The 115,343-nt window shown below is 61.3% G+C and carries 90 protein-coding genes (1 of these 90 running past the window's edge); 63 read left to right on the top strand and 27 right to left on the bottom strand.

Features of this window, described 5'->3' with window-relative positions; genetic code table 11:
* The 12 genes from pmrG to EIY72_RS12410 form a co-directional block, all read left to right on the top strand.
* Positions 1-618, top strand: partial view of a lipopolysaccharide core heptose(II)-phosphate phosphatase PmrG gene (gene pmrG / locus EIY72_RS12465; RefSeq protein ID WP_093221398.1) — the 3' portion only. It extends 39 nt beyond the left edge of the window; only the last 618 of its 657 coding nucleotides appear in the window; its start codon lies off the left edge, out of view; the stop codon is at positions 616-618.
* A gap of 174 nt (positions 619-792) precedes the next feature.
* Positions 793-2,514, top strand: coding sequence for a lipid IV(A) 4-amino-4-deoxy-L-arabinosyltransferase (arnT, locus tag EIY72_RS12460; protein ID WP_093221404.1), 1,722 nt, complete (start codon positions 793-795; stop codon positions 2,512-2,514).
* A gap of 150 nt (positions 2,515-2,664) precedes the next feature.
* Positions 2,665-3,885, top strand: a complete 1,221-nt coding sequence (locus EIY72_RS12455; protein ID WP_093221413.1) for an MFS transporter — start codon at positions 2,665-2,667, stop codon at positions 3,883-3,885.
* Between the two features lie 74 nt (positions 3,886-3,959).
* Positions 3,960-4,475: a sigma-70 family RNA polymerase sigma factor gene (locus EIY72_RS12450; RefSeq protein ID WP_093221417.1), complete on the top strand. Its 516-nt coding sequence runs from the start codon at positions 3,960-3,962 to the stop codon at positions 4,473-4,475.
* Positions 4,476-5,453, top strand: a complete 978-nt coding sequence (locus EIY72_RS12445) for a FecR domain-containing protein (protein WP_093221422.1) — start codon at positions 4,476-4,478, stop codon at positions 5,451-5,453. It abuts the gene before it with no gap.
* Positions 5,454-5,555: 102 nt separating this feature from the next.
* Positions 5,556-7,988, top strand: a complete 2,433-nt coding sequence (locus EIY72_RS12440) for a TonB-dependent receptor (RefSeq protein WP_093221427.1) — start codon at positions 5,556-5,558, stop codon at positions 7,986-7,988.
* Positions 7,989-8,124: 136 nt separating this feature from the next.
* A complete protein-coding gene (locus EIY72_RS12435; protein ID WP_371315398.1) occupies positions 8,125-9,243 on the top strand; it encodes an ABC transporter substrate-binding protein in 1,119 nt (372 codons plus the stop codon).
* Positions 9,240-10,301: a FecCD family ABC transporter permease gene (locus tag EIY72_RS12430; RefSeq protein ID WP_093221437.1), complete on the top strand. Its 1,062-nt coding sequence runs from the start codon at positions 9,240-9,242 to the stop codon at positions 10,299-10,301. Before EIY72_RS12435 ends, EIY72_RS12430 begins: the two co-directional genes overlap by 4 nt.
* Positions 10,295-11,050, top strand: a complete 756-nt coding sequence (locus EIY72_RS12425) for an ABC transporter ATP-binding protein (RefSeq protein ID WP_093221444.1) — start codon at positions 10,295-10,297, stop codon at positions 11,048-11,050. Before EIY72_RS12430 ends, EIY72_RS12425 begins: the two co-directional genes overlap by 7 nt.
* 196 nt (positions 11,051-11,246) lie before the next feature.
* Positions 11,247-12,260: an iron ABC transporter substrate-binding protein gene (locus tag EIY72_RS12420; RefSeq protein ID WP_093221450.1), complete on the top strand. Its 1,014-nt coding sequence runs from the start codon at positions 11,247-11,249 to the stop codon at positions 12,258-12,260.
* 3 nt (positions 12,261-12,263) lie between these two features.
* A complete protein-coding gene (locus EIY72_RS12415) occupies positions 12,264-13,862 on the top strand; it encodes an ABC transporter permease (protein ID WP_093230544.1) in 1,599 nt (532 codons plus the stop codon).
* Positions 13,859-14,926 carry an ABC transporter ATP-binding protein gene (locus EIY72_RS12410; protein WP_093221456.1) on the top strand — a complete coding sequence of 356 codons (1,068 nt, stop codon included), beginning with the start codon at positions 13,859-13,861 and terminating at the stop codon, positions 14,924-14,926. Before EIY72_RS12415 ends, EIY72_RS12410 begins: the two co-directional genes overlap by 4 nt.
* A gap of 10 nt (positions 14,927-14,936) precedes the next feature.
* Here the strand turns inward: EIY72_RS12410 and EIY72_RS12405 are convergent, their stop codons facing one another.
* Positions 14,937-15,821 (bottom strand): site-specific integrase, encoded by an 885-nt coding sequence (locus tag EIY72_RS12405; protein WP_093221460.1) that lies wholly within the window; start codon positions 15,819-15,821, stop codon positions 14,937-14,939.
* A 447-nt stretch (positions 15,822-16,268) separates the two neighbouring features.
* On the opposite strand from EIY72_RS12405, the gene arnB reads away from it, so the two are divergent.
* The 14 genes from arnB to EIY72_RS12335 all read left to right on the top strand — a co-directional run bounded on the left by arnB (position 16,269) and on the right by EIY72_RS12335 (position 31,484).
* Positions 16,269-17,417, top strand: coding sequence for a UDP-4-amino-4-deoxy-L-arabinose aminotransferase (arnB, locus tag EIY72_RS12400; protein ID WP_093221464.1), 1,149 nt, complete (start codon positions 16,269-16,271; stop codon positions 17,415-17,417).
* On the top strand, positions 17,414-18,433 hold the full coding sequence (gene arnC, locus EIY72_RS12395; RefSeq protein ID WP_093221469.1) for an undecaprenyl-phosphate 4-deoxy-4-formamido-L-arabinose transferase: 1,020 nt from the start codon (positions 17,414-17,416) through the stop codon (positions 18,431-18,433). The genes arnB and arnC overlap by 4 nt, the downstream gene beginning before the upstream one ends.
* Complete coding sequence (arnA, locus tag EIY72_RS12390; RefSeq protein ID WP_093221474.1) at positions 18,430-20,421, top strand: bifunctional UDP-4-amino-4-deoxy-L-arabinose formyltransferase/UDP-glucuronic acid oxidase ArnA; 1,992 nt, start codon at positions 18,430-18,432, stop codon at positions 20,419-20,421. The genes arnC and arnA overlap by 4 nt, the downstream gene beginning before the upstream one ends.
* Complete coding sequence (arnD, locus tag EIY72_RS12385) at positions 20,421-21,305, top strand: 4-deoxy-4-formamido-L-arabinose-phosphoundecaprenol deformylase (protein WP_093221479.1); 885 nt, start codon at positions 20,421-20,423, stop codon at positions 21,303-21,305. The genes arnA and arnD overlap by 1 nt, the downstream gene beginning before the upstream one ends.
* Positions 21,302-22,951, top strand: coding sequence for a lipid IV(A) 4-amino-4-deoxy-L-arabinosyltransferase (arnT, locus tag EIY72_RS12380; RefSeq protein WP_093221484.1), 1,650 nt, complete (start codon positions 21,302-21,304; stop codon positions 22,949-22,951). The genes arnD and arnT (EIY72_RS12380) overlap by 4 nt, the downstream gene beginning before the upstream one ends.
* Complete coding sequence (gene arnE / locus EIY72_RS12375; protein WP_093221488.1) at positions 22,948-23,292, top strand: 4-amino-4-deoxy-L-arabinose-phosphoundecaprenol flippase subunit ArnE; 345 nt, start codon at positions 22,948-22,950, stop codon at positions 23,290-23,292. The genes arnT (EIY72_RS12380) and arnE overlap by 4 nt, the downstream gene beginning before the upstream one ends.
* Positions 23,289-23,690: a 4-amino-4-deoxy-L-arabinose-phosphoundecaprenol flippase subunit ArnF gene (gene arnF, locus EIY72_RS12370; protein ID WP_093221493.1), complete on the top strand. Its 402-nt coding sequence runs from the start codon at positions 23,289-23,291 to the stop codon at positions 23,688-23,690. Before arnE ends, arnF begins: the two co-directional genes overlap by 4 nt.
* Positions 23,687-25,066 carry a UDP-glucose dehydrogenase family protein gene (locus tag EIY72_RS12365; RefSeq protein ID WP_093221498.1) on the top strand — a complete coding sequence of 460 codons (1,380 nt, stop codon included), beginning with the start codon at positions 23,687-23,689 and terminating at the stop codon, positions 25,064-25,066. The genes arnF and EIY72_RS12365 overlap by 4 nt, the downstream gene beginning before the upstream one ends.
* A gap of 4 nt (positions 25,067-25,070) precedes the next feature.
* Entirely contained in the window at positions 25,071-26,672 is a 1,602-nt protein-coding gene (locus EIY72_RS12360) for an ArnT family glycosyltransferase (protein ID WP_093221504.1), read from the top strand.
* A gap of 104 nt (positions 26,673-26,776) precedes the next feature.
* On the top strand, positions 26,777-27,958 hold the full coding sequence (locus EIY72_RS12355) for an MFS transporter (protein WP_093221509.1): 1,182 nt from the start codon (positions 26,777-26,779) through the stop codon (positions 27,956-27,958).
* A 160-nt stretch (positions 27,959-28,118) separates the two neighbouring features.
* Positions 28,119-28,814: an HPP family protein gene (locus EIY72_RS12350; protein WP_093221514.1), complete on the top strand. Its 696-nt coding sequence runs from the start codon at positions 28,119-28,121 to the stop codon at positions 28,812-28,814.
* A gap of 93 nt (positions 28,815-28,907) precedes the next feature.
* The gene (locus EIY72_RS12345; RefSeq protein ID WP_093230547.1) at positions 28,908-30,380 is read left to right on the top strand and encodes a nucleobase:cation symporter-2 family protein; all 1,473 of its coding nucleotides are present in this window, start codon (positions 28,908-28,910) and stop codon (positions 30,378-30,380) included.
* Between the two features lie 59 nt (positions 30,381-30,439).
* Complete coding sequence (locus tag EIY72_RS12340) at positions 30,440-30,910, top strand: LEA/WHy family protein (RefSeq protein WP_093221519.1); 471 nt, start codon at positions 30,440-30,442, stop codon at positions 30,908-30,910.
* A gap of 28 nt (positions 30,911-30,938) precedes the next feature.
* Positions 30,939-31,484: a GNAT family N-acetyltransferase gene (locus EIY72_RS12335; protein ID WP_093230550.1), complete on the top strand. Its 546-nt coding sequence runs from the start codon at positions 30,939-30,941 to the stop codon at positions 31,482-31,484.
* 2 nt (positions 31,485-31,486) lie between these two features.
* Here the strand turns inward: EIY72_RS12335 and EIY72_RS12330 are convergent, their stop codons facing one another.
* Complete coding sequence (locus EIY72_RS12330; RefSeq protein ID WP_093221523.1) at positions 31,487-32,503, bottom strand: AraC family transcriptional regulator; 1,017 nt, start codon at positions 32,501-32,503, stop codon at positions 31,487-31,489.
* Positions 32,504-32,865: 362 nt separating this feature from the next.
* Here EIY72_RS12330 and efeU point away from each other — a divergent pair, with 362 nt between their 5' ends.
* The 4 genes from efeU to efeO (EIY72_RS12305) are packed head-to-tail and all read left to right on the top strand — an operon-like array spanning position 32,866 to position 37,097.
* Positions 32,866-33,705: an iron uptake transporter permease EfeU gene (gene efeU / locus EIY72_RS12320; RefSeq protein ID WP_093221527.1), complete on the top strand. Its 840-nt coding sequence runs from the start codon at positions 32,866-32,868 to the stop codon at positions 33,703-33,705.
* 8 nt (positions 33,706-33,713) lie between these two features.
* Complete coding sequence (efeO, locus tag EIY72_RS12315; RefSeq protein ID WP_093221532.1) at positions 33,714-34,913, top strand: iron uptake system protein EfeO; 1,200 nt, start codon at positions 33,714-33,716, stop codon at positions 34,911-34,913.
* Between the two features lie 18 nt (positions 34,914-34,931).
* Positions 34,932-36,242 carry an iron uptake transporter deferrochelatase/peroxidase subunit gene (efeB, locus tag EIY72_RS12310; RefSeq protein ID WP_093221537.1) on the top strand — a complete coding sequence of 437 codons (1,311 nt, stop codon included), beginning with the start codon at positions 34,932-34,934 and terminating at the stop codon, positions 36,240-36,242.
* 30 nt (positions 36,243-36,272) lie between these two features.
* The gene (efeO, locus tag EIY72_RS12305; protein WP_093221541.1) at positions 36,273-37,097 is read left to right on the top strand and encodes an iron uptake system protein EfeO; all 825 of its coding nucleotides are present in this window, start codon (positions 36,273-36,275) and stop codon (positions 37,095-37,097) included.
* 103 nt (positions 37,098-37,200) lie between these two features.
* Here the strand turns inward: efeO (EIY72_RS12305) and pssA are convergent, their stop codons facing one another.
* On the bottom strand, positions 37,201-38,544 hold the full coding sequence (pssA, locus tag EIY72_RS12300) for a CDP-diacylglycerol--serine O-phosphatidyltransferase (protein WP_093221544.1): 1,344 nt from the start codon (positions 38,542-38,544) through the stop codon (positions 37,201-37,203).
* Positions 38,545-38,760: 216 nt separating this feature from the next.
* On the opposite strand from pssA, the gene EIY72_RS12295 reads away from it, so the two are divergent.
* From EIY72_RS12295 to EIY72_RS12285, 3 genes are all read left to right on the top strand, one after another.
* Positions 38,761-39,327: a TetR/AcrR family transcriptional regulator gene (locus tag EIY72_RS12295; RefSeq protein ID WP_093221549.1), complete on the top strand. Its 567-nt coding sequence runs from the start codon at positions 38,761-38,763 to the stop codon at positions 39,325-39,327.
* Positions 39,328-39,372: 45 nt separating this feature from the next.
* Positions 39,373-39,849, top strand: a complete 477-nt coding sequence (locus EIY72_RS12290) for a nuclear transport factor 2 family protein (RefSeq protein ID WP_093230553.1) — start codon at positions 39,373-39,375, stop codon at positions 39,847-39,849.
* A 130-nt stretch (positions 39,850-39,979) separates the two neighbouring features.
* A complete protein-coding gene (locus EIY72_RS12285; protein ID WP_093221554.1) occupies positions 39,980-40,759 on the top strand; it encodes a TSUP family transporter in 780 nt (259 codons plus the stop codon).
* Here EIY72_RS12285 and nudC read toward each other — a convergent pair.
* Both nudC and EIY72_RS12275 read right to left on the bottom strand, forming a co-directional pair.
* Positions 40,727-41,557, bottom strand: a complete 831-nt coding sequence (nudC, locus tag EIY72_RS12280; protein ID WP_093221557.1) for an NAD(+) diphosphatase — start codon at positions 41,555-41,557, stop codon at positions 40,727-40,729. The genes EIY72_RS12285 and nudC overlap by 33 nt on opposite strands.
* A 6-nt stretch (positions 41,558-41,563) precedes the next feature.
* Complete coding sequence (locus EIY72_RS12275; protein WP_093221564.1) at positions 41,564-42,376, bottom strand: crotonase/enoyl-CoA hydratase family protein; 813 nt, start codon at positions 42,374-42,376, stop codon at positions 41,564-41,566.
* Between the two features lie 560 nt (positions 42,377-42,936).
* On the opposite strand from EIY72_RS12275, the gene glgA reads away from it, so the two are divergent.
* The 10 genes from glgA (at position 42,937) to EIY72_RS12225 (ending at position 59,833) form a co-directional block, all read left to right on the top strand.
* Positions 42,937-44,520: a glycogen synthase GlgA gene (gene glgA, locus EIY72_RS12270; RefSeq protein ID WP_093221571.1), complete on the top strand. Its 1,584-nt coding sequence runs from the start codon at positions 42,937-42,939 to the stop codon at positions 44,518-44,520.
* Between the two features lie 11 nt (positions 44,521-44,531).
* Positions 44,532-46,331, top strand: coding sequence for a malto-oligosyltrehalose trehalohydrolase (gene treZ, locus EIY72_RS12265; RefSeq protein ID WP_132680134.1), 1,800 nt, complete (start codon positions 44,532-44,534; stop codon positions 46,329-46,331).
* Complete coding sequence (gene malQ / locus EIY72_RS12260; protein ID WP_093221576.1) at positions 46,324-48,402, top strand: 4-alpha-glucanotransferase; 2,079 nt, start codon at positions 46,324-46,326, stop codon at positions 48,400-48,402. The genes treZ and malQ overlap by 8 nt, the downstream gene beginning before the upstream one ends.
* Entirely contained in the window at positions 48,399-51,194 is a 2,796-nt protein-coding gene (locus EIY72_RS12255; protein WP_093221580.1) for a malto-oligosyltrehalose synthase, read from the top strand. Before malQ ends, EIY72_RS12255 begins: the two co-directional genes overlap by 4 nt.
* A 21-nt stretch (positions 51,195-51,215) precedes the next feature.
* Positions 51,216-51,536, top strand: coding sequence for a DUF2934 domain-containing protein (locus EIY72_RS12250; protein ID WP_093221585.1), 321 nt, complete (start codon positions 51,216-51,218; stop codon positions 51,534-51,536).
* 190 nt (positions 51,537-51,726) lie between these two features.
* Positions 51,727-53,889: a glycogen debranching protein GlgX gene (gene glgX / locus EIY72_RS12245; RefSeq protein WP_093221589.1), complete on the top strand. Its 2,163-nt coding sequence runs from the start codon at positions 51,727-51,729 to the stop codon at positions 53,887-53,889.
* 217 nt (positions 53,890-54,106) lie between these two features.
* A complete protein-coding gene (locus tag EIY72_RS12240) occupies positions 54,107-54,865 on the top strand; it encodes a PIG-L deacetylase family protein (protein WP_093221593.1) in 759 nt (252 codons plus the stop codon).
* A 90-nt stretch (positions 54,866-54,955) separates the two neighbouring features.
* On the top strand, positions 54,956-55,744 hold the full coding sequence (locus EIY72_RS12235; RefSeq protein WP_093221598.1) for an endonuclease/exonuclease/phosphatase family protein: 789 nt from the start codon (positions 54,956-54,958) through the stop codon (positions 55,742-55,744).
* 153 nt (positions 55,745-55,897) lie between these two features.
* Positions 55,898-58,447, top strand: a complete 2,550-nt coding sequence (locus tag EIY72_RS12230) for an autotransporter family protein (protein WP_093221603.1) — start codon at positions 55,898-55,900, stop codon at positions 58,445-58,447.
* A gap of 315 nt (positions 58,448-58,762) precedes the next feature.
* Positions 58,763-59,833 carry an autotransporter domain-containing protein gene (locus tag EIY72_RS12225; RefSeq protein ID WP_093221608.1) on the top strand — a complete coding sequence of 357 codons (1,071 nt, stop codon included), beginning with the start codon at positions 58,763-58,765 and terminating at the stop codon, positions 59,831-59,833.
* 123 nt (positions 59,834-59,956) lie between these two features.
* On the opposite strand, the gene glgB is transcribed toward EIY72_RS12225, so the two are convergent.
* The 3 genes from glgB to EIY72_RS12210 form a co-directional block, all read right to left on the bottom strand.
* Positions 59,957-62,188, bottom strand: coding sequence for a 1,4-alpha-glucan branching protein GlgB (gene glgB, locus EIY72_RS12220; RefSeq protein WP_093221613.1), 2,232 nt, complete (start codon positions 62,186-62,188; stop codon positions 59,957-59,959).
* Positions 62,189-62,190: 2 nt separating this feature from the next.
* On the bottom strand, positions 62,191-65,532 hold the full coding sequence (gene treS / locus EIY72_RS12215) for a maltose alpha-D-glucosyltransferase (protein WP_093221617.1): 3,342 nt from the start codon (positions 65,530-65,532) through the stop codon (positions 62,191-62,193).
* Positions 65,533-65,715: 183 nt separating this feature from the next.
* Positions 65,716-67,713 (bottom strand): alpha-1,4-glucan--maltose-1-phosphate maltosyltransferase, encoded by a 1,998-nt coding sequence (locus EIY72_RS12210; protein WP_093221622.1) that lies wholly within the window; start codon positions 67,711-67,713, stop codon positions 65,716-65,718.
* A 218-nt stretch (positions 67,714-67,931) separates the two neighbouring features.
* Here EIY72_RS12210 and EIY72_RS29910 point away from each other — a divergent pair, with 218 nt between their 5' ends.
* Positions 67,932-68,096, top strand: a complete 165-nt coding sequence (locus tag EIY72_RS29910) for a hypothetical protein (RefSeq protein ID WP_165939596.1) — start codon at positions 67,932-67,934, stop codon at positions 68,094-68,096.
* A 64-nt stretch (positions 68,097-68,160) separates the two neighbouring features.
* Here the strand turns inward: EIY72_RS29910 and EIY72_RS12205 are convergent, their stop codons facing one another.
* Positions 68,161-68,664 carry an MgtC/SapB family protein gene (locus EIY72_RS12205; protein WP_093221629.1) on the bottom strand — a complete coding sequence of 168 codons (504 nt, stop codon included), beginning with the start codon at positions 68,662-68,664 and terminating at the stop codon, positions 68,161-68,163.
* Between the two features lie 120 nt (positions 68,665-68,784).
* On the opposite strand from EIY72_RS12205, the gene EIY72_RS12200 reads away from it, so the two are divergent.
* From EIY72_RS12200 to mapR, 3 genes are all read left to right on the top strand, one after another.
* Entirely contained in the window at positions 68,785-69,018 is a 234-nt protein-coding gene (locus EIY72_RS12200; protein WP_093221634.1) for a DUF3203 family protein, read from the top strand.
* Between the two features lie 195 nt (positions 69,019-69,213).
* Positions 69,214-70,629, top strand: a complete 1,416-nt coding sequence (gene ccoG / locus EIY72_RS12195; RefSeq protein WP_093221639.1) for a cytochrome c oxidase accessory protein CcoG — start codon at positions 69,214-69,216, stop codon at positions 70,627-70,629.
* 137 nt (positions 70,630-70,766) lie between these two features.
* Positions 70,767-72,176 (top strand): GntR family transcriptional regulator MpaR, encoded by a 1,410-nt coding sequence (gene mapR, locus EIY72_RS12190; protein ID WP_093221644.1) that lies wholly within the window; start codon positions 70,767-70,769, stop codon positions 72,174-72,176.
* 72 nt (positions 72,177-72,248) lie between these two features.
* Here the strand turns inward: mapR and EIY72_RS12185 are convergent, their stop codons facing one another.
* The 7 genes from EIY72_RS12185 to tpx all read right to left on the bottom strand — a co-directional run bounded on the left by EIY72_RS12185 (position 72,249) and on the right by tpx (position 85,095).
* Positions 72,249-72,995: an SDR family oxidoreductase gene (locus tag EIY72_RS12185; protein WP_093221649.1), complete on the bottom strand. Its 747-nt coding sequence runs from the start codon at positions 72,993-72,995 to the stop codon at positions 72,249-72,251.
* A gap of 85 nt (positions 72,996-73,080) precedes the next feature.
* A complete protein-coding gene (locus tag EIY72_RS12180) occupies positions 73,081-75,198 on the bottom strand; it encodes a putative bifunctional diguanylate cyclase/phosphodiesterase (protein WP_093221654.1) in 2,118 nt (705 codons plus the stop codon).
* 215 nt (positions 75,199-75,413) lie between these two features.
* On the bottom strand, positions 75,414-76,895 hold the full coding sequence (locus EIY72_RS12175) for an efflux transporter outer membrane subunit (RefSeq protein WP_093221658.1): 1,482 nt from the start codon (positions 76,893-76,895) through the stop codon (positions 75,414-75,416).
* A complete protein-coding gene (locus EIY72_RS12170; protein ID WP_093221663.1) occupies positions 76,892-79,999 on the bottom strand; it encodes an efflux RND transporter permease subunit in 3,108 nt (1,035 codons plus the stop codon). Before EIY72_RS12170 ends, EIY72_RS12175 begins: the two co-directional genes overlap by 4 nt.
* Positions 79,996-83,100: an MdtB/MuxB family multidrug efflux RND transporter permease subunit gene (locus EIY72_RS12165; protein ID WP_093221668.1), complete on the bottom strand. Its 3,105-nt coding sequence runs from the start codon at positions 83,098-83,100 to the stop codon at positions 79,996-79,998. The genes EIY72_RS12170 and EIY72_RS12165 overlap by 4 nt, the downstream gene beginning before the upstream one ends.
* Positions 83,097-84,413 (bottom strand): MdtA/MuxA family multidrug efflux RND transporter periplasmic adaptor subunit, encoded by a 1,317-nt coding sequence (locus EIY72_RS12160; RefSeq protein ID WP_093221673.1) that lies wholly within the window; start codon positions 84,411-84,413, stop codon positions 83,097-83,099. Before EIY72_RS12160 ends, EIY72_RS12165 begins: the two co-directional genes overlap by 4 nt.
* Before the next feature lie 181 nt (positions 84,414-84,594).
* Positions 84,595-85,095, bottom strand: a complete 501-nt coding sequence (gene tpx / locus EIY72_RS12155) for a thiol peroxidase (RefSeq protein ID WP_093221676.1) — start codon at positions 85,093-85,095, stop codon at positions 84,595-84,597.
* 371 nt (positions 85,096-85,466) lie between these two features.
* Here tpx and EIY72_RS12150 point away from each other — a divergent pair, with 371 nt between their 5' ends.
* From EIY72_RS12150 to EIY72_RS12070, 16 genes are all read left to right on the top strand, one after another.
* A complete protein-coding gene (locus EIY72_RS12150) occupies positions 85,467-85,892 on the top strand; it encodes a YciI family protein (RefSeq protein ID WP_093221682.1) in 426 nt (141 codons plus the stop codon).
* A gap of 337 nt (positions 85,893-86,229) precedes the next feature.
* Positions 86,230-86,556, top strand: coding sequence for a hypothetical protein (locus tag EIY72_RS12145; RefSeq protein ID WP_093221687.1), 327 nt, complete (start codon positions 86,230-86,232; stop codon positions 86,554-86,556).
* Positions 86,557-86,566: 10 nt separating this feature from the next.
* On the top strand, positions 86,567-86,767 hold the full coding sequence (locus tag EIY72_RS12140; RefSeq protein WP_132680133.1) for a hypothetical protein: 201 nt from the start codon (positions 86,567-86,569) through the stop codon (positions 86,765-86,767).
* Between the two features lie 12 nt (positions 86,768-86,779).
* Positions 86,780-87,727: a SphA family protein gene (locus tag EIY72_RS12135; protein ID WP_093221691.1), complete on the top strand. Its 948-nt coding sequence runs from the start codon at positions 86,780-86,782 to the stop codon at positions 87,725-87,727.
* An 8-nt stretch (positions 87,728-87,735) separates the two neighbouring features.
* Positions 87,736-88,716, top strand: a complete 981-nt coding sequence (locus EIY72_RS12130; protein WP_093221697.1) for an AAA family ATPase — start codon at positions 87,736-87,738, stop codon at positions 88,714-88,716.
* On the top strand, positions 88,713-89,648 hold the full coding sequence (locus tag EIY72_RS12125) for a DUF58 domain-containing protein (protein WP_093221705.1): 936 nt from the start codon (positions 88,713-88,715) through the stop codon (positions 89,646-89,648). The genes EIY72_RS12130 and EIY72_RS12125 overlap by 4 nt, the downstream gene beginning before the upstream one ends.
* Positions 89,645-90,229, top strand: coding sequence for a DUF4381 domain-containing protein (locus tag EIY72_RS12120; RefSeq protein ID WP_093221709.1), 585 nt, complete (start codon positions 89,645-89,647; stop codon positions 90,227-90,229). Before EIY72_RS12125 ends, EIY72_RS12120 begins: the two co-directional genes overlap by 4 nt.
* A complete protein-coding gene (locus EIY72_RS12115) occupies positions 90,216-91,208 on the top strand; it encodes a vWA domain-containing protein (protein ID WP_093221714.1) in 993 nt (330 codons plus the stop codon). Before EIY72_RS12120 ends, EIY72_RS12115 begins: the two co-directional genes overlap by 14 nt.
* Position 91,209: 1 nt before the next feature.
* Entirely contained in the window at positions 91,210-92,790 is a 1,581-nt protein-coding gene (locus EIY72_RS12110) for a VWA domain-containing protein (protein WP_093221719.1), read from the top strand.
* Positions 92,787-94,214: a BatD family protein gene (locus EIY72_RS12105; protein ID WP_093221723.1), complete on the top strand. Its 1,428-nt coding sequence runs from the start codon at positions 92,787-92,789 to the stop codon at positions 94,212-94,214. Before EIY72_RS12110 ends, EIY72_RS12105 begins: the two co-directional genes overlap by 4 nt.
* Positions 94,211-95,239, top strand: a complete 1,029-nt coding sequence (locus EIY72_RS12100; protein WP_093221733.1) for an HAD family hydrolase — start codon at positions 94,211-94,213, stop codon at positions 95,237-95,239. Before EIY72_RS12105 ends, EIY72_RS12100 begins: the two co-directional genes overlap by 4 nt.
* Before the next feature lie 75 nt (positions 95,240-95,314).
* The gene (locus tag EIY72_RS12095; protein WP_093221737.1) at positions 95,315-96,904 is read left to right on the top strand and encodes an arylsulfatase; all 1,590 of its coding nucleotides are present in this window, start codon (positions 95,315-95,317) and stop codon (positions 96,902-96,904) included.
* Between the two features lie 124 nt (positions 96,905-97,028).
* Positions 97,029-99,542: a fused MFS/spermidine synthase gene (locus EIY72_RS12090; RefSeq protein ID WP_093230556.1), complete on the top strand. Its 2,514-nt coding sequence runs from the start codon at positions 97,029-97,031 to the stop codon at positions 99,540-99,542.
* Positions 99,543-99,692: 150 nt separating this feature from the next.
* The gene (locus EIY72_RS12085; protein ID WP_093221741.1) at positions 99,693-102,053 is read left to right on the top strand and encodes a tetratricopeptide repeat protein; all 2,361 of its coding nucleotides are present in this window, start codon (positions 99,693-99,695) and stop codon (positions 102,051-102,053) included.
* Positions 102,054-102,249: 196 nt separating this feature from the next.
* The gene (gene ccoN / locus EIY72_RS12075) at positions 102,250-103,677 is read left to right on the top strand and encodes a cytochrome-c oxidase, cbb3-type subunit I (RefSeq protein WP_093221750.1); all 1,428 of its coding nucleotides are present in this window, start codon (positions 102,250-102,252) and stop codon (positions 103,675-103,677) included.
* Positions 103,677-103,898: a CcoQ/FixQ family Cbb3-type cytochrome c oxidase assembly chaperone gene (locus EIY72_RS12070; RefSeq protein ID WP_093221755.1), complete on the top strand. Its 222-nt coding sequence runs from the start codon at positions 103,677-103,679 to the stop codon at positions 103,896-103,898. Before ccoN ends, EIY72_RS12070 begins: the two co-directional genes overlap by 1 nt.
* 67 nt (positions 103,899-103,965) lie before the next feature.
* Here EIY72_RS12070 and EIY72_RS12065 read toward each other — a convergent pair whose 3' ends face one another.
* The 11 genes from EIY72_RS12065 to EIY72_RS12015 all read right to left on the bottom strand — a co-directional run bounded on the left by EIY72_RS12065 (position 103,966) and on the right by EIY72_RS12015 (position 114,772).
* Positions 103,966-104,460, bottom strand: a complete 495-nt coding sequence (locus tag EIY72_RS12065; RefSeq protein ID WP_093221759.1) for a hypothetical protein — start codon at positions 104,458-104,460, stop codon at positions 103,966-103,968.
* Between the two features lie 69 nt (positions 104,461-104,529).
* Positions 104,530-105,063 (bottom strand): GNAT family N-acetyltransferase, encoded by a 534-nt coding sequence (locus tag EIY72_RS12060; RefSeq protein ID WP_093221763.1) that lies wholly within the window; start codon positions 105,061-105,063, stop codon positions 104,530-104,532.
* Between the two features lie 166 nt (positions 105,064-105,229).
* Positions 105,230-106,195 (bottom strand): LysR family transcriptional regulator, encoded by a 966-nt coding sequence (locus tag EIY72_RS12055; protein ID WP_093221767.1) that lies wholly within the window; start codon positions 106,193-106,195, stop codon positions 105,230-105,232.
* A 151-nt stretch (positions 106,196-106,346) separates the two neighbouring features.
* Complete coding sequence (locus EIY72_RS12050) at positions 106,347-107,297, bottom strand: peptidylprolyl isomerase (protein ID WP_093221772.1); 951 nt, start codon at positions 107,295-107,297, stop codon at positions 106,347-106,349.
* Positions 107,294-107,773 carry a YbjN domain-containing protein gene (locus EIY72_RS12045; protein ID WP_093230559.1) on the bottom strand — a complete coding sequence of 160 codons (480 nt, stop codon included), beginning with the start codon at positions 107,771-107,773 and terminating at the stop codon, positions 107,294-107,296. The genes EIY72_RS12050 and EIY72_RS12045 overlap by 4 nt, the downstream gene beginning before the upstream one ends.
* Positions 107,774-107,793: 20 nt before the next feature.
* Positions 107,794-108,435 (bottom strand): DNA repair protein, encoded by a 642-nt coding sequence (locus EIY72_RS12040; protein ID WP_093221776.1) that lies wholly within the window; start codon positions 108,433-108,435, stop codon positions 107,794-107,796.
* 17 nt (positions 108,436-108,452) lie between these two features.
* Complete coding sequence (locus EIY72_RS12035; RefSeq protein WP_093221781.1) at positions 108,453-110,171, bottom strand: putative porin; 1,719 nt, start codon at positions 110,169-110,171, stop codon at positions 108,453-108,455.
* A gap of 39 nt (positions 110,172-110,210) precedes the next feature.
* Entirely contained in the window at positions 110,211-110,915 is a 705-nt protein-coding gene (locus EIY72_RS12030; RefSeq protein ID WP_093221785.1) for an energy transducer TonB family protein, read from the bottom strand.
* Positions 110,916-110,917: 2 nt separating this feature from the next.
* Entirely contained in the window at positions 110,918-111,343 is a 426-nt protein-coding gene (locus EIY72_RS12025; protein ID WP_093221790.1) for an ExbD/TolR family protein, read from the bottom strand.
* 11 nt (positions 111,344-111,354) lie between these two features.
* A complete protein-coding gene (locus EIY72_RS12020) occupies positions 111,355-113,154 on the bottom strand; it encodes a DUF2341 domain-containing protein (RefSeq protein ID WP_093221795.1) in 1,800 nt (599 codons plus the stop codon).
* Between the two features lie 19 nt (positions 113,155-113,173).
* Entirely contained in the window at positions 113,174-114,772 is a 1,599-nt protein-coding gene (locus tag EIY72_RS12015) for a ShlB/FhaC/HecB family hemolysin secretion/activation protein (protein ID WP_093230562.1), read from the bottom strand.
* Between the last annotated feature and the right edge of the window lie 571 nt (positions 114,773-115,343).

The raw sequence follows: 115,343 nt of genomic DNA, 5'->3' as shown, positions 1-115,343 counted from the left end.
TTCAAACTGCTGACAGCCACCGGTGCTGTTCTGGGGATTGCATTGGTCACGGGGTTTGTCCTGTGGCCAAAATCACCTGCGCTGCTGATTCACGAGAATGCCAAGAGCCGGGCAGAGTTGTTGAAAAGCTGGGAGGCCGGTGATGTTGCGGTGCTGATTCGCCACGCCGAGCGTTGCGACCGCTCCGACCATCAGTGTCTCGGTCCGGCCGATGGCATTACCCTGATCGGCAGTGAAGCATCGACCCACGTGGGTGAAGCCCTGTCCCACCTGGGGCTGGCAAAAGCCGACATCATGACCAGCCCGGTGACCCGTACCGCGCAGACGGCGCATTATATGTTCCACAACGACCCAATGGCGCAGGAGTGGCTGGCGTCTTGCGGCAGTACACTGCGCAATGACGTGGTGGCACACAAGGTCGCCCATCGCAACCTGGTGCTGGTAACGCACAGCGGCTGCATCGCCGACTTTGAAAAGCAGACTGGCTACAAGCACGCCGCCAAGGACGCCGAATACACAAGTTCGCTGTTCGTGCGTATTGAACCCAACGGACAACTGCAAGTACTGGGCATTGTAAACGCAGAAGACTGGAACACTTTGTTACCAATTAAACAGTGATGTAATCACCTGTTACGCAGGTTGCATCCATACTTTCTATCGCTGGTTCAGGGACGATTCAGCGAAGTAATGGATAACTTCCCCCTGCGCCATACATTCATCTGCGCCACCCCCCTAGCAAATTACAGCGCACACACCCTGACCCAGTAGCGTCTTCCACGCCAAGGACGAGTCATGACGTCAAATCAGCCACTCCCCCGTTCCACCGGTACCGTGTCTCGCCTGCATGCGGGACCGGCCTTTATCAATGAGCGCTGGATCGCCCTTGGCCTGATCCTGGCCTTCGTGGCGTTCTACCTGTTGCCGCTGATGACCCACGGTCTGTGGATTCCCGATGAAACCCGTTATGCGCAAATCAGCCAGGAAATGCTCCATGGCGGCAATTGGGTTGCACCGCACTTCATGGGTCTGCGTTATTTCGAAAAACCGATTGCCGGTTACTGGATGATCGCCATCGGCCAGGCCGTATTCGGCGATAACCTGTTCGGTGTGCGCATCGCATCAGCCCTGAGCACCGGATTGAGCGTGTGGCTGACCTACCTGATTGCCCGCCGCTTCTGGGGCGATCCGCGTAAAAGTTTCGCCTGCGCCCTGTTCTACATGAGCTTCGGCCTGATCGCCGGCCAGGCCGGTTACGCCAACCTCGATCCGCAGTTCACTTTCTGGGTCAACCTGAGCCTGGTGTCGTTGTGGTTCGCCATCGATAGCAAGACCACCCGTGGCCGGCTCGGTGCCTGGCTGCTGCTCGGCGTGGCCTGCGGCATGGGCTTCATGACCAAGGGTTTTCTCGCCTGGCTGTTGCCCGCGCTGATCGCCCTGCCCTACATGGTCTGGCAGCGTCGCCTCGGCCAATTGTTGCGCTACGGCCCGCTGGCGGTGTTGCTCGCGGCCGCAGTCTGCGTACCCTGGGCGCTTGCCATTCACCATCAGGAACCGGACTTCTGGAATTTCTTCTTCTGGAATGAACACGTCCGTCGCTTTGCCGCTGACAACGCCCAGCACGCCCGTCCATGGTGGTTCTACCTGCCGATGATGGTGGTCTCTGCCTTGCCGTGGGCGGCGTTGCTGCCGGAGACCTTCATTCAGGCCTGGAAAAACAAGCGTCAGCCTGTCAGCGCGTTCCTCCTGCTCTGGCTGTTGTTGCCGTTGGCCGTGTTCAGCATGAGCAGCGGCAAGCTGCCGACCTACATCATGCCGTGCCTGATGCCCCTGGCGTTGCTGATGGGCCATGCGGTGTGCGGTTTGCTGACTCAGCAACGCGGCCGGGCCATACGCATCAATGGCTGGATCAACGTGGTCATCGCCACTGCTGCACTGATTGCCTTGCTATACCTGCAATTGAGCAAAGAGGTGTACGAAAACACCGAGATGTTCAGCCTGTCCCTGGCGTTCATCGTCCTGCTCGGCTGGATCATCGCCAACGCCTTGCAGCTGCTGCGTCCGCTGGAGTTGTGGGCAGCGCCGGCCCTCGGCATCTGGCTGCTGGTGGCACTGCTGCCGGCGGCTATGCCGAGCCAGATCGTCGACAGCAAGATGCCTGACCGTTTCATCTCCGAGCACCTGGACAGCTTGAAGCAGACGTCATCCTTGCTCAGCAACGACCTGGGCGCGGCATCGGCGCTGTCCTGGCTGACCAACCGCCCGCAGGTGGATCTGTACAACGTGGTCGGGGAGCTGAAGTACGGACTCAGTGCACCGGAAGCAGCCCCGCGGCTGGTGACCGTGAAGAACGTCGGGGAATGGATGACCGAGGCGCGTAAAAAAGGCTCGGTGGGCGTGGCGCTGCGGGTCAACAGCGTTGCTGAAGCCGAGGAAGTCGAAGCGTTGCCGGTCGACGGCAAGCATTATCAGCGCGGCAACCTGCACGTCTTCATATTCCCGCAAACACAGCCCTGATTCATCGCCACACAAAAAAACCGGGAGACCTGAAGTGTCTCCCGGTTTTTTCGTTTGTGGAGAATGAAGTCATCGAGCCATCGCCATCCTGCCTCATTAACCGGTACCCTTCGCGCCAGCCAGTTACGGTTCAACCATCGAGAGTCGCCCATGCCCCTTACAGGTACGTTTCAGGGATCGAGCGTAAGAATCCTGGTTTATCTGCTGTTCGCGATTCAGCTGGTGTCCATGGGTGCGATGGAAATGAGTGGCCCGTTCTGGCCGTTGTATTTGCGCGAGCTGACCACTTCAGAGTCGTTGTTCAGCTTCGCCAGTGTCGCCGTGTACATCGGCCCCATGCTCGGAATCATGCTCACCAGCGCGTTCTGGGGCCGCATCGGTGATCGCTACGGGCACAAGCTGATGATGATCCGCGCCCTCGTCGGCCTGTCGTTGACGCAGTTGGGCCTGGCGCTGTGCAGCGACATCTGGGTGATCCTGCTGTTGCGTTTCCTGCAAGGCGCCTGCGCCGGCTACATCGCCCCGGCCCAGGCTTACGGGGTCAGCATCGAAGCGCCGGCACGACGGGCGCGGCTGTTTGCCATCCTGCAGATTTCAACCAATGTCGGTTCGTTGCTCGGCGCAGTGGTGGGCGGGTTGATCCTCGACCATGCGACGTTCTTCTGGATCAACATCGTCGCGTCGGCGCTCTGTGCCCTGTGCACGGTCATTGCGGCAATCACCCTGCCCAATGTTCCGCCCGCACCCCGGACGCCTACGGCCAAAGACGCCACGGCAACCCGGCGCTATGACAGTCTGTGGCGTAACCCGGCATTGTTGTCATTGCTGGGTGTGATGGGGATTCTGCTGCTGGCACGCATGCTCCCGCAGACCTCGTTTTCGTTGTACGTCAGCTCGGTGTTCGAGGTCAGCCACTCCCTGGTCGGTCTGTGCTACGGGTTGCTGGCCCTGGGCTTTATCGTCTCGGCCACGCACTGGGCGCGTTATTTTGAAGGACGCACCCGCCAGCAGACGCTGCACCGGATCACCTGCATCGTCATCGGCTGCGCGGGCCTCAGCGCGATCGCCGCCCTTACCCGTGAACCGCTGGTGTTCGTCAGCGCCTATTTTTTCTGGGGCGTACTGTTGGGCGCAACGACGCCTGTGCTGATGGCGCTGATCTCGAAAACCGCCGACAGCACGCAGCAGGGTCATGTCATGGGCATCGCCCAAAGCGCGGTGCAGATGGCCTCTATCGCCGGCATCTGCGCGGGCGGCCTTTTCAGCCAGGTCTACGGCTTGCAATCCATTTACCTGTTCGTTTGCGCGGCTTATCTGTTGGCGTTGATTGCGCTCGTTGCCTTGCGTTATCGCAGTGAAGTGATGGCTTGAGCAGGATCGCCCTTGCGTGAACAGCGGGCAGTCAATTAGGATTGGGAATACTTCTCAATTGCACAATCGCCGCCATGAACGACGCCCTGCCCGCCGCTGATGCCCCTCACCTGCACGCCATCGAAGCGCTTTACAGCGGGCATCACAGCTGGCTGTATGCCACGTTGCGCAAGAAGCTGGGCAACGCCATGGATGCGGCAGACCTGACCCAGGACACCTTCACCCGCATCCTCGCCTCGCGGATTTCGGTGATCGACCAACCCCGGGCTTATCTCAGTTGTGTGGCCAAGGGCATTCTCGTCAACTGGTATCAGCGCAAGGCGCTGGAACGCGCCTACCTGGACGCGCTGGCGGTGCTCCCCGCCCCCGAAGCCCCTTCGCCGGAAACCCGCTACCTGATACTGGAAACCCTGCATGAAATCGACGCGATGCTCGATGCCTTGCCGCCACTGGTCAAGCGAGCGTTCTTGCTGTCGCAGATCGGCGGGCTGAAATACGACGACATCGCCGGACAACTTGGCGTGTCGCTGATCACGGTCAAGCGCTACATGAAGCAAGCCTTCGTGCAGTGCCTGATGCTGGTGGAATGAATGTCGACCTTTCGTGGTGAACGCCAGCTCGACCCGCAAGCCCTTGAAGAGGCCGCCGAATGGCTGATCCGCATGAGTGAGGGCGAACTGGCCGACGGCGAACGCAGCGAATGGGAGCGCTGGCAGGTCAGCACGCCAGAACGTCATCGCGCCTGGGCCCGTGCCCAATTGCTGCAAAGCAAGCTCGGCGGCCTGCCACCGACGCTGGCGATGTCGGCACTGGATCGGCCACGCAGCCCTGAGCGTCGGGCAGCCCTGGGCAAACTGGCCGTGCTGCTGGCGGTGGTGCCGGCCGGCTGGGGCAGCTGGAAGTTGATCGAGGCGCAGCAGTGGTCCGCCGATTATCGAACGGCAGTCGGGCAGCGCCGCGAGCTGAACCTCGCCGATGGCTCTCAGGTGACTCTCAATACGGCCACCGCCATCGATGTGCTGTTTGATGCCAACCAGCGACTGATCCACTTGCGCGAAGGCGAAATCCTCGTACAAACGGCAGCGGACAATACTCCACAATCTCGCCCGTTTCTGGTCAGTACCCGTCAGGGCCTGATGCAGGCCCTCGGCACGCGCTTTACCGTTCGCGAACTGGACGAGCGCACTCACCTTGCCGTACTGGAGGGCGCCGTGCGGATCGAACTGGCAGACCGCAAAGACGTCGCGCCGCTGATCATCAACGCCGGGCAGCAAACCGACTTTTCCTCGCGCCATTTTGGCCGGGCGATCCCCGCCGACGCCTCCGTCAGCGCCTGGAGCCAGGGCATGCTGATGGCCGACAACCTGCGCCTGGCGGACTTCGTTGAAGAACTGGCGCGCTATCGCAGCGGTTTCCTGCGTTGTCATCCCGCGGTGGCCGATTTGCGCATTTCCGGCGCCTTCCCGATCAATGACACGCAACGCACCCTGAACATGCTGGTGCAGACCTACCCGGTGGTCGCCACCGGTCGTTTGAGCGGTTATTGGGTCACGCTGTATCCCGCCTGATCCCCCGCGCAAAAAAATATTGCTGCGCGGGTGATACTTTTTCCGATCTCGACTGGCAAGGAAGGAAGCACTTCTCAACCTCGTCGAAAGGGTCATCACTCCATGCTCGTTGCACGACCTCTGCGTTCGGATCGCTCGCTCAAACTGGCGATCCGCAGCGCACTGCTAAGCCTTGCCCTGACTGCCGCCACCAGCCCCGTCGCGCTGGCCGCCGTTCCCGCCCAGCTGGATGCCACGGCGACCCGCAGCTACAACATCGCCCCCGGCCCACTGGGCACCATCCTCTCGAAGTTCGCCGTGGAGGCCGGAATTGCCCTGTCCTTCCAGCCGTCGCTGACCGATGGCCTGACCAGTGCCGGCCTGTCCGGCAGCTACACAACCCAGGAGGCAGCGAGCAAGTTGCTGGCCGGCAGCGGCCTGGACATGGTTGCCCGCGGCGATGGCAGCTACACCCTGGCCGCGCAGGCGACGGATGGCTCCGGCGGTCTGGTGCTCGGCGAAACCACCATCAGCGCAACCGATGGCCGCAACAGCGCCTTGCCGGCGGTCTATCCCGGTGGCCAGGTCGCCCGTGGCGGCCGGCTGGGGCTGTTGGGCAACACCAATGTGATGGACGCACCGTTCAGCGTCAGTAACTACACCTCGACCCTGATCAAGGATCAGCAGGCGGTCACCGTGGCCGACGTGCTGGAGCGCGATTCCTCGGTGCGTTCGACCGGCCAGACCGGGGGCGTGGTCGACTCGTTTTTCATTCGCGGCTTTCCTGTCGGTGAAGGTAACCTTGGCGAGCTGGCATTCGACGGCGTGTACGGCGTGGCGCCCAACTATCGGGTGTTCACCGAATACGCCGAGCGGATCGAAGTGATCAAGGGCCCCGGCGCCCTGCTCTACGGCATGTCGCCCAACAGTGGTGTTGGCGGTGTGATCAACGTTGTGCCCAAGCGCTCGCTGGACGAGGACCTGACCCGCTTCACCGCCAGCTATGCCATGAACGCCCAGTTCGGCGGCCATGTCGATCTGAGTCGGCGTTTCGGTGAAAACCGCGAGTTCGGCGTGCGCATCAACGGCAGCACCCAGGGTGGCGATACCGCCATCGACGAGCAGTCCCGGGACGTCAACATCGGTTCCATCTCTTTCGATTACCAAGGGGAACGCTTGCGCACCTCCCTGGACCTGATCAGTCAGAAGGAAGAGTTCGATGCACCGTCGCGTCCGTTCCTGATCGCCTCGGGCGTGGACATCCCGTCCGCCGCCAACGGTCGCACCAACGTCACCCAGGAATGGGGCTGGGCCGAAACCCGCGACAAGTCGGCGCTGCTCAGCGGTGAATATGATGTGAACGACGCCTTGACCGTGTTCGCCCACGCCGGCGGCGGCAAGTCCGATGTGTCGCGCATGTCCGACCAGACACCGACCATCCTCAACAGCGCGGGCGATACCTCCTCGGTTCCCGGCTATTACAAGTTCGAAGTCGAGCGTTACACGGTCGACGCCGGTGCCCGCCTGCGCTTTGACACCGGTCCGGTCAGCCACACGACCTCGCTGCAGGTCACCCGCTATCGCGACGAACTGTCCCGGGCGATCATCAACGGCGCGCCGATCCTGTCGAACATCTACCACCCGATCGATCGCCCCAAGCCGAACATTGCCACGCCTGATCCGCTGAAGGTTTCGGAAACCGAACTGTCTGGCGTCGCCCTGGCCGATACCCTGTCGGTGCTGGATGAGCGGGTGCAGGTCACAGTCGGTGTGCGCAAGCAGAACATCCAGTCCGACAACTACAACACCGCCGGTTACGTCACCACCTCCTACGACGAAAGCGAAACCACGCCGATGTTCGGCGTGGTGGTCAAACCCTGGGACCATGTGTCGCTGTACTACAACTACATCGAAGGCCTGAGCAAAGGCGACATCGCTCCGGCCACGGCGTCGAACTCCGGCGAGATCTTCGCGCCCTACATCTCCCGGCAGCAGGAAGTCGGGGTCAAGGTCGACTACGGCACTTTCACTTCTACCCTGAGCCTGTTCCAGATCAAGAAACCCAGCGGCGAGCTGGCCAACGGTGTGTTCTCGGTGCAAGGCGAGCAACGCAACCGTGGTGTCGAGCTGAACGTGTTTGGCGAAGTGGCCGAAGGCACCCGCCTGCTCGGCGGCGTGACCCTGCTCGATGCCGACCTGACCGACACCAGCGTGGCGGCCAATCGCGGCAACAAACCGGTGGGTGTGCCTGAAGTTCAGGCCAATCTCTGGGCGGAGTGGGACCTGCCCTGGTACTTGGGCCTGACCCTGACCAGCGGCGCGATCTACACCGGCCGCCAGTACGTCAACCAGGCCAACACCCAGGAGCTCGACCCCTGGACCCGCTTCGACGTCGGTGCCCGTTATGCCACGCGCATCGCCGAGCGCCCGACCACGTTCCGCGCCACCGTGCAGAACGTGTTCGACCGCGAGTACTGGTCCGGCGTCGCCTCCTACGGGGCGTTCTCCCAAGGCTCACCGCGCACCCTGCAACTGTCGGCCACGGTCGACTTCTGAAAGCCTGGTTGCGGACAACGGTCGCTGCCGTTGTCCGCGCTGACAGCATGAAAAGGTTTCACCCATGAAAGCTGCTTATCAAAGCCGTCCTGCCTTCGCAGCGCTGTTGACCGTACTGCTGACGGTGCTGCTGGCCATGACAGGCCTGTTCCTGATATCACGCCCCGCGAGTGCCAGTGCTCAGTCCCCGCAAGCGGTCACCGTCACCGACCTGTTGGGGCGTCAAGTGAAGGTCAACATCCCCGTCAGGCGGGTCATACTGGGAGAGGGCCGGCAGTTGTATCTGGTCGCCGCACTGGATACGCAGAACCCGATCCAGCGCATCGTCGGCTGGCGCAAAGACCTGATCCAGTCGGACCCGGACACCTACGGCGCGTACCTGCGCCAGTTTCCGGCCATTGCGCAGATCCCGACCTTCGGCGGCTTTGAAGACGGCACCTTCGACATCGAGCAGGCCATCTCCCAGCAACCCGACGTGATCATTCTCAATATCGAAGCCCAGCACGCCACCGAAGACGCACGCTATATCGAGAAGCTGGACGCGCTGGGCATCCCGGTGGTCTACGTCGACTTTCGCAACAACCCGATGCAGAACACCGAGCCGACCATGCGTCTGTTCGGGCAGTTATTCCGCAAGGAAGATCGCGCCGAAGCCTTCATCGCCTACCGCAACCAGCAAATTCGCCGCGTCACCGACGTGATCGCCGCGCACCAGCCGCCACGGCCGAAGGTGTTCATCGAGCGCATTGGCGGCTACACCGACGATTGCTGCCTGAGTTTCGGTGACGAGAATTTCGGTCGTTTCGTCGAGTTGGCCGGTGGCGACAACATTGCCAAGGGCATCATCCCCAACACCTTTGGCCAGTTGAATGCCGAACAGGTGGTGGTCGCCAATCCTGATCAAGTGGTGATCACCAGCGCCAACTGGCAGGCGTTTGCGCCGGGCGGGCATTGGGTCGGTGTCGGTCCCGGCGCCGACCTGAACGAGGCTCGGCGCAAACTGGCCTGGTACACCGCGCGTCCCGCGTATACCGGCATCAAGGCCCAGGACAGCCAAGCCTTTCACGGGATCTGGCATCAGTTCTACAACAGCCCGTATCAGTTTTTTGCCATCCAGCAATTCGCCAAATGGTTTCATCCGCAATTGTTTGCCGATCTGGATCCGGATGCCTCGTTTCGCGAGTTTCATGAGCGCTTCCTGCCCGTCCCTTACCAACCCGGCTACTCGGTCAGCCTGAAGCAGGTGGCGCCATGAGTTCCCTGGGCGATGTTCAAGTATTGCAGCGCGACACCTATCGCCATCTGGTGCTGCGTAAACGCCTTATCCTCGCAGCGCTCGGCGTCCTGCTGGTGTGCAGCGTACTGCTGGACCTGGCCTTGGGGCCGGCCAGCTACAGCCTGAGTGAAGTGCTGGGTGCGTTGTTTAGCCCCGACAGCGCACCGCCCCAAGTCCGCGTGGTAATGTGGGACATCCGCCTGCCGGTGGCCTTGATGGCCGTGGCAGTTGGCGCGGCCTTGTCGCTGGCCGGCGCACAGATGCAGACCATCCTCAACAACCCGCTCGCCAGCCCGTTCACCCTGGGCATTTCCGCCGCGGCCAGTTTCGGCGCGGCCATGGGTCTGGCCTTTGGCGTGGCGATGTTCCCGTTGGCGGCGCAATACATGGTGCCGGCCAATGCCTTTGTCATGGCGATGCTGTCGGCGCTGTTGATTCACTTCCTCAGCATGCGCCGTGGCGTGACCTCGGAAACCATCGTGCTGCTGGGCATTGCCCTGGTGTTCACCTTCAACGCGCTGTTGGCGCTGGTGCAGTTTTTCGCCACCGAGCAAGCCGTCGCCGCCGTGGTGTTCTGGACCATGGGCAGCCTGACCAAAGCCACCTGGCCAAAACTCGGGATCATCTGTGGGGTGATCCTCATCACCCTGCCGATCTTCGCCCGACGCGCCTGGGCCCTGACCGCCTTGCGCCTGGGCGACGACAAAGCGGCGAGCTTCGGCATCAACGTGCGCAGCCTGCGTTTTCAGACGCTGATCATGGTCAGCCTGCTGGCCTCGTTCCCGGTGGCCTTTGTCGGCACCATCGGCTTTATCGGGCTGGTCGGCCCGCACATTGCCCGTATGCTCATCGGTGAAGACCAACGCTTCTTCCTGCCGGCTTCGCTCCTGACCGGCGCCTTGATCCTGTCGGGCAGTTCGGTGGTCAGCAAAACCCTGATACCCGGGGCGATCTTCCCCATAGGCGTGGTCACTTCATTGATCGGCGTGCCGTTCTTTATATCCCTGATCCTCGGCGGAAAGAAAAACTCATGGTGAAGATTCAGCTGGAAAACCTTGGCGCCCGCTACGGACAGCGCGACGTCCTTTCTGCCGTCACCACCGCCACCTTCAGCGGCGGCCAGGTGGTGGCGGTGGTCGGGCCGAACGCGGCAGGCAAGTCGACGCTGTTCAAACGCATGGCCGGGCTGATCGAAGGCCCTGGTCGGGTCAACCTGCAAGGTTCGGAAAAAGGTCTGAAGGGTATCTGCTACATGCCCCAGGGCCTGAATGCCAGTGCGCGCCTGACGGTCTATGAGTCGGTATTGCTGGCGCGCAAACAACTGACGCCCGGCTGGGCCGTGCACGAAGACGAGCTCAAAATGGTGGACCAGATCCTCGGCGCGCTGGGAATCAGCGGTCTATCCTTTCGCAACCTCGGTGAACTCAGTGGCGGCCAGCAGCAACTGGTGTCGATCGCCCAGACACTGGTACGCGAGCCGGAAGTCCTGTTGATGGACGAACCGACCAGCGCACTGGACATGAACCGCCAGGTCCAGGTGCTCGGTTTCATGGGTAAACTGGCGCGGGAACGCAGGGTCATCGTGTTCATCGCCCTCCACGACCTCAACCAGGCGCTGCGTTTTGCCGATCAGGTGCTGGTCATCGCCAACGGCACGACCCAGGGCAGCGGTCCCTGCGACGAAGTGATCAATGTGCCCATGCTGCGGGATGTCTACGGGGTCCAGGCGCGCATCGAAAAATGCAGTCGCGGCATGCGCCATGTGCTGATCGACAACGTCGTTTGATCCGCGTCAGGTTCCTATTGGACGCAAGGCTGCTAATCTGAATGGCAATGACATGTATTAACGGTTTTTTTGACGTTATTTTCTCATTTGGCCTTCTACATTCGCTGCACTTTAAAACATGCAAATGATTCGCATTGGTTCAAGCGCGCTTGCATGCGCCTGACACTCATAAAAAATCCCAGGAGCCGCCCCGAGCATGATCCCGAAAATCCCTTCGTTCCTGAAAAAAGCCCTGCTGGCCACTGCGCTGCTCAGTGCAGGCCACGTCTACGCAGATGACGCCGTTGGCCTGGTGGTCTACAACGCCCAGCACGAAGGCCTGACCAAAACCTGGGTCGAGGGTTTTACTCAGGAAACCGGCATTCCGGTCACGCTGCGCAACGGCGATGACACCGAGATGGGCAATCAGATCGTGCAGGAAGGTGCCGCCTCACCGGCCGATGTGTTCCTGACGGAAAACTCCCCGGCCATGGTGTTGGTCGACAACGCCGGCCTGTTCGCCCCGGTCGACAAAGCCACTCAGGACCAGCTCGATCCGGCCTACCGCCCGGCTAACGGCAAATGGGTCGGCATCGCCGCCCGCTCCACGGTGTTCGTCTACAACCCGAGCAAGCTGTCGGAACAGAACCTGCCGAAATCGATCATGGACCTCGCTGACCCGAGCTGGAAAGGTCGCTGGGCCGCATCGCCAGGCGGTGCCGACTTCCAGGCGATCGTTGCCGCGATCCTGCAGCAAAAGGGCGAAGCCGCCACACTGGAATGGCTCAAGGCAATGAAAACCAACTTCACCGCATACCGTGGCAACAGCTCGGTGCTCAAGGCGGTGAATGCCGGGCAGATCGAAAGCGGCGTGATCTACCACTATTACTTCTTCGTCGATCAGTCCAAGACTGGCGAAAACAGCAAGAACACCGCCCTGCACTACTTCAAACACAAGGACCCGGGTGCCTTTGTCAGCATCTCCGGTGGCGGCATCCTGGCGTCGAGCAAGCACAAGGAACAGGCCCAGGCGTTCCTCAAGTACATTACCGGCAAAGAAGGTCAGGCTGTCCTGAAGAACGGCAAGTCGTTTGAGTACGCCGTTGGCAAGGGCGCTGAATCCAACCCTAAACTGGTTCCTTTGCAGCAGCTCGATGCGCCGACCGTCGACGCGTCGAAACTCGACAGTAAAAAAGCCGTTGAGCTGATGACACAGGCCGGACTGCTCTAATTGATGCCTGAAACCCTGCCTGCGGGTGTCGCCGAGGCGATACCCGCACATTTGCGTCGCCGTCCCCGAGGTGTCTTTTCGGGGCGTGGTGGTGTGTGGGTGATCAGCTTGTCGGTGCTGGTTTCGTTACTGGCACTGCTGCCGATTGCCTACGTCCTCGGCGTGTCGTTGCAGACCGGCTGGTCAACCGTGGTCACCCTGGTGTTCCGCCCGCGGGTCGCCGAGTTGATGATCAACACCCTGTTGCTGGTGCTGCTGACGATCCCCCTGTGCATCGTGCTGGGGGTGACGCTGGCCTGGCTGACTGAACGCACCAACCTCCCAGGACGACGCTGGTGGTCGCTGCTTGCCACCGCACCGCTGGCCGTTCCCGCATTCGTCCACAGCTATGCCTGGGTCAGTCTGGTACCGCCGATTCACGGCTTGTTTGCCGGGGTGCTGGTCTCGGTGATCGCCTACTTCCCCTTTCTGTACTTGCCGGTGGCGGCGACTTTGCGTCGGCTCGATCCGGCCATCGAAGACGTGGGCGAGTCCATGGGCCTGAAGCCCTGGGCGGTGTTTTTCCGCGTGGTGTTGCCACAACTGCGCCTGGCCATTTGCGGCGGTGCGCTGCTGGTCGGTTTGCATCTGCTGGCGGAATACGGCCTGTACGCGATGATTCGCTTCGACACCTTCACCACGGCGATCTTCGATCAGTTCAAATCGACCTTCAACGGCGCGGCTGCGCACATGCTGGCGAGCGTCCTGGCCCTGTTGTGCCTGGCGATGCTGACGGCCGAGTCGGCAGCCCGCGGTTCGGCGCGTTATGCAAGGGTCGGCTCCGGCAGTGCCCGCGAGCAACGCATTGTTCTGCTGACGCCTGCCTCGACTGTGCTGTCCCTGGGCTTGCAAATCATCACCTGCGCCCTCGCCCTCGGCGTGCCCTTGATTACCTTGGGCAAGTGGCTGATTGCCGGCGGCACGCAAGCTTGGGATCTCGGCGAGTTGTTGCCAGCACTGCAACAGACCCTGCTGCTCGGCGTGGCAGGTGCGGCGTTGACCACCTGTGCGGCGATTCCGATTGCCTGGTTGTCGATTCGTTACCCCGGTCGCATGCAGCGGGTCCTGGAAAGTTGCAACTACATCACCAGCTCCCTGCCCGGGATCATCGTCGCGTTGGCGCTGGTGACGGTCACGATCCACTTCGCCCGGCCGATTTACCAGACCACCTTCACCGTACTGCTCGCCTATTTGCTGATGTTCCTGCCCCGCGCCCTGGTCAGTTTGCGCGCCGGCATCGCCCAGGCACCGGTGGAGCTGGAAAACATTGCCCGTAGCCTCGGTCGTTCACCGAGTCAGGCGCTATGGCTGATCACCTTGCGCCTGGCCGCACCCGGTGCTGCTGCCGGGGCCGCCCTGGTGTTTCTGGCCATCACCAATGAATTGACCGCCACCCTGCTGCTCGCGCCGAACGGCACCCGCACCCTGGCCACCGGCTTCTGGGCAATGACCAGCGAAATCGACTACGCCGCCGCAGCGCCTTACGCGCTGTTGATGGTGCTGCTGTCGCTGCCGTTGACCGGACTTCTTTATCACCAATCGAAAAAAACGGCGGGTCGATGAATACGCTCGAACTGAACGCCCTCTACAAATCCTACGGTTCGCACCGCGCCCTGGACAACGTCAGCCTGTCGGTGCCCAGCGGCAGCCGCACGGTGATCGTCGGACCTTCCGGCTCCGGCAAGACCACCCTGCTGCGGATGATCGCCGGCTTCGAGTTCCCGGACTCCGGGCGCCTGTCGCTCAATGGCCAGGTACTGGTCGACAGCACCCATGAAGTCCCGGCCCACCAGCGCCTGATCGGCTATGTGCCGCAGGATGGCGCACTGTTCCCGCACATGACCATTGCCGCCAACATCGGCTTCGGCTTGTCGACCAAGGGCAGCGAAAAACAGCAGCGCATCGCCGAACTGATGGACAGCGTCTCCCTGGACGCGAAAATGGCCGAGCGCTGGCCCCATGAACTCTCCGGCGGCCAGCAACAGCGTGTTGCCCTGGCCCGCGCATTGGCGCAGCAGCCGCGCCTGATGCTGCTCGACGAGCCTTTCTCGGCCCTCGACACCGGCTTGCGTGCCGCGATGCGCAAGATGGTCGCGCGCCTGCTCGAAGATGCAGGTGTCACCACCATCCTGGTCACCCACGACCAAAGTGAGGCGCTGTCATTCGCCGACCAGTTGGCTGTGATGCGCCAAGGGCGACTGGTGCAGTCGGGCCATCCGCTGGACCTTTACCGCTACCCCGGCGATGAACAGACTGCGCTGTTCCTCGGCGATGCCGTGGTCATGCCGGCGCGTATCGAGGCTGGCTGGGCCCATTGCGATCTGGGCCGCATACCGGTCAACAATCACCGCAACAACAGCGCGGCCAACATCATGCTGCGGCCGGAGCAATTGCAACTGGTCAGCGTCCTGCCCAGCGATGCGGAAGCCGCCGGCTGCCGCGCCGTGGTCACCGATCGCGACTTCAGCGGCAACACCTGCACATTGACCGTGGAACTGCAACCATTGCCCGGCGAAAACGCCGGTCGCTCACTGCTGGTGCGCAGCTCCGGCATGTACGCGCCACCGGCCGGCAGTGCGGTTCAAGTCTCGACCATCGGCCATGCCCATGTGCTGGGTGAGGCCTGAACGCAGCGGCTCAAAGGTCGAAACGATCCACCGCCCGGCGCCGCTCGTTGTCGTCGCGCACGTCATAGTTGGCGGTGGTCTGGATGTTGCTGTGGTGGGCCAGCTTCTGCGCGATCGACAGGTCATGCTCCTCGATCACCCGCGTAATGAATGAACGGCGGAAGTCGTGGGGCATGATTTTCACACCGACCTGGGCACCGCGCTGGCGGGCGATGTAATAGATCGCATGCTTGGTGATGCGCTCGCGGGTGATGTGGCTGCCACGGCGGATACGGTTGAACAGGAACGCGTCATCCTGTTCGCCCTCCTTGAGCATCGAGCGGCGCAACTGAAGCCAGGCGTCGAGCTTCTCGAAGGCCCAGGCCGGAGCGTACTTGATCAACTGCTTGTTGCCCTTGGCAGTCACCCGCAGGCTGCGTTCGCTAAAGTCCAGCTGATTCAGGTCGAGGTTGACCGACTCGGATTTGCGCATGCCGGAACCGTACAGAATCCCGATGATCGCCGCATCCCGCAGACCTTGAGGTCGCGGGTCGGCGGCACAGACCGCCATCAGTTCCTGAATCAGGCTGCGCCGCAGGTTGCGCCCCTGGGACAACCGCGTACCGGCAATGCCCTTGACCGAGCGCATTTTCAGCAGGTGCTCCTGACTGATCAGGCTCATGCGCCAGGCCTCGTTCATCACCCCGCGTACGCCGTTGACATACAAGGACGACGTATTGGGGGCATAACCATCAGCGCGCAGGGTTGCAACCAGTGCAACCACGTCCTCCGGTTGCAGGTGATGCCAGGGAATCTCCTCAATATTGCTGTCTTCGAAACCCAGGCGGTCAGCGGCGTCTTGCAGCACGTAGCGCAGGGTCAACTGGCTGGAGGGTGCCAGCCGGGCCAGGTACATCGACAACGGGTTGGTCGTGCCCGTGGGGGCATCAGTTGCGGGTAAGTCAATCAAACGAAACGGCCTTGGTGATAACAATTCAATTAAACAACTAAGCGGTGGTTTGCCATCCATGCAAGAGAGGAAGTGTCTGTAGGGCTATTCCTGTCCGCATCGCGATAAACGGTCAAAGCCTGAACACCGGCTTAATAACCCTCAGATAAACGATTCGGCCACCGGTTTTTCATGTTCCTTTCACAAAATCGGGCATAACCTCTCACCCACTTGGCAAACCTTGATGTACATGCAACCTGCCGAGCCAGGCGAAGAAAGTCAACCCGCGCAGTTTTCGCCTCACAATCAACTAACTGATTGATTTGATGCAGATTCTGATTTAGCGTCTAAGCTGACGTTTGGATCCTATTTGTAGCCTCAAAGGCTATTTTCGATTTGAGCCCCGAGGTCCCCATGAGTCAGGCTTTTCTCCCTTTCTCCCGCCCCAGCATCGGCGACGAGGAAATTGCCGCCGTCGAGCAGGTATTGCGCTCCGGCTGGATCACTACCGGGCCAAAGAACCAGGCACTGGAAGAACAGTTCGCCGATTATGTCGGTTGCCGACATGCCGTTGCCTTGTCTTCGGCTACCGGTGGCATGCATATCACCTTATTGGCGCTGGGCATCGGTCCGGGCGACGAAGTCATCACCCCGTCGCAGACCTGGGTCTCCACCGCCAACATGATCACCTTGCTGGGCGCGACTCCGGTATTCGTCGACGTTGACCGCGACACCCTGATGACCGACGCGGCCACCATCGAAGCGGCAATCACCCCGCGGACCAAAGCCATCATCCCGGTGCATTACGCCGGCGCCGCGTTCGATCTCGACCCGCTGTACGCGCTGGCCGACAAACACGGCATTGCCGTGATCGAAGACGCCGCCCACGCTGCCGGTACGCTCTACAAGGGTCGTCACGTCGGCGCCAAGGGCACGGCGATTTTTTCGTTCCATGCGATCAAGAACATGACCTGCGCCGAAGGCGCGATGTTCGTCAGCGACGACGAGGCCCTGGCCTCCCGCGTGCGCATGCTCAAGTTCCACGGCCTGGGCGTCGATGCCTACGACCGCCTGACCCATGGCCGCAAACCGCAGGCCCAGGTGGTCGAGCCAGGTTTCAAATACAACCTGGCCGACATCAACGCCGCCATTGCCCTGGTGCAACTGGAGCGTCTGGACGAGATCAACGCCAAGCGCACGCAACTGGCCCAGACCTACCTGCAGCGCCTGGAAGGTTTGCCGGTGCAACCATTGGCCGTGCCGACCTATGCGCAACAGCACGCCTGGCACCTGTTCATCCTGCGCATCGATGCCGAACGCTGCGGACTGGATCGCGAGGCGTTCATGAAAGCCCTGCAGGAGCAGAACATCGGCACCGGCATCCATTTCATTGCCACACACCTGCACACCTACTACCGTCAGCGTTACCCCAATCTCTACCTGCCCAACACCGAATGGAATTCGGCGCGGCTGTGTTCGATCCCATTGTTCCCCGACATGACCAGCGACGATGTCGAGCGTGTCGTGGGAGCCATTGAAAACTGCATGGACAGAAGCCTTTGAAACCCTACCCAATCAACTTCGTGTCGATCGTCATTCCGGTCTACAACGAACAGGAAAGTCTCCCGGAGCTGCTGCGCCGTACCGAAGCGGCCTGCGCACAGTTGAGTCATCCTTACGAAATCGTACTGGTGGACGACGGCAGCCGTGACGACTCCGCGCAGATGCTCGAAGACGCCGCCTCTCGCGAAGGCAGCCCGATCGTGGCGGTGATCCTCAACCGCAACTACGGTCAGCACGCAGCGATCATGGCCGGTTTCGAACAGTGCAAGGGCGATGTGGTCATCACCCTGGATGCCGACCTGCAGAACCCGCCGGAAGAAATTCCGCGACTGGTGGCCGAGGCGGAAAAGGGCTATGACGTGGTCGCCACGGTGCGTAACAACCGCCAGGACTCGGCCCTGCGTCGCTGGCCATCGAAGTTGATCAACCTCGCCGTGCAGCGCTCCACAGGCGTTGCCATGAGCGACTACGGCTGCATGTTGCGCGCTTACCGCCGCACCATTGTCGATGCGATGCTGGCCTGCCGTGAGCGCAGCACCTTCATTCCGATCCTGGCCAACAGCTTTGCCCGCCACACCACGGAAATCCTCGTGACCCACGCCGAGCGTGAACACGGCGATTCCAAGTACAGCCCGATGCGTCTGGTCAACCTGATGTTTGACTTGATCACCTGCATGACCACCACGCCGTTGCGCTTGCTGAGCATTGTCGGTTTCGCCATGGCCGGACTCGGTGTGCTGTTCGCCGTTGCCCTGGTCCTGCTGCGCCTGGTGTTCGGCGCCCATTGGGCCGGCGGCGGCACCTTCGTGCTGTTCGCCGTGCTGTTCGTGTTCACCGGTGGCCAGTTCATCGGCATGGGCCTGTTGGGTGAATACCTGGGCCGCATGTACAGCGACGTGCGCGCACGTCCGCGCTTCTTTATTGAAAAGGTGCTGCGTAGCCAGCCCACCACTCCTGCTCCCGTTGTCACTGTCGACGGCCTAACTTCCACTCCTTCTGATCAGGTTCCTTCATGAGCGCAAAAGCTGTTGTCTTCGCCTACCACGATATTGGCTGTGCCGGCATCGAATCCCTGCTGACCGCCGGTTATGAAATCGCTGCGGTGTTCACCCACGCCGATGATCCGAAAGAGAACGCCTTCTATGGCTCGGTTGCGCAACTGTGCGCGCGCCACGGCATTGCCGTGCATGCGCCGGAAGACGCCAACCACCCGCTGTGGATCGAGCGTATCGCCAAGCTCGACCCGGACTACATTTTCTCCTTCTACTACCGCAACCTGCTCAGCGAGCCGCTGTTGGCCACTGCCCGCAAAGGCGCGTTCAACCTGCACGGTTCGCTGCTGCCACGCTACCGTGGTCGCGCACCGGCCAACTGGGTGCTGGTCAACGGCGAAACCGAAACCGGCGTGACCCTGCACCGCATGGTCAAGCGTGCCGACGCCGGCGCCATCCTGGCCCAGCAGAAAGTCGCCATCGAGCGCAGTGATACCGCCCTGAGCCTGCATGGCAAATTGCGTTCGGCTGCCTCCGACCTGCTGCGCGACACCCTGCCTGCCCTGCTGCAAGGCAAGGTCAGCGAAACCGCGCAAGACGAATCGAAGGCCACCGTGTTCGGTCGTCGCACCCCGGCGGACGGCAAACTGGTCTGGGCCAAACCGGCCGAGCAACTGTTCAACCTGGTCCGTGCCGTGACCCAGCCTTACCCGGGCGCGTTCTGCGCCGTGGGCGAGCACAAGCTGATTGTCTGGAGCGCTGAAGTCGCCAAGGGCAACGAAGGTCTGGCACCTGGCCGTGTGATCAGCGTCGACCCGCTGCGCATTGCCTGCGGTGAGGACTCGCTGATCATCAACGCCGGCCAGCGCAACGACAACGGCCTGTACCTGAGCGGCCCACAACTGGCCAACGAGCTGGGCCTGGTGGACGGTTCCGTGCTGCGCGGTGCCGAGTCCGGCCGTGCACCACGCCGCACCCGCGTGCTGATCCTCGGCGTCAACGGCTTCATCGGCAACCACCTGTCCGAGCGTCTGCTGCGTGACGACCGCTACGAAGTGTACGGCCTGGACATCGGTTCGGACGCCATCGAGCGCCTGCGCAGCCACCCGAACTTCCACTTCGTCGAAGGCGACATCAGCATCCACTCCGAGTGGATCGAGTACCACATCAAGAAGTGCGACGTGGTCCTGCCGCTGGTGGCCATCGCCACGCCAATCGAGTACACCCGCAACCCGCTGCGCGTATTCGAACTGGACTTCGAAGAAAACCTGAAACTGGTTCGCTACTGCGTCAAGTACAACAAGCGCGTGATCTTCCCGTCGACGTCGGAAGTCTATGGCATGTGCCAGGACAACAACTTCGACGAAGACAACTCCAACCTGATCGTCGGTCCGATCAACAAGCAGCGCTGGATCTACTCGGTGTCCAAGCAACTGCTTGACCGCGTGATCTGGGCCTACGGCCAGAAAGGCCTGAACTTCACGCTGTTCCGTCCGTTCAACTGGATGGGTCCACGTCTGGACCGTCTGGACTCGGCCCGTATCGGCAGCTCCCGCGCCATTACCCAGCTGATCCTGAACCTGGTGGAAGGTACGCCTATTCGCCTGTTCGACGGTGGCGAGCAAAAACGTTGCTTCACCGACATCGCCGACGGTGTTGAAGCCCTGGCGCGGATCATCGACAACGATAACGATGTCTGCAACGGCCAGATCATCAACATCGGCAACCCGGAAAACGAAGCCAGCATCCGTCAACTGGGCGAAGAGCTGCTGCGTCAGTTCGAAGCTCACCCGCTGCGCGCCAACTTCCCTCCGTTCGCCGGTTTCCGCGACATCGAGAGCAAGGCGTTCTACGGCACCGGCTATCAGGACGTGTCGCACCGCAAGCCAAGCATCGCCAACGCCAAGCGCCTGCTGAACTGGGAACCGACGGTGGAAATGCGCGAAACCATCGGCAACACCCTGGACTTCTTCTTGCGTGAAGCCATGCTCGAAATCGCGGACAAGCGTTGATGCAGGCAGGACTCCGGATCGATGTCGATACCTACCGAGGCACCCGTGAAGGGGTGCCCCGGCTCCTGGAAATCCTTGATGAAGCACAGGTCAAGGCGACGTTTTTCTTCAGTGTCGGACCGGACAACATGGGGCGCCATTTATGGCGCCTCATCCGTCCTCAGTTCCTCTGGAAAATGCTCCGTTCCAATGCCGCAGGCCTGTATGGCTGGGACATTCTGCTGGCCGGCACCGCCTGGCCGGGCAAGTTGATCGGGCGTGACCTGGGGCACTTGATGCGTCAGGCCCGGGATGCCGGGCACGAAGTCGGCCTGCACACCTGGGATCACCATGGCTGGCAAGCCAATGCCGGACGCTGGAGCGATGCTCAACTGATCGAACAGATCCGCAAGGGTGTCGACACCCTCAGCGACATTCTCGGTGAGAAAGTCGAGTGTTCCGCTGTGGCAGGCTGGCGTGCCGACGAGCGCGTGATCGAGGCCAAACAAGGTTTCGGCTTCCGCTACAACAGCGATTGCCGTGGCCAGAGCCTGTTTCAACCGCGATTGGCCAACGGTCAAGCGGGTGCACCGCAGATTCCGGTGGATTTGCCGACCTTCGATGAAGTGGTCGGGCCGACTGTCGCCGCCAAAGACTTCAACAGCTTCATCCTGAACCGGTTTGCGCCGGAAAAACTCAACGTCTACACGATCCATGCCGAAGTAGAAGGGATTCTGATGGCCAATGATTTCCGCCAACTGCTGAGCGAAGCGCGTCAGCGTGGCATCCATTTCCAACCCTTGGGCGACTTGCTCCCCGAGTCACCTGGCAGTTTGCCGATGGGCCGTGTCGTGCGCGGTGCGCTCGAAGGCCGTGAAGGCTGGCTGGGAGTACAAGGGGCATGAGCAAACGCTGGGCATTGCCGTTCCTCCTTGCGCTGATGGCGCTGGCCTACCTGCTGCCGCTGGGCAGTCACGGTCTGTGGATTCCCGATGAAACCCGTTACGCCCAGATCAGCCAGGGCATGCTGCTGAGCGGCGATTGGGCGTCACCGCATTTCATGGGTATCCGCTACTTCGAAAAACCGGCGGCGGGTTACTGGATGATCGCCCTCGGCCAGGCGCTGTTTGGGCAGAACCTGTTCGGCGTTCGTTTTGCCTCGGCCTTGAGCACCATGCTCAGCGTATTGCTGTGCTATCTCGTCGCCCGGCGCATGTGGAACGAGCCGCGCAAGAGCTTCGTCTGCGCGATGCTGTACATGAGCTTCACGGTGATTGCCGGTTCCGCCGGTTATGCCAACCTCGATCCGCAGTTCACCTTTTGGGTCAACTTGAGCCTGGTGGCCCTGTGGTTTGCCCTCGACAGCACTGCTCGCGGCCAACGCCTGACGGGCTGGGCGGTGCTGGGCCTGGCCTGTGGCATGGGTTTCATGACCAAGGGCTTCCTCGCCTGGCTGCTGCCGGTGCTGATCGCCCTGCCGTGGATGCTCTGGCAAAAACGCTGGCGCGAACTGCTGGTGTATGGCCCGGTTGCGATTGTCGTGGCCGTTGCGGTGAGCCTGCCGTGGGTCCTGGCGGTGCACAGCCATGAACCGGATTACTGGCGTTTCTTCTTTTGGCACGAACATATCCGTCGTTTTGCCGGGGACGATGCACAACATGATGCGCCGTGGTGGTATTACCTGCCGTTGCTGGTGGCGTTCAGCATGCCATGGGTGGCGATGCTGCCGCCGGCACTCAAGCAAGCCTGGCAGACCCGTCGCCAGTCCAATGTCGCTTTCCTGCTGCTGTGGCTGTGCATGCCACTGTTCTTCTTCAGCCTGAGCAAAGGCAAGCTGCCGGCCTACATTCTGCCGTGCCTGTTGCCGCTGGCGCTGTTGCTCGGTCACGCGCTGGCCGACCGCCTGAAGCTGGAACAGGGTCGTGTTCTGGGCATCAACGGCCTGCTTAACCTGGCGCTCGGGGTAATCACCCTCATTGCACTGGTTTACCTGCAACTGAAAAAACCGGTCTATGACCATGAGCTGCACAACCTGGTGCTGGTGTTCATCGCGCTGATCGGCTGGATCATGGCCAACCTGTTGCAGGCGTTCCGCCCTTTGCAATGCTGGGCCGCGCCAGCCTTCGGCAGCCTGTTGTTCATTGGCCTGGTGCCGGCCGGCCTGCCCAACTCGGTGGTCGCCAACAAAATGCCTGACCAGTTCATCCTCGACCACGCGCAGGAACTTGGCCAAACCGGCAAGTTGCTGAGCAACGACCTGGGTGCCGCGTCTGCGCTGTCGTGGCGTTTGAAGCGACCTGAGGTGGCTTTTTACAACACCATTGGCGAATTGAAATATGGCCTTGCCTATCCTGATTCGCTCAAGCAGCGCATCGATCCGGATCAGATCCAGCAGTGGATGCAGGACGCCCGCCAGCAAGGCTCGGTGGGTGTGGTCATGCGCGTCAAGGGTGACGACGAACTGCACGAACTTGAGCAATTGCCCAAAGACGGCAAGCGCTACGAACAAGGCAATCTGGTGATTCTGATCATCCCTCAGGCGGCACCATGAGCCTGCTATTGCTCCTGGTTGCCTGCCTGCTGACCTGCATGGGCCAGATCGCCCAGAAGTACGCTGTTGAAAGCTGGCGCGACCAACCATCGGGCTGGGCGGACAAGCTACGTTCGCCCTGGTTGTGGCTGGCACTGGCGTGCCTGGGCATGGGCCTGCTGGTGTGGTTGCTGGTACTGCAGCGCCTGGAAGTCGGCGTCGCCTACCCGATGCTGAGTTTGAACTTCGTGCTGATCACCCTGGTAGCGCGCTTTGTATTCCACGAAACCATCGACCGGCGCCACTGGTTCGGCGTCGCGCTGGTGATCGGTGGTGTGGCTTTGCTGGGGCAGCACGCATGAACGTACGGCGTGGAATCTGCTTTGCCCTGGGCAGCGTCGGACTGGTCAGCGCCGCCCAACTGGGCATGCGCTGGAGCATGAGTCACCTGCCGTCTCCTGAGCAATGGCTCACAGCCCCCATCGACCTGGGCGCCGTGGCGGTGGTTTTCGCCGCAATCCTGGCTTACGCCATGTCGATGCTCTGCTGGCTGTTCGCCCTGCGCGATCTGCCATTGGGCCGGGCCTACTCGCTGTTGAGCATCAGCTACGCGCTGGTGTACCTGCTGGCCGCGAGCCTGCCGGTGTTCAACGAAGCCTTCAGTCTTTCCAAAAGCCTTGGGGTGGCACTGGTCATCCTCGGCGTTATCACCATCAATTCTCGATCTGCTCGTGCGCCCGAATTAAGGAGTGCTCCATGAAAATCAGTGTGTTTGGTAGTGGTTATGTAGGCCTGGTGCAGGCCGCGGTGCTGGCAGAAGTGGGCCACGACGTGGTGTGCATGGACGTCGACGAGAAAAAAGTGGAACTGCTCAAGCAGGGCCACGTGAGTATTTTCGAGCCTGGACTGGCCAGCCTGGTACGTGAAGGCCTGGACAGCAAGCGCCTGAGTTTCACCAGCGATGAAAAATTCGCGGTGCAGCATGGCGAGGTGCTGTTCATTGCCGTCGGCACCCCGTCGCGGGACGATGGTTCGGCAGACTTGCGTTATGTGATGTCGGTAGGCGACGCGGTGGCCCGTCACCGTGAGGAACCGGCGATCCTGGTGGAAAAATCCACCGTCCCGGTCGGCACCGGTGACGCCCTGCGCGCGCACATCGACAAGTGCCTGCTGGCGGCCGGCCGCCAGCTGCAGTTCGATATCGTCTCCAACCCCGAATTCCTCAAGGAAGGCTCGGCCGTTTCCGACTGCCGCCGTCCGGACCGGATCGTGGTCGGTTGCGAGCGTGAGGAAGTGCGCGACGTCATGCGCGACCTGTACGCCCCGTTCAACCGCAACCATGATCGCATCATGTTCATGGACCTGCGCAGTGCCGAGCTGACCAAGTACGCCGCCAACTGCATGCTGGCGACCAAGATCAGCTTCATCAACCAGATCGCCGAACTGGCCGAACACCTGGGCGCCGACATCGAATCGGTGCGCCTGGGCATCGGTGCCGACTCGCGTATCGGCTACCACTTCATCTACCCGGGCTGCGGCTACGGTGGTTCGTGTTTCCCCAAGGACATGCGCGCCCTGATCCACAGCGCTGAAGAAGCCCACTGTTCCAGCGACTTGCTGCAAGCCGTCGAGGCCATCAACGAGCGGCAGAAACACAAGCTGTTCGAACGCATCAAGGCGTTCTACAAAGGTGACCTGCGCGGCAAGACCTTCGCTTTGTGGGGCCTGGCCTTCAAACCGAACACCGATGACATGCGCGATGCCCCAAGCCGCGTGCTGCTTGAATCGCTGTTTGCCGCAGGCGCCAACGTACGGGCGTACGACCCAGAGGCGATGCAGGAAACCCAAAAACTCTACCCCAATGAGTCGAAGCTGATGCTCATGGGCACGCCGGAATCGGTGCTGACCGAAGCTGACGCGCTGATCATCTGCACCGAATGGCAACAGTTCAAGGCACCGGACTTCGACCTGCTGCAACAACGCTTGAAGGCCCCGGTGATTTTCGACGGGCGCAACCTGTTCGATGCCGATCGCCTGGCACGTAGCGGTTTCACCTACTTCCCGATGGGCCGCGGTGAATCGAGCAAGTTGCCGATTCCGTACCAGCAATGGTCCAGCGACGCAGTGGTGGCCTGACATCATGGCCCCTCGCATCCGTCATCAGTCCCTCGCGCTGGGGTTGTTGGCGCTCTTGTTGTTTTGCGCAGGGGTCTATCACCAGGCGGCGATCGGTTTCGACTCGCGTTTCGTGCTGTTCGCCCAGGAAATGCTGCGCAATGGCCCGTCGTTTTTCCCCACGACCTACGGCGAGCCCTACGCAGATTATTCCGGGCTTTCCACACTGTTCATCTGGGTGCTCTCGCTACCGTTCGGCCAGGTCTCCAGCCTGACCGCCTGGTTGCCGAGCGCCATCGCCGCAGCGGTCATCGTTACCTTGATGTACCGCCTGCTGGCGCCCTACTCCACACGCTGGGCGTTGCTGAGCATCGCCTTGCTGCTGCTGACCAATACCTTCATCACTGAAACCCGCGCCGTCTCGCTGGACCTGATGCTCGCCGCCGTGACCTTCGCCGTGTTTTACCTGGGCTACGCTGCCGACCATTTCGCCGCGCGGCGTCGCTGGGTGATGATCTTCGCCCTGCTGGTACTCGGTTTCTGGATTCGGGGACCTATCGGCCTGGTGATTCCTACGGGAGTACTTTGCAGCTATCTACTGATAGAGCTTCAGTGGCGCCGCCTGTTGGTCTTTGGCCTGTTGGCTTCGGCGTTGCTGGCCGGATGCATCGGGCTGATGTTGTGGCTGGCGGATGTCAGTGGCGGGCCGGGATTCCTGCAGGACGTGATTCGCATGCAGTTCATGGGACGCATGGATGGCAGCGAAGGCAGCGGTGATTTGCTGTATTACTTCACCAGTTCAGTGGGCAACTATGCGTTGGCCTGGCCGCTGGCCGTGTTGGCATTAATTGCCATGGCCTTGAGCCGCCCTCGGGATACCGGACCGGCATCGCGCTTGGTGATGTATTGCGTGGCCGCAGGTCTCATCGTGATGATCGGCCTGTCCATTCCCCAGGCGAAGAAAGCCCGCTACGTACTGCCCATGTTGCCGATGGCGGCAATTGTCGCGGCCTATCCATTCCAGGCCGCTGAAGGTCGCCTGTTCGCCTGGCTGCGGGGATTGATACAGGCCCTGTGCCTGCTGATTCCCGGCTCGCTGATGGTCGGTTTGCTGGTGCTGCGCCACAAATTCCCTGATGAAGTGACACACCTCCCTTCCCTTTTCGTCATCCTCAGCCTGCTGCAAGCGGCTGCCCTGACGGTGTTGCTCCAGCCGCGCTGGCGTGACTGGCGGGCGCAGGTGCTGGCCGCTTGTGCAGTGCTCGCGCTGTGGTCGTTTTATATTTTGCAGTTCGAACCCGTTCAACGCGAACTGTACGATACCCGGACCTTCAGCCAGGCGGCGTTCGAACTTATCGAGAAAGAGCCCGCGCCACTGGTGATGCACCAGATGGGTAAGGACGCCAAGGCCATCAAGTTCATGGTCAACATCAAGCAGGACCTGAAACCGGTATTCACCTACGACACTCTGCAACTGGAGAACCTCAAGGGGCCGGCCTGGTTGATGATGGACCGCAACGTCTACGACGCCCTGCAAGGCACCGCATTCGGCGCCTTGCCACCGGTGCTGAGCGGTCGTTTCGACAAGAATGATTTTGTACTGCTGCACCTGAAACAGGGCTCATGACCACTGCTGTGAATGTCAGGCTGCTGCTAAAGTAGCAGCCTGACACCGACGTCGTGCCATGCCGATAAAAACGGCATCGGTTGCGCATAAGGACATTCACCACCGTGGCCGCAACCTACTCCCCGCTGATCCGCCGCCTGCTGATCTGCTCGCTGACCATCGTGATCAGCCGTGCCCTGACCAGCCCGTTGCTGACGCTATTCGTCAGCGGCAAGCTCGGCCTCAACCAACAGGACGTCGGGCTGTTGCTGGGCATCGCGGTATTTGTCGCCACCCTGCTGTCGCTGTATGGCGGCTACATCCTCGATCGTTTCGAAAAGCGTCGGTTGCTGATCGTGGCGATGCTGTCCAGTGCCATCGGCCTGGTGCTGCTGACGTTTGCCGAAAACCTCTATCTCACCACGCTCACCCTGATCATCACCGAAACCGCGACCGCATTGTTCCTAATCGGCTCAAAAGCCATCCTCAGTGAAAACCTGCCCGTGGGCCAGCGCGCCAAGGCGTTCTCCCTGAACTACACCCTGACCAACATCGGCTATGCGGTCGGCCCGATGCTGGGCGTGTTGATCGCCGGTGTGTACGCCACTGCGCCGTTCCTGATTGCCGCCACCATCGCCTTCTTCAGCATTTTTCTGCTGACCGGCATTACCCGTGACACTCAAGGCGTGCCCGTCAGGCAACAGGCGCAAAGCTTTCTCAAGACCCTGGTCACCCTGAAAAACGATCGCACGCTGATCCTGTTCACCATCGGCTGCTTGTTGAGCACCGTGGTGCATGGGCGCTTCACGTTTTACCTGTCGCAATATCTGTTGGTGACCAGCAACCCGCAGCACACCATGGAGATCATGGCGGCGTTGCTCGCCTGCAATGCCATCGGCGTGATTCTGTTGCAATACCAGATCGGTCGCCTGCTCAAGCGCGAGCACCTGCGGCAGTGGATTGTCGCCGGCACCGCGCTGTTCATACTCGGGCTGATCGGCTTCAGCCTGGCCGATAGCCTGGTCAGTTGGTGCGTGGCGATGATCATTTTCACCCTCGGTGAAACCATCATCTATCCCGCCGAGTTTCTGTTCGTCGACACCCTGGCCCCGGAAGAACTGCGTGGCAGTTACTACGGCGCGCAGAATCTCGCCGCGCTCGGCGGAGCACTCAGCCCAGTCATTTGCGGCTTCCTGCTGCTGCACACCCCGGCACCGACCATGTTCTATGCCATGAGTGCGCTTGCCGCACTTGGCGGCTATCTGTGTTTCATCAGCGGTCGAGGCAAAGATTCAAAGCAAAACTAATGCATTGAAAGTGCATTAATATGAATTTGTCAGCAATCCTTTTGAACGGCACACTGTGCGCGTTCCTCCCCCAATAGTTGGAACACCTTCAAGGCTTTCCGGGACGCCCGGTTGAGCCTTTTTTTTGTCTGCCTTTTTCTGTTCTGGAGCGTTCCCGCCCATGTTTGCCCGCTGGTTGCCCGCCGCCATCAACACCCGCCCTACCGAATGGAGCCGTGCCGCCATCGGCATGGCGTTGGGAACGCTGCTCAGTGTCTGGTTATGCGCGCAGGTCTTCGGCATCGAGGTGGCGCAGCACCTGATCGGCCCGCTGGGGGCATCGGCGGTGCTGTTGTTTGCCGTTTCCTCCGGCGCGCTCGCGCAACCCTGGTCGATTGTCGGCGGTTATTTGACTGCAGCACTGGTGTCATTGCTGATGGCTCATGTGCTGGGGCGGACCTTGGGCAGCGCCGGCCTGGCAGCGGGGATCGCGTTGTTCCTGATGTGTTGGCTGCGCTGTCTGCACCCACCGGCTGGCGCGCTGGCCCTGACGCTGGTACTGGCTGATCCCGCGACCATTGCCATGGGCTGGACAGCCCTGGAACCGGTGATGCTCGCCGCGACCACGCTGCTGCTCTGCGCCCTCGCCTACAACAACCTGACCCGGGTTCGTTACCCCAAGCGTGCCAGCGAACCAGCCGTGCTGACGCCGGCACCCGAAAGCCAGGCCATCACTGCCCAGGACCTGAAACTGGCCCTGGCAGACATGGAAGCCTTTTATGACGTGACCCCGGAAGACCTCGAGCAGTTGATCCATGCCAGCGAACTGCACGCCAAACGCCGCAGTGTCGGCGAAGTGTTGGCGCCGCGCCTGTAAGTAAGACCAAGGTTGTTTTGCCGTGGTCGGGTGGTTCTGGCATCCTGCGCCTCCATTTTCCGACCCGGCCCGCCTTCTGGCACGCAAACCATGATGACCGCCTCCGAAAAAGCCCCAGCAACACGCAACAACGACCTGATCTACGGCCTCAATGACCGTCCGCACCTGACGGCCACGGTGTTTGCCGCCCTGCAACACGTGCTGGCCAGCTTCGTCGGCATCATCACGCCAACACTGATCATGGGCAGCGCCCTCGGCCTGCAAAGCGAAATTCCCTACCTGATCAGCATGGCGCTGTTCGTGTCCGGCCTCGGCACCTTTGTCCAGGCGCGCCGTTTCGGTCCGGTTGGTTCCGGTTTGCTCTGCCTGCAAGGCACCAGCTTTTCCTTTATCAGCGTGATTCTCAGCGCCGGCTTCATGGTCAAGGCCCGCGGCGGCGGAACCGATGAAATCCTCTCGACCATTTTCGGCGTGTGCTTCTTCGCAGCGTTTATCGAGGTGGTGTTGAGCCAGTTCATCGGCAAGCTACGGATGCTGATCACCCCTGTTGTAACCGGCACCATCATCACCCTCATGGGCCTGTCACTGATCAAGGTGGCGATGACCGACATCGCCGGCGGTTTCGGCGCGCCGGACCTTGGTGCTGCCAGCCATATCGCGTTGGCAGCACTGGTGCTGGGCACCATCGTCGTATTGAACCGGGTCGATGTGCCGTTCCTGCGCCTGGGCGCAATCGTCATCGGCCTGACGATTGGCTACGTCGTTGCCTGGTTGATGGGCGTCGTGGATTTCAACAGCCTGCCCGAAGTACCACTGGTGAGCGTGCCGGTGCCGTTCAAGTACGGCTTTTCGTTCGACTGGGTGGCGTTCGTGCCGGTGGCAGTGATTTTCCTGGTGTCGCCGCTGGAAGCCGCTGGCGACCTGACGGCCAACTCGATGATTTCCCGTCAGCCGGTGAAAGGCCCGGTCTACATCCGCCGGATCAAGTCCGGCCTGCTCGCCGACGGCCTCAACTCGGCGATGGCAGCCGTATTCAACAGCATGCCGATGGTGACCTTCGCCCAGAACAACGGGGTGATTCAGCTCACCGGCGTTGCCAGTCGTTACGTGGCGTTCTTCATCGCCGGACTGTTGGTGATCCTTGGCCTGTTCCCGATGATCGGCGCCGTGCTGCAACTGATGCCCAAGCCCGTATTGGGCGGTGCCGAGTTAGTGATGTTCGGCACAGTAGCCGTTGCCGGGATCAAGATTCTTGCCGAAGCGGGCCTGCATCGGCGCAACATGCTGATCGTGTCGATTTCCATCGGCATGGGCCTGGGCGTGGCTGCGGTGCCGGAAGTGTTGCGTGAACTGCCCAAGGCACTGCACAACATTTTCGAATCGCCCATCACCGTTGGCGCGCTGTGCGCTATCGTTTTGAATATCTTCCTGCCCGAAGAATTCATCGAGCTGGAAGAAGACGAATTCGACCCGGAAGCCTCGGTCCTCCAGGTGATGCAGAACCCGGATATGCCAGCCAAGGGTGAACCGACCCCGGCTACGGTGGTCGCACAGTCAAACCGCTAGAACGGCTCAGGGCTGAACCGTGCTGGCGGTACAGCCCTATTCCATTCGAGAGCACGCCCATGCGCAGCGTCCACGCGGTAATCCTGTCCTCCCTGCTCGCTCTGAGCGCCTGTTCGTCATTGCCCAACCGCGATCCGGTGAGAATCAACGTGGTCGGGGTCGAGCCCTTGCAAGGCCAGGGCATGGAGGTGCGTTTTGCCGTGAAGATCCGCGTGCAGAACCCCAATGACAACGTCCTTACCTACAGCGGCGTCGCCCTGGACCTGGACATCAACGGTCAGCCGTTCGCCTCTGGGGTCAGCGATGAACGCGGCGAAATCGGACGCTTCTCGGACACGGTGGTCACGGTACCGGTGAGCGTTTCGGCGTTCTCGGTGATCCGCCAGACCTACGGCATCAGCCAGATGAAGACCCTCAACAACATGCCCTATGTCCTGCGCGGCAAGCTGTCCGGTGGGGTGTTCAACACCACGCGTTTCGTCGATAGTGGCACGCTCAACCTGCCGGGGGTCGCCACCGGCAGTCGATGAGCCTGCCTGCATGGAGCAATGCCTGAACATGGACGCCGTACCGACGCTCTATACCGAACGCCTGATCCTGCGCCCGCTGGAGCTGGCAGACGCCGACGCCATCCAGCAACAATTCCCGCACTGGGAAGTGGTGCGCTATCTCAACGCCCTGGTGCCGTGGCCCTACCCGGCTGACGGCGCGCTGAGCTATTTGCGTGACAATGCGCTGCCGGCGATTGCTCGCGGTGAGGAATGGCACTGGTCCATTCGCCTCAAAACCGCCCCCGAGCAACTGATCGGCAACATCAGCCTGATGTCCGAACCCGACAACAACCGTGGTTTCTGGCTTGGCCCCCAATGGCAAGGTCAAGGCTTGATGAGTGAAGCCAGTGCTGCTGTCACCGAATACTGGTTCACGGCGCTTGATCAACGCGTGCTCCGCGTGCCCAAGGCCGCGTCTAACCTGGGCTCGCGCAAGCTTTCCGAGCGCACGGGCATGCGCTTGATTCACACCGAAGAGGGTCAGTTTGTCGCCGGCCTGTTGCCCAAGGAAACCTGGGAAATCACCCGTGAAGAATGGCAGTCGCGCCGCTGAGACTACTCAGCCTCGTTGAGTATCAGGCTGCGGTAATGCCCCGGATTCGAACCCGACCACTTGCGAAACGCTTTGTAGAACGAACTGACGTCGGCAAAGCCCAGGCGCATGGCGATCTCGACGAAACTGATCGATGGCTCGGCGAGCCAGACGATCGCCAGTTCCTTGCGCACACTGTCCTTGAGCCCCTGATAGGTCTGGCCTTCTTCGGCCAAGCGCCGACGCAAGGTCGAGGCGGACATGCACAGGCGCTGGGCCAGGGCCTCGGTTTCCGGCCAGAGCTCGGCGGGCAACTGCCGTAGATCCTGCTTGATGCGGCTGGCCAGGCTTTGCGGATCGCGGTACCTCACCAGGATGTTGGCCGGGGCAAGGCTGAGGAATCGCTTGAGTTCTTCCGGGCTGCGCTTGATCGGCAGGTCCAGGCAATCGGCCGAGAAAATCATCCGGGTACGCGGGCGATCAAAACGCAGGTTTTCGGAAAACATCACCTGGTAATCATCACAGAAGTCCGGCCGCGGACAACGCAGCTCGATGGCAAGGATGGGAATTCGCCGCCCCGCCAACCAGCAGGCGACGCCGTGAACGATCATCCAGTAGGTGAAATAGGTGAAGGCCCGGCGCGGTTGTTTGTCGTCTTCCAGCAACACGACTTCCGCCAGGCTTTGCTGACGTACCCACTGTGCCGGCATGTTTTCCAGCATCAATGACAGAAACCCCAGGCCACTGGTCAATCCCGCCGCCAGCGTGGGCTGGACCATGGCGCTACGGCAGAGGAACTCGAAACTGCCGGACTTGAGCCGGCGTGGGTCCATGCCGAAAAACTCGTCATCGCCACGCCGCGCGAGCAATCGCCACAACCGCGCATAAGCGCTGGCCGGCACCCGGGCGTCACTTCTGTGCAGCAACGCGGGGTCGATGCCAACCTTGCTCAACACCTCTTCGGTGGCTGCACCCGGCGCACAGCTTTGCGCCAGCGCCTCACGCACCAGTTGCATGGAAATGGTGTCTTTTTCCGACATTGACCTGGGTTAGCCCTGTTCTTCTTTGAGTGGTGGGCATATTAGCCGAAACCGCCCACTCGGCGCAGATCCCTTGTAGGAACCGGCTTGCAGGTGATACCGGCGTGTCAGGCGCCATCAATATTGAATGCGCACAGCCAATCCCTGTGGGAGCGAGCTTGCTCCGGGCGGCGTTCCGACGATGGTCGTCAACGATGACGCGTGCTTCCAGGCTACTCGCGGTGTTCTGCAGTCCATCGCGAGCGTGCTCGCTCCTACAGAGCCGTTCAGCCACCGTTCAGGTAAAGTCAATCATCTTCGTTTGAGAATGAGTGTCATTATGTTACAAATTAGCATCCTATCTAACTGACCTACGGTGTTGAATGCTCGTTCCCTTTTTGATCATGCTGCGCGAAGGCGTCGAAGCCGCGCTGATCGTTGGCATCATCGCCAGTTACCTGAAGCAGACCGGTCGCGGCCAGTGGATGCCCGCGATGTGGATCGGCGTATTTCTCGCCATCACCCTTGCCTTGCTGGTCGGTGGCGGCCTGGAACTGGTCAGCGCCGAATTCCCGCAAAAACAACAGGAACTGTTTGAAGGCGTGGTCGGCCTGATCGCCGTCGGCATTCTCAGCTCCATGGTGTTCTGGATGCGCAAGGTGGCGCGTTCCATCAAGCATTCGCTACACGTCTCCCTCGACCACGCCCTGACCGGTTCCAGGCATCAAGTCATCGCGCTGATCGCCATGGTGTTCTTTGCCGTCGCCCGCGAAGGCCTGGAGACCGTGTTCTTCCTGCTCGCCGTGTTCCAGCAAAGCGAAGGCCCCAGCGCACCGATTGGCGCCCTGCTCGGCCTGGTCCTGGCCATCATCATCGGCTTCCTGATCTACACCGGCAGCATGCGCCTGAACCTCAGCGCGTTTTTCCGCTGGACCGGTCTGTTCATTCTCGTTGTCGCTGCCGGCATTCTCGCCAACTCGGTGCAGGCGCTGCATGAAGCCGGCCTCTGGAATCACCTGCAAACCGTGTTGTTCGACATCAGCGCCACGCTGCCAATGGACGGCCCGCTGGGCTCGGTGCTGGCCGGCATGTTCGGCTATCAGGACGCGCCGACCATCAGCACCCTCGGTGCATACCTGATTTATCTGCTGGTGGCGCTGGTGATGTTCTTCCTGCCCAGTGCCGCGCCCGTCAAACAGTCTTCTTCCGTTTCCAGTCAGTAAGGGCATCCATGTCAAATCAAGCCCCACTCCAGGCTTCCCCGCCGCGCGCCTTGCGCTGGGCGGTAGCCGGTTCGGTGATCGTGATGATCGCTGCCGGCGGCCTGTTCTATTACGCCTCGAAAATGGCCGCGGCCAAACGCCAGGCCAACCATGACGAAGTGTTGGTGACCATCCACCCGCACAGTTGCGAACCCAACGCTCTGACGGTTCCGGCCGGTCGTAGCAGCTTCCGCATCGTCAACCGCTCGGATCGCGCCGTTGAATGGGAAATCCTCGATGGCGTGCTGGTGGTCGAAGAGCGGGAAAACATCGCCCCCGGTCTGAGCCAGGTGATCAACGCCAACCTGCTGCCGGGCGACTACGTCATCACCTGTGGTCTGTTGAGCAATCCGCGTGGCACTTTGCACGTGACGCCAACTGCCGCATCGGATGCTGCGGCCAAGGCCAAGCCTTCGATGGTCGCCTTTGTCGGACCGCTGTCGGAATTCCGCGTGTACCTGAGCAGCCAGGGCAACGCACTGATCAAGGCCGTGACGGCCCTCGAGCAAGCCATCGAAACCGGTGACCTGGCCCAGGCTCAGGCCTTGTATGCCCCAGCCCGTGCCGCCTACCAACGGGTGGCGCCTGCGGCCCAGCGTCTGGCCGAGCTGGACAACAGCATCAACGCTCGCGCCGACTACTTCGAGAAACGCGAACAGGACGCGGATTTCGGCGGTTTCCATCGCATCGAATACGCGCTGTTCCAGCAACGCAACCTCGAAGGCCTGACACCGGTTGCCCAACGCTTGCTAAGTGACGTCACCACCCTCAAGCAACAGTTGCTGGCCCAGTCACTGCCACCGGAGCAATTGGTCAGCATTGTGGTGCGTAATCTCAACAGCATCGCCGATGTACGCGCCAGCAGTGGCGAGGAAGAACGCTACAGCCATACCGACCTCAACGGTTTCGCCGCCAACGTCGAAGTCGCCCACAAGGTCGTCGAGCTGTTGCGCCCGTTGTTGACCAAGTCCGCTGCCAATGTGCTGCCGGGCATCGACAACGCCCTGAACGCCGTTGACGCCGAACTCAATGGCCTGAAGGTCAATGACGGCTACGCCAGCTACGACACAGTCGGCGCCGAGCAACGCAAGCAACTCGCCGACAAGGCCAAGGCACTGGCCGCCGCACTCGATGGAATCGATCCCGCCCTTGGCCTCTCCGGCCTGTAAGCAGAAGACCCCTTTACGATGAACGATTCAGACTCCTTCAACCTCCAGCGCCGTCGCGTATTGATGGGCATGGGCGCCGCCGGTGTGGCACTGGCGGGCTCGGCACTGAGCTGCCCGGCCATGGCCGCAAGCCCGGCACAAGTCACCGAAGCACCGAGCAGCGAAAAAACCGAAGACCGTCACGACTACCACGGCAAGCACCAGAGCGGCATCGTCACCCCACGCCCGGCGTCGGGCATGCTGGTGTCATTCGATGTGTTGGCCACCGATCGCGCTGATCTGGAGCGCCTGTTTCGCACCCTCAATGAACGCATCGCCTTCCTGATGAAGGGCGGCCCGGTGAACCAGGTCGACCCGAAGCTGCCACCCGTGGATTCGGGGATTCTCGGCCCGGTGGTGACGCCGGACAACCTGACCATCACGGTTTCGGTGGGCGAGTCGCTGTTCGACGAACGCTTCGGCCTTGCGCAAGCCAAACCCAAGCGCCTGGTCCGCATGGTCGGCTTTCCCAACGACTCGCTGGAGCCGGACTGCTGCCATGGCGACTTGAGCATCCAGTTCTGCGCCAACACCGCCGACACCAACATTCACGCCCTGCGTGACATCGTGAAGAACCTTCCGGACCTGTTGTTCGTGCGCTGGAAACAGGAAGGCAGCGTGCCGCCCCAAGCCCCGGCCAAACCCGGCGTGCCAGCGCAGAGTGCACGCAACTTCCTCGGCTTTCGCGATGGCTCCGCCAACCCCGACTCCAACAATGCCCAGACCATGGACATGATCGTCTGGGTCCAACCCGGCAGCGATGAACCGTCCTGGGCAGCCAACGGCAGTTATCAGGCGGTGCGGATCATTCGCAACTTTGTCGAACGCTGGGACCGCACGCCCTTGCAGGAACAGGAAAGCATCCTCGGCCGGGTCAAAAGCACCGGCGCCCCCATGGGCGGTGCTCACGAAAGCGAAGTACCGGACTACAGCAAGGACCCGCAAGGCAAGCTGACCAAGCTCGACGCGCACATCCGCCTGGCCAATCCGCGCACCGCGGCTACCCAGGCCAACCTGATCCTGCGCCGGCCGTTCAACTACTCCAACGGCGTCAACAAGAACGGCCAACTCGACATGGGCCTGCTGTTCATCTGCTACCAGTCCGATCTGGAAAAAGGCTTCATCACTGTGCAAACCCGCCTCAATGGCGAACCGCTGGAGGAATACCTCAAGCCTGTCGGCGGCGGCTATTTCTTCACGCTACCCGGTGTCACCGGCGACCAGGATTTCATTGGCCGCACGCTGCTCGAAGCCACGCAATTGGCTGACAAACCAAAAACAACTGCTTAACAACCACAACAACCCTCTCGGAATCGTCCCATGAAGAAGTCACCACTCGCGTTAATGCTGACCCTTGGCTTGCTCAACACTCCGTTCTCGGCTTTCGCGGCGACAGCGCCGATGGATCTGGTGGGACCGGTCTCGGACTACAAGATCTATGTGACCGAGCAGTTGGACGAGTTGGCCAGCCACACCCAGCAGTTCACTGACGCGGTTAAAAAAGGCGACCTGGCCACGGCGAAGAAACTCTACGCACCGACCCGTGTTTACTATGAGTCGATCGAGCCGATTGCCGAGCTGTTCAGCGACCTCGACGCGTCCATCGATTCGCGCGTCGACGACCACGAACAAGGCGTGAAGGCCGAAGACTTCACCGGTTTCCATCGCATCGAATACAGCCTGTTCTCGGAAAAGACCACCAAGGGCCTGGACGAGCTGGCCGACGGCCTGAACAAGGACGTGAAGGACCTGCAGGCCCGCGTTGCCGGCCTGACCTTCCCGCCTGAGAAAGTCGTGGGTGGCGCCGCTGCGCTGCTCGAAGAAGTGGCCAAGACCAAAGTGTCTGGCGAGGAAGATCGCTACAGCCACACCGACCTGTATGACTTCCAGGGCAACGTCGACGGCGCGAAGAAAATCGTTGACCTGTTCCGTCCGCAGATCGAGAAGCAGGACGCGGCTTTTGTCGCCAAGGTCGACAAGAACTTCGCCACCGTGGACAAGATCCTGGCCAAGTACAAGACCAAGGACGGCGGTTTCGAAACCTACGACAAAGTGAAGGATGCCGACCGCAAGGCATTGATTGGTCCGGTCAACACCCTGGCCGAAGACCTGTCGACGCTGCGTGGCAAGTTGGGTCTGAACTGATTCTGCGGCTCTGAACTGACGTTAACGCGAGCAGACTCTCTTCTACAGACGTTGATTGTTCCAACTCAAACTGTAGGAGCGAGCCTGCTCGCGCTTGGCGTTTTTACAACATGCGATAAAGCAACCGCTCGATCCGCACACGGCTCACACGCTTGAGAAACTTGGCCACCCCGGCCGGGTATTCGACGAGGGTTTCCAGGTCCTGGAAGCGCTCGATACGACGGGTGTGCTGGAAAATTTCCGCCAGCTCATTGCGCCGCGGCCCCACCAGCTCGCTTTGCGGATCATCGATCAGCAAGGCGTTTTCCAGATCCAGACGAAACGCCCGCGGATTGAGGTTGTTGCCGGTCAGCAAAGTGTAACGCTGATCGACCCACATGCCCTTGAGGTGATAGGTGTTGTCGCCATCACGCCACAGATGCAGGTTCAACTGGCCTTTATCGATGTGCGATTGATGCCGCTTGGCGAATCGGCGCAGGCTGATTTCGTACAGGTAAGGCAACGCCGAAATCACCTTGAACGGCTCGCTCGGTGGAATGTAGAAGTCGTTGGCGGTCTTGTCGCCGACCACGATGTCGATCTTCACTCCACGGGCCAGCGCGCGGTTAATTTCCCGGGTCACCGCCAAAGGCAAGTTGAAGTACGGCGTGCAGATGGTCAGTTGATCCTGGGCGCTGGCGATCAACTCACAAATCACCCGACTCAACGGATTGTTCTTGCCGACGCCGAGTAGCGGGCTGACCGTCAACCCGGTTTTTTCCTGCGTGCCAGCCGTGGTGTCATACGCCGCATGCTTGAGGCGACTGCGCAAATCACCAATGTCGCCGCGCAAGCTGCGCGTGGTCGGCAGGTTCGGCAGATCAAGGCGGTGCACGGCTTTCGAGGCAACCAGACCGTGCTGCACCAGGTGCTGCATCGAGTCGGCGAGCGCGCGGTTGTGCAAAAGGTGATAGCGGTCGTAGCGGTACTTGTCGAACTTGTGCAGGTAAACGTTATTCAGGCTCGCACCGCTGTAGATCACGCAGTCATCGATCACGAAGCCTTTGAGGTGCAGCACGCCGAACAGTTCGCGGGTCTGCACCGGTACGCCATACACCGGCACTTCGCTGGCGTGGGTGCGGGTCATTTCCTGATACCAGGCCGCATTGCCCGGCTGCTTGCCCGCACCGATCAAGCCGCGCTGGGCGCGCAACCAATCGACGACGACCACCACGTCCAGTTCAGGACGCGCCAGCTTGGCCGCATGCAGGGCATCGAGAATTTCCTGGCCGGCCTCGTCCTGTTGCAGATACAGCGCAACGATGTAGATGCGCTGAGTAGCGCCGGCGATTTTTTCCAGCAGGCATCGACGAAATTCGGCAGCGCCGGAGAGGATGCTGACCGCCTCGGCGGACAACGGAAAACTGCGCAGTTTGGGCAGCAGGGAGCGTTTGAAAAGCGACGGCATAGGGCTCGCAATGGGTCGATTCCGAAGAACCCGAGAGCTTACACCATCACTCGGCCCGGGTCTTGTTACAGACTGTAATATCCCTTCACAAACTATCTCCCTCCCGCATTTGAAATGCGTTCCCCTTGTGGAACCGAGCTTGCTCGTGAAGACCATCTATCAGACTCCAGTAAATATGAATTGATAATGGAGAACGTTCGTTCTACTGTAGTTTTCATGAACGACATAACCAGCAATGAAACACGCGACGTCATTCTCGACGTCACCGAAAAACTGATCTACAAGATCGGCATCGCCGCCACCGGCATGGACCTGCTGGTGAAGACTGCCGGCGTTTCCAGGAAAAGCATCTACCGTTACTTCACCAACAAGGACGACCTTGTTCTCGCCGCGTTACAGCGCCGGGATGAACGCTGGATGCACTGGTACAGAAGTGAAGTCGGTAATGCCGAGACCCCGGCCGGGCGCCTGCTCAACCTGTTTACCGTGCTCAAGTCGTGGTTTGAGTCCGAAGGTTTTCGCGGCTGCGCCTTCATCAACACCAGCGGCGAAACCGGTGACCCACACGATCCGGTGCGGTTGCTGGCAAAAGAACACAAACGCAAGTTGCTCGAGTATGTACGGGAGTTATGCGTCGAGCATGGCGTACAGGATCCCGACACCCTGGCCAGTCAATTGCTGATCCTGATTGACGGTGCCATCACCGTGGCGCTGGTCATGGGTGATCACCAGGCCGCCGATAACGCGCAGCAGATTGCCAGGACCTTATTGAACCTGAAGTAACCGAAACATCCTGACTGAACGCCAACTTGAAACGGAGATATGAAAATGCCCGACCCACAAGTTCGTCCGCCATTGCCCCCTTTTACCCGCGAGTCCGCCATCGAAAAAGTTCGCCTGGCCGAAGACGGCTGGAACTCCCGTGACCCCGAGCGCGTTTCCCTCGCCTACACCCTCGACACCCAGTGGCGCAATCGCGCCGAGTTCGCCCACAACCGCGAAGAAGCCAAAGCCTTTCTGACCCGCAAATGGGCCAAGGAGTTGGACTATCGACTGATCAAGGAACTCTGGGCGTTTACCGACAACCGCATCGCCGTGCGCTACGCCTATGAGTGGCACGACGACTCGGGCAACTGGTTCCGTTCCTACGGCAACGAGAACTGGGAGTTCAACGAGGACGGCCTGATGGCGCACCGGTTCGCCTGCATCAACGACCTGCCGATCAAGGAAAGCGAGCGCAAGTTCCGTTGGCCGCTGGGGCGTCGACCAGACGATCATCCGGGGTTGTCGGATCTTGGTCTATAACCCGGATTCACTTTAAACCCGCCGGGAGCGAGCCTGCTCGCTCCCACATTGGTTTTGTGGCGTGCAGGCCGGTAAGATGTGCCCCCTTCCCCGCAGTCTTTTTTTTGCTCCTGCCGAATAAGCCGATCCCATGCCTTTCGAACTCAGCGTTGACCTGTCCACCCTGGCCATTCTGGCCCTCGTCGCTTTTGTCGCCGGGTTCATCGATGCCATTGCCGGTGGCGGCGGTCTGTTGACCACCCCGGCGCTGCTCACCGCCGGCCTGCCACCGCACTTGGTGCTGGGCACCAACAAGCTCAGTTCGACCTTCGGTTCGGCCATCGCCAGCTTCACCTTCTACCGACGCAAGCTGTTCCATCCCGCACAGTGGATTCACGCCATCGTTGGCACCCTGGTCGGTGCGCTGGCCGGCGCCATCGTCGCGCATTACCTGCCTGCGGAATGGTTGAACAAGATGCTACCGGTGATCGTCTTCGCCTGTGGCGTCTATCTGTTGTTTGGCGGCACGCCGAAAGCGCCGCTGGACAGCGACGCACCGATCAAGAAAAAGTGGCAATCACCCCAGGGTTTCACCCTCGGTTTTTACGATGGCGTAGCAGGTCCGGGCACCGGTGCGTTCTGGACCGTAAGCAGCCTGCTGCTTTACCCCATCGACCTGGTCAAGGCCAGCGGCGTGGCGCGCAGCATGAACTTCGTCAGCAACGTGGCGGCGCTGTCGGTGTTCATCTTTTCCGGTCAGGTGGACTGGATCATCGGCCTGTGCATGGGCTCGTCGTTGATGGTTGGCGCGTTCTTCGGCGCCCGCACCGCCATCAGCGGCGGTGCGAAATTCATTCGCCCGGTGTTCATCACCGTGGTCCTGGCCCTGACTGTGCGTTTAGCCTGGCAGCACTGGTTCAGCGTGGCCTAAACGCCGCGCCACGTAGACGTCGATCAGGTAACGGGCAATCGAGCGTGACGCCGGCAACGGCGGCAGCGCATGTACGTTGAACCACTGGGCGTCTTCGATCTCGTCTTCCTGGCAGACGATCTCGCCACCGGCGTACTCGGCATGGAAGCCGAGCATCATCGAATGGGGGAACGGCCAGCACTGGCTGCCCAGGTACTGGATGTTCTTCACCTCGATCCGTACTTCTTCGCGTACCTCGCGAATCAGACAGTCCTCGGCCGACTCACCCGGTTCGGCAAACCCGGCCAAGGTGCTGTAGACCCCGGTGACAAAGCGTGGCGAACGCGCCAGGAGGATTTCATCGCCACGGGTGACCAGCACGATCATGCTCGGCGAAATGCGCGGGTAACTGCGCAAATCGCACGGCTGGCAGTACATCGCCCGCTCCCCCGGCACTTGCGTCATTGCCTGGCCGCAGTTGCCGCAAAAACGGTGCTCTCGGGCCCAGGTACCGATCTGCGCGGCATAACCGAGCACCTTGTACAGCGTATGATCGCCTTCGAGCATGAATGCGCGCAGGCCTTTCCAGCCGCAACCCGGTACATCACTGGCACTGCGCAACTCCAGCAGGTACACCGGCTCACCATCAAGATGGCCGATGCCATGTTCGGTCAGCACCGACAGGTCCTGACGCTTTAGCCATTCCCGCGGGAACAGTGCGCCGTTGTCATCGAACAGAAAGCCCTCGGGGCTGCGTGCCACGGCCCAGCCGCCGGGTTGATCGGTGTCCAGTACTGCAGTGGTCCAGCGAGAAATCATGGTTAATCAATCCAGAAATTCAGGTTTCTGTTTGCTCATGTGGGCGGCCATGGCCACGCGCAGATCGTTGGATTGCAACATGGCGGCGTTCCAGGTAGCGACGTATTCGAGGCCGTCATCGATGCGATGATCGCGCATATAACTGATCATCTCCTTGGTGCCGGTGACGGCAATCGGTGACTTGCTGGCAATATCCCGGGCGATGCCCATGACGCCGTCGAGCAGGCTGGCGCTGTCCTCATAGACCCGATTCACCAGGCCCATGCCCCGCGCTTCCTCGGCGCCGAAAGTGCGCCCCGTGTAAGCCAGTTCACGCAGCATGCCGTCACCGATGATCCGCGGCAAGCGTTGCAGCGTGCCGACATCGGCGGCCATGCCAATGTCGATCTCCTTGATCGAGAACTGTGCGTCCTGCGCGGCATAGCGCATGTCGCAAGCGGCAATCAGGTCGATGGCGCCACCCAGGCAGTAACCCTGAATAGCCGCGAGCACCGGTTTGCGGCAATTGTCGACGGCATTGAAGGAGGCTTGCAGGTTGAGGATCTTGCGCCGCAACAGGCGCGCGTTACGACCGACGTCCTTGCCCAGTTCATTGGCCACGCCGGCGAGCATCATCAGGTCGATGCCGGAGGAGAAATGCTTGCCTGCACCACTGAGGACCACCACACGCACTTCGTCGGTGTCATCGATCCACTGGAAGATATCGACGATCTCGCTCCAGAACGCGGCGTTCATCGAATTGATCTTTTCCGGACGGTTGATCTGCACGTGGGCGATTTTATCCGCCAGTTCGACGTTGAACGCGGTGTACTGGGACATGCCGGTGATCCTTTTGCAGGCAAAAATGAGGTCGGAACTATAACAAGGTGGCACCGCCATCAGTAAGGCCGTGCTTCGGCCAAATACGGGACTGACGGCCACCGCACCAATAAGGTGCAGACAGCGAAAATCACCTCGCACACTAATGTGACTGCCCTATGACTTTTCGCAGCAAAAAAGCACAAAAACATGCACTTCGTCGGGGCGATTACCGTTCATTCCTGCACGTCCGTACCGCTTCAAACCGATTGTCGAACAATTTTGCCATTCGCCCTTTACCGCTCTAAGTTCTGGCCTAGACTCATTTTCTCGAGCAGAAACCGGTCGGTCACAAAGTGGAAAAATAGTCGAAACTTTTACTGTTCCTGATCGGTCCTCTGAAAGGCAGGTGCGTTGCGACTGGTGCAATCTTTGCAACGGCCCATTTACCCATTCTGCTTCTACGCATTGGGCATGCTTGCCCACCGATGCGCAGCGCGATTGCGTCCGGCCAAGGGATATTGGCCATGAAGCACCGTTTACCAGACCCAAGAATCAGATCAACAACACGGGAGATTCATATGATCGGTACGGCTTTGGAAATACAGGGAGAGCGTGCTCATCAGGTCGGCGAATCGAACGCCGTGACTGCCGCAAATAACCACCCGGTCAGTGCCCCAGGCACCAGGACGCTGACCCCGGTGGCGCATCCAAACCCCAACCGCAAGAAAGTGTTGTTCGTCACCTCGGAGATCGCCGACCTGGTGAAAACCGGCGGCCTGGGCGACGTGTCCGCCGCCCTGCCCCGGGCCATGGCCCACCTGCATGACGTGCGCGTGCTGATCCCCGGTTATCCGCAGGTGCTGCACAGCGAGAATCCGATTCACATCATCGGTGAACTGGGCGGCCACGCCGCGCTGCCACCGTGCAAGATCGGGCGCATGGACATGCCCGACGGTCTGGTCATTTACGTGTTGATCTGCCCTGAACTCTACGAGCGCGAAGGTTCACCTTACGGCGCCAATAACGGCCGCGACTGGCCGGACAACCACATCCGTTTCGCCCGCCTGGGCCTGGCGGCCGCCGATATCGCCGCCAACCTCGCACAAATTCATTGGTGCCCGGACCTGGTGCACGCCCACGACTGGCCGGCTGGCCTGGCGCCCGCTTATATGCATTGGCGTGGCCAGCGCACCCCGACGCTGTTCACTATCCATAACCTGGCCTACCAGGGCGTGACCAGCCTGGGCTCTTGCCCCGAACTGGGTATTCCTCATCACGCTCTGCAACAGGAAGGCATGGAGTTCTACGGCAAGATGTCATTCCTCAAGGCCGGCATGGCGTATTCGAGCCACATCACCACAGTCAGCGCGACCTATGCCCAGGAAATCACCACGCCGGACTTCGGCTGCGGTCTCGACGGCTTTCTCGCCGCCAAGACCCAGCAAGGCCTGCTCAGTGGCATCCCCAATGGCATCGACGAGAGCTGGGACGCAGCCACCGATCCGCACCTGTTCGCCCCCTTTGCGATTGGTGACTGGGAAGGCAAAGCGATCAATGCTGCCCACGTGCGTGAACTGTTCGAACTGAATGACTCCGAAGGTCCGCTGTTCGCTGTGGTCTCGCGACTGGTCTATCAGAAAGGACTGGACCTGACCCAGGCCGTTTCCGAATACATCGTGAAGAACGGCGGACAGATCGCGATCATCGGCCGCGGCGAACCGGAAGAAGAGCAAGCGATGCGCGAACTGGCCCTGCGTTTTCCCGGGCAGATCGGCGTACGCATCGGCTTCAATGAAACCGATGCCCGGCGCATGTTCGCCGGCAGCGACTTCCTGCTGATGCCTTCTCGCTACGAACCCTGCGGCCTGAGCCAGATGTACGCCCAGCGCTTCGGTTCATTGCCGGTGGCGCGCAATACCGGCGGCCTGGCCGACACCATCGAGAACGGCGTGACCGGGTTCCTGTTCGACGAATCCACGGTGGAAAGCTATCAGGAAGCCCTGAGCCGGGCGTTCAAGGTGTTCGCCTTCCCGGACCTGTTGCACGCCATGCGTTGCCGGGCCATGGCGGCACCGTTCAACTGGTGCAAGGCGGTCGAACCCTACGCCGAGCTTTACGAACAGCTGGTGGCCAAGGCACTGGGGAAATTGCACAAACACTAAGGGATTTGAAGATGCCGTTACGGACCCTCGAAACCTGGCCCCACGGCGCAATCATGCTGGACTCCGAGCACACGCGATTCGCGTTGTGGGCGCCCGATGCGTTTTACGTCAGTGTCGAACTGGACAATGGACAGTCCTTGCCGTTGTTGCCCCAGGAAAACGGCTGGTTCGTCAGCAACACCCGCTGCCCGGCCGGCACACGTTATCGCTACAACATCGACGGCGAACTGGAGGTGCCCGACCCGGCTTCCCGTGCCCAGGCCGGTGGCCTCCAGCAGCCAAGCGTGGTGGTCGATCCGTTGGCCTATCAGTGGCAACACGGCGCCTGGCTCGGTCGCCCGTGGCACCAAGCGGTGATCTACGAATTGCACGTCGGTGCGCTCGGCGGCTTCAGCGCGGTCGAGCAGCATCTGGCGCGCTGGGCCGAGTTGGGCGTCACGGCCATCGAACTGATGCCGCTGGCGCAATTTCCCGGCGAGCGCAATTGGGGCTACGACGGCGCGCTGCCGTTTGCGCCCCAAGCGTCCTATGGCACACCCGAGCAACTCAAACACCTCATCGACACGGCCCATGGTCTCGGGCTGGCGGTGATTCTCGACGTGGTCTACAACCACTTCGGCCCGGACGGCAACTACCTGCACCGGTACGCCAAACAGTTTTTCCGCGAAGACAAACACACCCCGTGGGGGGCCGCCATCGATTTTCGCCAGCGCGAGGTGCGCGACTTCTTCATTGAAAATGCCTTGATGTGGCTGTTGGAGTACCGTTTCGACGGCTTGCGCTTCGACGCCGTGCACGCCATCGAAGACCCGGATTTTCTCCAGGAGATGGCACAGCGCATACGTGGCCAGGTCGACCCGCAACGGAATGTCTGGCTGTTGCTGGAAAACGAACATAACCAGGCCAGCCTGTTGGAACAGGGTTTTGACGCGCAATGGAATGACGACGGCCACAACGCCCTGCACGTTCTGCTGACTGGCGAAACCGAAGCCTATTACGCCGACTACGCGCAAAACCCCACCGCACAATTGGCCCGCTGCCTGAGCCAGGGTTTCGTATTCCAGGGCCACATCAATCAACACGGCGTTGCCCGCGGCGAACCCAGCGGGCATTTGCCGCCCAGTGCCTTCATCCTGTTTTTGCAGAATCACGACCAGATCGGCAACCGCGCCTTTGGCGAACGCCTGCATCAATTGGCGCACCCGCAGGCGTTGCAGGCGGCCACCGTATTGTTGCTACTGTCGCCGATGATTCCGCTGATGTTCATGGGCGATGAATACGCCGTCGAACAACCCTTCCTGTTCTTTACCAGCCACCACGGCGACCTGGCCAAACTTGTACGGGACGGACGGCGCAACGAGTTCGCCAGCTTCAGCGCATTCACCGACCCGCATCAACGCGAACACATCCCCGACCCGAATGACCCGCAGACATTCGAAGCCTCCCGACCGACATTGCCGCCGCCGGGGCATTCGGCAATGCACGACTTTTATCGACACCTGCTGCAACTGCGCCATCGGCACATCGCGCCAAACCTGCCCGGCGCCCAGGCCCTGAGTGCCGAAGTGCTGGCTGACGGTGCGCTCAGCGCAGCCTGGCGCCTGGGCGATGGCAGCCAGTTGCGCATTGACCTGAACCTCAGTGCGAACCCGGTGGTCCACAGCCCACAGGCGGACGCCGAATGCCTGTTCGAAACCCCAGCAGGCTCGGCAGAGCGGCTTAAAGCAGGCCACCTGCCGCCGTACTGCGCACTCGTCAGCCTCACGGCTGCCACCCCATTACTACCCCGAACGGAGAGCGTCCATGAGTGATGCGCAACTGGAAATCCTCGCCAGCCGAGCGGGTCTGGCGGTGGACTGGATCGACGCCAACGGACGGCCTCAAAAAGTCGCGCCCGCGGTACTGCGCAACGTACTGACAGGACTTGGCCACCCGGCCGGCAGTGCCCAGGAAATCGACGCCAGCCTGCTGGAGTTGCAAGCAGTGCAACAAACCTTGCACCTGCCGCCACTGATCACCGCGGACGTCGGCGTTGGCCTCGATCTGGCCCGCTACTTCGCCCCGCACACGCCTTGTGAAATTCACCTTGAAGACGGTTCGCGACTGAACCTCAAACTGGATGCCGACGCGGTACTGCCGGGGCTGATCCCGGTGGGCTATCAGCAGGTCAGCATCGACGGGCAAAGCTTCACCCTCGCCGTCGCCCCGGAACGCTGCTTCAGTGTCGGCGATGCGGTGGACAGCCCGATTCCGCGGGCATGGGGTTTGAGCGTTCAGTTGTATGGCCTGCGCCGTCCCGGCGATGGCGGTTTTGGTGATACCCAGGCCCTTGAAGACCTTGCACGCGTCGCCGGTGAACGCGGCGCGGAGGCTTTGGCGATCAGTCCATTGCACGCCATGTTTTCCAGCGACACCCATCGCTACAGCCCTTACTCACCCTCCAGCCGTCTGTTTCTCAATAGCCTTTATTGTTCGCCCGGCGCGATTCTGGGTGAGCGTGCACTGCGCACGGCGATCGATGCCACCGGGCTCGCGGCCGAGTTGCAGGCACTGGAAGAACGTCCGCTGATCGACTGGCCAGCGGCAGCCGAAGCCAAGCATCGGGTGCTGCAAGCGCTGTACGAAGGTTTCGTCCAGGGCGAGCACCCCTTGCACGAAGATTTCAGCAGCTTCCGCCATGCCGGTGGCGAAGCCCTGGAAAACCATTGCCGCTTCGAAGCCATCCAGGAGGCGCGCACCGCACGCGGTGAAAACCCCGACTGGCGCGAGTGGCCCGAACAGTGGCGCAATCCGCGCAGCGCGGCGCTGGCGGAATTTGCCGAGGAGAATGCCGGGCGCATCGGTTTCTTCGCCTTTTGCCAATGGCTGATCGCCCGCTGTCTGGAACGAGCCCAGGCGGCTGCCCGCAGCAGTGGCATGAGCATCGGTCTGATCGCCGACCTGGCCGTCGGTGCCGATGGCGGCGGCAGCCAGGCCTGGAGCCGTCAGGACGAGTTGCTGGCATCCCTCACCGTCGGCGCGCCGCCGGACATTCTCAATCGCCAGGGTCAGGGCTGGGGGATCTCCGCGTTTTCCCCCGAAGGCCTGGTGCGCAATGGCTTCCGTGCGTTCATCGAAATGCTGCGGGCCAACTTCGCCCACAGTGGCGGCTTGCGCATCGACCACGTCATGGGCCTGCAACGGCTGTGGGTGATCCCCAACGGTGCGCCACCGGCCGACGGCGCTTACCTGTATTACCCGGTAGACGATCTGTTGCGCCTGCTGACCCTCGAATCCCATCGCCATCAGGCCATCGTCCTGGGCGAAGACCTCGGTACCGTACCCGATGGCCTGCGGGAAAAACTCATCGCCCGCTCGATGCTCGGCATGCGCGTGTTGCTGTTCGAACAGGACAACACCCACTTCAAACCCATCCTCGACTGGCCGGACAACGCTCTGGCGACCACCAGTACCCATGACCTGCCCACCCTCAATGGCTGGTGGCATGGGCGCGACATCGACTGGAACGCACGCCTGGGCATGGTCGATGCCAGCGGCGAGATCGAATGGCGCCAACACCGCGAACGCGAACGCGAAGGCCTGCGCCGGGCCCTGAGCCAGGACCCGCAGAACTTCCGCGAAGAGTCCCACGAAACCGATCAGGTGCTGGATGCCAGTGTGCGTTTCCTTGGCCACACCCGAGCGCCACTGGTGCTACTGCCGCTGGAGGATGCACTGGGTGTCGAACAGCAAGCCAACTTGCCGGGCACCATCGACACTCACCCCAACTGGTCGCGGCGCATGCCCGGATACAGCGAAGCGCTGCTCGACAGCCCGGACGCTGCCCGACGTCTGGAACTGCTGGCCTGCGCACGGCTGCAGGCCGCCGAGCGTGACCGATGATGCAAGTGATCGAACGCCCGCTGCGGGCGACCCTGCGCCTGCAATTTCACAAGGGATTCACCCTGGAAGATGCCTTGCCGCTGGTGCCGTATTTCGCACGGCTGGGCATCAGCCATGTTTACGCATCACCGTTGCTGCGCGCCCGTGCCGGCTCCATGCACGGCTACGACGTGGTCGACCCGACCCGGGTCAACCCGGAACTGGGTGGCGAAACGGCGCTGCGGCAATTGGTCAATACCTTGCACACGCACAACATGGGCTTGATCCTCGACATCGTGTCCAACCACATGGCGGTCGGTGGCAGTGACAATCCCTGGTGGCTGGACTTGCTCGAATGGGGTCGTTTGAGCCCCTACGGCGAGTTTTTCGACATTCAATGGCACTCGCCCGATCCGTTGATGGAAGGCCAGTTGCTGCTGCCGTTTCTCGGCAGCGACTATGGCGTGGCGTTGCAGGAAGGCAACCTGCCCCTCAAGTTCGACCCCTGGCATGGCAGCTTCCACGTCGAGCACTACGATCACCGTTTTCCGATCTGCCCCAGCGATTACGGGGAACTGCTCAAGGTCGACGCGACACTCGATGCCGAACATGCCCAACAGCTCAAGGCACTGGCGGATCGTTTCAATACCCTTGGCTATCAGACCGACGCCCATGGCCTGGCGGTTGGCCTGAAGTCAGAGTTGCGCGACCTGGCCACCGATCCGCTCATCCTCCAGGCCATCGAACAACGCCTCACCCACTACGATTCGGTGCAAAGCGAAGGCTTCCAGCAACTGCACAATCTGCTGGAGCGGCAAAGTTATCGCCTGGCCAGTTGGCGCACCGCCGCCGATGACATCAACTGGCGGCGGTTCTTCGATGTCAACGAATTGGGCGGCCTGCGTGTCGAACGCCCGGCAGTGTTCGAAGCCACCCACGCGAAGATCTTCCAGCTGATCGAACAAGGCCTGATCGATGGCCTGCGCATCGACCATATCGACGGTCTGGCCGACCCGCGCGGCTACTGCCGCAAGTTGCGCCGTCGGGCCGACAGCCTGACACCGGGCCGGCACTTGCCGATCTTCGTCGAGAAGATTCTCGGTGCAGGTGAAACCCTGCATCGCGACTGGTCGGTGGACGGCACCACCGGCTACGAATTCATGAACCAGCTCTCGCTCTTGCAACACGATCCGCAGGGCTTCGAACCGTTGGCCAAGGTCTGGCAGCGTTACAGCGACCGGCCGGCGGTTTTCGCTGAAGAAACCGCGTTGGCCCGGCAGCAAATCCTCAGCGGTTCCCTGGCCGGGGATTTCGAAAGCGTCGCCCAGGCTTTGCTGCAAGTGGCGCGTGACGACTTGATGACCCGCGACCTGACCCTCGGCGCCATTCGCCGGGCCTTGTTGGCGTTGATTGTGCAGTTCCCGGTGTATCGCACCTACATCAACGCCTTGGGGCGTTGTGCCCAGGATGAGCCGTTCTTCCAGCGCGCCATGGAAGGTGCCCGCCATTCACTCAGCGAAGCCGATTGGCCGGTGCTCGATTGCCTGGCCCGTTGGCTTGGCGGCGAACCTTGGCGTGGTCGTCCGGCCGGTCGCCAACGAAAGCGCCTCAAACATGCCTGCGTGCGCTTCCAGCAACTGACCTCTCCTACAGCAGCCAAGGCCGTGGAAGACACTGCGTTCTATCGCTCGGCGGTGCTGCTGTCGCGCAATGACGTGGGCTTCAGCACCGAGCAGTTCAGTGCCCCGGTGGCCGACTTCCATGCTGCCTGCAGCAACCGCCTGGCAACCTTCCCCGACAACCTGCTGGCCACGGCCACCCACGATCACAAGCGCGGCGAAGACAGCCGCGCGCGCCTGGCCGTGTTGAGCGAACGCGCAGCCTGGTACGCCGACCAGATCGGCCTGTGGCGCGCCCTCGCCCGCCCGCTGCGCGACGACGATCAGATGCCGTCGGCGGGCGATGAACTGATCCTCTATCAAGTGCTGCTCGGCAGTTGGCCGCTGGACCTGCACCTCGGCGATCAAGCAGCACTTGAGCGCTACAACGAACGCCTCTGGCAGTGGCAACGCAAGGCTTTGCGTGAGGCCAAACTGCAAAGCAGCTGGAGTGCGCCGAACGAGGCCTACGAGCAAGCCACCGAGCGTTTCATCCAGCGCCTGTTGCTGAGCGCCGAAGGCGAGTTTCTGCGCATCGCCCTCGACAAGGCCGCGCGGTCCATCGCCGCGCCCGGTGCGCTCAACGGTTTGGCGCAAACCTTGCTGCGCATGACGGTGCCGGGAGTGCCGGATCTGTATCAGGGCAATGAGTTCTGGGACTTCAGCCTCGTCGACCCGGACAACCGTCGCCCGGTGGATTTCTCGATGCGCCAGCAAACCCTGGAGCAAGCAATCGATCCATCGACACTGCTGGCGAGCTGGCACGACGGGCGCATCAAGCAGGCCCTGATTGCGCGCACCCTGCAGCGACGTGGCGAACACAGCGAATTGTTTCAACGAGGGACTTATCAGCCCCTTGAAGTGGTGGGCAGCGAAGCCCATCGAGTGCTGGCTTTCATACGTGAACGGGAGGCAGAACGCGCCATCGTGATTGTGCCGATACGCAGCGCCGGGTTGCTGGAAAACAGTGCCGAACCACGGATCGACGCGCTGCTGTGGGGCGATACCCGGGTCAGGTTGCCGTTCACCGGCGCCGAGGAAAATCTGAAGGGACTTTTTTCAAGCGTCGCAGTCACAAAAAACAGGGAGCTGATGATCAGCGCCGCGCTGGGGGATTTCCCGGTCAATCTCTTTATCCAAATTGCCCACACTTGAGTTCAGTTCAGGAGCATTGCGATGAGTACCGAAGATAAACGCATCCGCGAATTCGCCTATCAGATCTGGGAGTCCGAAGGTAAACCCGAAGGTCAGGAAGCTCGCCACTGGGAGATGGCGCGCAAACTGGCCGAGGCCGAAGCGCTCGCACCCAGCAAGTCACCCAAGGCTGCAGCCGGCAAAACCGCGGTGAAGAAACCTGCCGCAGCGAAAACCCTCGATGGCAAGAGCGCAGCCGCCAAGCCCAAAGCCAAACCGGCGGCAGCATCGAAAGTGATTCCGCCGGGGGAAAAAGCCGTCGAGAAAAAGCCTCGGGCGCCGCGAAAACCGCCTGCGGTCTGATATGCACCGCGTTTAACTTTGATGATGTGGTGGTGGGCCAGCTCACCACTTCGGTAGCGCTCGCCCCAAATTAACCTGTAGGAGCGAGCTTGCTCGCGATCGCGGTCCAACATTCGACACGTTTGTTGCCTGATACTCCGCCATCGCGAGCAAGCTCGCTCCTACAGGTAGTCCGTAATCAGGAGTACCTATGACCAGTCCAAAAAAAGCCGCCGCGCCAGCCCCTCATGCCGAGGCCACGCGAATTCGTGAAGGCCTGCCCTTCCCGCTGGGTGCGACCTGGGATGGACTGGGGGTCAACTTCGCACTGTTCTCCGCCCATGCCACCAAGGTCGAACTGTGCCTGTTCGACGACACTGGCGAGGTGGAACTCGAACGCATCGAACTGCCGGAATACACCGATGAAATCTTTCACGGTTACCTGCCCGACGCTCACCCGGGCTTGATCTACGGCTATCGCGTCTACGGGCCTTACGATCCGGCCAACGGCCACCGCTTCAACCACAACAAACTGCTGATCGACCCCTACGCCAAACAACTGGTCGGCCAGTTGAAATGGTCCGAAGCGCTGTTCGGCTACACCATCGGCCACCCCGACGCCGACCTCAGTTTCGATGAACGCGACAGCGCGCCGTTCGTGCCCAAATGCAAGGTCATCGACCCGGCACATACCTGGGGCCACGACCACCGGGTCAGCGTGCCGTGGGACAAGACCATCATCTACGAAACCCACGTGCGCGGTTTCACCATGCGCCATCCGGCGGTGCCGGAGAACGTGCGCGGCACCTTTGCCGGCTTGATGGTCGACGAAGTGGTGGAACACATCCGCAAACTCGGGGTGTCGTCCGTGGAGCTGCTTCCGATCCATGCCTTCGTCAACGACCAGCACTTGCTGCACAAGGGCATGACCAATTACTGGGGCTATAACAGCATTGCGTTTTTCGCCCCGGACCCGCGTTACCTGGCCAGCGGCAAGATCGCCGAGTTCAAGGAGATGGTCGCGCACCTTCACGAAGCCAATCTGGAGGTGATCCTCGATGTGGTCTACAACCACACTGCTGAAGGCAACGAGCAAGGGCCAACCCTGTCGATGCGCGGTATCGACAACGCCTCCTACTACCGCTTGATGCCGGAGGACAAGCGCTTCTACATCAACGATTCCGGCACCGGCAACACCCTCGACCTGAGCCACCCTTGCGTACTGCAAATGGTCACCGACTCCCTGCGCTACTGGGCGACGGAAATGCACGTGGACGGTTTCCGCTTCGACCTGGCAACCATCCTCGGGCGCTACCACGACGGTTTCGACGAACGTCACAGCTTCCTCGTCGCCTGTCGTCAGGACCCGGTGTTGCGCCAGGTCAAGATGATTGCCGAGCCTTGGGATTGTGGCCCCGGCGGATACCAGGTCGGCGGCTTTCCACCCGGCTGGGTGGAATGGAACGACAAGTTCCGCGACACCGTGCGCGGCTTCTGGAAAGGCGACGAAGGCCAGCTTGCCGACTTTGCCAGCCGCATGACCGCCTCGGGTGAAATGTTCAACCAGCGCGGCCGGCGCCCTTACGCTTCGGTGAACTTCGTCACGGCCCACGATGGCTTCACCCTCAACGACCTGGTCTCGTACAACGACAAGCACAACGAAGCCAACGACGAAAACAACCAGGACGGCAGCAACAACAACCTGTCGTGGAACCACGGCGTCGAAGGCCCGACCGACGATCCCGAGATCAATGCCTTGCGACATCGGCAAATGCGCAACTTCTTTGCCACCTTGCTGATGGCCCAGGGCACGCCGATGCTGGTTGCGGGGGATGAATTCGCCCGAACTCAGCACGGCAACAACAATGCCTATTGCCAGGACAGCGAGATAGGCTGGGTCAACTGGGACCTCAGCGAGGACGGCAAGGCCCTGCTCAAATTCGTCAAACGCCTGATCAAACTGCGTTTGACCTACCCGATCCTGCGTCGGGGTCGCTTTCTGGTGGGCAATTACAACGAAGACATTGGCGTCAAGGACGTGACCTGGCTGGCAGCGGACGGCACGGAAATGACCACCGAGCATTGGCACGACGCCAACAATCGCTGCCTGGGCATGCTCCTTGACGGTCGCGCCCAGGAAACCGGCATCCGTCGTAAAGGCGCCGACGCCACGCTGTTGCTGGTGGTCAACGCGCATCACGACATCGTCAACGTCCGCCTGCCCGAAGTGCCCGACGGCGGATTCTGGACTTGCATGATCGACACCAACCAACCGTCGATCCGCGGTCAGGAGCGCTTCGAGTTCGGCCATGAGTACTCAGTGACCGGCCGCTCGCTGCTGTTGTTCGAACTGCAACATGAGGAAGATGAGTAACCGGCGCTGATGCATGGCATTGGGCCAGTGACCGAACGGCGGAAAAATGCTGTCTAGCGTCATGGCTGACGCGACGAAGCGCATTTCGTGAGCAATACTCGATGCGCGGCGATCCAGGGCTTGGAACGCCGCGCATTGCGATCAATCAGCCCTCAAGGGTCGGCCGTGCTTGCGCCAGGCACGGCTGAAGGCGCAGCAAAACAAGGACGTCTCCCCCATGAAAACACTCTCCATCAGCGAAACCAGACCGGCGGCACAGGTCTGGAACAGCGCCCCAAACATTCAGAACATTGCCGTCATCGGCACGCAGTCATTGTTCCCAAGCGGATCTCGGGCCGTGGTCATTGCCCCACACCCTGGCGATGAAGTCGTCACCTGTGGCGGCCTCTTGCAATTACTCAGCGGCCTCGGCCATCCCCTGCAACTGATCTCGATCAGCGACGGCAGCAACAGCCATCCCGGCTCTCACCAGTGGTCGGAGAAGCGCCTGAGCGTGTTTCGCCCCCAGGAAAGTGTCGAAGCCCTGCGTCGCCTGGGTTTGCCGATGCACAGTTTGAAGTGGATTCGCGGTGGTTTCCCCGACAACGCACTGATCGAGCGCGAGGATCAGATCAGCCAATTCATCGAGCGCTACCTGCGACCAGGTGATGTGGTGCTGAGTACCTGGCGCGAGGACGGCAATGTCGACCACGAAACGGTCGCCCGCGCCAGTGCCCGCGCCGCCGGGAATGTTGGAGCGAGCTTCCATGAAGTCCCGCTGTGGTCCTGGCACTGGCCGGTACGCGACCAGATACTGTTCCCCTGGCACCGCGCGCGCAAAGTGCGCCTCGACACCTGGACCGTCGCCCGCAAGAGCCATGCAACCCATGCCTACGCCAGCCAGCTCGATGGCGAACCGGCGATCGGCCTGGCGCCATTGCTGCCCAGGGAACTGCTGGAACGCATTCGCTTGCCCTATGAAATTGTGCTTGTCTGAAACTGGCAGCCCAGTCCCTCATCAAACTGAACTGCCCGCGCGCGCGTCAGTCGCATGCATAAGTGACCTTGTCGAATCAGAGGAGTGAACGTGGGCAGTGATTCCAAACGTCAGTCAATCGAATCCCTTGCACCGGGCATTCACCGACTGCGCGTGCTGACGGTCAACACCCATAAGGGTTTTACCGCGCTCAACCGCCGCTTCATCCTCCCGGAACTGCGCGAGGCCGTGCGTAGCACCTCGGCGGACCTGGTGTTTCTCCAGGAAGTCGTCGGCGAGCACGAGCGACACTCTTCACGCCTCAACGATTGGCCACAGACATCGCAATACGAATTTCTCGCCGACAGCATGTGGAGCGACTTCGCCTATGGTCGCAATGCGGTGTATCCCGACGGTCACCATGGCAACGCACTGCTGTCGAAGTACCCGATCCGCGAATACCGCAACCTCGATGTCTCGATCACCGGCCCCGAGCGGCGCGGATTGCTGCATTGCGTGCTCGACGTGCCCGGTCATGCTGAAGTCCATGCGATTTGCGTTCACCTGAGCCTGCTCGAGAGCCATCGACAGCTGCAATTGCAGTTGCTGTGTCAGTTGCTCGAATCGCTGCCCGAGGATGCACCGGTGATCATCGCCGGCGACTTCAACGACTGGCAATTACAAGGCAATGCGGCCCTCGCCCGTCGTGATTACTTGCACGAAGCCTTCGAACGTCACCACGGGCGCCCGGCAAAAACCTACCCGGCGCGCTTCCCCTTGTTGCGCCTGGACCGTATCTACCTGCGTAACGCCAACAGTCATGAACCACGCATTCTTGGCAACAAGCCGTGGACACATCTGTCAGACCATCTGCCGTTGGCAGTGGAAGTGCATCTGTAATCCCTCACCTGACGCCAGAAACCCGAATCATTCCCTTCCCCACCTGTTATTTCTGACAGTTGTGCAAACACCGAACGGGTTGTTACGGTGTTTTTGCCCGCAGCGGATCCTCCGAAGTGGCATACGGATGCTGATCCTTGCGCGGAGACAGGTATGGATTGTTCAACCGCACGGCCCAAATACCGATACAGCGCCTGCCTGCTTTCCATTTGGTTGAGCACAGGCTGGTCCCCCTCCATTCTGGCAAGCTGCACGCTGGTGCCGACTGCCGGCAACGACAGCTTCGTCTGCGACAGCGCCAGCAGCGGCCCGCTGACCGACCTGTCGGGCAACAACAGCCTCACCTTTCCTGCCAATGGATCCGGCACCATCAACGGCAACGTGACCTTTGGCGCCGGCAACGATGTGCTCAACATGAGCTCCGGCAGCATCGTCGGCAGCCTCAACCAAGGCAATGGTGCCAACACGCTGAACATCAGTGCCGGCCAGATAACCGGCGCGGTCACTCAGGGCGCGGGCATCGACACCTTCATCATGAGCGGCGGCACGATCCAGTCCCTGGCCCAGGGTGATGGCCGGGACAACTTCCTGATGACCGGCGGTACCATCGTCGGCGCCTTCGAAGATGGCGACGTGGCCAGGATGACCGGTGGCAGCATCGGCCGGGTCGACATGAAACTCGACAACAACATCTTCGACCTGTCCGGCGGGCAGATCATCGGCAACCTGGTCACCGGGCTGGGCAACGACACCATCATCGTCTCCGGCGGCCGGATCGGCGGCAACATCAGCATCAGCAGCGGCAATGACAGCGTCACGGTCACCGGCGGCGAGATCGTCGGCCAGATCCGCGAAGGTTTTGGCAACGATACATTTGTCTGGGACGGCGGCGGCATCATCCGCTCCGCCGTTCTGCTCGAGGATGGAACCGACACCGCGACCTTGCGCAATCTGACCGAAAGCACGCTGGCCCTCCCCCCCAGCATCGATGGCGGCACCGGCAGCGACCTGCTGACCTTCGATCACACCACGACCGCGGGTGCGGGGCGCTACGTGAACTGGGAAACCGTCAACCTCAGCAACAACTCGCGCTTTGACCTGGATGGCACCTTTCGGCTGGGCGATAGCGGCACCGGCACGGGCGTCTTCAGCATTGACGCAAGCAGCACACTGACATCGGTCCAGGGCAGCATTGCACCGTTCACCGCTGGACGGCTCGCCACCCTGAACAACGCCGGCAGCATCGATCTCGCAAGCGGTAATACCCGCACCAACGACACCCTGACGGTACAGGGCAATTACGCGGGCAACGGTGGCCAGTTGTTGCTGCAAAGCCAGATCGGCGATGACAGCTCGCCCAGCGACAAACTGGTGGTCAACAACGGTACCTTGACCGGCAACACCCTGATCATCGTGAGCAATATCGGTGGTGTCGGCGCCCTCACCCAGCAAAACGGCATCCAGTTGGTACAGGCGCAGGGCACTGCCGTCAGCGACAACAACGCGTTCAGCCTGAAAACCCCGGTATCGGCCGATGCCTTCGACTACTACCTGTTCAAGGGTGGCGTAACACCCGGCAGTGAGAACAGCTGGTACCTGCGCTCCTCCGTCGTGGCAGCGCCGCTGGTTGCAGTACCCAATCCAGACCCGACCCTGCCACCGATCCTGGTGCCGCTGGTGCAAGCGCCGGTTGCCGCCGCAGGAACACCGGCACTGCCCGCCGCCGAGCCGGGGGCCGCACCCATTCCCCTGTATCGCCCGGAGGTGCCGACCTGGTCGGTGATGCCGCCTGCCGCCGCGCAACTGGCCCTCAGTGCCCTCGGCACTTTCCACAATCGTCAGGGCGATCAAAGCCTGCTGACCGAGACCGGTGCATTGAGCGCGGGTTGGGGCCGGGTTTACGGCAAGAACCTCGATCAGACCTGGGCCGGTACGGTAACGCCGGAGCTGGACGGTTCGCTGAACGGCTTTCAGGTGGGGAACGACCTGTTCAGTGTGCAATTGGCCAACGGACAGACCTCGCGCACTGGCTTTTTTGTCGGTCACAGCCGCTTGCAAGGCGACGTCGACGGTTTCAACGAAGGCTTTCAAGGCAAGCGCGCTGGCAGCGTGGACCTGGAAGGCAACAGCCTGGGCCTGTACTGGACGCTGATCGACCCGGCCGGCGTGTACCTCGACACGGTGGCCATGTACACCTGGCTCAACGGCGACAGCCATTCCGAACGCGGCCTGAAGATCGACAGTGAGGGGCATGTGGTATCGCTGTCGATGGAAGCGGGATACCCGCTGGCAGTGACCGACAACTGGGTGGTCGAGCCGCAGTCGCAACTGGTTTACCAGAAAGTGTCTCTCGATAGCCAGGACGACGGAATTTCCCGCGTCTCGTTCGATTCCGACGCGGCCTGGACCGGTCGTCTCGGTGCACGTCTGAAAGGCCGTTACAGCGTGGCCGGTCGTGCGCTGGAACCCTATCTGCGCGCCAACCTCTGGCACACCTTCAGCGGTGATGACACAGTCACCTTCGACCACGCAGACGCGATCAAAACCCGCCAGCAAAGCTCTTCCGCCGACGTGGGTGTCGGTCTGGTGTTGAGTCTGGCGGCGTCGGTCAGTCTGTACGGCGGTATCGACTACACCAGCAATATCGACAGCAATCAACAACGGGGAACCGTTGGCAACCTGGGGATCAGGGTGAGCTGGTGAGGAAACAAAAATCTCGTCTATCGGTGGTTTTATTGACGAATTTTCGAACAAACAACCACTTATAGAACCGCCATAAATCAGTCACTTAAATGACCTGATTTATCACTACCACTTATCGGCCATTTTCTTGACGCGACCCGTCCGGTCCTCTTGACTTCACCGTACTACCCCCGGAATCACCATCAGGTCAAGCCGCCGGCTCCCGTAAAAACGGGCAGCCAACGGCGTGCCCTACTCTATTCGGTCGCCCCTCACTCGGGGTAGGAGAGACGCCAGAACGAGATGACGCATGCGGCAGCAGCAAGGTAAACCTCCATGAAAACCTCACTCACCACCCAAGAGATCAAAGTCACTTTTTGCACTGTATCGAGCTCCCTGCTGTTGTGCTCGTCCATGGAAGTACAGGCTGCGCCACCTGCCGAGCAAGAGACCCTGCCGTGGTATCGGCAGGATGTTCCCGTGCTGTCACTCTCTAATCTTGCGTCCACCTACCCCGGCTCGTTCAGCCCGCATCCCGATCTGCGCAGTTCTTCCCTGACCACTGAATACGAAGCGCCGTCGACCTGGGACCAGCTCTACGGTCAGCCCTCACGCCTGGCACAGACCGACGTACTCGCCCAGGACTTCACGCTTTCGGGTTCAACCGCAGTCAAAGGCCCGGCCATCCTGACCCTGCAAGGCGCCAGTGGCCAGACCCAACGGGTCGGGCTGATCGGCGGTACCAGTCAGTTCCATCTCAACAGCAGCGGCATCATGACCGGCCCGGCGCTGACGGACCCCACCAGTGACACGCTGAACCTGCAAGGGCAAAGCCTCGGTGCCTACTGGAGCCTGACTGGAGCGAAAGGCTGGCATGTCGACCTGACCGCCAGCGGTGGTCGTGTCAGTGGCTTCAGCCGCAATGAACAAGGCACGCGCCAGGCCACCGAAGGCAGCGCGATGACGCTGTCGGTGGAAGGCGGCTTCCCCATTGGTCTGGGCGAGAACTGGGTGATCGAACCTCAGGCACAGTTGATCAATCAGCGCATCACCCTCGACACGCCTTATGCCGGCTCGGGCAACGCCTCGTCCACCGACCTGCAATCCTGGAGCGGCCGGGTCGGCGCCCGTTTGAAAGGCAGTTACGACATCAGCGGCCTGCCAGTGGAACCCTACGTGCGCACCAACCTGTGGCACACGGTGTACACCGGCAACACGGTGACCCTCGATCAGGTCGACAAGATCAGCAGCAGCCGCAACTCATCCACCGTCGAATTGGGCTTGGGCCTGGTGGCGAAAGTGACGCCGGCAGTGAGCCTGTACGTGAGTGCCGATTACAGCAGCGATGTGGACGACAATGATCTGAATGGACTGATTGGCAGTCTTGGGGTGCGGATGCGTTGGTGAAGCCAGTCGAAGGATTTTTGACGTATGAACTGGCCCCATCGCGAGCAAGCTCGCTCCCCACAAGTACAGTGTGATCTCTGTGGGAGCGAGCTTGCTCGCGAATGGCAGCGACGCGGAGGATGATCAGCCTTCCGGGCGCAGCATCAACACCGCCAGCGGCGGCAGGTTCAACACCAGTGACATGGCCTGCCCATGACTCGCCGCGTCCTCTGCCATGGCCCCGCCTTCATTGCCATAGTTGGACCCGGCGTAGCTCGCCGAATCACTGTTGAGCATCTCCTTCCAGTGCCCGCCGAACGGCACACCGACCCGATACGCCTCGCGCGGCACCGGCGTAAAGTTGGCCACCACCAGCAACGGCTCGCCGTCCTTGCTCCAGCGCAGCCAGGCGTAGACGCTGTTCATCGCATCGTCGCCAATCAACCACTGGAAGCCCTGCGGCACATCGTCCTGCTCATGCAATGCAGGCACTTCGCGGTGCAGGCGATTGAGGTCGGCCACCAGCTTCTGTACGCCCTTGTGCTCGGAGTATTGCAACAGGTACCAGTCCAGTTGCTGATCGTGATTCCACTCGCGCCACTGGCCGAACTCGCAGCCCATGAACAGCAGCTTCTTGCCCGGATGCCCCCACATGAAACTCAGGTACGCACGCAGGTTGGCGAATTTCTGCCAGCGGTCGCCGGGCATCTTGTCGATCAGCGAATGCTTGCCGTGGACCACTTCATCGTGGGAGATCGGCAGGATGAAACGTTCGGACCAGGCATAGACCAGGCCGAAGCTCAGCTCATTGTGGTGATGAGCGCGGTACACCGGGTCTTGCTGGATGTAATGCAGCGAATCGTGCATCCAGCCCATGTTCCACTTGTAGGCGAAGCCCAGGCCGCCCTGCTGCGTGCTCTGGCTCACACCCGGCCACGCGGTGGACTCTTCGGCGATGACCAGCGCACCCGGCGCTTCCAGGGCCACCACATCATTGAGGTGACGCAGGAAGTCGATGGCCTCCAGGTTCTCGCGACCACCGTGGCGATTCGGCACCCACTCACCCGCCTTGCGCGAATAATCGCGATAGAGCATCGACGCCACCGCATCGACCCGCAGGCCGTCAACGTGGAAATGCTTGAGCCAGTGCAACGCCGAGGCCAGCATATAGCCGTGCACTTCGGTGCGGCCGAGGTTGTAGATCAGCGTGTCCCAGTCCTGATGGAAGCCTTCCTGGGGGTTGCCGTACTCGTACAGCGCCGTGCCGTCGAATTGCGCCAGACCATGGGTGTCGGTGGGAAAGTGCGCCGGCACCCAATCGAGTATCACCCCGATACCGGCCAAATGGCAGGCATTGACGAACGCGGCAAATTCATCCGGCGAGCCATAACGCGCGCTCGGGGCAAACTGCGAGAGCAACTGATAGCCCCATGAACCACCGAACGGATGCTCCATGATCGGCATCAGTTCGATATGGGTAAAGCCCAGCTCCTTGACGTAGGGGATCAGGCGCTCGGCCAGTTCCGGCCAGGTGTATTGACGGGCCACTTCGCCCAGGTCGTCCAGTTCGCACTGCCAGGAACCGGCGTGCAGTTCATAGATCGACAGGGGCGCGTTAGGGCGCTGTTGCTCGCGGCGAGCCGTCATCCAGTCCTGGTCCTGCCAGTCGATCTGCAAGGGTGAGGCGACTTTTGACGCAGTGTCGGGCGGCAAACTGGTCGCCAGCGCCATCGGGTCGGCCTTGAGCGGCAGAATGCCGTGGGCGCCGAGTATCTCGTATTTGTAGGCCTCCCCGGCTTGCAGGCGTGGAATGAACAACTCCCAGACACCGGAAGGATGGCGCAGGCGCATCGGATGCCGGCGACCGTCCCAGACGTTGAAGTCACCGACCACCGACACCCGCCGTGCATTCGGTGCCCAAACAGCGAAGCGCACACCGTCGACACCGTCCACGGTTTTCAGTTGTGCGCCCAGGCATGCACTGAGGTCGCGATGATTGCCTTCGGCAAACAGGTACAGGTCCATTTCACCGAGCAAGGGGCCGAAGCTGTAAGGATCCTCGGCGGTCTGCTCGCCACCGGCCCAGCGAGTGCACAGCAAATAGGCTTGCGCGCGGTCAAAATGGCCGACAAACAGACCGGGTGTCTGCGTGTCTTCAAGGTTGCCCAATACTTCCCCGGAATCCCTGGCCAACACCTGCACACTCAAGGCACCCGGCAGGTACGCACGAATGAACTGGCCGCCAGCACCATCGCCATGGGGACCCAGAATGGCAAACGGGTCAATGTGCTCGGCACGTACCAAGGCGTCGATATCTTGGGCCTTGGGCAGCAAACGTTCTTGGTGATCACCCTGTTCCTTGTTCGAGACACTCATCACTACTCTCCACCCAAATCGGAAAAGGGTTTAAGCCCACTCAATAATCCATATAAACCGTGCAACGGCACGGGCAACCAGGCGGGACGATTCTCGGCTTCATAGGCCACTTCGTACGCCGCCTTCTCCAGACCGAACAACGCCAGTGCAGCCTCCTCACCTTTTGGATCTTGCCATGCGTGAGCAAGACTAGCTGCCGCCAGCCGATAAGCGTCGACAAATGCCTGCCGTGCTTCACGCGAGTAGCGCTCGGTGACCCGCAGGCGAGCCTCATCCGCCACGTCGGTGTTGTCGACGCCGTGCACATTGATCGCCATCGCAGCGGCGTAGTCGAACGAACGCAATACGCCGCTGACGTCCTTGTACGGGCTGTGCTTGCCGCGGCGTTCATGCAGCGGTCGCGCCGGCTCGCCTTCGAAGTCGATCAGGTAGGCATCGCCCTTGATCACCAATATCTGGCCCAGGTGCAGGTCGCCATGCACGCGGATGCGCAAGCCACCCGTGGTCTGCCTGCCCAGTTCCTGGACATGACCAAGGATGACTTTTTTGTTGTCCAGTAAACGGCTGACCAGGGTTTTGTCCTTCGGGTTCAGTTCATCTTGATGCTGCTTGAGCAGCTTCAAGGCGTGCTCGATTTGCGCGGCGATATCCTTGGCCGAGGCCTGCGCGTCTTTTGCCGTGGTGACCTGCGGTGCAAAATCCGGATTGGCGCTCGGAGCCGCCAGCACCTGGTGCATTTCCCCCAGGCGCTGACCCAGCATGCCAGCAAAATCTTTCAGTTCGCCTAGCGCGTTGTAATGCTGCTCCTGTTCGGACATGGCATCGGCCAGCTCGTCGCGCAATGCCCGTTCAAGGTTGTTCTGGGTCCATTCCCAGGCATCACCCTGATTGCTCAGATAGCCTTGGGCGATCATCAGCAGGTTGTCTTCACCGGCCGCATCACGCCTCACCACGGAGCCGAGCAGCGGCGAAATATTGCCGAACCCGGCTGCGGTCAGGTACGCGCTCATCTCCAGTTCAGGGTGCACCCCGGAGGCGACCTTGCGGATCAGTTTCAACACCAGGCTGTTGCCGATCACCACCGAACTGTTGGACTGCTCGGCAGACAGGTAGCGCACCGGCGAATCGGCATTCAAACCGAGGGCTTCCAGTTCAGCAGTGGCTTCGAATCGAATATCGCCTTCGTTCGATGACAGCACCGTGCCGGCCTGAATGCCTTGCAGCACGGCGTGCACGAAGGTTTCCAGGCTGAAGGCATCGGTGATCAAGCCCACCTGGCGCCCGCGTCGAACCCGGGACAAGGCCAGTTGTTGCGGCAACGCTGCGCCCACCTGCTCTTCCGGGATGAACCCGAACGGCAACTGATAGCGGTGAGTCTGGCCACCGCTGGTGACCTCGATTTCGCTGAACAGCACCGGATGCTGCGCATCGCCAAAGCGCACGCCGTAGGCCAGGTGGACCTGTTCGATGGCCGCGTCCTTGCCGGCAAACCAGCGGCGATTCTGCAGCCAGCTCGGCAAAATGCTTTGTTCGAGGGTGCTGCGCGAGGGCGCCTCGAGCAGTTCTTCCATGCGTTTTTTCAGCACAAGCGTCGTAAAGTCCGGCAGGCTTTGTGCCGGTTCGACGTGCCAGCTCGGCATCTGGTTTTCCGCCGCCAGGCCGAACCAGTAAAAGCCGTAGGGCGCCAGGGTCAGGAGGAAATTCAGCTGACCGATGGGTGGGAACGCGTTACCGCCGAGCATCTCCACCGGCACCATGCCGACGTAAGCCGACAGATCAAGCTCGGCCGCCTGGGCACTGCGCGACACGTTGGCCACACACAAAATGATTTCGTGCTTGCCGTCCGGCCCGGTGAATTCGCGGGTGTAGGCCAGAATCCGGCGGTTGCTCGGCGACAGCATCTTCAAGGTGCCACGCCCGAACGCCTTGGACTGTTTGCGCACCGCCAACATGCGCCGGGTCCAGTTGAGCAGCGAGTGCGGATCGCTGGACTGAGTCTCGACGTTGACCGACAGGTAACCGTATTGCGGGTCCATGATCGGCGGCAGCACCAGGCTGGCCGGATCGGCGCGGGAAAAACCGCCATTGCGGTCAATCGACCACTGCATCGGTGTACGCACACCGTCGCGGTCACCGAGGTAGATGTTGTCCCCCATGCCGATCTCGTCGCCGTAATACAGGGTCGGCGTGCCGGGCATCGACAGCAGCAGGCTGTTGAGCAGCTCGACGCGACGGCGGTCGCGCTCAACCAACGGTGCCAGGCGACGACGGATCCCCAGGTTGATTCGCGCGCGGCGATCAGCGGCGTAGTAATTCCACAGGTAATCGCGCTCCTTGTCGGTAACCATTTCCAGGGTCAGTTCATCGTGGTTGCGCAGGAAGATCGCCCACTGGCAGTTGGCGGGAATGTCCGGGGTCTGGCGCAGAATATCGGTGATGGGAAAACGATCTTCCTGGGCCAGTGCCATGTACATGCGCGGCATCAGCGGGAAGTGGAACGCCATGTGGCATTCATCGCCATTCAGGCCCTTGGCGTCGGTGTCGCCGAAGTACAGCTGGGTGTCCTCCGGCCATTGGTTGGCTTCGGCCAGCAACATGCGGTCGGGGTAATTGGCGTCGATTTCGGCGCGGATCTTCTTCAGGACGTCATGGGTTTCCGGCAGGTTCTCGTTGTTGGTGCCGTCCCGCTCGATCAGGTAAGGGATGGCGTCCAGGCGCAAACCGTCGATGCCCATGTCGAGCCAGTAACGCATCACCGACAGCACCGCTTTCATCACCTGCGGGTTATCGAAGTTCAGGTCCGGCTGGTGGGAATAGAAACGGTGCCAGAAGTACTGGCCGGCCACCGGGTCCCAGGTCCAGTTGGACTTTTCGGTGTCGAGGAAGATGATGCGCGTACCGTCGTACTTTTGGTCGTCATCGGACCACACGTAGAAGTCCCGTGCCGCCGAACCCGGCTTGGCCTTGCGCGCGCGCTGGAACCACGGGTGCTGGTCAGAGGTGTGGTTGATGACCAGTTCGGTGATCACCCGAAGTCCGCGCTTGTGCGCCTCGGCGATAAAGCGCCGGGCATCGGCCATGGTTCCGTAATCACTGTGCACACCGCGGTATTCGGCAATGTCGTAGCCGTCATCGCGGCGTGGCGAGGGATAGAACGGCAATAACCAGATGGTGTTGACGCCCAGATCGGCAATGTAGTCGAGCTTGGCGATCAGGCCGGGAAAGTCGCCGATCCCGTCGTTATTGGAGTCAAAGTAGGATTTGACGTGAACCTGATAGATGACCGCGTCCTTGTACCAGAGCGGGTCCTTGATGAAGGTGGCTGCCTTGGGTTTCTTCGCCATGTGAAACTCCTGGTGAAAGTGTGCAGTGGGCAAACCCCCGTTCGGGTGACGCCGCACTGTGTGGCGAGGGAGCTTGCTCCCGTTGGGTTGCGCAGCAACCCCTTGCAATTCGACAGAGACACCGTGCGCAGACCTGTCACTCTGCACCCTGGCAAGCCCCTATCCAGAGGGATCGTGGTGCGATCAAGAGGTTGAAATACGCCAGATCCCGAACGGCTGATACGCCGGATCAATGCGCATGAACTGGTACTTGCCGTGCCAATCCCAGCGATGCCCGCTCATCAAATCCTCGCCATGGGTCGTCGCATCATCCGGCAGGCCCATTTCCCACAACGGCAACTCGAAATTCGCTTCCTGGACGTTATGCGGATCAAGGTTGACTGCCACCAGAATGAAGTTGCTGCCATCGACGCTGCGCTTGCCGAAGTACAGGATATTGTCGTTCCAGGCGTTGTAGACCTTAAGGCCCAGGTGCGTGTGCAACGCCGGGTTTTGCCGACGAATGCGGTTGAGTTGGGCGATCTCGGCAATGATGTTGCCCGGCGCGTTGAAGTCCCGGGGACGGATCTGGTACTTCTCGGAATCGAGGTATTCCTCCTTGCCCGGCACTGGCGCCGATTCGCACAACTCGAAACCCGAGTACATGCCCCACAGGCCCGAGCCCATGGTTGCCAGCGCGGCACGGATGAGAAACCCGGGACGACCGGACTCATGCAGGAACGCCGGGTTGATGTCCGGCGTATTGACGAAAAAATTCGGCCGGTAGCACTCGCGCCATGGCGACTCGTTCAACTCGCTGAAATAGGTGGCGAGTTCGTGCTTGGTGTTGCGCCAGGTGAAGTAGGTGTAGCTCTGCGAATAACCGACCTTGCCCAGGCGCGCCATCATGGCCGGGGTGGTGAAGGCTTCAGCGAGAAAAATCACCTCGGGGTACAACGCCCGGACATCGGCGATCAACCATTGCCAGAACGGCAGTGGCTTGGTGTGCGGGTTGTCGACCCGGAAGATCTTCACCCCCTCCTCGACCCAGCCGACCACGATGTCACGCAGCTCAACCCAAAGACTGGGAATCGCTTCGGCGGCGTAAAAGTCGACGTTGACGATGTCCTGGTATTTCTTCGGCGGGTTTTCCGCGTATTTGATCGTGCCGTCGGGCCGCCAGCTGAACCAGCCGGGGTGTTGCTTGAGCCACGGATGGTCCTGGGAACACTGGATGGCGAAGTCGAGGGCGATTTCCAGGCCATGGGCCGAGGCCGCCGCGACCAGGCGGCGGAAGTCTTCCCGCGTGCCGAGTTGCGAGTGAATCGACTCGTGACCACCCTCCTCGCTGCCGATGGCATACGGGCTGCCCGGATCATCCGGGCCTGCCGTCAGGGAGTTGTTCGGGCCCTTGCGATAGCTGCGCCCGATCGGATGAATGGGCGGGAAATAAAGGACGTCGAAACCCATGTCCTGAATCATTGCCAGCCGAGAATGCACGTCATTGAAGGTGCCATGACGCTTGGGATCGTCGGTGATCGAACGCGGGAACAACTCATACCAACTGGCGAACTGCGCCAGCTCGCGTTCCACGTCCAGCGGCAGCTCGGGGCTCAGGCTCAAGAAGGCACGATGATCGGCCTGGGCCATCAGGTCGGCGCTGCGCGGGTGCAAAAACAGTGCGACCTGCTCGGTTTCGAGCAATCCTGACAGTTCATGGTGCAACGCCGCCAGTTGCTCACTCAATTGCCCTTCGCTGCGCTCGGCAGCCTGTTGCACGTGCAGACGGCCTTCCTGCAACTCCAGGCTGACCGGCACCGCCGCCGCGTGTTTCTTTTCAAGCTCGTAACGAAAACTGGCGAACTGGTCGATCCAGGCCTCGATGCAGAATAGATAACGTCCCTGAACGTCGACGTGAAACTGCCCTTGCCAGCCGTTGTTGCCCAGATCGTTCATGACGGTGCTCTGCCACACCTCATCGGCTTCGCCCCGCCAACGTAGGCGAACCGCCAGCTTGTCGTGGCCGTCGGCGAACACCTTGGCCGTCACCGGCACATCCTGCCCGACCACCGCCTTGACAGCGAACTGCCCGCCTTCCAGGGTCGGCATGATGTTTTCAATGACAATGCGCGGCAACAACAATGCCTGAGACAGCGGCATGTGCGGGTTGTAGCTCAGTTCTGTCGGTTTTTCAGCCGTCATCGAGCCTTGCTCCTTACGCCCCTTGGACGCGCTTGTGTTAGTTCACCATCCCCATCGGGCACAGCGCCCCGGGATGAACTCACTTAGGTTCCGAGCGACCGGACCCGGTAAAAGTTCAGCGCAATCGGGTGGAATCAAAACCGCCAGGCCGTGGTCCACCCCTTTGAGTTAACCAACTAAAGCACGACTCACGCCATGTGCCACCGGAGGCTTGATCAATGAACAATCCATTCCCGGCAGAAACCCCTGATCCAAACATCGACAGCCCGGTGATCCCACCGAGCGACCCGCAACCGGTACCCGAGCAGGACCCGCCTGGTACGAACCCGCCGCCACGGGAAGAACCACCGACGACCATGCCGCCGGTGATAGTTAAACCCTGAAATATGAAACTTCCTGTACCTGCTTACCTGCTTATCTGCTGAACCTGTAGGAGCGAGCTTGCTCCTACAGGTGGTCATGATCTTTTTCGAAGCGCTTCACGATCCAAGGCATCACGCTGAACACGCCCAGCGCCAGCAACGTACTGAGCACCGCCGTGCCCTCCCTGCCCAGCCCGGCGGCAACGCCTATGGCGGCGGTCATCCACAGGCCGGCGGCGGTGGTCAGGCCTTTGACGTGGCCTTCGTCGCCCTCCTGGTTTTTCAGGATGGTGCCGGCGCCGAGAAAGCCGATCCCGGCGATGACACCCTGCACCACGCGGCTCATGGCATCGGCCTCGGCGCCTGACAATTGCGGCACCATCACGAACAATGCCGCGCCCATCGCCACCAGCATATGGGTGCGCACGCCTGCAGCCTTGCCTTTATGCTCGCGCTCGAAGCCCAAAATGGCTCCCAGCACCGCGGCCATCAGCAGGCGCACAGTCACTCGTGTCAGCTGCGCAGCATCGTCGATGTCGGCGAATTCGGCTTGCAGCGTCGCCCAGACTTCGTGCCACCAAGCGTTCATGCTCGTGTCCTTTTTGTAATGGTTGAGCGGTGGACCACGCCGACCATTAATCGGTTGCACAGAACGATGACCTGCGGTTGCGGCCTGAAACTATGGACTCATCCGAAAAAGGACACCGTCATGACCGTGCGCATCGAAAACCAGACCTGTTTCTTCACCACCGAAGGCGGCGAATACATTCGTCTGTGCCCTGATGTAACCATCGTCACCGATAGCGCCAAAGCCATGTCGGCGGTGGACATCGAGGGACATCGTGTTTACATCACCGAAGCGGAGGCCGATGCCTTGACCGTTGCCGGCGCGATAGACGGCCGTCGGCACCTGAAGGCCACGGACGGTGATTCGGTGATTTGACTGATCTCGGTCAATAACCCACGCAAGTGCCTGGCATAGGCGTTTGCAGCCTGTGGCCACGGCTGCTTCAAGTTGTCGCACAACAGCCGGATCAGGCTATCTGATCCGCTTTTTATTGAATTACCTGAGTCTGTTATGCAAACAGATCGGCGCTCATAGTGCTCATGCCTGATGGAGGCTGATGAGCGAAAGACCATGAGCGAAAGAATCCCCGTCCGAACCGTAGAAACCTTTGAGCCTTTGCCCACCAGGAAGATAAAGGCCAAAAGCAGCGACAACCTGATCCACACCCGCAGTTTCACCGGGCTGTTCCGCACCCTGCGCCTGACTGGCGCAGGGTTTCTGTTTGTGCTGTTTTTCGGCACGGTCTGGCTGAACTGGGGTGGTCGGCAGGCCGTGCTCTGGGACCTGTCCGAAAGCAAATTCCACATCTTCGGTGCCACTTTCTGGCCGCAGGATTTCATCCTGCTTTCAGCGTTGCTGATCATCGCCGCGTTCGGCCTGTTCGCGATCACCGTGTTTGCCGGCCGCGTCTGGTGCGGCTACACCTGCCCGCAGAGCTCCTGGACGTGGATCTTCATGTGGTGCGAGAAGATCACCGAAGGTGAGCGCAACCAGCGCATAAAGCTGCAAGCGGCGCCCTGGGGCCTGAACAAGCTGATGCGGCGCTCGGCCAAGCACACCCTGTGGCTGGCCATCAGCCTGCTCACCGGCCTGACCTTCGTTGGCTACTTCACACCGATCCGCCCGTTGGCCGAAGAATTGCTGACCTTGCAAATGAGCGGCGTCAGCCTCTTCTGGGTGCTGTTTTTCACCGGCGCCACTTACATCAACGCCGGCTGGCTCCGGGAAGCGGTGTGCATGCACATGTGCCCGTATGCGCGGTTCCAGAGCGTGATGTTCGACAAGGACACCCTGACCATTTCCTACGACGTCGCCCGAGGCGAAAATCGTGGCCCGCGCAAGCGCGATGTGAAGCCGGCCGCAGCCGGCCTGGGGGATTGCATCGATTGCCAGCTGTGCGTGCAGGTTTGCCCCACCGGCATCGACATCCGCGACGGCTTGCAGATGGAGTGCATCGGCTGCGCCGCGTGCATCGATGCCTGCGACTCGATCATGGACAGGATGGGTTACGCCCGTGGACTGATCAGCTACACCTCGGAGCATCAGTTGCAGGGTGGCAAGACGCACCTGTTGCGGCCACGCTTGATTGGCTACACCGCCGTGCTGGTGGTAATGATCGCAGCACTGGTGGTGGCCTTGGTTCAACGGCCGATGGTGTCACTGGACGTGAGCAAGGACCGGGGCCTGTTCCGAGAGAACAGCCAAGGGCAGATCGAAAACATCTACAGCCTGAAAGTGATCAACAAGACCCAGCAGCGTCAGGACTATCAACTGGCATTGGTCGACGGTGACGGCTTCCAATTGCGTGGCAAGACCCGGTTGAGCCTTGCGCCAGGTGAGATTGTCGACGTGCCGGTGTCGGTAGCCATGTTGGCAGATCGGCCGACGAGCAGTTCGCAGACGTTGAGTTTCAAGGTTGTCGACAGTGATGAACCTGAGGTTTACAGCGTGGCGAAGAGCCGGTTTGTTGCGCCGATGAATCGCTGAACCTTTACACTGCGGTGCTGCCATTCGCGAGCAAGCTCGCTCCCACAAAAGCCGGCGCAATGGCTGGGGGAGCGAGTTTGCAATCTGCACGCGATGAAGCCACCTGGATTTTCTGTTTGACCTCAAGCGGGTTTCTGATGAAACGCTACGAAAAATTCGCCGACGACATCGCTGAACTGATCCGCTCCGGCGTTCTTGGCCCGGGCCAGCGCGTGCCGTCGGTGCGCTACGCCAGCCAGACCTACGGGGTCAGCCCGTCCACTGTGTTCCAGGCCTACTATCTGCTGGAACGTCGCGGTCTGATCCGCGCCCGCCCCCGCTCGGGCTACTTCGTCAACGCCCACACACCCAGCGCATTCTGCGAGCCGGAGATCAGCAGCGAGGTCAACGACTCCACCGAAGTCGACGTCAGCGAGCTGGTGTTTTCGGTACTCGAATCGATCAAGGACCCCAATACCGTGCCGTTCGGCTCGGCCTTTCCCAGTCCCGAGCTGTTTCCACTGCAACGCCTTTCCCGTTCACTGGCCAGCGCCACTCGCGAGATGGACCCGCGCATGGTCGTCACAGACCTCTCGCCGGGCAATCCGCAGTTGCGTCGGCAAATCGCCCTGCGTTACATGGTCGGCGGGCTGATGCTGCCGATGGAAGAACTGCTGATCACCAACGGCGCGCTGGAAGCCTTGAACCTGTGCCTGCAGGCTGTCACTGAACCTGGCGACCTGGTGGCGATTGAAGCCCCGGCGTTTTACGCCTGCCTGCAGGTGCTCGAACGCTTGAAGCTCAAGGCCGTGGAGATTCCCGTACACCCACGCGACGGCATCGACCTGGGGGTGTTGGCGCAAACCCTGGCGCGTCACCCGATCAAGGCGTGCTGGTGCATGACCAGCTTCCAGAACCCGATGGGTTCGACCATGCCCGAAGCGAAGAAGCAGGAACTGGTCGCGTTATTGCGCAGCCATCAGGTGCCGTTGATTGAAGATGATGTCTACGCCGAGCTGTATTACGGTCAGCAAGCGCCGAAACCTGCCAAGGCATTCGATACCGAAGGGTTGGTGATGCACTGTGGTTCGTTCGCCAAGAGCCTGGCCCCGGGCTACCGCATCGGCTGGGTGGCCGCCGGACGTTTTGCGCAGAAAATCGAACGGCTGAAACTCATGACTTCGCTGTGCGCCTCGATGCCGGCGCAAGCGGCCATCGCCGATTACCTGCAACACGGTGGCTACGACCGTCATCTGCGCAAATTGCGCCATGCCCTGGAAGACCAGCAAAGCGCCATGCTCGCCGCCATCGCCCGCTATTTTCCGGCGCAGACCCGGGTCAGCCAACCGGCCGGCGGCTACTTCCTGTGGCTGGAACTGCCGTCGCAGATGGACTCTTTGAAGTTGTTCCAGATGGCATTGGCGCAAGGCATCAGCATCGCACCGGGGCCGATATTCTCGCCGGGGCAGCGATTCAGGAATTGCATTCGCTTGAATTACGGCAGCCCCTGGACCGAGGAATCGGAGAAGGCCATGGAGACGTTGGGGCGGATTGTGCGGTCGTTCTAGGGTTTTTATCGCCAATACCGGGAGCGGGCTTGCCCTAGAAGTGCCCGGTAATGGCGATGCCAATATCCGGGCTTAACGCCCACCACCCAAATCGACAAAGGTCCCGGTCGCATAAGAAGCCTTGTCCGACAGCAGCCAGACAATCGCCTCAGCCACCTCATCCGGTCGCCCGCCCCGGGCCATCGGGATGGCCGACTCCAGCTTGCTGACCCGATCCGGATCACCGCTCAGTGCATGGAAATCGGTGTAGATATAGCCCGGGCGCACCGCATTGACCCGAATCCCCTCGCCCGCCACTTCCTTGGACAGGCCGATGGTGAAGGTGTCGAGCGCACCCTTGGAAGCGGCGTAGTCGACGTATTCGTTGGGCGAACCCAAGCGTGCCGCCACCGAGGACACGTTGACGATGCTGCCGCCCTGCCCGCCATGTTTGGGCGACATGCGCAGGATCGCGTGCTTGGCGCAGAGAATCGGCGCCAGCACGTTGGTTTTCATGATCTTGAGAATGCGGAACTCAGACATTTCATCGACCCGGGACTTGTGCCCGACGGTGCCCGCGTTGTTGACCAGCGCTGTGACCCGCCCAAGCTCGGTATCAACGCGATGGAACAGTGCGATCACTTCGTCTTCGATGCTGACATCGGCGCGCACGGCGATGGCTTGTGCGCCGAGGGCTCGCACCTGTTCCAGCACGCCGAGTGCGGCTTGCTCATCGGCCTGATAGTTGATGCAGATACGGAATCCCTGTTCGGCCGCCAGCAGTGCCGTGGCGGCGCCGATGCCCCGGCTGCCGCCGGTGATGACGATGACTTTATCCATGCGAGCTTTCCCCCAATCCAAGCCTTTGCGGTCGGGGGCAAGAATAACCGTCATTGACGGGTTTTGCATCGCCTCAGATCAAGTGTCACGAGACCGCCATGCCGGTTGCGGAGCTGTTACGCAACTCTTTGACAAGCCGCTCGCCGCGATGGATTTCCACCATGAAACCGTCGGCCGGCAGCGGATGCCCTAGCAGGTAACCCTGCAGCGAATCGCAGCCGAGCTGGGTCAGGAAGTCCTGCTGCACACCGGTTTCCACACCCTCGGCGACAATCCGCAAACCCAGTGCCTGGCCCAGTGCAACAATGGCCGAAACGATGGCAGCGTCATCGCTGTCACGCTCCAGGTCTCGGACAAATCCACGATCGATCTTCAATTCATTGGCCGGCAAGCGTTTGAGGTACATCAGGCTCGAATAACCGGTGCCGAAGTCGTCGATGGACAGATCGACGCCCATTTCCGACAGCTCCTGCAGCACCGTCATGCTTGCATCGGCATCGCTCATCGCGGTGGTTTCGGTGATTTCCAGGGTCAGGCTGTTGGCCGGCAAATGATGGGTGGACAGCGCCTTGGCAACGCTTTGCACCAAACCTGCGTGACAGAACTGGATGGCCGACAGATTGACCGCGATGCGCCAGTCGGTATAGCCCAGCACGTACCATTCGCGCATCTGACGGCAGGCTTCGTTGAGCACCCATTCACCGATGGGAATGATCAGCCCGGTCTTTTCCGCCAGCTCGATGAACTTGTCCGGCAACAGCATGCCCTGGGTCGGATGCTGCCAACGCAACAGAGCCTCGGCACCCACCGGTTGACCATTTGCGGCGTCGAACTTGGGCTGGTAATGCAGGCTGAACTCGTTGTGCTCCAGCGCATTGCGCAGGTCTTGCAGCAGTTGCAACTGCTTGCGCGCGTTGCTGTTCATCGACGCATCGAAGAAGCTGTAGCCGTTTTTTCCCGCGCCTTTGGCGTGATACATCGCCGCGTCGGCGTTCATCAGCAATTCGTGGGCGGTCTGGCCATTGCCCGGATACAGCGCGATGCCGACGCTGGCGGAAATGCTCAGCTCGTGCTCGGCAACCCGGAAAGATCGCGAAATCAGCCCGACCTGACGGGATGCGAGGTTCAAGGCGTCGATCTGTTCGTTGAGTTGTACCAGCAGGACGAACTCATCGCCGCCAATCCGCGCCAAGGTGTCCTGGCTGCGCAAGTCTTCACGCAGACGCAGCGCGACTTCGCGCAATAACAGATCGCCCATATGGTGACCAAAGGCATCGTTGACCGGCTTGAAACCGTCGAGGTCGATGAACATCAAGGCGAAACAGCCGCCCTCTTCCGCCACCCGCGACATCGCCTGATCGATGCGATCGGCGAGCAGCATGCGGTTGGGCAACCCGGTCAGGGTGTCGTGCAGGGCCAGTTGGGTCAGCTCGCGGTTGGCCTCGGTCAGGGACTGGGCGAGGTTTGCCGTGCGGGCTTCAAGACGGGCATCGAGGATGGAGGTCAGCAGCGCGATGCTCAGCACGGCCAAAGTGGTGATCAGCACCAGGTTGTCCAGGCCCTTGCCACTCAGGCCATCGGCCGCCGCGCCGCAAAAGCTGCCATCGGCAAATCGCGCCGCCGCCATGCCGGTGTAATGCATGCCAACGATGGCAATGCCCATGATCACCGCGGCACCGCCACGGATCAGGCGGACATAAGGCGTGTGCTGGCGCAGATGAAAGGCGATCCACAGTGCCGCACCCGAGGCGCCGACCGCTATCAGTAACGAGGTGCCAAACAATGTCGGGTCGTAATCGATGCCCGGTTGCATGCGCATCGCGGCCATGCCGGTGTAATGCATGGCGCTGATACCGGCGCCCATGACCAGTGCACCGAAACCCAGTTGCCAAATCGGCAGTTGAGGCTGGCTGACCAGCCACAAGGCAAAACCGCAGGAAAGTACACCGATCAGCAACGACAGCAAGGTGATGCTGACGTCGTAGCCCAGATCGATCGGCAGTTTGAACGCGAGCATGCCGATAAAGTGCATCGACCACACCCCGACCCCCATGGCCACGGCACCACCGACGGTCCACAGATGCACGGCTCGGCCTTTGGCCGTCGCGATGCGACCGGTGAGGTCGAGTGCCGTGTAGGACGCGAGTATCGCTACACAGAGGGAAATGATAACCAGCGTGGGGGAATAGCTACCGGTAAGCATGCAAACGTCTCGTCATCACCCCCGTACCGCTTCCATTCTCGGGGGTGCAAATGCGGCGATTGTACTGATTCCAAATGAGAACGCCACTCACAAATGAGCAGAAGGCCACTAGTCCGATGAAACGCTTGTTTTAAGGTTTTACTTTAACCGGGGTTACTCCCTGAAGCCCCGGTCCAAAGCCTTTACGTTGTTGTCAGTGCTCTATTACAAATGTGTTACTGATTATCACTCACCTGCAATTGACCGTCCCAGCCGCCGCCCAACGCCGCAATTAATTGCACACTTGCAATCAGGCGGCTTTGCAGCAGATCGAGGTTGCTGCGCTCGTTGTTCAGCGCTGCCGCCTGGGTCACCACCACGTCGATATAGGCGATCAACCCGGCCTTGTACTGGTTCTGGGTCAGGCGCAACGACTCACGGGCCGCATCCAGTGCCTGCTGGCGCACCACTGCTTCGTCCTGCAGGACCTTGAGTTGCACCAGGTAGTTTTCCACCTCGCGGAAACCGTCGAGTACGGTCTGGCGATACTTGGCGACGGTCTCGTCATAAGCCGCTTCACTGCGGTCTACTTCGGCGGAGCGCTGGCCACCGTCGAACAGGGTCGTGGCCAGTTGCGGGCCCACCGACCAGAAACGGTTGGGCAGGCTGATCCAGTTGGAAAAGGTACTGCTGCTGTAGCCACCGTTCATGTTCAGCGTCAGGTCCGGGTAGTACGCCGCCTTGGCCACACCGATATTGGCATTGGCGGCCATCACCGAGCGCTCGGCGGATGCGATGTCCGGGCGTCGTTCGAGCAATTGCGAAGGCAACGCCGAGGGGACTTGCGGCAATTGTGGAATGTCTCTGGTTTCCGCCAGGTTGAATTCTGCGGGTGGCAGGCCGATCAGCACCGCAATGGCGTTCTCGAACTGCGCACGCTGCCAGATCAGGTCGACCATGTCCGCTTCAGTGCTTTTAAGCTGGGTCTGGGCCTGGGCCACGGCGTCCTTGCCGGAGACACCGGCGCGGTACTGGTTTTCAGTCATTTTCAGCGAGCGCTGATAGGCCTCGACCGTGTCCTGGAGCAAACGTTTCTGTTGATCGATGACACGCAGTTGCAGGTAGTTCTGCACCAGCTCCGACTGCTGGCTCAGGCGCATCGCCGCCAGATCGGCAAAGCTCGCTTGAGCGTTGGCGGTGTCAGCCTCCAGGCCCCGGCGCAGCTTGCCCCAGATGTCCGCTTCCCAACTGACGCCAACCTGGGCGGAATAGGTGTCGCGAATGCCGCTGGACGAACTGCTCAGGCTGGAACTGCTGCTACCGGTGCCCTGGCTGGAGCGGTTTTTCGATACGTTCAGGTCGACAGTCGGGAAAAACGCCCCGCGCGCACTGCGCACCAGCGCCTGCGCCTGGCGGAACTGGGCTTCAGACTGCGCAACCGTCTGGTTGGAACTGTTGAGTTTGACGATCAGCTCATTGAGCTGCGCGTCGCCATACAACTCCCACCAGGCACCACGGGCCAGCGCATCGCTCGGGTTGGCCTGGCGCCAGCCTTCGGCAGCCTTGTATTGCGCCGGCTCCGCGGTTTGCGGGCGTTGGTAGTCCGGGCCGATGGCACAAGCGCTGAGCATCATCACGCACAGCGACAGGCTCAACAACCGCGAGCCTCGGGCCGAAATCACCGGTAAAGCCAGATTGAAAAGCGAACGGTCAGTCATAGCGGAGTTTCCAGAGCAGCATCGGTACGCACCCCACGCCATTTGTTGAAGCGATGGCGCAGCTTGTCGAGATAGAGGTAAACCACAGGGGTCGTGTAAAGGGTCAGCACCTGGCTGAAGATCAACCCGCCAATGATGGTCAGGCCTAGCGGCTGGCGCATTTCCGCACCTTCGGCGCGGCTGAGCAGCAACGGCAGTGCACCGAGGATCGCCGCCAGGGTGGTCATCAGAATCGGACGCAATCGTTGCAGGCAGGCACTGCGGATCGACTCCAGCGGCGCCATGCCTTGATGGCGCTCCAGTTGCAGCGCGAGGTCGATCATCAGGATGGCGTTTTTCTTCACCACGCCAATCAGCAGAAACAGGCCCAGCAGCGAAATCAGGCTGAATTCACCGCCCAATGCATAGATCGACAGCAACGCGCCGACCCCGGCCGAGGGCAGCGTGGACAGAATCGTCAACGGGTGGATGTAGCTTTCGTACAGCACACCCAGCACCAGATACACCGCCACCAAGGCGCCGAGAATCATGAACGGCTGGCTTTTCTGGGTCGCGGCGAAGGCATCGGCGGTCCCCGCCACTTTGACGATCACGTCTTCCGGCAGGCCTACCTTGGCAATCGCCCGCTCGATGGCAGCCGTGCCCTGCTCCACGGTCACACCTTCGGCCATGTCGAAGGAAATGCTTTCCGAGGCGAACTGGCCTTCGTGACTGACCCGGTCGTCTTCCAGGCTGTTTTCGTAATGGGCGATGGTCGATAGCGGAATACGCGCACCGTCGGCGGTGATCACCTGCACTTGCTTAAGGGTGATCGGGTCCTGGGCGTATTTCGGATTGACCTCCATGACCACCTGATACTGATTGAGGCTGTCGTAGATGGTCGAAATCTGCCGCTGGCTGTAGGCGTTGTTCAGCACCGCCGTGACCATGTCCATGTCGACACCCAGGCGTTTGGCCTGATCGCGGTCGACAATCAGCGTCACTTGCTGCGCACCCCGGCCTTCGCGGGCATCGATGGCCGTCAACTCCGGCAACGCCCTGAGGGCCGTCACGACTTTCGGATACCACTCACGCAACGCCCCCAGATCGCCGCTTTGCAGAATGTACGAGTATTGCGAGGTGGTCTGCTCGCGTCCGCCGCCGAATTGCAGGTCCTGGTCGGCCATCAGCATCAGTTGCGCGCCGGGCACCTTGGGCATTTCCTTGCGCAGGCGTTCGATGACTTTTTGCGCGGACAGATTGCGCTCCTTGATCGGTTTCAGGCGCACCAGCATGAAGGCGTTGTTGGTGCCGTTGTTGCCACCAATGAACCCGGCCACACTCTCCACCGCCTCGTCCTTCAGGACGGCGCGGCGGAAGGTTTCCATTTTCGGCTGCATCACACTGAAGGACAGACCGTCGTCGCCGCGCACGAAACCGATCAGCTGGCCAGTATCCTGCTGAGGCATAAATGTTTTAGGAACAACAACATACAATGCAACGTTAACGCCAATTGTCACGAAAAGGCTGAGCAAGGTCAGGCGTTTGTGACGCAGCACCCAGTCGAGGCTGGTGGCGTATTTGCCGACCATCCAGTCGTTGGTCCGCCGGCTCCAGCGTTGCAGCCGGTTCTCCCGCCCCGGGGTATGCGGCTTCAGCCAGCGGGCGCAGAGCATCGGCGTCAAGGTCAGGGACACCACCAGCGAGACCACGATGGCCGCCGCCAGGGTGATGGAAAACTCGCGGAACAGGCTTTCGATGATGCCGCCCATGAACAGGATCGACAGGAATACCGCCACCAGCGAGACGTTCATCGACAGCAAGGTGAAACCGACCTCCTTGGCCCCCAGGTACGCCGCCTTCATCGGTGGCACACCCTCGTCGATATGCCGGGAGATGTTTTCCAGCACGACGATGGCATCGTCGACCACCAGCCCGGTGGCGAGGATCAACGCCATCAGCGACAGGTTGTTCAGCGAGAAGCCGTAGAGGTACATCACTGCAAAAGTGCCGACCAGCGACACCGGCACCGCCAGCGTCGGAATCAGCGAGGCGCGGAAATTGCCGAGAAACAGGAACACCACCAGAATCACCAGCGCCACGGCGATCAACAGAGTCATTTCAGCTTCGTGCAAGGTCGCCTTGATCACTGGCGAACGGTCCATGGCCAGATTCAGCTTGACGCTGGCCGGCAGCACCGCCTGCAACGCCGGCAGCTGTGCCTTGATCTCGTTGACCGTCTCGATGATGTTGGCACCGGCCTGACGGTTGATCACCAGCAGCACCGCCGCGTCATCGTTGAAGAAGCCGCTGTTGTAGCGGTCCTCGACACCGTCGCTGACCTTGGCCACGTCCTTCAGACGCAGGGCCGCGCCGTTGTTGTAGTGGATGATCAGCGATTCGTAGTCCTTGGCCTTTTCCAGTTGGTCGTTGGCCTGGACCTGCCACAAACGCTGATCGTCCTCGACCGAGCCCTTGGGCCGACGCACGTTGGCGTTGGCAATGGTATTGCGCACATCGTCCAGGGCCACGCCGTACTGGTTCAATGACTGCGGTTCAAGTTCGATGCGTACTGCGGGCAAGGAACTGCCGCCAATCTGCACCTCACCGACGCCCTGCACCTGCGACAGGCTCTGGGACAGGATGGTCGAGGCCAGGTCATAGAGCTGGCCCTTTTCCAGCACGTCGGAGGTCAGCGACAGCACCATGATCGGCGCCTGGGACGGGTTGACCTTCTTGTAGGTGGGCATGCTGCGCATGCCGCTGGGCAGCAGGTTGCGCGAGGCGTTGATGGCGGCCTGCACTTCCCGCGCCGCGCCGTTGATGTCGCGGTCCAGGTCGAATTGCAGGATCACCCGGGTCGAGCCCTGGCTGGAGCGGCTGCTCATGGTGTTGACCCCGGCGATGGCACCGAAGGAGCGTTCCAGCGGCGTTGCCACGGTCGAGGCCATGACCTCGGGGCTCGCGCCGGGCAGGCTGGCCTGCACCACGATCACCGGGAAGTCCATTTGCGGCAACGGCGAAACCGGCAGCAAGCCGAAGCTCACCCCGCCCAGCAGCATGATGGCCAGGCTCAGCAGCATGGTGGCGACCGGGCGCTTGATGAAAGGTCCGGAGAGGTTCATGGTTGCTCAACCGCTTCCACTGGCTCTGATTTATGCCCCCAGCGCCGACCGAGTCGATCGAAATACAGGTAGATCACAGGCGTGGTGAACAGGGTCAGCACCTGGCTCAACAGCAAGCCGCCGACCATCACCAGACCCAGCGGCTGGCGCAGTTCGGCGCCGGAACCAGTCGCCAGCATCAACGGAATGGCACCGAACAACGCCGCCAAGGTGGTCATCAGAATCGGCCGGAAACGCAGCAGCGCAGCCTGATAGATCGCACTTTCCGGGTCCATGCCCTGATTGCGTTCGGCGTCCAGGGCAAAGTCGATCATCATGATCGCGTTCTTCTTGACGATACCGATCAGCAGGATGATGCCGATGATCGCGATCATGCCCAGGTCATTGCCGGTCAGGATCAGCGCCAGCAAGGCACCGACCGCTGCCGATGGCAAGGTCGAGAGAATGGTGATGGGGTGAATGTAGCTTTCGTACAGTACGCCCAGCACGATGTACATGGTCACCACGGCCGCCAGAATCAGTAGCAAGGTGCTCGACAGAGACGCCTGGAAGGCCTCGGCCGCGCCCTGGAACTGGGTCTGCACGCCAATCGGCATGCCGATGTCCTTCTGCACCTGCTCGATGATCTCCACCGCCTTACCCAACGCCACGCCGGGCGCCAGGTTGAAGGACATCATCACCGCCGGGAACTGGCCGATGTGGGTGATCGCCAATTGGGTCTGGCGCTCCTCGACATGGGCCAGGCTCGACAGGCGCACCTGCCCGCCATCGGTGGTCTTGACGTGAATCTGATCCAGCGCCTGCGGCCCGATCTTCTCGCCGGATTGCGATTGCAGCACCACCCGGTACTGACTGGCCTGGGTGTAGATGGTGGAAATCTGCCGCTGACCGAAGGCGTCGTAAAGCGCATCGGTGATGTTCGACACCGACACCCCGACCCGCGACGCCGCATCGCGGTCGATTACCAGATAGACCTGCAAGCCCTTGTCCTGCAAGTCACTGGCAACGTCGGTCAACTCCGGCCGTTCGCCCAGCGCCTCGACCAGACGCCCGCTCCACAGGCTCAACAGCTCCGAGTCCGGCGACGACATGCTGAACTGATACTGAGTGCGGCTGACCCGGTCTTCGATGGTCAGGTCCTGCACCGGCTGCATGAACAGGCGGATGCCGACCAGTTTGTCCAGCTCAGGCTGCAAACGGGCAATCACCTGCGCAGCGCTCAGGTCGCGGTCATGGTGCGCCCTGAGGTTGATCAGCAATCGACCGCTGTTGAGCGTGGCATTGTCGCCATCGACACCGATATAGGAAGACAGGCTCTCGACCGCAGGGTCCGCCAGGATCACTTTGGCCAGTTCCTGCTGACGTTCGCTCATGGCTGCAAAGGAGATCGACTGCGGCGCTTCGGAAATACCCTGGATCACCCCGGTGTCCTGCACCGGGAAAAAGCCCTTGGGCACGGCCATGTAGAGGAACACCGTCAATGCCAATGTGCCGATGGCCACCAGCAGGGTCAGCGGCTGGTGCTTGAGCACCCACTGCAACTTGCGCCCGTAGGCGGCGATCATCCAGTCGATGAAGGCGCCGCTGGCGCGGTAGAAACGGCCCTGCTCGTCTTCCTTGGGCTCGCGCTTGAGCAAGCGCGCGCACATCATCGGCGTCAGGGTCAGGGACACGACCAGGGAAATCAGGATGGCCACCGCCAGGGTGATGGCGAACTCGCGGAACAGCCGCCCTACCACGTCGGCCATGAACAGCAGCGGGATCAGCACGGCGATCAACGACAGGGTCAGGGAAATCAGGGTGAAACCGATCTGCTTGGCACCCTTGAGCGCCGCATTCAGCGGCGTGTCGCCTTCTTCGATGAAACGGGCGATATTTTCCAGCATAACGATGGCGTCATCGACCACGAAACCGGTGGCGATGGTCAGGGCCATCAGCGTCAGGTTGTTGACCGAAAACCCGGCCAGGTACATCACGCCGAACGTACCGATCAGCGACAGCGGCACCGCCACCGAAGGAATGATGGTCGCACTGGCGCGGCGCAAAAACAGAAAGGTGACCATGACCACCAGGGCAATGGCGAGCAGCAACTCATACTGCACATCCTTGACCGAGGCGCGAATGGTCTGGGTGCGGTCGGTCAGCACCACCACGTCCAGGCCCGCCGGCAGGTTGTCGGTGATGCTCGGCAGCAACGCCTTGATCCGGTCGACAACTTCGATCACGTTGGCACCCGGTTGACGCTGGATATTCAACAGTACGGCCTGGTTTTCATTAGCCCAGGCGGCCAGTCGCTCGTTCTCGGCGCCATCGACGATTTCAGCGACGTCCTTGAGGCGTAGTGGTGCACCGTTGGCGTAGGCCAGGATCAGGTTGGCGTAGTCCTTGGGCGACGTCAGCTGGTCGTTGGCATCGAGCATCGACACCCGGGTCGGGCCGTCGAAGTTGCCTTTGGGCTGGTTGACGTTGGACGCGCCGATCAGGGTACGCACATCCGACAGGTTCAGGCCGTTGGCCGCCAGGGCCTCGGGGTTGACCTTGATCCGCACCGCCTGACGCTGGCCGCCGGCAATGCTGACCATGCCGACGCCGCTGATCTGGGCGATTTTCTGCGCCATGCGCGTGTCGACCAGGTCATTGAGCTTGGGCAGCAGCATGGTCTTGGAGGTGATGGCCAACGTCAGCACCGGCGTGTCGGCAGGGTTGACCTTGTTGTACACCGGCGGCGCCGGCAGGTCCTTCGGCAGCAGGTTGGTGGCGGCGTTGATGGCTGCCTGCACCTGTTGCTCGGCCACGTCCATGTTGATGTCGAGGCTGAAACGCAGGGTCAGTACCGAGGCACCGCCGGAACTGGTGGACGCCATTTGCGTGAGGCCCGGCATCTGCCCGAACTGGCGTTCGAGCGGCGCGGTGACAGCACTCGTCATGACGTCAGGGCTGGCACCGGGATACAGGGTCATCACCCGAATGGTCGGGTAATCGACCTGGGGCAACGCCGACACCGGCAACAACCGGTAGGCAATCACGCCGGCCAGAACGATGGCCAGCATGCTCAGCGTGGTGGCTACCGGGCGGAGGATGAACAGCCGCGAGAGATTCATGCGCCGCCCTTTTTCGCCTTGTCGGTGGCCGCGGAGTCAACCGCGTTCGCCGCCGACTTGCCTTGCAAGTGCTCGGTCGGCGTGGTCGGTACGTCCTGGCTGTCGTTGACCACTTCCACGTCGCTGCCGTCCTTGAGACGGTCGGTGCCTTCGAGTACCACGCGATCACCGGCGGCAAGGCCTTCGGTGACGACGGTGTTGAGGCCGTCGCTCACGCCGATTTTCAACTGACGGATCTTGACCTTCTTGTCGCCATCCAGGGCATAGACGAAGGTGCCATTGGTGCCGAACTGGATCGCCGCGGACGGCGCCAGCACCACGCCTTTCAAGGTGTCGGCAAGCAGACGCACGTTGACGAACTGGTTGGGGAACAGCGACTGGTCACGGTTTTCGTAGCGTGCCTTGAATTTCAAGGTGCCGGTGGTGACATCGATCTGGTTGTCCAGGCTCTGCAACACGCCGGTGGCCTGCAGCTTGGTATCACCACGATCCCAGGCTTCGGTCGGCAGTTTGGCGCCACTGTGGTAGCGGGCCAGCACCGTGTCGAGGGAGTTTTCCGGCAGGGTGAAGACCACGCTGATCGGTTGGGTCTGGGTAATGATCGCCACGGCCGTGGTGTCATTGGCGGCCAGCAGGTTGCCGACATCCAGCTGACGCAGGCCGACGCGTCCGGCAATCGGTGCACGGATCTTGGTGAATTCGAGATTGAGCTTGGCGTCGTTGACCGCCGCCTGATTGGTCTTGACGGTGCCCTGGAACTGCCCGACCAGGGCTTCTGCGGTGTCCAGGGTCTGCTTGGCAATACTGTCTTCGCGGTACAGGCCGCGATAACGCTCGACATCGACCTGGGCGTTTTTCAGTTGCGCCTGGTTCTGCAGCAGAGTGCCCTCGGCCTGGAGCAAGGCGTTCTGGTAAGGACGCGGGTCGATTTCGGCGAGCAGGTCACCGGCCTTGACCATCTGCCCTTCTTCGAAATTGATCTTTATCAGTTCGCCACCCACGCGGCTGCGCACATTGATGGTGTTGAGCGCCGTGACCGTGCCCAGCGCTTTGTAGTACAGCGGGAAGTCACCTTTCACGGCGGGCGCTACACGCACCGGGATCGGGCCGGATGCACCGCCGAACCCTGGTCGCATCGCCCCGGATCGACCGGTATGCCCTGCCGCAGCTGCCTTGGGCGCCGCTCCTTCCTTATGGGCAGTACCGGCCGGCCAGAATTTCCAGCACAGACCGGCGATGACCAACAGAACAAGCAGGCCGAACAGCCAGCGACGGGGACTACGGGACGAAGATTGCATTGAGTGATCAACCATGGGGGCGCGTGGGCTTCTTTATTTCGTGAGGCTGAACGATAAGCACTGGCGGCGGTGAAGCAAAGCGCCTTTACCGGCAATTTACTTTCAGCTTACGTAATAGGAGATGTTTCCAAGACACTGAAACACAAATGAAAACGGCCTGGACAGGGCCAGGCCGTTAACAATTGTAAAACCTTGCTTACTTCAGAACGGCAAGTGCCGCTTCGTAGTTCGGCTCGTCAGCGATTTCCTTGACCAGCTCGCTGTGCAGCACGTTGTCGTTTTCGTCCAGCACCACGACGGCACGGGCGGTCAGGCCTTTGAGCGGACCGTCAGCAATGGCCACGCCGTAGTTCTTGATGAACTCGGCGCCACGCAGGGTCGACAGGTTCTGGACGTTTTCCAGGCCTTCGGCGCCGCAGAAACGCGCCTGGGCGAACGGCAGGTCGGCGGAGATGCACAGGACAACGGTGTTGGCCACTTCGTTGGCCTTGGCGTTGAACTGGCGAACCGAAGTCGCGCAGGTCGGAGTGTCGATGCTTGGGAAGATGTTCAGCACTTTGCGCTTGCCGGCGAAGTCCTTGAGGGTCACGTCGGACAGATTGCCGGCAACCAGGGAAAAGGCTGGCGCCTTGGAACCGGCTTTTGGCAGTTCGCCTTCGACTTGAACCGGACCGCCTTTGAGAGTGACTTGAGCCATGAACGGAATCCTTCTGAACGTTGTTGTGGAGAATTTTGACGAGGCCGAAGTTAACCACGAAATTGTCCGACGACCTACGGTCAAAACCAAATTGTCATGTGCTGACGCACAAAATTGGATACAGGTTCCTCACTCGCCCTCAAAACCCACAAGATTATGTGTCGTAGACCACAGCGTACCCTCCTCGCCGGCCCTCACTCTTTGTTAATGACGAAAGGCACGTACCTGCCCTTGAGCACTTCATCAACCATAAATGTCGAAAACAACACTACGCTGGCGTGAGATGCAGCTTTTTTTTCCGAGCCCTGTCGATCCGCGCCAACGCCAATCGACAATCAAGTGACTCAACCACTTAAAACGGAGCACCTGCCATGCGATTCATGATCATCATCAAAGCCAGCGCCGATTCCGAAGCAGGCATCATGCCCAGCGAAGAACTGCTGACTGCCATGGGCAATTTCAACGAAGAGCTGGTCAAGGCCGGCGTCATGCTCGCCGGCGAAGGCCTGCAACCCAGCAGCAAAGGCGCCCGGGTGAAATTTTCCGGCGACAAACGCACGGTCACTGATGGCCCCTTCATTGAAACGAAAGAGCTGATCGCCGGTTTCTGGATATGGAAGGTCAAGTCCAAAGAAGAAGCCATCGAATGGGTCAAGCGCTGCCCCAACCCGATGCCGGGCACCGATGCCGAGATCGAGATTCGCCAGGTGTTCGAGATGGAGGATTTCGGGGCTGAGTTCACGCCGGAACTGCGCGAGCAGGAAACAAGGGTGTGGGAGCAGGCGAAGAAGAACTGAAATACCCCGTGGCACAACACGTCCTTAACCTTGCTGTTCGAGGACGTGTCTCCGACCGTCCCCATGCGTCCGTTTCTGGCGGCTCACACTTCCATCGACATGACCGCACTTCGAGATTTCAACCCCAACCATCTGTAATCCATTAACTTTTCAGTACACGAAATTAACGATAACCCGTACACAAAACCAAAGAATTAATCCGTTCGACTGGATAACCCGTGGTTAACTGCTAACTTCAACTGACGCGTCCTACAGGCTCGATCGGAAAGGGACTACTCACTAGCGGCCTAGCGATAAGGGTCGAGTGCCCAATGAGCCACCAGGGAACGGGGGAAACATGTCGATAAATTCAGGGCATTGCGCCGAGATCAGGGTGACCTCGCCTGCACCTGCTTTTTGTGTTGGCGCCGATAAAACCCAGGCAGCCAGCAAAAGCGATGCCCCGTGTTTCCTCGCATCGGTCCTCAATCCTGAGGATGACGAGGCCCGCCTGTTCGACTGCAATTCCCACTCCCTCGATAAGCGCCTGCTTGAAGCGGCCCATGACTTCCCACTCGGTTTGGGTGGAGGCAGCACCTGCAAGTCCGTTTCCAATACCTTCAACATACTTGCCGAGTGGCCGTTCACGCGCCGCGACGGAATCAACATGACATTTGGAAAGTGAGGGCGCTGCCATGCACATTGCAGTTCGCGCTGCCGGATTTGGTCTGATGACGATGTTTGTCAGTTGCGGCGTGGGGGCCAACTCAGTTGTCACTCCTGCATCCGCCGCCCCTGTCTGCGCGACGCAGTGCCTTTATCTGCCGGCACCGACAGTCAGCAACAATCAATGGAAATTGCCGATGCTGGCGCCTGTAAATCAACAAGAACAGTAAGTGGAGTCAACGATGGTCAGGGCTTTTGTAGTACGTCCTTTATTGGCCTTGTGCGTCGTGGGTGGCAGCCCGCTGGTGCTGGCTGCAGAAGGCGGTGGCGGTCGGCCGATGACCGGTCTGCAAGTGTTTTCCAACGCCGGGATCGTGCCACCGGAGCCCGGCTGGGTGATGTCGCTGAGCAGTTTCTGGTACGACGGCAGCCTCAAGGGCAGCGCTCAGGTGCCCATCGTCGGCGCGCTGAGTACCGGTATTGACCTCAAGGTGTCCTACACCATGGCCAACTTCACCCATGTCTGGGATACCGGCAAGGGCCGTTGGAACTACGCCTCGGCCATCGGCGTACCGGTGCAATACACCGACATCAGCGCCAGCATCACCGGCCCCCGAGGCCGCACCCTGGGCACCGGGGACTCCGGCACCCAGTTCGCCGACATGCTGGTGACGCCGATTGCCGCCGGCTATCACTTCGACGAACTCAACCACATCTCGTTCTCGCTGCCGATCTACCTGCCGACCGGTGCCTACAACGACAATCGCCTGGCCAACCCCGGGCAGAACAATTACACCTTCATGCCCACTGTCGCCTTCACTCACCTGGATGGCATGGGTGGCGAACTCACCCTGTCCGGGGGGCTCGAGTTCTATACCGAAAACAACGCGACGGATTACAAGAACGGCGACCTCTTCACCCTCGATGCCCTCTGGACCCACGGCTTTGGCAACGGCTGGAACGCAGGTATGGCGGCCGGTTACATCCAGCAGCTCACCGACGACACCGGTTCAGGCGCCAATAGCGGCTTCCGCGGGCGCTCCGTGGGTGCCGGGCCGACATTCGGCTGGGAAGGCAAGTTCGCCGATGCCCAGGCCAATATCAACGCCCGCTGGATCCCCGAGTTCGACACCAAGAACCGCCCTGAGGGCAACGGCTTCAGCGTCAACCTGACCCTGGCGTTTTTCTAGGAGGTGGCATGACTGCACTCAACGACATCAATGCCCTGCAAGCGAGCATCGCCGAAGCGGTACTCGGCCAGGACCAGGTGATTAGGCAAATCCTCGTCGGCCTGTTGGCCAATGGGCATCTGTTACTTGAAAGCCTGCCCGGCCTGGCCAAGACCCGTACAGTCAAGGCGCTGGCCAAACACCTGGACGCGAAGATGAGCCGCATCCAGTTCACCCCGGACCTGCTGCCGTCGGACATCACCGGCGCCGAGGTGCTGCATCAGGTCGAGGGCAAAAACGAGATCCGCTTCCAGCCTGGGCCGCTTTTCGGCAACCTGATTCTGGCCGACGAAATCAACCGTGCTCCCGCCAAAGTGCAGGCGGCGTTGCTGGAGGCCATGGAAGAACGGCAAATCACCGTGGCCGGCAACAGTCACAAGCTCCCCGAACTGTTCATCGTGGTCGCCACACAGAACCCGATTGAACAGGAAGGCACCTACCCGTTGCCGGAAGCGCAGATGGACCGTTTCCTGATGAAGGTCCTGCTCGACTACCCGAGCGCGGAGAACGAAAGCCAGGTCCTGCGCCTGCTGCGCGAAGAAGAACAGGCCCTCGGCGCCAAGGCGACCGCCGTGCACGGCTTCGAATTGTCCCAGGACGTGATCTTCGCCGCACGGCGGGAAGTCAGCGCGGTGCACGTCTCCCCGGCCATCGACCGCTACCTGATCGACCTGATCAACGCCACCCGCCACCCTGCCGATTACGACGCTGACCTGGGCCGCTGGATCAACATCGGTGCCAGTCCTCGCGGCGGAATCGGCCTGGACCGCTGTGCCCGAGCCGACGCCTGGTTGCAGGGCCAGGACTTCGTTTCGCCGGACAACGTCCGTGCGGTGGTGCATCCGGTATTGCGCCATCGCCTGCAACTGAGCTACGACGCGGTGGCTGATGGCGTGACGGCCGATCAGGTGCTCGACCGTTTGCTCGATAAAGTGGCGATTCCGGCGTGAACACCGACGGCCTGGTCTATGTCGCTCTGGCGCAATTGATGGCCCTGGAGTTCCAGGCCCGTGACCTGAGTTTCATTGCGCGCCAGCCCCAGGGCAGCATTCTCGCCGGCAACCATGCTTCGCGCCTGCGCGGTCGAGGCTTGAATTTCGATGAGCTGCGCCGCTATCAACCCGGCGACGATCTGCGCCACCTCGACTGGCGCGCCTCCCTGCGCACCGGCAAACCGGTGGTACGCACGTTCACCGAAGAGCGCGACCGCCCGGCATTGATTCTGGTTGACCAGCGTATGTCGATGTTCTTCGGCTCGCAACGCAGTTTCAAATCCGTCACCGCCGCCGAACTGGGTGCACTGGCAGCGTGGATGGTGTTCAACGCCGGTGACCGGGTCGGCGGGCTGGTGTTCAACGACCAGCGCATCGACAGCATTGCCCCGCTGCGCAGCCGCAAACGAATCGAGGCGCTGTGCAGCCGTATCGCCGAGCAGAACCAGGCACTCAACGCCGCCAACCCGGACGCTGAAGGTGAAGATCAACTCAACAAGGTGTTGCAGCATTGCCTGGCGGTGGCCGGCCACGATCACCTGATTTGCATCGTCAGCGACTTTGCCGGGGCCAATGAACGCACCTTGCAACTGATGCGGCAACTGTCGGCGCACAACGATGTGATTGCCATGCAGGTCTACGACCCGTTGGCCCTCAACCTGCCAAAGAACGGTCACGTGCTGGTCACTCAAGGACATTTGCAGGTTGAACTGGCGGTGGAGCGGCGTCAGGTGCATCAACCCCTGGGCGACTTTCTCAGTGGTCGGCTCAAGGACGTCGCCACGTTGCTGCGGCGCAGCCAGGTGCCGCTGATGATGTTCAGCACCGCCACCCCGGCCCTCGACCAACTGCGTGCCGAACTGGGCAAACTGGCCGGGGGGCGCCGATGAACCCGAACATTCCGAGCATCGATCAACTCAAGGAAATGGCCCTGCCCACGCCGGTCAGCTACGCACCGCAAACCTGGGGCTGGTGGGCGTTGCTGGCGATATTCGTGCTGGCGGTATTGCTGGTCAGCGCGCGGCGCTACTGGCAGTGGCGACGCGATCGTTATCGGCGTGAAGCCCTGGCGCGACTGGCGGAGTTGCAACAGCGCAGCAATGACCTGAATGCACTGCGCGAGCTGCCGGAATTGCTCAAGCGTGTGGCCCTCTCCATGCCACCCTCGTCCTCTGTGGGAGCGAGCTTGCTCGCGATGGCGCCCGTTCAGTCGACATCGAATTTGAAGGTAACGACCTCATCGCGAGCAAGCTCGCCCCCACAGGAATCCCCGGCTGCGTTGGGAACGGCGGACTGGCAAGCGTATTTGCAGCGACACAGCAAACAGCCGCTACCCGCCGACTTCAGCCAGCAACTGGCCTTACTGGCCTACGCACCCGATGCAACCTTGCGTGACCTGCCCAATGAGCAGCGCCAGGCGCTGTTCAACACCTGCAAGACCTGGGTGGAGCGTCATCATGTGGCAGCTTGATTACCCCTGGTTGCTGATCCTGCTGCCGCTGCCTTGGTTTGCCTATCGCTACCTGCCCGACTACCGCGAAGCCCGCAGCGCCATGCGCGTGCCGTTCTTCGGCGCCATGAGCCGGGCGGTCGGCCAGGCGCCGAGCCACGCCGGCATTCGCAGCAATCGCTGGCAGTTGCTGTTGAATGTGCTGGTGTGGGTCTTGTTGCTGATGGCCGCCAGTCGCCCGGTGTTGGTGGAGAAACCCATCGAGCGCCAGCAACCGGTGCGCGACCTGCTGTTGGCCATCGACCTGTCCCAATCCATGGAAACCACCGACTTCACCGACGCCAGCGGCCAGAAGATCAATCGCCTGGCAGCGGTCAAGGAGGTGGTGCATGGTTTCATCGACAAGCGCAAAGAGGATCGCCTGGGTCTGATCGTGTTCGGCACCGGTGCCTATCCGCAGGCACCGCTGACCCTCGACCACGCCAGCCTTTCGCTGTTGCTGGACGACACCGGCATCGGCATGGCCGGGCCGAACACGGCTATTGGCGACGCCATTGGCCTGAGCCTGAAGATGCTCGATCAGGCCCGCGAACAGGAAAAAGTGCTGATCCTGCTCACCGACGGCAACGACACCAGCAGCGCCATCACCCCCGACCACGCCGCGCAGATGGCTGCGGCCAAGGGCGTGGTGATCCACACCATCGGCATTGGCGACCCGAATGCCGAAGGCGAAGCCAAGGTCAACCTCCAAGGCTTGCAGGCCATCGCCGAAGCCACCGGCGGGAAGTTTTTTCGCGCCGAGGACCGCAACGCGCTGGATCAGGTCTACAGCACCCTCGACACGCTCACCCCGCATCAGGTGAAGACCCTCAGTCACCAGCCCAAGCGCGATCTGTTCTGGTGGCCGCTGGGTGCGGCCATTGCCTTGCTGGCGCTGTATCACCTCGGCGCGCTATTGCTTCCGCGCCTGAAGCTCGCGCGTCAACGGCAGGAGGCCTGACATGGAGATCAACCTCAGCGACCTGCATTTCCTGCGCCCGCTCTGGCTGTTGCTGGCGGTATTCGGTGCGCTGCTGCCGGTGCTGTGGCGGCACAGCCAGGATCTGCAACGACGCTTGCGCAGCAACATCGCACCGCACCTGTTGCCGCACCTGTTGATTACCCCGAAAGATCCACATCGCTTGCGCCCGGTGCATCTGGCCTGCGCGCTGTTGGTGCTGGGGGCGATTGCCGCGGCGGGGCCGACCTGGGAGCAGGATCGACCGGATTTCCTGGAAAACCGCGCGCCGCTGATCATCGCCATCGACCTGTCGCCGTCCATGGACGCCAGCGATGTTCCGCCCAGTCGCCTGGAAGCGGTCAAACATAAACTCCACGACCTGATCCAGCGGCGCGCCGGTGCGCGCAACGCCCTGATCGCCTATGCCGGCAGCGCCCATCTGGTGTTGCCCGCCACCGACGATCCGGCATTGCTCGACACCTTCATCCAGGCCTTGAGCACCGACCTGATCGACAAACCGGGGAAAAACCTCAGCGCCGTGATTGATCAGGCCAATCGCCTGCTCGCCGCCGAGAAAACCCCGGGCACCCTGCTGCTGATCACCGATGGCGCGGACACCTCGGCGCTGGCTGAACTGGACAAACAACTCGATGACAGCGACTTGCAGGTCCTGATCCTCGCCGCCGGCAATACCGATGGTGGCATCGTTCACAACGCCAGCGGCCAGCCGCGCACCGACAGCAATGGTCGCCCGCAACTGGGCAGTTTCGACCAGGACGCACTCAAGCAACTGGCCTCCGCGCTGGACGCGCCACTGGGCAGCATGACCCTCAACAACGACGATCTGGACTGGATCGAATTGCACGCCGAACAGCACTTTCAAAGCGCCAGCGATGAACAACGCGAACTGCACTGGAAAGATGCCGGCTACTGGCTGTGCTGGCCGCTGCTATTGATTGCGCTCTTCAGCGTGCGCAAGGGCTGGAGCCTGAACTGGATGCCCGCTGTGCTGCTGGTGATAGGCCTGGGGCTGCAACCGACGCCCGCCGAGGCCAATGCCTTGACCGATGCCTTTTTCACCCGCGATCAACAAGGGCGCTGGGCGTTCGAGCATGAACACTATCCCCAGGCCGCGGCTTTGTTCGTCGATCCGTACTGGAAAGGCTTGGCCGCCTACAACGCTGCGGACCTCGACCTGGCGCTGGCCAGTTTTGCCCGGCTGGACACGGCGCCCGCGTATTTCTATCTGGGCAACATTTACGTGCGCCGCTTCAAGTTCGACCAGGCCATTGCCGCTTATACCCAGGCGCTGAAGCTGCAACCGCAGTTCCCGGAGGCCACCGCCAACCTGGCCCTGGCCATCGCCTTGCAGAAGGACACCGAAAGCGCGGAAAAGAATGCTCCCGAAACCAAGCCCGACGAAATCAAGATGGACAAGGCACCCGGCAAGGGCCACCTCAAAGCGGTGCAAACGCAACAGGCGGCGTCGGATGAGCAGTGGCTGCAGAACCTGACGACATCGCCGGCGAAATTCCTCAAGCAGAAGTTCAGCTTGCAGGATCAGGTGGGGGCCAAGCCATGATGCTGTTCGGATACCGAGTCGCGTCCATCGCGAGCAAGCTCGCTCCCACATTGGATTTGTGCACGCTGATGGTCCCCTGTGGGAGCGAGCTTGCTCGCGATGGTGCCAGATCAATCACCACAAAACTCGGCGCCCTGCTCCTGTGCCTGATCAGCCTGCACAGCGTCGCCGCCGAACCTGTGCTGAAGGTCAAGGCCACCCTGCAACCCACCGGCCCAGTCATGGTCGGCAGCCTGCTCGAACTGCAACTCGATGTCTTCACCGACACCTGGTTCACCAGCGCCCCCACCCTGCCCGACCTGAAACTGCCGGGCGCCCTGGTGATGCCACCGGACGGCCATGCCGAGCACATCAATCAGACCGTCGATGGCCAGTTTTTCAGCGGCATGCGCTACCGCTACCTGATCACGCCGAACCAGGCCCAAGGGTTCGATATTCCGCCACTGACAGTGCAAGCCACGCCGGGCCAGACCGATCACGATCTCACCGCGCAGAGCGCTCCCTTGCATTTCAATGCTGCCCAGCCCACAGGGTTTCAGCCCGGTGAACCGGTGTTGGTGGCCCAGGCGTTACGCTTCACGCAAAAGCTGACACCTTCGGCCACACCGCTGAAGGTCGGCGACAGCGTCACCCGCGAGTTGACGCTCCAGGCAGATGGCACCCTGGCCATGGCCTTGCCCACGCCGGCACTGGCGGATATCGAGGGGCTGAGCCGCTACCCGAAAAGCCCGCAGATCAGCAATCTGAATGACGGACGTGGTCACTTCAATGGCGGCCAGCGCATCGACAGCGTGACCTACCGGATCGATACCGCAGGGCATTACAGCCTGCCAGCCATTGACTTGAAATGGTGGGACACCGGCAGTCAGCAGATTCGTACCACCACCCTGCCCGCACTGACCTTCGATGCCGCCGCCAACGCCGCCTACAAACCGGTGTTCTCGATCAGTGAAGACCTGAAGAATCTCGGCCAGCACAAGCGCCTGCACCTGCCTGGCCACTGGCTTGGCGGGCTGGTGTTGCTGGTCGGTGTGTTGTTCATCGGCTGGTTCAGCCGCCCGCTGGTGCAACGTGCGCGCCTGCGCTGGCAGGCACGACGTCAGGCACGGCACGACGCCTGGCTGGCGTCGGCCGACTACGCCTGGAAGCAGATTCCGGCGCAGATCGACGGCAAACCTGCGCAACTGAGTGCCCTGTACCTATGGACCCGGCGTACCCGTCACGGCCTGAAGCTGACCAATCTGGGGCCACGCCTGCAAACCTTCCTGCGGGCCTGCTACGGTGGCAAACCGGACAAAGACCAGGCGCTGCAACAACTGCACCAGTCCTTGGCTACGCTGCAAAACGCGACTGAGCATGACAAGGCACCCGTAACGCCTGCGCTACGCCCCCTCAATCCGGTCCACGAGAAGGATTTCCCATGACGATCGCGACCCCGTCACACCATCACCCCGCCTTCAAATTCCTCCTGACCCTGGCGCTGAGCCTGCCCCTGTTGGCTCAGGCGGCGGAGCCTTTACCCTCGTGGAACGACGGCCCGGCTAAAAAACACATCATCGAGTTCGTCCAGGCCGTGACCGATCAGGGCAGCAAGGACTTCGTCAAACCCCAGGACCGCATCGCCGTGTTCGACAACGACGGCACCCTGTGGAGCGAGCAACCAATGTACTTCGAGCTGCTGTTCGCCCTCGACGAAGTCAAGCGCACCGCGCCGCAGCACCCGGAATGGAAAACCACCCAACCGTTCAAGGCGGTGCTGGAAAACGATCACAAGGCCCTGGCCGCGACGGGCATGGACGGACTGATGAAGATTGTCGGCGCGACCCACACCGGCATGACCACCGAAGCCTTCGACGACTACGCCAAGACCTGGCTGAGCCAGGCCCGCCATCCAAAAACCGGCCGGCCCTACACCGAGATGATTTTCCAGCCGATGCTGGAGATGCTCGACTACCTGCGCAGCCAGGACTTCAAGACCTACATCGTCTCCGGTGGTGACACCGCGTTCATGCGCACTTTCGCCGAAAAGGTCTACGGCATTCCGCCGGAGCAGGTGATCGGCACGACTTTCGTTACCACCTATCAATACAAGGACGGCAAGGCGTCGATCCTGCGCACACCGAAACTGGCGCATAACGATGACGGCCCGGGCAAACCGGAAAGCATCGACGCGGTGATCGGCAAGCGCCCGATCCTCGCGTTCGGCAACTCCGACGGCGACCTGCAGATGCTGCAGTGGACTGCCGCGGGTCCGGGCAAACGCTTCATGGGGCTGGTGCACCACACCGACGCCAAACGCGAATGGGCCTACGACCGGCAATCGCAGATCGGTCGCCTGGACAAGGCCCTGGACGAAGCCAATCAACGTGGCTGGACGGTGGTCGACATGGCCGCCGAATGGCGCCGTGTCTATCCCTACGACGCCGCCACAACCGAGCAAGTGCAATAAGAAAAAGCGTGACGCAGGACCGCAGTAAACGTTTGTCGCAGTACGCGACGTCAGTGAGCCCAAGGAGCCAGTCGGATGACTCGCATCAGTAAATGGATACCGAAACTTGCCTTGGTGGCAGCCTCGGTCATGGTGTTCTCGGCAACCGCCGGGGCCGCCGAAAAGCCCAACATCCTCGTCATCTTCGGTGATGACATCGGCCAGACCAACATCAGTGCCTATTCCATGGGCGTGGTCGGCTACAAGACCCCGAACATCGACCGCATCGCCAAAGAAGGCATGCTGTTCACTGACTACTACGCGGAGAACAGCTGCACCGCCGGGCGTTCTTCTTTCATTACCGGGCAAACACCATTGCGTACCGGTCTGTCGAAAGTCGGTGTTCCAGGTGCGCCCGTCGGCTTGCAAAAGCGTGACATCACCATCGCCCAAGCCCTCAAATCCCAGGGCTATGCGACCGGTCAATTCGGCAAGAACCACTTGGGGGACAAGGACGAGTACTTGCCGACCAACCACGGCTTCGACGAGTTTTTCGGCAACCTCTACCACCTCAACGCCGAAGAAGAGCCTGAGCGTCCGTACTGGCCGAAAGACGAACCTGAGTTCGTCAAGGCCTACTCGCCCCGTGGCGTGATCCACAGCTTCGCCGACGGCAAGATCGAAGACACCGGCGCGCTGACCGCCAAGCGCATGGAAACCATCGACGACGAAACCACGGCCGCAGCCCAGGCGTTCATCGAGAAACAGGCCAAGGCGGACAAACCGTTCTTCGTCTGGATGAACACCACGCGCATGCACCTGTTCACCCACGTGCGTGACTCGATGAAGGGGCAGAGCGGCATGCCCGGCAACGATTACGCCGACGGCATGATCGAGCACGACGGCGACGTCGGCAAACTGCTGAAAACCCTCGATGACCTGAAAATCACCGACAACACCATCGTCGTCTACACCACCGACAATGGTCCGAACCAGTTCTCCTGGCCGGACGCGGCGACCACGCCTTTCCGTAACGAGAAAAACTCCAACTGGGAAGGCGCTTATCGCGTACCGGCCATGATTCGCTGGCCGGGCAAGATCAAGCCGGGTGAAGTGTCCAACGAAATGTTCTCGGGCATGGACTGGTTCCCAACCCTGCTCGCCGCCGCTGGCGATTCCGACGTGAAGGACAAACTGCTCAAGGGCTGGGCGCCGACTTCTGGTGGCACCAGCTTCAAAGTGCACCTGGACGGCTACAACCAGTTGCCTTACCTGACTGGCCAACAGCCTAAAGGCGAGCGCAAGGAGTTCTACTACTTCAACGATGACGGCGTGCTGGTATCGATGCGTTTCGGCAACTGGAAAGCGGTGTTCTGCGAACAGCGCGAGCCCGGTGGTTTCAAGGTCTGGAGCGAACCCTTCGTGTGCTTGCGGGTACCGAAAATCTTCAACCTGCGCATGGATCCGTATGAGCGTGCCGACGTGGTTTCCGATCAGTACTACGATTGGCAAACCAAGAACGTTTACCTGACCGCACTCGCCGTGGGTAAATCGGCGGCGTTCCTGCAAACCTTCGTCGAGTATCCACCGAGCCAGAAACCGGCGAGCTTCAGCGTCGATCAGATCCGCGCTGCGGTAGATGCGAAAATTGCTGAAAAAATGAAAGCTGCACCGGCTGCACAGTAAGATCGCGTGACCGCCGCTCGCCTTCACCGGCGAGCGGCCTTTTTCAGAGTGCAATTGCATTCGAACTGCAGGAGCCACTCCTGCAGGTTTGGGATTATCTCGAATTTTGTACAAGGCCATTCGCATGTCCACACGTGTCGCCAGCAAGTCGTCGGCCATACCTGTCCAGCCAGTTGCCAGCCCGGCGCTGCTGATTCCCGCCCTGCTGCTGTTCGTCTCCGGTGCCGCGGCGCTGGTGTACCAGGTGTTGTGGATCAAGCAGCTGTCACTGGTGGTGGGCGTCGAGGTCTACGCCATCACCACCGGGATCAGCGCGTTTTTTGCCGGGCTGGCCCTGGGCGGTTTGCTGTTCGGCCGCTGGGCCGATCGCCTGCAGCAACCGGTGCTGCTCTACGCCGGGCTGGAAGTACTGGTGGCCGTGCTCGGTGTCGGCGCGACGTTCGGCATGAGCCTGGCGGCCAGTCCGTTTGCCTGGCTGGAAGAACATGTCGGCCTGCTCGCCTGGGTGCTGCCGTTTGCGCTGGTGGGCATTCCCGCGCTGTTGATGGGCGGCACCCTGCCGGTGCTGGTGCGTTCGTTGGCCAGCGACCCGCATCAACTGGGCAAGGCTGGCGGCCAACTCTATGCGGCAAACACCGCCGGGGCCATCGCCGGCACCTTGCTGGCGGCGTTCGTGCTGATCGCCACTTTCGGTGTTCGCGGCAGTGCGCTGGCCGCAGCCATGCTGAACCTGTTGGCCGCCGCCGGAGCGCTGTGGTTTCAACGCCAACGCCCGGCAGCGATCCATGCCGAAGAAAAACACCACGCAGAAAAAGCCCCTGATCGCCTCGCCCTTTGGCTGTATTCCATCGCCGGTGGCGTGGCCCTGGGTTACGAAGTGGTGTGGTCGCAATCCATCGTGCAGTTCATGAGCACGCGCACCTATGCCTTTGCCGTGGTGCTGGCGACCTACCTGACGGGCCTGTTTCTGGGCAGCGTCTTTCTCGCCCGTCGGGTTGATCGCCTGCGTGATCCCTGGGGCGTTTTCGGACTGTTGATTGCCGGCGCCGGGCTGATTGCCTTGCTGGAGATTGCCTTGCTCGGCCGCTGGCTGATCTTCGCGCAAAGCGTTGCAGAAACCTGGGTCCTGGGGCTGGGCGCCAGTGAGCTGGCAGGCATGAGCGCACGCTTTGCCGTGGCGGCCCTGAGTATCGTCTTTGTGCCGACATTGTTGCTCGGTGCAGCGTTTCCGTTGGCCTTGCGTTTGAGCGTCGGCCGCGAGCACGTCGGCCGTAACGTCGGCGAAGTGGTGGCGTATAACACCCTGGGCGGGATCATCGGCGTGATGCTCTGCGGCTTCGTACTGATCCCGTTGCTGGGCCTGGTGCGCACCCTCGGTTTGCTGGCGATCATCGCCGCCGCTGTCGCTTACCTGGCAGTACGTAAAGGCCACGGCGTGAAGAAAGGCCGGCGTCAGGCCGTGGTTGCCATCGGCCTGGTGTCAGTGGCCTTCGCCGTGTTCACCCCGGTGAACAAACTGGCGAGCCTGCTGCCGGGCGCACGCAACGGCACCCTGACCTTCTACGAAGAAGGACGCGGTGGCACTGTTGCCGTGGTTGCACAGGGCAGCGGTCAGAAAATCTTCCAGCGTTTGTATATACAGGGCGTGTCCAACACCGGTGACGCCATGCCATCGCTGCGCTATATGCGCATTCAGGCGTTGCTGCCGCTGCTGATCCACAACGGCGAACCGCGCTCGGCACTGGTGATCGGCTTCGGCACGGGCATCACCGCCGGCGCCCTGACCCGCTACCCGGGTCTTGAGCATCGCGTCGTGGCCGAACTGTTGCCGTCGGTGGTCAAGGCCGCGCCGCTGTTCAAGGGTAATTTCAATGCGGCGGCCGATCCCGGTGTCGATGTGCGCCTGCGCGACGGTCGCCAGGAACTGCTGCGCAATCTGCAGCGCTATGACCTGATCACCCTCGAACCGCCTCCGCCTTCTGCCGCCGGTGTGGTCAACCTGTATTCCCGTGATTTCTACCAACTCGCCGCCAGCCGTTTGCAGAAACAGGGTCTGGTGGCGCAGTGGCTGCCACTGCCGACCCAGAACATCGACGATTCGCGCTCGCTGGTGCGCAGCTTCCTCGACGTCTTCCCGTACGCCAACCTGTGGACCAGCGAGTTCCACGAGATGTTGCTGGTGGGCTCGATGGAACCGATCGAGCTGGATGCGGCGAAGATCAACCAACGCTTCCAGCAAGACACCGTGCGCGGCACCTTGCAGGACGTGGGCATTGGTTCGGCGGCGGCCCTCATGGCGACCTGGGTGACTGATCGCGCCGGCCTCGAACGCTTCGCCGCCGACGCCCGGCCGGTCACCGACGATCAGCCACGCATCGAATACGCGCCGTGGGTGCGTGCGAAGGAAATCAGCCGCGTACTGCCGGCCCTGCTCGACCTGCATGTGCCGGTGCCACTGGTGAATGCCGATGCCGGCTTTGTCGAGCGCATGAACATCAACCGTCAGCGCCTGATGCAGTTTTATCGGGCCAGCCTGCACGCCTATGACGGTGACCGTGATGCCTGGGCTCGAGACATTCGCGAAGTGATGAGTGGGGACTCGGCAAACCCGTATTACCGCTGGTTTGTCGGCGAATGACCCGGCCCATCTGCAGGAGCGAGCCTGCTCGTGATGAGGCCGGCAGCTTCTCTCAATATCGTCATTTGACACACGCCGCCCATGCGGCAAAGCTGCACACAGCTCGAACGCGCGCCTGAAGGCAAACGGACCTGGACCACGGAAGTCGTAATGCCGAACCATAAAAATAAAGCTGCAACTGCAAAGCCTGATGCGCAACCGAACCTGATCAACCGTTACCTGTTCCCCGTCACCATTGGCCTGTTGTTATTGGCCGTGGCAGGCATCGGCTGGTTTCTGCTGAGCAGCCAACCGGCCCCGGTCGCCTATGTGCCGCCACCGGCGCCTGTGGCGCAACCGGCCAAGGCGCAACCGGTAGCGATGGCCCCGGCGAAGATGGTCGACGAACAGCAATGCCAAGGCTGCCACAGCGAACAAGTCAAAGACTGGCAAGGCTCCCATCACCAATTGGCGATGCAGGCGGCCACTGCCGAGACCATGCTTGGCGACTTCAACAACGTCACCTTCAAGGCCGAGGACGAGACCACGGTGTTCTCGCGTAAAGGCGATGAGTTCTGGGTCAACACGCCGGGCATCGACGGCAAGAACACCGACTTCAAAGTGGCCTACACCTTCGGTATCGCCCCGCTGCAGCAATACCTGATCGAAGTCGGCGAAGGTCGCCTGCAAGCACTGGGCGTGGCCTGGGACGCCGAGCAGCATCGCTGGTTTCACCTCTATCCGGGCCAGGGCGTGAACTTCAAGAACCCGCTGCACTGGAGCAAACCGAGCCAGAACGCCAACTTCATGTGCGTCGAATGCCACACCACCGGGTTCAAGCGCAATTTCGATGCGGCGAAAAACAGCTTCGACAGTCACTGGAACAGCCTTGGCGTCGGTTGCCAGGCTTGCCATGGGCCGGCATCCAATCACCTGGAATGGACCGCAAAGAAAACCGACCTGATCCACGCAGGCTTTGCCGTCGACCTCAAGGACAAGAACGCCTCGGTTGAAATCGAAACCTGCGCCCGCTGTCACGCACGCCGTGCGCCGCTGGACGATGGCTACACCGTCGGCAAGCGCTTGATGGACGACTACCTGCCGAGCGTCTTGACCCGCGAACTCTATGCGCTGGACGGCAAGATCAAGGATGAAGTGTTCGAACACGGCTCCTTCGCCCAGAGCAAAATGTTCGACAAAGGCGTGCGCTGCAGCAACTGCCACAACCCCCACAGCACCCAGTTGAAGGCGCCGGGCAATGCGGTTTGCCTGCAATGCCACAACACCGCGGGCAAAACCACCGTGGAAGGCGTCGACGGCAAAGGCTTGCAAGCGAAGAACTACGACTCCATCGAACACACCCGCCACACCATGGGCCAACCGGGTTCGCAATGCGTGGATTGCCACATGCCGGGCAAATTCTACATGGGCAACGATTTCCGGCATGACCACAGCTTCAGCATTCCCAACCCCGAGCGGGCAAAGAAACTCGGCACACCGGACGCCTGCCTGACCTGTCACCAGGGCAAGGACGGCGACAAGGTCTCCGAGCAATTCAAACTGTGGAACACCGTCAACGCCAGTGCCGGACAGGCGCCGCGCTACGACGAAAGCCTGTGGCTGGTACGCAACGGGCAACCGGGGGCGGCCGATGCCCTGTACCAACAGTTGCAACGCAGCAATCTGCCGGCCATTCAGCGCGCCACGTTGCTTGCAGATCTGCCAATGTACCCCAGCGAGCAGGCGCTGAAACTGGCCACCAACGATCTGAAAAATCCGGCGCCGCAGGTGCGTGAAAGTGCCGTGCATACCCTCAGCTCGCTGCTGTCGCCCGAGGAAGCTGCGCCGCTGCTGACACCCTTGCTCAATGACCCGGTAAGGGCCGTGCGCATTGCCGTTGCCCGGGATCTGCTGAGTGTCGCCCGCAACGGACTGGGGGATGCCCAGGACAGCTGGAACGCCGCTATCGCCGAATACGAAGCGGTGCAGAAGAGCCTGCTCGAACGCGCCGAAGCCAACCTCAACCTGGCCATGCTGTATCAGGCCAGCGGTCGCGGTGGCGAAGTCGAGGGCCTGCTGCGCGCTGCGCTGTTGCGTGATCCGGACTTCTACCCGGCGTTGGTCACACTGGTGCAATGGCTGGAAGCCAACGGTCGTAATCAGGAAGGCCAAGCGCTGCTGGAGCAAAGCCTGAAGGAGCACCCCGATTCCGGTCTGCTGCAACACACCCAAGGGCTGGCGTTGATCCGCGCGGGTCAAACGGCCCAGGCCATGCCATTCCTGCACAAGGCCGCCGAACTGGATCCCCAGAGCGGGCAATACGGTTACGTGCTGGCGATTGCCCTGCACGACAGCGGCAAGGTCGACGAGGCCTGTGCCGAACTCGAGCGGTTGCTGAAAGAGCAACCGGCCAACCGCAATGCACGGCTGGCGCTCATCCAGTACTACCTGGCCAACGGGCAGGAGCCCAAGGCGCAGGTGCTGTTGCAGGCGTGGAAGAACATGAACAAGGGCGATCCGGCGCTGAAATGATCAGCGCCGGCTCCTACAGGATTTCGGCGCAGTGGCTTACAGATTCACTTGCTCGCCAAAAAGCCATATCAGCGCGCGACGGATAGCGGCTGGCAGGCAGAAATTCTGATCCGTATAAATGAGTATTTCCTGAGTCTGTTTTGTTTTTACCGGTGTTTCTACAGTGCGCAACATTGCAACCGTGGAAGCATCGAGCATGAGCACAACAACAATCGGACAAGCCTATAACTACAAGGTCGTGCGCCAGTTCGTCGTCGCGACCGTGATCTGGGGCGTCGTGGGGATGGCGATGGGCGTGTGGATCGCCTCGCAACTGGTGTGGCCGCAAATGAATCTCGACCTGCCCTGGACCAGTTTCGGCCGCCTGCGCCCTCTGCACACCAGCCTGGTGATTTTCGGTTTTGCCGGCAGCGCGCAATTCGCCGCCAGCTACTACGCAGTGCAGCGTACCTGTCAGGTGCGACTGTTCTCGGACAAACTCGCCGCTTTCACGTTCTGGGGCTGGCAGTCGGTCATTGTGCTGATGCTGGTCAGCCTGCCGCTGGGCTACACCACGACCAAGGAATACGCCGAGATCGAGTTCACCGGCGCGGTGTGGATGACAGTGGTTTGGGTGGCCTATGCCATCGTGTTCTTCACGACGGTGGTGCAACGCAAGACCCGACACATCTACGTCGGCAACTGGTTCTTCGGTGCCTTCATCGTGGTGATCGCCATGCTGCACGTGGTCAATCACCTGTCGATACCGGTGAGCTGGTTCAAGTCCTACCCGGTGTATTCCGGCGCCACCGACGCCATGGTGCAGTGGTGGTACGGACACAACGCCGTGGGCTTCTTCCTGACCACCGGTTTCCTCGGGATGATGTACTACTTCGTGCCCAAGCAGGTCGGGCGGCCGGTGTACTCCTATCGATTGTCGATCGTGCATTTCTGGGCGCTGATCACCCTGTACATCTGGGCCGGCCCGCACCACCTGCACTACACCGCCCTGCCGGACTGGGCGCAGTCGCTGGGCATGGCCATGTCTTTGATCCTGCTGGCACCGAGCTGGGGCGGCATGATCAACGGCATGATGACCCTCTCGGGTGCCTGGCATCAGCTGCGCACTGACCCGATCCTGCGTTTTCTGGTGCTGTCCCTGGCCTTCTACGGCATGTCGACCTTTGAAGGGCCGATGATGGCGATCAAGACCGTCAACGCCCTCTCCCACTACACCGACTGGACCATCGGCCACGTCCACGCCGGGGCGCTCGGCTGGGTGGCGATGATCACCTTCGGCGCGACCTATCACATGGTGCCCAGGGTCTTCGGTCGTGAGCAGATGCACAGCACGCCGCTGATCAACCTGCACTTCTGGCTGGCCACCATCGGCACTGTGCTGTACATCGCCTCGATGTGGGTCAACGGCATTACCCAGGGCCTGATGTGGCGCGCGATCAACGACGACGGCACCCTCACCTATTCCTTCGTCGAAGCCCTGCAGGCCAGCCATCCGGGGTTCGTCGTACGTTTTGCCGGCGGCGTGCTGTTCCTCACCGGCATGCTGGTGATGGCGTACAACGTGTGGCGGACGGTGCGGGTATCGGACCGGGCCATGGCAGAACGCGAGGCGCAAATCGCCTGATGATCGACATCGCGCTGAATATTCTGGCTGTGGTGAGTCTGTGGCTGGCGGTGGAGTGCTGCCTGAAGCGGCAGACCGAAAAGAGTCTTGAGGATGCGAGCCTGATGCCGTTTGCCGATGATCCGGAGGTGGCGCGGCGGGTGGAGGCGGCTACCGGCAAGACAATCAATGCCGTGGCGCCCGAAGTGGCCAGGCCCGGGTGGGGCAACCTCGACCTCTGAAGCATCCCCGTCAACTGTAGGAGAGAGCTTGCTCGCTCCTACAGTGACAGATGTTGCCTCGGCGGCGTCAGGTCCGCTCGCGGGGAATCAGGCCCTGCAATTGCTGGGCAAGGAAATTCGCATCGAAGACAAAGGTGTCCGGGTCTTTGAGACCATTGGTCTTGCACCACTGCCAACTCTCGGCCGGTGGCTGACAGACCAGCGACACGCTGCCATAGCGCGCAGCGGTCAAGCCCATCACCGCCAGGGAAATCTGCCCGCCCGGGCCCATCACCTCGGGCACGAACTCCACCGGTTTCCCGGCAATCACCACGGACAATTTCTCTGTCTTGAATGGCGATGTCTCGACCGCCACGCTCGGCCCAGATGCCACGTACGGTTCGCGGCTGATTTCAAGCAGGTTCGGCGTCAGTACCGGCCCGAGCCACTGCTGGATCTCATCGAACAACCCATCGATGCGTGCACCCCAGACACTCGACTGCGACTCAAACAGTTGCTTCTTGTGCGCTTCGCTCTCTGCGTAGTGGCGCAGCATCTCGCCCAGTTGCCGTACGTCGTCCATTGCGGTGTTCCTTGAGTAAAGCGATACCACGGACGTTGAGCATGGCAGATGCACGCCGCTCCCGTACGATTAAACGCCGGGAGGTGTCTGGCCAGGCATACGACGCAGGCGCGCCATGTTCAAGGTGTCCACCAGTACGCCGTCACGCACCGCATACTCCCTGCACAGACCTTCGCTTTCGAAGCCGAACTTGCGATACAAGGCGATGGCCGCTTCGTTGTCGGCGTAGACCGACAACTCCACCCGGCGCAGATTCATCCAGTTGTCGGCGACATCCAGTGCCGCCGACAAAAGCTTCGAGCCCACGCCTTTACCCTGCCACTCGACCGCCACGCCCATGCCGAAGCTGCCGGCATGACTGCGGCGGATGCGCGAAAAGTGCTCAAGGCCGATGTGGCCGATGACCTGGCCTTGGTGAAGGGCCACCAGTTTCAGCAGGCGTTCGTTATCAACCCCCAAACGCCCGCGCCACAGCTCGGCGGACTGAAACGGCATTTGCAGGGTCTGCCGGGCGATGGCCGGATCGTTGTACAGCGCGGTGACGCCCTCGATGTGTGACTCGTTGAAGCGTTCGAGGGTGATGGTGGCGTCGGTGGCGGGCATGGGTGGTTCATCCTTGAGGCAGGCATGGCCGTTCACTGTATAACGCGCAGTTACGCCATGACTAGCACACCCAAACCTGCTCGCGAAGGCAGCGTGTCAGGCACCATCACTATTGAATGTGCCGACCTATTCGCGAGCAAGCTCGCTCCCACAGGTTTTTGGGGGATCAGATATCAAACCAGTCCCGTCGTTCATCAAAGGTGCTGTGAATCAGTTCCACGATCATCTGCACCTGTGCCTCATCCCGCGACTGGGCGTTGATCGCCATCCACACCTGACGCTGCATCGGTTGGCCGAATAACCCGGGCAATTCGATCAGGCCACGGTCGAAACGGCTCATGTATTGCGGCAACAAACCGATGCAGGCGCTGCAGCGGATCATCTCCAGCATCAACTCGTAGCTGTGCAACTGCACCACACCGGCCAGGCGCTGATCGACCAGGGCGTTCCAGGGGCGGAAACTCTCTACCTGACGATCCTGTTGCCATTGCACCAGCAGGAAGTCTTCGAGGTCATCGACGCTTTCGGGTCGCGTCGCAACCCGCGAATAACGTTTGGCGATGTGCGGCAGGTAGTCGAGGCGTGCCAGAGCGCGCGGTTCGGTGACGGCAAAGCTCGGCCCCGGCAAGGGCGAATCGGGGTCACCCAGCCACACCACCACATCGGCGCTGATTGCCCGCAAGGACATGTCGCTGTCGATGCTGAGGATATCCAGGCGCACACTGGCGTTTCGCCGTAACAGCGACACCAGGTCGCGACCGAGTATGTCGTGCAGGATCGACTCGGCGACAGCCAGGCGAATCAACGGCTGCTCCACCACCGGCAACTTGCGTTCGTGCGATCTGGCGATCAATTGCGCGTGAAGCTGCTGGCCCTCCCCCGTCAGGGTCAATGCACTGCCTTGAAACTGGAACAGGGTGCGTTGCAGTTGTTCTTCCAGCAAGGCCAGTTGTTTGCGCAGCACCGTCGCCTTGACGTTGAGGCTGCGTGCCGCCTGCATGAAACAACCACAGCGGGCGCTGACCAGGAAGTATTGCGTGACCTCGGCGTCGATCTCGGCAGCAACGGCGCCGGAGGGTTCCGCCGCTCGATAGTCGGCCGCGCCTTGCGCCGTGGGTTCGGAAAATGACATCGATGACTCCCTGTCGATCTTTGTTATTGGTCTTTTGATACTCCCTGTAGGAGCGCGCATGCTCACGAAGCGCCGTGTCAGAAACAGCTACGCGGCTGACATACCGCATCGCGAGCATGCTCGCTCCTACAGGTGAATTGCAGCAAGGCGCTTAGCGCTTTTGCTCCAGCACCTTGTTGAGCTCGGCGCCATCGATGCTCAGGGTGGCCGTGGTCAGCATGCCCTCCAGATAGGCCTTGGCGATCTGCTCCTGACGCTGGGTGCGCAGGGCCTGGGTCAGGCGCTCACGCAACTCGTCGAGGGTGGCCTGGCGTGCCGGTTGCAGCTCGGTCAGCTTGATCACATGGAAACCCGCCGCGCTCTGCACAGGCTCCGACACCGCACCGACCTTGAGCCGCGCCACCACGCCACGCACCTCCGGCACCAGTTGCTGCAAAGGTTGCAGTCCACTGTCGCCACCCTGCCCGGCACTGGCCTGATCCTGGGAGAACTGCGTGGCCAACGCAGCAAACTCCGCCGGCGCTGCCTGGGCCTTGCGGCTCAGCTCCAGCGCCTGCTTGCGCACGGCCTCGGCGTTTTGCGCATCGCTCACGCCGAGGAAGATCTGACTGACCCGGTACAGCGCCGGTGTCTGCCATTGCGACTTGCCCGCATCGTAGGCCTGCTGCAATTCGGCAGCGCTGGGGTAGTCCTTCGGCACCTGGCTGACCGACTGCAAGTAATTGCGCATGACGATCTGCTCGGTGGCTGCCCGGGTTTGCTGTTCGACCTCCGGACGCTGACGCCAGCCTTGGGCATCGGCCTGCTCCAGCAGGGCTTTCTCGGCCAGACGCGAGCGAATCCAGCTCTCCAGCGCCGCACGGTTATCGCGCAATTGCTCGCGCGACTCCGCCGGCAAACTCGCCAATACGGCCTTGAGTTCTTCGCTGGCCACTTGTTGGTTACCCAAGCGGGCGACGGCGGGCTCGCTGCTGGCCAGCGTCGTCGGATTGATCGCTTGCGGCGCGGCGACCGGGTCATTGCCCGGCCGCACGCTCAACGCCACAGCCACCACCAGTACCGCCAGCGCCCCGGCGCTGGCCACGACCGTGCGCTTTTTCACTGGGCAATAACCTCTTCCGGCGCCGCTTCGACGGTTTCAGGCTGGGCCTGCATCTGCGCAGCGTTCTGGCTGTAGTCGCGCAGGTAGTTGATGAATTCCTGCAACAGGCGATCCCACAATTCCAGGTTGCCACGCAGGTAATCGGCACTGACACCGGCGGCAATCACCACGTCCATTTCCATCACCAGGAACTCGCCCTGCACCGACAACCTTGCAAAACGCCGCGAAGCATTCCACAGCTCTGCCAGGCCTGCCGGCAACTGACCCTGCACACGCAGGGCGCAGCTGAAGGTGAAGTCGACATAGCTGCCCTGCTCGGCGGCCGGATTGCCGAAGCGCACGGCGTAGCCGATGCCCTGGCTGGCGCTGAGCAGCTGGACGATACCGTTCTGGTCGGTCTGGTTGACGCGATAGCCTGCGGCTTGCAGGACTTCAGTCAGCGATTGCGGGGTTACCTGAGCGATCAATTGAGTCATGTTGAGTTCTTCCCTGTTCATCAGTGAGCGATCGCGGCCTGAGGCGCGTCGAATTGGGTTTTGTACAGCTCGTCGCCAAAGCCCTGAGCCAGTTCTTCGAACTTGACCCGGGCGCTACCGGCGAATGGCTGGCGGATCTTCATCACTTCAGTGACGTCGATTTTTTCGTAGGCCGCGAGGATGTCCTTGGCCACGCCATACATCTGTTGATTCTTGACTGCACATTGCTGCATTTGTGTGTCACGTTCGGCCAGTTGCGTCTCCAGTCGCGCCCTTTGCGCTTCCTTGTCGCGGGCCATGACCAGCAAATCGTCATAGGCCTTCTTGTACTTGCCGAGCTGCTCATTGCTGGCCGCCGCCTGCGCTTGCGCCTGGTTCTGCAGATGGTCCTGCTGCGCGGCCAGTTGCTCGGCCGCGCCCTTGTATCTGGCCAGTTCTGCGGTCAGTTGCTTGATCTGCGCCTGGGCGGCCTTGGTCTCAGCCTGTGCCGCCACCTGAGCGGCACTGGCCTGGGCTTGCTGGCTCTGCAAGGCTTGCAACTGCTGGGTGGTGCTGCGCAACTGCGTACGCAAGCGTTCCTCCATGCCTTCGGCGTTCGCCCCGTGAGCGAACATCAGGCCCATCGCCAACAGGCACACCGCGGCCGGGATTGGTCTGTTCATGAAACTCTCCCTGCGCCTCAGAAGCGCGTGTTGATTTCCAGCTGCAGGACATCGATGTCAAACGGCGCGCCGTAGACCGCTTCGGAACTCAACCAGCGACCGGTAGCGTAGACGTTCTTGGCCAGGCCGTAGTTGCCGCCCAGGAAATAGCCCTTGGCGTTGGTGCCGCCCAGGTGAAATGACGAATCGTTGAAGCCGTCCGGCAAGGCATCCGGCTGGATGTACTTGTAGCCGGCGAACAGGTTCCAGTCGCCCTGCTTCTTCAGTTCCAGCGCATTGCCGAGAGTGAACTGCGCCATCCAGGCATTGGCACCACTGTCGATCTGGCCATCGCTGTCGAGGTTGTTGACGATCTGCCCGGCGGAACGCTTGCGCATGTCGCCTTCGTCGTAACCGAGGTTGTGGATGTAGTTGGCCTGGCTGCGCAGCTTGAAGTTCTGCGGCAGGTCGGCGTCCCAGACGAAGTTCAGGTCGATCAGGTTGAATTCCGAGGCCAGGCCGACGAACTGCGGCTGCGGCGTGGTCGCCGGGTTGAGCGGGTTCGGCGTGATATCGCGCAACAGGAACACGGTGTTGCCCTTCTGCATGAACGCCGCGCGCGTGCCGTCGCTGTCGCAACCCGGGGCACCGGCCCAGGGTTCGCAAGGGCTGGAACGCTGGCCTTCGATATCGTCGAAGCGGTAGTAGGCCAGGCCGGCCTTGAGGCGGTTGCTGTCGTTGACGGCCCACTTCGCGCCGATCTGCGCGCCGTACAGCCACTTGTTGTCGCTCGACTCCTTGTCGAAACCGTTGCTGCTGGTGGTGTCGTTGGTGTACTCCACCGGGAAGGCGCCCACAGTACCGAACAGGCCCCAGTCACGATTGAGCTTGTGATCGAAGATCGCCGCCACGCCATCGAAATTCAGGTCGCCGGAGTACAGCATGTCGGTGGAAAAGAACGGGTTGGTGAAGCGCCCGCCGGTCAGGGTCAACTGATCGGAGGGCTTCCAGCTCAGGTAGCCCTGATCGAGCCAGATGTCCTTCTTGGCGAAACCACCGCCGAGGGTCTGGGTGGTCGACACCGGGTTGTTGTCGGAACCGGTGCCGATTCGAATGCCGGCGGTCCACTCGGGAGCGATCTCGGCTTTCACACCCAGACGGGCGCGCAGGCGGAACAGGTTGGTGCGGTCTTCACGGGTGTTGAGCAACGGCGGCAAGCTGGTGCTGCTGTTCGGGTTCACGTCGTACGGGCCGTTGTTGTTGAGCTTGGCGAAGTCGACGATTTCGTTGCTGTTGCTGTCGGAGTAGTAACGCGACTCGTCCCGCAGGCGCAGGTCGCCGTCGATGCTGATACGCGAGACCCACTCCGGGAAGGTATTGGGCTGGGCCCAGTTTTCCTGTTTGGCGGTGGCCATGACCTCGGCCTTGACCTGATCGCGGATCTGATCACGCACCGCAGCCGGTACGTATTGCACCCGCACGTCTCCCGGTGCGGCGGCCGGACCGCTGGCGGCAACCCCGGCCACGACAGCCGCCGGCGCAGCAGAAGCGCTCTTGCGTGCCTGGTCGGCTTCGCTCTGGGCCTGGGCGATCAGCTTGTCGGCCTTGTCCTGTTTCAACACGCCCTGCTCGACCAGCAAGCGGATCAGATTGATCGTGGCGTTTTCCGAGGGCGCAGGCGCTGCCGCCGCTTGCCCTACCAGGGTCGCAATGACCATGCCGACCGCCAGGGACAATCGATTCACGTTGGAAATCATTTGCACACAACTCCTTATGGCAAAACTTGAATGGTTCGGTTAACCCGGACGCCGTCCTTGCAGGGACACACGGATGGGCACAGTGATGGAGGCCGGTGGACGCTGGCTCATGCGCGGCGCACCACGCAGGGCTGCGAGCAGTTGCGCGTCGACTTCGGGGTTGCCGCTGGACTTGGCCAGCTCGACCCGCGAGATATCCCCCGAACTGCTCAGCCACACATCGACCTGGGCCTTGTAGGCTTGGCTGCGCAGGTCCGGGTTCTCCCGCAACAGGCGCTGAAAGCTGAAGGCCATGAACTGGCCGTAGGTGCCGTTGCCCAAGCCGCCACCGCCGGAACCGGCCATGCCATTGCCCTTGCCCGCACCGATGCCAAAGTTGTCGCTGCCGGCCTGGGCCTCGCCGTCCATTTGCATCGGCTTGGCCAGGTCGTCCACAGGTGAAGGTGGTGCCTCTTCCATGGGCTTGATGTCTTCGGGCTCCGGTGTCGGTTCGGGCTCGGGGATTTTTTCTTCCACGGGCGGCTCCGGCTCCGGCGGCTTTTCCGGAGGCGGCGGCGGTGGCGGCGGCAACGGAATGATGGTCGGCACCTTCGGCGCTTCACGGCGGATGCCACTCATGTCGTTGGCCCACTGCCAGAGAAACCAGGCGGCCACGCCGGCGATCAGCAACCCGGCGCCCCACTTCACAAAGCGCATGGGCGACGGTTTGACGGGTGACGGCTGGATCGGAAGTTGAGCGGTCATGGTCAGCCCTGTGTCGGTTTGCCGGTCACCAGACCGACCTGGGACAGTTCCAGACGACGCAACAGGTCCAGCACCTCAATGACTTTCTGGTACTGCACCGTGGCGTCACCGCGCACGATCACCGGGAAGTCCGGGCTCTGGGCCTTCTCGATGCGCAAGCGATCCTCAAGCTCGGCCAGGGTCACAGGGTAGGCATCGAGGAACACCTGGCCGCCGTCGTTGACCGAGATCGCCTTGGTCTTGGCTTCGGACAGCGACACCGAGGCGCTGGCCTTGGGCAGGTTGATCTGGATGCCCGAGACCTGCGCAGTGGCGGTGAGGATGAACATCACCAGCACCACCATCAGCACGTCCACCAGGGGCGTGATGTTGATGCTGTCCACGGCGGCATCGTCTTCGTCGTCAAAAGAGGCATTTACGGAAGCCATGGCAATACTCCTCAGGCCGGTACGGTTGCAGTGGCGTGGTTGCCGCGACGGTGGGCCGACTCGCTGAACTGGCTTTCCCCGTGGATTTCCGCCAGACGGGTGATGAACTCGTCGACGAACACGCGCATGTCGGCGCTGACTTCCTTGTTGCGGGTGATCAGGCGGTTGTAGCCAAACAGCGCGGGGATCGCGACGAACAGGCCCATGGCGGTGGCGAGCAAGGCGGCGGCCATGCCCGGGGCGATGGCGTTGATGTTGACGTCACCGGCCATGGCCGTGCCGAGGAACACCACCATTATGCCCAGCACCGTACCGAGCAGGCCGATGTAGGGGCCGCCGGCGATGGCGTTGGACAGGGTCGAGAGCTTCGAACTCAGTGCCTGGTTTTCCCGGGTGCGCACGCCGTCCATGGAGCAGCGGATCGCTTCGATGGTCGCGGCGGACACGGACGAAGTGTCCGCGCCCTGCTCACGACGGGTACGGATTTCCTTGATCGCTACCTGGTACAGGCGCCACAGCGGCGAATGCTGCAAGCGCAGGTTGAGGTCGTGGTCGTCGGCGAACATCTCCAGACGTGTGCCGACCTTGGCGAACTGCTCGCGGAACACCCCGTTGGCAGCGCTGACACGGCTGACCATGCGGTTCTTGCGGATCATGATGACCCACGACTGGAACATCATCAGCACCAGCACGGCGATGATGACCCAGGCATCCATCGGCACGGCTTTGAGCAGGAAACCGAGGCTGCCGAAACCGAAGCCGGACTGTTGCTCGTCGACGCCATAAGCCACCAGTTTCGACTCGGCGCCTTGGGACGTGGCGTCGGCCAGCAGCAATGCCGCAGGACGCGCGACCTTGGACAGGCGCAGCTCATCGATGGCGCCGCTGAACGGCAGATAGGCACTGGCAGACAGATCGCCACCAATGACCATCCCGGTGTTGAATGCCGGCATCGCCAGCGCCAGGCTCGCGGTTTCGCGGCCATTGACGTACAGCGCAACCTTGCTGCCTTCAGCGGTCAGGGCCAGGTGCTGCCACTGCCCCGGATTCAGCGCCTGGGTCGACACCGCGCGCTGACCGTCGATTTCCACGAACGGCAGGCCCTGGCTCAGACCCACCAGCAGGCTTTGCTCACCTTCGCGACGGGCCAGCACCAGTTGTTCGCCATTGGCCTGATCCAGCTTCAACCAGGCACTGAAGGTGAAGGCACTGCCGGCGTGGTGTTGCAGCGAAGGGCTGGCCGGCAACAGCAACGGCTGGCCGCTGAACTGCAAGGCACGACCGATCACGCCGTCGATGCTCGCCCCGGTGGCGCTTTGCGCGGTGTTGCCGTAGGCCGTGGTGTCCTTGGCCGGCATGCCGTTGGCGCCTTCGAAGTGGTACAGCGCGGTGTAGTTCGGGTCGAAGGTCAACTGACCGTTGCCGGTCGCCGCAGCCTTCTGATTGCCGTAGTACATCCAGATGTCCTGACGCTGGGCGCCCTCGACTTTCGGCACATCGACCCAGACCAGCGCCATGCCCATCAGTGCATCGAAGCTTTCGATCTGGTGATTGAGCACGGTCTTGTCATCGGCAGCGACGAAGCGCAGGTCGGAACCGTCTTCCTTGACGCCGTCGAAGGTGAAGTTGCCGGTGTGCAGGCGCACCAACAGCGCGGTGCGGCCCAGGGCTTCGTTGATCGCCGCGCCCTGGGGCGTGGTGTCGACGGAAATCTGTTTGCGGTACTGCCAATCGTCCTGCCACCAGGCATGGGCGGTGACGGGGAGCACGAAGCCCAGGCACATCAGGAAAGCGAGAAATAAGCGCTGCATGAAAAATTACTCCGTAGGTTCAGAATGTCGCTTGCAGGTTGAAATGCAGGCGCGATTCCTGTTTCGAGGTGTTCGGCCCTTCGAGCAGCGGGTAGCCCCAGTCCAGGCTGCCGGACAGCCATTTGCTCAGGCTCGCGCGCGTGCCCAGGCCAACACTGGCCAGGGCGTAATCGGCGTCCTGATCGGGAAGTTCGTCGCGCAGGTACAACTGGGCGCCTTCGGCAAAGGCGTAGAAGCGCCACTCCTGGAGGTAGCTGCCCAGGTACTTGGCGAGGGATGGCGTGCGCAGTTCCTGGCTCAGCAGGACACCGTCGTCACCGGTACGCTCGGCGGCCAGGTAGCCACGTACCGAGGTCGCGCCACCGGCCGAGAATTGCTCGTTGGACACCAGAGGCCCGGAGGCCAGCTGGAACGAAGCCTTGCTCGCCGTCTGCCAGTCGTTGCCGAAGGTGTAGGTGAAGTTGGTGTCGCCCTTGACCACGGCGAAGCTCGGGTTGGCCTTGTAGCGTTTGTAGTCGAAGTCGTCGTCGGAACTGCCGTAACCGAGGAAGCTGCGGGTGCCGGCCACCAGGCTCAAGCCCAGGCCCAACTGCGAATTCTCGGTGTAGCGAAAGCCGTTGTAGGCGAAGGTGAACGGCGCGTATTTCAGTGGCACCTTGTCACTGTCGCCGTTGAGATCCAGTTGCTCGTCGAAGTCCTTGAAGTCGATGCCTGCGGACAACGAGTTGGACCAGTTGCCGCTGGACGGCAAGGTGTAAATCGCCGACACACCGTAGGAATGCCCCTTGCCCAGTACGTTGCTGCCACCGATGGTCGCCACGTTGCTGTCAGACTGATAACCGGAGAACTGCACGCTCCAGCGTTCATCGAGGGGTGCGGTGTAGGAACCGGACCAGACCTTGGCGTTTGAGGTATCTTGCGGTGCCGTGAAAAACGTCAGCGATACGCTGTGGCCCAGTTGCCAGAGGTTGTCGTAGCCAAGGCTGGCGACACTGCGCAGCTTCTCGGTGTCGGCGCTGTAGTCGTTGTTCAGGCCGAGGCTGGCGTGCCACGGGTTCTGGTCTTCAACCTGCAAGTCGACGTCCATGGTGCCGGGACGCTGACCTTCACGCACCAGCGGCATGACCTGGCGACCGGGAGTTTTGTTGAGCTGCGCCAGTTCGGTCTGGACCAAAGCGAAGTCCGGCACCTGGCCTTCCTTCAGTGCCGGCACGTCCTCGCGGATCTCCACCGGCGAATAGTGTTTGGCGCCGACCACGCGCACGCGACCGATCTTGGTTTCGCTGACCTGCAGGTAGACGATACCGTCCTCGACTTTCTGCTCTGGCAGTTCCACGAACACCGACTGATAACCGTGGGCCTGATAGACCTTCTGCAGCGCATCGCGGGCGCCTTCGATGTCGGCCAGGGCCTTTTGCGGGCCGAGAAACGGATACACCGCCTCTTCGATGGCCCGGGCATCGAGCACGGTGTTGCCGCGCACGAAGTACTCGTTGACGTCCACCAACTTGGCTGGCGCTGCGCTTTCAGTGCCCTCTTCTGCCCATGCCGGTTGCGCGCCCGCCGTCACCAACAGCCAGCCGCACAGCGCCAGCCGTGACGTGAAAGAATGATCCACATAACCCCCTGAATTCGAATGACCGATCACCGTCTGCACTGCGGCAGGCTGATGGATTCGGCGTCCTGCCATCGGCTGGATAAGCGCCCCTGAGGCCCCCTCGAGCGCGTCACATAGGCATGACCGGGCTGGCGATGTGCTACCGAACTTTTGTCATGAAAGCTTCATTTCAAAGTTGGGAGACGGTGCGGTTGCAGGAGCGGGCTTGCTGGCGATGACGGCTAACCAGCCGACGGATATCTCACTGATGTACCGCCCCCTGTAGGAGCGAGCACGCTCGCGAAAAATGCCGGAGCAACCGGTGCATCCAGACACCCCCGCGTCATCGTTGACGTCCATCGTCGGAACGCCGCCCGGAGCCAGCTCGCTCCCACAAAGGAACGCGGCACCAGCCAAGATCAGGCCGGCCGGTAGGCCGCCTCGGACGCTCTTGCGGTACACGCACCCTCGAGAGGCCGAGTGGAGGTTCTGCGCAGTGGGCACCGCGGCAGGGATGCCGCGGTAGCCGCCCCCGGCCATGGATGGCCGATGGCGGCGGGCCCACGGAGCAGGACCGGAGCGAGGGCATGCC

The sequence above is a fragment of the Pseudomonas vancouverensis genome (assembly GCF_004348895.1).
GTDB lineage: Bacteria > Pseudomonadota > Gammaproteobacteria > Pseudomonadales > Pseudomonadaceae > Aquipseudomonas > Aquipseudomonas vancouverensis.
This window is presented reverse-complemented; position numbering and strand designations above follow the sequence as displayed.

Bases quoted from the DNA above. Each gene is read 5' to 3' on its own strand.
- arnT (WP_093221404.1), top strand. From the start codon at position 793: ATGACGTCAAATCAGCCACTCCCCCGTTCCACCGGTACCGTGTCTCGC.
- EIY72_RS12455 (WP_093221413.1), top strand. From the start codon at position 2,665: ATGCCCCTTACAGGTACGTTTCAGGGATCGAGCGTAAGAATCCTGGTT.
- EIY72_RS12450 (WP_093221417.1), top strand. From the start codon at position 3,960: ATGAACGACGCCCTGCCCGCCGCTGATGCCCCTCACCTGCACGCCATC.
- EIY72_RS12445 (WP_093221422.1), top strand. From the start codon at position 4,476: ATGTCGACCTTTCGTGGTGAACGCCAGCTCGACCCGCAAGCCCTTGAA.
- EIY72_RS12440 (WP_093221427.1), top strand. From the start codon at position 5,556: ATGCTCGTTGCACGACCTCTGCGTTCGGATCGCTCGCTCAAACTGGCG.
- EIY72_RS12435 (WP_371315398.1), top strand. From the start codon at position 8,125: ATGACAGGCCTGTTCCTGATATCACGCCCCGCGAGTGCCAGTGCTCAG.
- EIY72_RS12430 (WP_093221437.1), top strand. From the start codon at position 9,240: ATGAGTTCCCTGGGCGATGTTCAAGTATTGCAGCGCGACACCTATCGC.
- EIY72_RS12425 (WP_093221444.1), top strand. From the start codon at position 10,295: ATGGTGAAGATTCAGCTGGAAAACCTTGGCGCCCGCTACGGACAGCGC.
- EIY72_RS12420 (WP_093221450.1), top strand. From the start codon at position 11,247: ATGATCCCGAAAATCCCTTCGTTCCTGAAAAAAGCCCTGCTGGCCACT.
- EIY72_RS12415 (WP_093230544.1), top strand. From the start codon at position 12,264: ATGCCTGAAACCCTGCCTGCGGGTGTCGCCGAGGCGATACCCGCACAT.
- EIY72_RS12410 (WP_093221456.1), top strand. From the start codon at position 13,859: ATGAATACGCTCGAACTGAACGCCCTCTACAAATCCTACGGTTCGCAC.
- EIY72_RS12405 (WP_093221460.1), bottom strand. From the start codon at position 15,821: ATGTACCTGGCCCGGCTGGCACCCTCCAGCCAGTTGACCCTGCGCTAC.
- arnB (WP_093221464.1), top strand. From the start codon at position 16,269: ATGAGTCAGGCTTTTCTCCCTTTCTCCCGCCCCAGCATCGGCGACGAG.
- arnA (WP_093221474.1), top strand. From the start codon at position 18,430: ATGAGCGCAAAAGCTGTTGTCTTCGCCTACCACGATATTGGCTGTGCC.
- arnD (WP_093221479.1), top strand. From the start codon at position 20,421: ATGCAGGCAGGACTCCGGATCGATGTCGATACCTACCGAGGCACCCGT.
- arnT (WP_093221484.1), top strand. From the start codon at position 21,302: ATGAGCAAACGCTGGGCATTGCCGTTCCTCCTTGCGCTGATGGCGCTG.
- arnE (WP_093221488.1), top strand. From the start codon at position 22,948: ATGAGCCTGCTATTGCTCCTGGTTGCCTGCCTGCTGACCTGCATGGGC.
- arnF (WP_093221493.1), top strand. From the start codon at position 23,289: ATGAACGTACGGCGTGGAATCTGCTTTGCCCTGGGCAGCGTCGGACTG.
- EIY72_RS12365 (WP_093221498.1), top strand. From the start codon at position 23,687: ATGAAAATCAGTGTGTTTGGTAGTGGTTATGTAGGCCTGGTGCAGGCC.
- EIY72_RS12360 (WP_093221504.1), top strand. From the start codon at position 25,071: ATGGCCCCTCGCATCCGTCATCAGTCCCTCGCGCTGGGGTTGTTGGCG.
- EIY72_RS12350 (WP_093221514.1), top strand. From the start codon at position 28,119: ATGTTTGCCCGCTGGTTGCCCGCCGCCATCAACACCCGCCCTACCGAA.
- EIY72_RS12345 (WP_093230547.1), top strand. From the start codon at position 28,908: ATGACCGCCTCCGAAAAAGCCCCAGCAACACGCAACAACGACCTGATC.
- EIY72_RS12340 (WP_093221519.1), top strand. From the start codon at position 30,440: ATGCGCAGCGTCCACGCGGTAATCCTGTCCTCCCTGCTCGCTCTGAGC.
- EIY72_RS12335 (WP_093230550.1), top strand. From the start codon at position 30,939: ATGGACGCCGTACCGACGCTCTATACCGAACGCCTGATCCTGCGCCCG.
- EIY72_RS12330 (WP_093221523.1), bottom strand. From the start codon at position 32,503: ATGTCGGAAAAAGACACCATTTCCATGCAACTGGTGCGTGAGGCGCTG.
- efeU (WP_093221527.1), top strand. From the start codon at position 32,866: ATGCTCGTTCCCTTTTTGATCATGCTGCGCGAAGGCGTCGAAGCCGCG.
- efeO (WP_093221532.1), top strand. From the start codon at position 33,714: ATGTCAAATCAAGCCCCACTCCAGGCTTCCCCGCCGCGCGCCTTGCGC.
- efeB (WP_093221537.1), top strand. From the start codon at position 34,932: ATGAACGATTCAGACTCCTTCAACCTCCAGCGCCGTCGCGTATTGATG.
- efeO (WP_093221541.1), top strand. From the start codon at position 36,273: ATGAAGAAGTCACCACTCGCGTTAATGCTGACCCTTGGCTTGCTCAAC.
- pssA (WP_093221544.1), bottom strand. From the start codon at position 38,544: ATGCCGTCGCTTTTCAAACGCTCCCTGCTGCCCAAACTGCGCAGTTTT.
- EIY72_RS12295 (WP_093221549.1), top strand. From the start codon at position 38,761: ATGAACGACATAACCAGCAATGAAACACGCGACGTCATTCTCGACGTC.
- EIY72_RS12290 (WP_093230553.1), top strand. From the start codon at position 39,373: ATGCCCGACCCACAAGTTCGTCCGCCATTGCCCCCTTTTACCCGCGAG.
- EIY72_RS12285 (WP_093221554.1), top strand. From the start codon at position 39,980: ATGCCTTTCGAACTCAGCGTTGACCTGTCCACCCTGGCCATTCTGGCC.
- nudC (WP_093221557.1), bottom strand. From the start codon at position 41,557: ATGATTTCTCGCTGGACCACTGCAGTACTGGACACCGATCAACCCGGC.
- EIY72_RS12275 (WP_093221564.1), bottom strand. From the start codon at position 42,376: ATGTCCCAGTACACCGCGTTCAACGTCGAACTGGCGGATAAAATCGCC.
- glgA (WP_093221571.1), top strand. From the start codon at position 42,937: ATGATCGGTACGGCTTTGGAAATACAGGGAGAGCGTGCTCATCAGGTC.
- treZ (WP_132680134.1), top strand. From the start codon at position 44,532: ATGCCGTTACGGACCCTCGAAACCTGGCCCCACGGCGCAATCATGCTG.
- malQ (WP_093221576.1), top strand. From the start codon at position 46,324: ATGAGTGATGCGCAACTGGAAATCCTCGCCAGCCGAGCGGGTCTGGCG.
- EIY72_RS12255 (WP_093221580.1), top strand. From the start codon at position 48,399: ATGATGCAAGTGATCGAACGCCCGCTGCGGGCGACCCTGCGCCTGCAA.
- EIY72_RS12250 (WP_093221585.1), top strand. From the start codon at position 51,216: ATGAGTACCGAAGATAAACGCATCCGCGAATTCGCCTATCAGATCTGG.
- glgX (WP_093221589.1), top strand. From the start codon at position 51,727: ATGACCAGTCCAAAAAAAGCCGCCGCGCCAGCCCCTCATGCCGAGGCC.
- EIY72_RS12240 (WP_093221593.1), top strand. From the start codon at position 54,107: ATGAAAACACTCTCCATCAGCGAAACCAGACCGGCGGCACAGGTCTGG.
- EIY72_RS12230 (WP_093221603.1), top strand. From the start codon at position 55,898: ATGGATTGTTCAACCGCACGGCCCAAATACCGATACAGCGCCTGCCTG.
- EIY72_RS12225 (WP_093221608.1), top strand. From the start codon at position 58,763: ATGAAAACCTCACTCACCACCCAAGAGATCAAAGTCACTTTTTGCACT.
- glgB (WP_093221613.1), bottom strand. From the start codon at position 62,188: ATGAGTGTCTCGAACAAGGAACAGGGTGATCACCAAGAACGTTTGCTG.
- treS (WP_093221617.1), bottom strand. From the start codon at position 65,532: ATGGCGAAGAAACCCAAGGCAGCCACCTTCATCAAGGACCCGCTCTGG.
- EIY72_RS12210 (WP_093221622.1), bottom strand. From the start codon at position 67,713: ATGACGGCTGAAAAACCGACAGAACTGAGCTACAACCCGCACATGCCG.
- EIY72_RS29910 (WP_165939596.1), top strand. From the start codon at position 67,932: ATGAACAATCCATTCCCGGCAGAAACCCCTGATCCAAACATCGACAGC.
- EIY72_RS12205 (WP_093221629.1), bottom strand. From the start codon at position 68,664: ATGAACGCTTGGTGGCACGAAGTCTGGGCGACGCTGCAAGCCGAATTC.
- EIY72_RS12200 (WP_093221634.1), top strand. From the start codon at position 68,785: ATGACCGTGCGCATCGAAAACCAGACCTGTTTCTTCACCACCGAAGGC.
- ccoG (WP_093221639.1), top strand. From the start codon at position 69,214: ATGAGCGAAAGAATCCCCGTCCGAACCGTAGAAACCTTTGAGCCTTTG.
- mapR (WP_093221644.1), top strand. From the start codon at position 70,767: ATGAAACGCTACGAAAAATTCGCCGACGACATCGCTGAACTGATCCGC.
- EIY72_RS12185 (WP_093221649.1), bottom strand. From the start codon at position 72,995: ATGGATAAAGTCATCGTCATCACCGGCGGCAGCCGGGGCATCGGCGCC.
- EIY72_RS12180 (WP_093221654.1), bottom strand. From the start codon at position 75,198: ATGCTTACCGGTAGCTATTCCCCCACGCTGGTTATCATTTCCCTCTGT.
- EIY72_RS12175 (WP_093221658.1), bottom strand. From the start codon at position 76,895: ATGACTGACCGTTCGCTTTTCAATCTGGCTTTACCGGTGATTTCGGCC.
- EIY72_RS12170 (WP_093221663.1), bottom strand. From the start codon at position 79,999: ATGAACCTCTCCGGACCTTTCATCAAGCGCCCGGTCGCCACCATGCTG.
- EIY72_RS12165 (WP_093221668.1), bottom strand. From the start codon at position 83,100: ATGAATCTCTCGCGGCTGTTCATCCTCCGCCCGGTAGCCACCACGCTG.
- EIY72_RS12160 (WP_093221673.1), bottom strand. From the start codon at position 84,413: ATGGTTGATCACTCAATGCAATCTTCGTCCCGTAGTCCCCGTCGCTGG.
- tpx (WP_093221676.1), bottom strand. From the start codon at position 85,095: ATGGCTCAAGTCACTCTCAAAGGCGGTCCGGTTCAAGTCGAAGGCGAA.
- EIY72_RS12150 (WP_093221682.1), top strand. From the start codon at position 85,467: ATGCGATTCATGATCATCATCAAAGCCAGCGCCGATTCCGAAGCAGGC.
- EIY72_RS12145 (WP_093221687.1), top strand. From the start codon at position 86,230: ATGTCGATAAATTCAGGGCATTGCGCCGAGATCAGGGTGACCTCGCCT.
- EIY72_RS12140 (WP_132680133.1), top strand. From the start codon at position 86,567: ATGCACATTGCAGTTCGCGCTGCCGGATTTGGTCTGATGACGATGTTT.
- EIY72_RS12135 (WP_093221691.1), top strand. From the start codon at position 86,780: ATGGTCAGGGCTTTTGTAGTACGTCCTTTATTGGCCTTGTGCGTCGTG.
- EIY72_RS12130 (WP_093221697.1), top strand. From the start codon at position 87,736: ATGACTGCACTCAACGACATCAATGCCCTGCAAGCGAGCATCGCCGAA.
- EIY72_RS12120 (WP_093221709.1), top strand. From the start codon at position 89,645: ATGAACCCGAACATTCCGAGCATCGATCAACTCAAGGAAATGGCCCTG.
- EIY72_RS12115 (WP_093221714.1), top strand. From the start codon at position 90,216: ATGTGGCAGCTTGATTACCCCTGGTTGCTGATCCTGCTGCCGCTGCCT.
- EIY72_RS12110 (WP_093221719.1), top strand. From the start codon at position 91,210: ATGGAGATCAACCTCAGCGACCTGCATTTCCTGCGCCCGCTCTGGCTG.
- EIY72_RS12105 (WP_093221723.1), top strand. From the start codon at position 92,787: ATGATGCTGTTCGGATACCGAGTCGCGTCCATCGCGAGCAAGCTCGCT.
- EIY72_RS12100 (WP_093221733.1), top strand. From the start codon at position 94,211: ATGACGATCGCGACCCCGTCACACCATCACCCCGCCTTCAAATTCCTC.
- EIY72_RS12095 (WP_093221737.1), top strand. From the start codon at position 95,315: ATGACTCGCATCAGTAAATGGATACCGAAACTTGCCTTGGTGGCAGCC.
- EIY72_RS12090 (WP_093230556.1), top strand. From the start codon at position 97,029: ATGTCCACACGTGTCGCCAGCAAGTCGTCGGCCATACCTGTCCAGCCA.
- EIY72_RS12085 (WP_093221741.1), top strand. From the start codon at position 99,693: ATGCCGAACCATAAAAATAAAGCTGCAACTGCAAAGCCTGATGCGCAA.
- ccoN (WP_093221750.1), top strand. From the start codon at position 102,250: ATGAGCACAACAACAATCGGACAAGCCTATAACTACAAGGTCGTGCGC.
- EIY72_RS12070 (WP_093221755.1), top strand. From the start codon at position 103,677: ATGATCGACATCGCGCTGAATATTCTGGCTGTGGTGAGTCTGTGGCTG.
- EIY72_RS12065 (WP_093221759.1), bottom strand. From the start codon at position 104,460: ATGGACGACGTACGGCAACTGGGCGAGATGCTGCGCCACTACGCAGAG.
- EIY72_RS12060 (WP_093221763.1), bottom strand. From the start codon at position 105,063: ATGCCCGCCACCGACGCCACCATCACCCTCGAACGCTTCAACGAGTCA.
- EIY72_RS12055 (WP_093221767.1), bottom strand. From the start codon at position 106,195: ATGTCATTTTCCGAACCCACGGCGCAAGGCGCGGCCGACTATCGAGCG.
- EIY72_RS12045 (WP_093230559.1), bottom strand. From the start codon at position 107,773: ATGACTCAATTGATCGCTCAGGTAACCCCGCAATCGCTGACTGAAGTC.
- EIY72_RS12040 (WP_093221776.1), bottom strand. From the start codon at position 108,435: ATGAACAGACCAATCCCGGCCGCGGTGTGCCTGTTGGCGATGGGCCTG.
- EIY72_RS12035 (WP_093221781.1), bottom strand. From the start codon at position 110,171: ATGATTTCCAACGTGAATCGATTGTCCCTGGCGGTCGGCATGGTCATT.
- EIY72_RS12030 (WP_093221785.1), bottom strand. From the start codon at position 110,915: ATGACCGCTCAACTTCCGATCCAGCCGTCACCCGTCAAACCGTCGCCC.
- EIY72_RS12025 (WP_093221790.1), bottom strand. From the start codon at position 111,343: ATGGCTTCCGTAAATGCCTCTTTTGACGACGAAGACGATGCCGCCGTG.
- EIY72_RS12020 (WP_093221795.1), bottom strand. From the start codon at position 113,154: ATGCAGCGCTTATTTCTCGCTTTCCTGATGTGCCTGGGCTTCGTGCTC.